We start from the raw sequence: 110,454 nt of genomic DNA, 5'->3' as shown, positions 1-110,454 counted from the left end.
TTCCAGGTATCGTGCTGGCCATCGGCTTTCTGCGCACCTTCCGCGGCATCGAGCTGCCCGGCACCGGCACGCTGCTGACCTCGTCGTGGATCATCATCATGATCGCGTACTCGGTGCGGCGGCTGCCCTACGCCCTGCGATCCTGCGTGGCCTCGCTGCAGCAGATCAACATCTCGCTGGAAGAGGCGGCGCAATCGCTGGGCGCGACCCGCATGAGCACGATACGCCGCGTGGTGGTGCCGCTCATGGCGGGCGGCATGCTGGCCGGCTTCGTGACCAGCTTCGTGACGGCGGCCGTGGAACTGTCGGCCACCATCATGCTGGTGACCAAGGACAGCCAGGCGCCCATGAGCTACGGCATTTATCTGTACATGCAGAGCGCGGCGGGCCGGGGTCCCGGCGCCGCGCTCGGCGTCCTGGCGGTGGCCGCGGTGGCCATCGGCACGTATGTCTCGCACCTGCTGGTGGAGCGCGCCCAGTCGCGCCAACAGCCGGCCCGCAATGAAGGGGAATCCGCATGAAGAAAGTCAGCGTCGAATGCCGCAACATCCGGTTGTCCTACGGCAAGACGGAAGTGCTCAAGGACGTCAACATCAGCATCGAGCCCGGCGAGTTTTTTGCGCTGCTCGGACCGTCCGGCTCCGGCAAATCCACCTTGTTGCGGCTGATCGCCGGCTTCAACCGGCACAGCGCCGGGCAGCTGCTGGTGGACGGCAAGGACATCAGCGGCACGCCGCCCTGGAACCGCAACATCGGCATGGTGTTCCAGAACTACGCGCTGTGGCCGCACATGACGGTCTGGGACAATGTGGCCTTCGGCCTGGTCGAACGCAAGCTGCCGCGCGCCGAGATCCACGCCAAGGTGGAGGCCGCGCTCGATCTGGTCGGCCTGTCCCAGTACGGCAAGCGCCGCCCCAACCAGCTTTCCGGCGGGCAGCAGCAGCGCGTGGCCCTGGCCCGCACCATCGTGATCGAGCCGCAGGTGCTGCTGCTGGACGAGCCTCTGTCCAACCTGGACAAGAAGCTGCGCGTGCAGATGCGCCAGGATCTGCTCAGCCTGCAGCGCCGGCTTGGCATCACCACCATCTTCGTCACCCATGACCAGGAAGAGGCCATGACCACCGCCGACCGCATGGCGGTGCTGGACCACGGCGTGGTCCAGCAGATCGGCGCGCCCAGCACCTTGTTCGACTATCCGGTCAATCGCTTCGTCGCCAACTTCGTGGGCACGATGAACGTGCTGGAAGGCGACGTGCGCGAACGCACCAGCGGCAGCGTGGTGCTGGCGGTGGAAGGCGTGGGCGACCTGCAGCTGCCGCTCACGGGCGAAGCGCCCGCCGCTTCCCGGCTGGCGGCCAGCTTCCGCCCGCACACGGTGCAGATCGAAATGGCGGACGGGCTGGGCGACGCACGCTATGTCTGGCTGCCCGGCATCGTGGAAAGCAGCGAGTTCCTGGGCGAATTCACCCGCTATCAGGTGCTGATCGGCGAGCAGCGGCTGACCGCGGACCAATCGCATCTGGCCGGGCTGTCGCCCTTCCCCGTCGGCGCTCCGGTTTCCATCGGCCTCGAACCTACCCAAGTGCGGCTCCTGGCGGCCTAAACTCGGGGCCATGGAAATCTATCAGATCCGCGCCTTCGTCACGGTCGCCCGGCTGGGCAACCTGACGAAGGCGGCCGAGGCGCTGTCGCTGACCCAACCCGCCGTGACCGCGCAGATCAAGGCGCTGGAGCAAAGCCTGGGCGTGGCGCTGTTCGACCGCAGCGGCGGCCGCCTGGCGCTGACCAAGGCCGGCGAGGTGCTGCTGCCCACCGCCGAGTCGCTGCTGGTGCTGGGCGCGCAGTTCAAATCCGAGGCCCAGCAGCTGCAAGGCAGCCTGCATGGCGCGGTCGAGCTGGGCGTACCCAGCGAAAAACCGGATTTCCTGCGCCTGGGCGAACTGGCCTCGGCCGTCACCCAGCGCCTGCCGCTGGTCGAGCTGAAGACCCAGACCCTGCCTGCCGCCGCGCTGGCCGAACAGGTCAGCACCGGCCGTCTGCCTGCGGCGCTGATCATTGCCGCCAATCCGCCGCGCGGCGTGCTTTGGCAGCCCCTGCGCAGCGTGCGCTACCGCATCGCCATGCCCCGCGAGCATGCCGCCGTGCTCAAACGCGGCGGCTGGCGCGAGGTGGCGCAATTGCCTTGGCTGGACGGTCCTTCCGGCAGCCACACGCACCTGCTGTTGCGCGACATGTTCGAACGCCATGGCCTGTCGCCGCGCGTCGTGATGCAGAACGACGACCAGGCCAACCTGGATGCGCTGGTGCGCGCGGGCGCAGGCTGCGCCCTGCTGCGCGAGGAAGCCGCGCTGGCGGGCGCGGCCTCGAACGACTTCATCGTCTGGGGCCAGGCGCGCGTCGACGCGATGCTGGGATTCATCCTGCCCTACGAGCGCGCTAGCGAGCCCGCGCTGGTCGCGTTAAGCTCGATCATTCAAACCATCTGGAAACCGCGCGCGCCCATCGCGTCCGCCCAGCTCTAAACCCGCATCAAGATCGTAATGACTGAAATCTGGTTCATCCGCCACGGCGAAACCGACTGGAACCGCCAGCGGCGCCTGCAAGGCTGGCAAGACATCCCCCTGAACGAATTCGGCGTCAACCAGGCTGGCCTGCTGGCCGCGCGCTTGCGCGAGGAAGCCCGCCATACGCCCATCCACGCCATCTACAGCAGCGACCTGCAGCGCGCCCACGCCACCGCCCTGCCCGTGTCCGAACAGTTGGGCTTGCGCGTGCGCGTGGAGCCCGGCATCCGCGAGCGCGGCTTCGGCGTGCTGGAAGGCCTGGACCACGAGCGCATCGACGTGCTGGCCCCCGAAGCCGCTGCCGCCTGGAAGAGCCGCGACCCGCTGCGTCCGCTGGACGGCGGCGAAACGCTGGGCCAGTTCCAGTCCCGCGTCATTTCGACCGTGGACGACATTGCCAGCCGCCACGACGACGAACGCATCCTGATGTTCACGCACGGCGGCGTGCTGGACATCATCTGGCGCCATGCCTCCGGCGTGCCGCTGAACGGGCCGCGCGACGCTTCGCTGCTGAACGTCAGCATCAACCGCGTCGGCGTGCAAGGCCGCCAGTGGCAGGTGCTGGACTGGGGCGACGTAGGCCACGTGACCGACGAAGTCGGCAACGACGTGGTGCCTTGAACGCTTAGCGCGCGCGGCGCGGCTTGCGCGGCGCGTTGCGCGCCAGCCTGTCGTAGACGGCGTTGGGCAACAGGCGCATCAGCTTGGCCACGATGCCCATCTGCCACGGAATCACCACATAGGACGCGCCCCGCCCGATCGCGCTGCGCGCGCGGCGGGCGAAGGCGTCCGCTTCCATCAGGAAAGGCATGGAATACGGATTGTGGGCCGTCATCGCCGTCTTGATATAGCCGGGCGCGATCGTCACCACGTCTATGCCTTCGGCGGCCAGTTCCAGCCGCAGGCTTTCGCAATAAGTCACCACCGCGGATTTCGACGCGCTGTAGGCGCCCGCGCCTGGCAGGCCCCTGACTCCCGCCACGCTGGCGATGCCCACCAGCCGGCCCGACCCAGCCTGGCGCATGGATGCGATGAAGGGTTCGAAGGTCGCCACGGTGGCCAGCAAATTGGTGTCGACGATGGCCTTGAAGACGTCGTAGTCCTCGCCGTGCTCGGTCAGGGTGCCGGCGCTGATGCCGGCGCTGGCGATGACCACGTCCACCCGCCCCTGGCAGAACCCGATGAAATCCAGGGCCGCGGCATGCAGCGCCTGGCGGTCGCGTACGTCCACCGCATAGCAGCGGTGCTCGCCGGGCAGGCTGCCGGCCAGCTCGCGTAGCGCGTCTTCGCGCCGGCCCAGCAGGCCCAGCGTGGCGCCCGTGGACGCGTATTGCTGCGCCAGGGCGCGTCCCAGGCCGCTGCTGGCGCCGGTGATGAAGACTCTTTCCATGTGTGCCTGTTGCCTGTGGTGACGTTGCGGAATCGCGTTGCAAAAAAATAGGGCACGCTTTCGCGTGCCCTATTGTGTCGCTTGCCGGCTTAGGCTTGCAAGGAAGCGTGCAGATCCTGCAGCGGATAGACCTGCAGGCCCAGGCCTTGGCGCAGGTATTGCATGCCTTCGACCGCGGCGCGGGCGCCGGCGATGGTCGTGAAGAAGGTCACGCGGGCGGCCAGCGCCTGGGTGCGGATGGTGCGCGAGTCCGCGATGGCGTTGCGGCGCTCTTCGACGGTGTTGATGACCAGCGAGATCTCGCCGTTCTTCACCATGTCGACGATATGCGGACGGCCTTCGGTGACCTTGTTCACCAGCTGCACCGGGATGCCGGCGGCTTCGATCTCGGCGGCCGTGCCGCGCGTGGCGACCAGCTTGAAGCCGAGCGCGTGCAGGCCGCGCGCCACTTCCACCGCCAGGGGCTTGTCCTGGTTCTTGACGCTGATGAACACCGTGCCGGATTCCGGCAGGCGCACGCCGGCGGCCAGCTGCGACTTGACGAAGGCTTCGCCGAAGCTCGTGCCCACGCCCATCACTTCACCGGTCGACTTCATTTCCGGGCCCAGGATGGTGTCCACGCCCGGGAACTTCACGAACGGGAACACGGCTTCCTTGACCGAGAAGTAAGGCGGCACGACTTCCTTGGTGATGCCTTGCGCGGCCAGGGTCTGGCCGGCCATGGCGCGCGCGGCGATCTTGGCCAGTTGCAGGCCGGTGGCCTTGGAAACGTAGGGCACCGTGCGCGAGGCGCGCGGGTTCACTTCCAGCACGTAGACATCGCCGCCCTGGATGGCGAACTGCACGTTCATCAGGCCGCTGACGTTCAGCGCCTTGGCCATCATGGTGGTCTGGCGCTTGATCTCGGCGATGACTTCCGCCGACAGCGAGTACGGCGGCAGGCTGCAAGCCGAGTCGCCCGAGTGCACGCCGGCCTGCTCGATGTGTTCCATGACGCCGCCGATGAAGACGGTTTCGCCGTCGGCCAAGCAGTCCACGTCCACTTCGGTCGCGTTGTTCAGGAAGCGGTCCAGCAGCACGGGCGAGTCATTGCTGACCTTCACGGCCTCGCGCATGTAGCGCTCGAGGTCCTGCTGCTCGTGCACGATTTCCATGGCGCGGCCGCCCAGCACGTAGCTGGGGCGAACGACCAGGGGATAGCCGATTTCGGCGGCGTGGGCCAGGGCCTCGCCTTCGGTGCGCGCGGTGCGGTTGGGCGGCTGGCGCAGGCCGAGCTTGTTGAGCAGCTTCTGGAAGCGCTCGCGGTCTTCGGCCACGTCGATGGATTCGGGGCTGGTGCCGATGATGGGCACGCCGTTGGCTTCCAGGGCGCGCGCCAGCTTCAGCGGGGTCTGGCCGCCGTACTGGACGATCATGCCGACCGGGTTTTCCTTGTGGACGATCTCGAGCACGTCTTCGAGCGTCAGCGGCTCGAAGTACAGGCGGTCCGAGGTGTCGTAGTCGGTGGACACGGTTTCCGGGTTGCAGTTGACCATGATGGTCTCGTACCCGTCGTCGCGCAGCGCCAGCGCGGCATGCACGCAGCAGTAGTCGAATTCAATGCCCTGGCCGATGCGGTTCGGACCGCCGCCCAGCACCACGATCTTCTTGCGGTCGGTGGGCGCGGCTTCGCACTCTTCCTCGTAGGTCGAGTACATGTAGGCCGTGCGGGTGGCGAATTCGGCGGCGCAGGTGTCGACGCGCTTGTAGACCGGGCGCACGTTCAGCTGGTGACGCAGCTTGCGTACCTCGGATTCCGAGGAATCCAGCAGGAAGGCCAGGCGGCGGTCGGAGAAACCGCGGCGCTTGAGTTCCCACAGCGTGGCGTAATCCAGGTCGGCCAGCGTCTTCTGTTCCAGCGCCAGTTCGATGTCGACGATTTCCTTGATCTGCGACAGGAACCACGGGTCAATGTGCGTGATGTTGTGCACTTCGTCCAGCGTGAAGCCCTGCGCGAAGGCATCGCCCACGTACCAGATGCGTTCCGGACCGGGCTCGCCCAGTTCGACCTGCAGCTTTTCGCGGTCGGTGGTCTTCTGGTTCAGGCCGTCCACGCCCACTTCCAGGCCGCGCAGCGCCTTCTGGAAGGATTCCTGGAAGGTGCGGCCGATGGCCATGACTTCGCCCACCGACTTCATCTGGGTGGTCAGGCGCGCGTCGGCGGTGGGGAATTTCTCGAAGGCGAAACGCGGCACCTTGGTGACCACGTAGTCGATCGAGGGTTCGAACGAGGCAGGCGTGGCGCCGCCGGTGATTTCGTTCTTGAGCTCGTCCAGCGTGTAGCCCACGGCCAGGCGCGCGGCGACCTTGGCGATGGGGAAGCCGGTGGCCTTGGACGCCAGCGCCGACGAACGCGACACGCGCGGGTTCATCTCGATGACGATCATGCGGCCGTTCTTGGGATTGACGGCGAACTGCACGTTCGAACCGCCCGTATCCACGCCGATCTCGCGCAACACCGCGATCGATGCATTACGCATGATCTGGTATTCCTTGTCGGTCAGCGTCTGGGCCGGCGCCACGGTGATCGAGTCGCCCGTGTGCACGCCCATCGGGTCCAGGTTTTCGATGGAGCAGACGATGATGCAGTTGTCCGCCTTGTCGCGGACCACTTCCATCTCGAATTCCTTCCAGCCCAGCAGCGACTCTTCGATCAGCAGTTCGCTGGTGGGCGAAGCTTCCAGGCCGCGGCGGCAGATGGTTTCGAATTCTTCGGCGTTGTAGGCGATGCCGCCGCCCGAACCGCCCATGGTGAAGCTGGGGCGGATCACGGCGGGGAAGCCGGAGGTGCCGACTTCGGCCGCGATGCGGCGCTGCACTTCCCAGGCTTCGTCCATGCTGTGGGCGACGCCCGACTTGGCCGATTCCAGGCCGATGTCGGTCATGGCCTGCTTGAACTTCTGGCGGTCCTCGGCCTTTTCGATGGCGTGCTCGTTGGCGCCGATCAGTTCGACGTTGTGCTTCTTCAGCACGCCGTGGTGGGCCAGGTCCAGGGCGCAGTTCAGCGCGGTCTGGCCGCCCATGGTGGGTAGCAGCGCATCGGGCTTTTCACGCTCGATGATCTTTTCGACGGCTTGCCAGGTGATGGGCTCGATGTAGGTGACGTCGGCCGTTTCCGGGTCCGTCATGATCGTGGCCGGGTTGCTGTTCACCAGGATGGTGCGGTAGCCCTCGGCCTTGAGCGCCTTGCACGCCTGTGCGCCGGAATAGTCGAATTCGCAGGCCTGCCCGATGATGATGGGGCCGGCGCCGATGATGAGTATGCTTTTTAGGTCTGTACGCTTGGGCATGATGCAATCTTTACTTTTGGCCGGACATCAGGGCGATGAACTTGTCGAACAGTTCAAGGATGTCGTGCGGACCCGGGCTGGCTTCGGGGTGACCCTGGAAGCAGAAGGCCGGGCGGTCGGTGAGCTCGAAGCCCTGCAGCGTGCCGTCGAACAGCGAGACGTGCGTCACGCGCGCGTTGGCCGGCAGGCTGGCCGCGTCGACCGCGAAACCGTGGTTCTGGCTGGTGATGAACACGCGCTTGGACTGGAGGTCCTGCACGGGGTGGTTGGCGCCATGGTGGCCGGTCTTCATCTTGAGCGTCTTGCCGCCCAGCGCCAGGCCCATGATCTGGTGGCCCAGGCAGATGCCGAACACCGGCAGCTTCTTGTCCAGGAAGGCGCGCGTGGCCTCGATGGCGTAGTCGCAGGGCTCGGGGTCGCCGGGGCCGTTGGACAGGAACACGCCGTCGGGGTTGAGCTTGAGGACTTCCTCGGCGCTGGTCTGGGCCGGCACCACCGTCAGGCGGCAGCCGCGGTCGGCCAGCAGGCGCAGGATGTTGGTCTTGATGCCGAAGTCGTAGGCCACGACGTGGAACTTGGACTGGTCGGGCTTGGAGAAGCCCTCGCCCAGCTGCCAGGTGCCTTCGGTCCATTCGGCGCGATCCTTGAGCGACACCACCTTGGCCAGGTCCTGGCCGGCCATGCCGGCAAAGCCGCGGGCCAGTTCGACGGCGCGCTCGGCGTCGGTGCCGACGAAGATGCAGGCGCCCTGGGCGCCCTTTTCACGCAGGATGCGGGTGAGCTTGCGGGTGTCGATGCCGGAAATGGCGACGACGCCTTGCTCGGAGAGGTACTCAGGCAACGATTGCGTGGAACGGAAGTTCGACACGCGGGCGGGACAGTCACGGACCACCAGGCCGGCGGCAAAGACGCGCTTGGCTTCCACGTCTTCGGCGTTGACGCCGGTATTGCCGATGTGCGGATAGGTCAGCGTGACGATCTGGCCGCTATAGCTGGGATCGGTGAGAATTTCCTGGTACCCGGTCATCGCGGTGTTGAACACCACTTCGGCAACGGTATGCCCAGGCGCACCGATCGACACGCCTCGAAAAATGGTACCGTCCGCCAGAGCCAGAATTGCAGGAGGGAAGCGGTTGATCCCCTCGGGAAAGAGTTGCGGCAGCACAGTAAACCCCGGTTTTAGAATCGATAATCAAACCTTCGGATTATACCTTGAGCGGCCGTTTTTCTCGGGGAACCGCGCCAAATAAGGCCGGAAACGGGGTTTTGGGCTGTTTTTCCGCGTCCCGCCGCCCCCCTCCACCGTCCGGCCGGCAGCGCGCCTGCGGCCTCAGTGATACGCTAGGACACCTTCAACCCTAGCCTGCAGCGAGCCGTACCGTCCATGTCCAGCCAACTTGACGCCCTGCGCAACCACACCACCGTCGTCGCCGACACGGGGGATTTCGAAGCGATGAAGGCGTTGCGTCCGACCGACGCCACCACAAACCCGTCCCTGATTCTCAAGGCCGTCCAGCAGGACGCCTACCGCCCCCTGCTGGAAAAGACCGCGCGCGAACACCGCGGCGCGCCCACCGCCGAACTGATGGACCGCCTGTTGGTGGCCTTCGGCCGCGCCATCCTGGACATCGTGCCCGGCCGCGTATCGACCGAAGTGGATGCCCGCCTGTCCTTTGACACCCGCGCCACCATCGAGCGCGCCCGCAGCCTGATCGCCCTGTACGAAGCCGCGGGCGTACCGCGCGAGCGCGTGCTGATCAAGATCGCCTCGACCTGGGAAGGCATCCAGGCCGCCCGCGCCCTGCAATCGGAAGGCGTGCGCTGCAACCTGACCCTGCTGTTCTCGCTGCCGCAGGCCGTGGCCTGCGCCGATGCCCGCGTGCAGCTGATCTCGCCTTTCGTCGGCCGCATCTACGACTGGCACAAGAAGTCCGCCGGCGCCAGCTGGGTCGAGGCCGACAATGCCGGCGCGCGCGACCCCGGCGTGCTGTCCGTCACGCGGATCTACCAGTACTACAAGCACTTCGACATCTCCACCGAAATCATGGGCGCGAGCTTCCGCAACGTGGGCCAGATCCTGGCGCTGTCGGGCTGCGACCTGCTGACCATCAGCCCCGAGCTGCTGACCAAGCTGGCCGGCACCGAGGGCGACGCGCCCGCGCAATTGCGCGCCGACGACGTGCCCGCCAACCTCGCCCGCATCGGCGCGGACGAAGTCACCTTCCGCACCCTGCTCAACGAGGACGCGATGGCCAGCGAGAAGCTGTCGGAGGGCATCCGCCTGTTCGTGGCGGACGCGGTCAAGCTGGATACGTTGATCGAGGCGCAACGCGCCTGATCAGGGCGGGCGCCGCGGCGCCCGCGCAGGCAAGGGAATGCGCGGCCCGCAGCCGCGCGCCTGCCTCAACGATGATCGTGAGAGTGCACCTGCAGCGCTTCCAGGAAGCGCGACACCATGTTGTAGGCCGCCACCGTCGCGGTCAGCTCCACGATGAGTTTTTCGGAACCCATCGCCGCCTTCGCCGCCTGGAACACGGGTTCCGGCACCTGCACCTGGCGCGTCATGGCGTCGGTATAGGCCAGCACCGCCCTTTCGCGCTCATCGAACAGGTCTGACGCCTCCCAATCATTCAGCGCGTCCAGCTGCGCCTGCGAAACGCCTTCTTTCAGCGCGATTGGCGCGTGCTGGTCAGCCTCGTAGGGCGCGCCGTTGATGGCCGCCACGCGCATGATGACCAGCTCGCGCAGATCCCCCGGCAAGGTGCTGAGCTGGCGGATCGAGGTCAGGTAATTGAGCCAACCGCCCGCCACCGCGGGACTGTGCAGCAGCATCTGGTACAGGTGCAGGACGCTGCCGCGTTCGGCGACGATGCGGTCGACCAGGGGCTTGGCTTCGGGATGGGTCAGGTCGGCGTAGGGGAGACGGGCCATGGAAAACTCCGGTCAGATCTTTTCGGTTTCGCCGGACCTGGGCTGCCATTTCATCAGCCGCTTTTCGCCCACGCCGACGATGGCGTCCAGCACCAGCGCAAAAGCCGTGAGCACGATGATGCCCGCGAACACGGTGTTGACGTCGAACGTGCCTTCGGCCTGCAGGATCAGATAGCCCACGCCGCTGGCAGAGCCCAGATACTCGCCCACCACCGCGCCCACGAAGGCCAGGCCCACCGAGGTATGCAGGCTGGAGAACACCCAGCTGGTGGCAGACGGCAGGTACACGTGACGCAACAGCTGGCGGCGGCGAGCGCCCAGCATCCTGGCGTTGTCCAGCAAGGTGGGACTGACTTCGCGCACGCCCTGGTAGACGTTGAAGAACACGATGAAGAACACCAGCGTCACGGCCAGCGCCACCTTGGACCAGATGCCCAGGCCGAACCACATGCCGAAGATGGGCGCCAGGATGACGCGCGGCATCGAGTTGGCGGCTTTGATGTAGGGATCGAGGATCGCGCTTGCGCCGGGCGACAGGCCCAGCCACAGGCCGAAGGCCAGGCCGGCGATGGTGCCGATGAAAAACGCCAGCACGGTCTCGGTCAGCGTCACGCCGAGGTGGGTATAGATGTCCGCATTGGTGACGAACCAGGCCCAGATGCGGCCCCACACCTTCAAGGGTTCGCCGAAGAAGAAGGCCACCTTGGGATCGCGCGACGCGAAGTGCCAAACGAGCAGAATGATGACGAGCAGCAGCAACTGCCAGAAGCGCAGGCTGGCCGAACCGGGTTTGATCAAAGACTTCGACATCTCACCACTCCAGGGCGCTTGCACGCCTCGTTCTGCTTAGACAGCAGGCATACGCCAAGCCCGGCCGCCGCGGATCCGGCTTCGCCGGTCCGCCTGCGGCGCCCCCTTGAGGGGGAAGCGCCAAAGGCGCTTCGGGGGTGGGCCTCATCTTTAGGCTCGCTTCTGTTGGGCGTAGCCCTTTAGGACTTCTTCGCGCAACACTCCCCAGATGGCGGAGTGCAATTCGACGAAGCGCGGATGCGTGCGCACTTCGGCCACGTCGCGCGGACGCGGCAGGTCGATGGCGAATTCACCGATGGGATGCGTGCCGGGCCCTGCCGACAGCACCACCACGCGATCACTCATGGCGATGGCCTCGTCCAGGTCGTGCGTAATGAAGAGCACGGCCTTGCGCTTGGCCATCCACAGGTCCAGGACCTCGTTCTCCATGAGCTGGCGCGTCTGGATATCCAGCGCCGAGAACGGCTCGTCCATCAGGATGATGTCGGGATCGCGGATCAGCGTCTGCGCCAGCATCGTGCGCTTGCGCATGCCGCCCGACATCTGGTGCGGATAGCGGCTTTCGAAGCCGCCCAGGCCCACGCGGCGCATCCATTCGCGGCCGCGCTCCAGCGCCTGCTGCCGAGGCACGCCGGCAAAGTCCAGGCCCGCCACCACGTTGTCCAGCGCGCTGCGCCAGGGCAGCAAGGCCTCGCCCTGGAACATGTAGCCGGCGCGCTCATTGATGCCGGATAGCGGCTGTCCGAACACCTTCACGCTGCCCGAGGACGGCGCCAACAGGCCGGCGCTGACGTTGAGCAGGGTGGACTTGCCGCATCCGGTCGGGCCCACCACCGACACGAACTCCCCTGGCGCGATGGCCAGGGTCGTGTCGCTGACGGCGGTGTAGCGCTGCGAGCGGTCGTCGCGGGAGACAAAGGTGCAGCTGATGCTTTCCAGCGACAGCGCAGCTTCAGCCATTGGGGTACTTCTCGTTGGCGCGGCGCGCGTAGTCGTTGGTCCAGACCTTGGACGGGTCGATCTTGGAACCATCGAAGTCCGCCTGGTAGGCGGCCAGCGCCTTGAGCGCGGTGGCCGCGCCATCCTCGGGGATCAGGCCGTCCGGCGACAGGCCTTCCAGGCTCTTGGCGATGGCGGCCTTGTAGACGGCCGGATCGCCCAGCAGATAGGTTTCCGGCACGACCTTGGCGATTTCGTCGGCGCCAGCCTTCTGGATCCACTTGTCGGCGCGCACCAGCGCGTTGGCCAGGGCCTGGGTGGTGTTGGGGTTGGCATCGAGGAAGGCTTGCGGGGCATACAGGCAGCCCGCCGGCATGTTGCCGCCGAAGATTTCCTTGGTGTCCTTGAGCGTGCGGGTGTCGACGATGATCTGGATGTCGCCCGGCATTTCCAGCATCGACACCACGGGGTCGGTGTTGGAGATGGCGTCGATCTGGCCGCTGCGCAGCGCGGTCACGGCGCCCGCGCCGGCGCCTACGCCGATGATGGACACGTCCGAGGCCTTCAGGCCGTGCTTGGCCAGGAAGAAGCTGACCACCATGTTGGTGGACGAACCCGGCGCGGTCACGCCGATCTTCTTGCCCTTCAGGTCGGCGGCGCTCTTGTAGTTGGGCAGGTTCTTCTTGGACACGCCCACGCCTATCATCGGCGCGCGGCCCTGCAGCACGAAGGCGCGATAGGCCTGGCCCTTGGACTGCATGGACAAGGTGTGCTCGAACGCGCCCGACACGATGTCGGCGCTGCCGCCCACCACGGCCTGCAAGGCCTTGGAGCCACCCGCGAAGTCGGCGATGCTGACGTCCAGCCCTTCGTCCTTGAAGTAGCCGCGGGCTTCCGCGATGGACAGGGGGAGATAGTAGATCAGCGGCTTGCCGCCGACTGCGATCTGGACCTTGGTCTTCTCCAGCTTCTGCGCGCGCACGATGGCGGGCGCCATGCCCATGACGCCGGCGGCGCCGGCCATCTTGAGCAGATCACGGCGAGTGACTGACATGTGCTTGTCTCCTAGTTGTCGGGCAGACCGATAGCGCCGGTCTTTGCCAGCTCTTCTATAGCCGCTGAATCATACCCCAGCGATTTCAGGACTTCCTCGGTATGTTCCCCTAATACAGGGCCCACCCAGCGCGTCTCGCCAGGCGTCTCCGACAGCTTGGGCACGACGGCCGGCAGCTTGACCGGCGTGCCGTCCGGGAAGCGGTGCTGCTCTATCATGCGGCGCGCCAGGAACTGCGGATCGCTGAACATGTCGGCCACGCTGTAGATCTTGCCCACCGGCACGTCCGCGTCCTTCAGTGCGCCCAGCGCCTCTTCGATGCCGCGCGCGCCGCACCATTGCTGGATGGCGCCGTCGATCTCGTCGACGCGTTTGGCGCGGCCGTCGTTGCGCACCAGTCCCGGATCCGTGGCCAGGTCGTCGCGGCCGATGGCGCGCATCAACCGATGGAAAATCGCGTCGCCGTTGCCGGCGATGACGATGTTCTGCCCATCGCGGGTGGTGTAGGTATTCGAAGGCACGATGCCGGGCAGCGCGCCGCCGGTGCGCTCGCGCACCACGCCGGCCACGTCGTACTCGGGCACCAGGCTTTCCATCATGTTGAACACGGCCTCGTACAGCGCCACGTCCACCATCTGGCCCTGCCCCGCCTGGCACTCCGCGCCCTGCTTGCCGTTCCAGCGCCCGCCGGTGGCGTCGCGGTGCCGCAGCGCCATCATCGCGCCGATCACGCCGTGCAGCGCGGCGATCGAATCGCCGATGGAGATGCCCACGCGCAGGGGCGGCCGGTCGGGATGGCCCGACACGTAACGCAGCCCGCCCATGGATTCGCCGATGGCGCCAAAGCCCGGCTGGTCCTTCATGGGCCCGGTCTGCCCATAGCCGGACAGGCGCACCATGATGAGCGCGGGATTGATCGCGCGCAGCTGCTCGTAGCCCAGCCCCCACTTTTCCAGCACGCCAGGCCGGTAGTTCTCGACCACCACGTCGGCGTCCAGCGCCAGCTTGCGGGCGATGTCGCGTGCGCGCGGATCTTTCAGGTTGAGAGCGATGGATTGCTTGTTGCGGGCCTGCACCGTCCACCAGAGAGAGTTGCCCTCGCGCAGATGGCGCCAGCTGCGGATGGGGTCGCCGCCGCCCGTGCCGTCAGGCCCGTGGGGCGTTTCCACCTTGATGACGTCGGCGCCGAATTCGCCGAAGATGCGCGCGGCGAACGGGCCGGCAATGAGCGTGCCGAGTTCCAGGACCTTCAGTCCGGTCAGCGCTAACATGGTTTGTCTACCTCACTGTTTTGCCGTTGCCGATACATTGCCGGCAAGGCGTTCTGGTACTACTGCGGAATCAGGTGGTCTTGCGCTCCATCAGGGCCCAGGCGATGGTGCCGGCGTCGACGTATTCCAGCTCGCTGCCGGCGGGCACGCCGCGCGCCAGCCGCGTGACCCGCAGGCCGCGCTCGCCCAGCGCTTCGCCCAGGAAGTGGGCGGTGGTTTCGCCTTCGGCGGTGAAGTTGGTGGCCAGGATGACCTCCTGCACCACGCCGTCGGTCGCGCGCTTGATCACCCGCTCGAAATCCAGCTCGCGCGGACCGATCCCTTCGAGCGGCGCGACGCGGCCCATCAGCACGTAATACAGGCCGCGATAGCCGTGGCTGGACTCGATCATGTTCTGATCGGCCGGCGTCTCGACGATGCACAGCAGCGAGGGATCGCGCTTGGGATTGACGCAGGTGCCGCAGACTTCCTCTTCCGAGAAGCTGTTGCAGCGGGCGCAATGCTTCAGGTCCCGCACGGCACCCGCCAACGCCTGCCCCAGCATGTCCGCGCCTTGCGGGTCATGCTGCAGCAGGTGATAGGCCATGCGCCGGGCAGAGCGCACGCCCACGCCGGGCAGGCGCCGCAGCGCCTCGATCAGCGAGACGAGCGGCTCGGGTTCAGGCAGTAGCGGGTCCATTGCGGCCTTGGGGCTGCGTTCAGAACGGCAGCTTCATGCCCGGGGGCAGCGGCATGCCGGCGGTGACCGAGGCCATCTTTTCCTGCGAGGTGGCTTCGGCCTTGCGCAGCGCGTCGTTGAACGCGGCGGCGACCAGGTCTTCCAGCATGTCCTTGTCGTCGCCCAGCAGCGACGGATCGATGGCCACGCGCTTGACGTCGTGGCGGCAGGTCATGGTGACCTTGACCAGGCCGCCGCCGGAGGCGCCTTCGACCTGGATGTCGGCCAGCGCGTCCTGCGCCTTCTTCATGTTTTCCTGCATTTGCTGCGCCTGGCGCATCAGGCCGGCCAGTTGTCCTTTCATCATGATCGATGCTTCCTTGAACGAGGGGAATGAGAGATGGCCGACGCTTCAGGCAGCGGCGGCCGGGGAATCGACGTGACGGATCGAGCCGGCGACGACCTGGCCGCCGAAATCGGCGACGAGCGCCTGTACGAACGGGTCGACCGCGACCGCCTCTTCGGCGGCCTGCTGGCGGGCGGCGCGTTCGGCCTGGGCCACGGCATGCGCCGTCGCCTCGCCCGTCACGCCGACCTCGACGTCCAGCCGTATGCCCTGGCCGAAATGTTCGCACAACACCGTCTGCAGACGGACGCGGCTTTCGCTTTCGGCCAGCGTCTTGACGGCCACGCGCAGGATGACGGCATCGCCCTGCACGCCGGCCCATGCGCTCTGGCGCGCCAGTTCCGCCGCCAGGCCGGTGACCGGCAGGCGGGCGGCCAGCTCGGGCCAGGTTTCCGACGTCATGTCCGTCAGGCGGGCGCGCGACGACTGCCGCTTGCGCGCGGGCGCCGGACCTTCGCGGCGGGCCGCGGGGGGCGGCGCGGCCGAAGGCGCGCTGGCCAGGGTTTCGAAATCATCGTCGTCGGGGTCCGACGTAAAACCGTTGTCCGGTGCGAAGCCGCCTTCGGCTTCGAACGGGATTTCTTCGTCGACCCAGGCGGGCGGGCCGTCGCCGTCATCGGCTTGCGGCGCGGGCGCGATGGCTGCGGCGGTGGCAGGCGTGACGGCCAGCGCAGCCGAGCCGGCGGTCTTGCCTGCTTCGGCTTCAGACACGGCCGGTGCAGCGGCCGGCAGGTCTTCCCAAGGCGGCACGCTGCCTGGCTGAGCGGCTTGCGGAGCTTGTTCCGGCGCAACCGGTTCGGGTTCCGCAGCGGCCGGAGCCGGTTCGGACGCCTGCGCGACGGCTGCAGGCGCGGCCGGTTCGACCGGCTCGGATGCCTGCGCGGCCACGGGCGGCGCGGGCATCGCGGCGGCGGGGGCGAGCTGCGCGGCGGGCGCAGCAACCGGTGCGGCTGCGGCAGCCATCTGAACGGCTGCGGGGGCGGGCTGGGGCTGCGCCGCGGCGGGCGCAGGCGCGGCGACTGCCGCCGGCGCTGCGGCCGCATCGGCCGTCTGACGGGCAGGCGCGGCGGGCGCTTCGAGCGCGGTCTGCGGGCCGGCGTCGCCATTGAGCGCCAGCATGCGCAGGCAGGCCATGATGAAACCCGCGTATTCGTCGGGCGCCAGGGTCAGTTCGCTGCGGCTGTGCACCGCCACGGAATAGAACAGTTGCACGGCGTCCGGGTGCAGGGCCAGCGCCAGCCGGGCGATATCGCCGGCCAGCGGATCCTCGGCGGGCGTCACGCCGCGCACGCGCTGCTCGATGGCCACGCGCGACAGCAGCACGGCCAGGTCGGCCAAGGCGCCGGCATAGGACAGGCCGCGGATGGCCAGTTCATCCGCCACCGCCAGCACGCCCTTGGCGTCGCCGGCGGACAGCGCATCCAGCAGGCGCACCAGATGCCGCTGGTCGATGGTGCCGAGCATGCCGCGCACGGCGTCCTCGGTCAGGTTGCCGGCGCTGTAGGCGATGGCCTGGTCGGTCAGTGACAGCGCGTCGCGCATGGAACCCGCGGCCGCCTGCCCGATCAGCCGCAGGGCCGGCACGTCGAAGCCCACCGCTTCCTGGCCGAGCACGGCCTGCAGGTGGCCGACGATGGAGTCGGCCGGCATCTGCTTCAGATTGAACTGCAGGCAGCGCGACAGCACCGTCACCGGAATCTTCTGCGGGTCGGTGGTCGCGAGGATGAATTTGACGTGCGGCGGCGGCTCTTCCAGCGTCTTGAGCATGGCGTTGAACGCATGCCCGGTCAGCATGTGGACTTCGTCGATCATGTAGACCTTGAAGCGCCCCGCTCCCGGCGCGTACACCGCCTGTTCCAGCAGCTGCGTCATTTCCTCGACGCCGCGGTTCGAAGCCGCATCCAGTTCGAGGTAGTCGACGAAACGTCCGGCATCGATCTCCGTGCAGGCGCGACAGACGCCGCAAGGCTTGGAGGTGATGCCGGTTTCGCAGTTGAGCGACTTCGCCAGGATGCGCGACAGCGTGGTCTTGCCGACGCCGCGGGTTCCCGTGAACAGCCAGGCGTGATGCAGGCGTTGGGTGTCGAGCGCATGCGTCAGCGCGCGCACCACGTGATCCTGTCCCACGAGGGTATCGAACGATCTCGGCCGCCACTTGCGGGCCAGTACCAGATAAGTCATGGGTGGATTGTAGAGCCTGTTTCGCAAGCTGGCCCGAAATGGCCGGTCCAGCTGCCGGGGTTCGGCGCGGCGCATGGCATCCATGCTCCGCGCGGCCTGAAACGCAAAGGGGACGGGCTTATTCCCGTGGAACGTATCCTTGGAAAATAACCCCGTCCCCCTTGAAAGCGACGACATCATGGATAGTCATGACGCGTTGCTTTGAAGAATCCGGTTGGCGAGCCTTACTCCGGCACTGACCCTAAACGACTATGGCTGCTTCGTTCCCGACCTGACCAGGTTCACCGCCGAACCATGCGGAGGGGCCCGCCAGCCGAGATTCTAGCAGAGCTGCGCTTCGCTTGCTTGCTAGCATCTCGGCCGGCGGGCCCCAGGGGGCAGTATGTGGGCCCCCTCCCCAGCCCTCCCCCCGAGGGGGAGGGGGTTGGGACGTCGCTTCGCTGGTCCTTTTGGCTCGCTTCGCTTTGCCTTGCTGGGGTTGTTGCGCGGCGCTTTGCTTGCTTGATGCCCACCCTGAACTACCCGGTTGTGTTGCCTCTGTCGACTTCCCTTCAGCTATTCCTTCAGGTCGATCCAGGCGCGTGCTCTTGGGAAGTAGAGGGCGGCGCGGGCGGTGCGGCCGTCCAGGGCGGTGACTTGGGCGCAGTAGCGCAGCAGTTGGTCGCCGTGGCGTTGGCGCATGCGGGCGGCGAAGGCGGTGGGGGGTTCGCCGGGATGCGGGCGGCCGGTTTTGTAGTCGACGATGAGCCAGCCGTCCTCGGTGCTGAGGGCCAGGTCGATGACGGATACCTTGCCGGCGGCGTCGATCAGGGGCCATTCGCGGCGGGCGCCGGATTGGGACAGCAGCCACAAGCCGCGCTCGTCGGCGAGGGTGGCTTGCAGGGTTTCGAGCACGGCTCCGGAGGCGGCGTCGGCCTGACTGGCCGGGATGCCTGCCCGCGTCAGCTGGCGCCGCATGGCGGGCAGGCGTTCGGCCAGCGCGTCGGCGGACCAGGCCTGCACGCCGTCCTGGCCGATGCGCGCCAGCCAGGCATGCGACAAGGTGCCGATGGCGGCGTCGTAGCCGGCCTCCAATTGCCAGGCGGGATGTTCGCCGCCATCGCCCCAGGCGCCGCGCGCCACGGCGCCGAAGCCGGGGCTGACCGCTACGTCCGCCACCCGCGCCAGTTGAGCCAGGCCGGCGCGGTCCACGCGCCGCAAGGGTTCGCCTTGCCACTCGGGGCCGTCGGCCTCCTGCACTACCGCTGCGCCATCCAACGATGGCGGCGTCGGTATGGCCAGGCAAGGCCACAAGCGGCCCAGCAGGCTGGCGGAGGACGGCGTCTTGACCTGGCCGCTGGCTTCGTCCACCGACACGTGGCCCACGAGGTGCAGGCGCTTGCGCGCCCGCGTCGCGGCCACGTACAGCAGGCGGTCGATTTCGTAGGAGGCGCGGCGCGCCTCGCGCGCGCCCAGGTAGCGCGACAGAGGGTCGGCCTCGGTTTCGGCGCGCGGCTTGACCGGGCCGAACAGCACGCGGCCGCCGCTCTGCTCAAAGCGCACCAGCGGCGCCTGGTCGCCGCGCGGCGCGCGGTGCAGGCCGTACAGGATGACGGTTTCGAACTGCAGGCCCTTGGACTTGTGCATGGTCATGATTTCGACCGCGCCCGTGTCTTCGTCCGCCGCGTCCGGCGCCGCGAACAAGCGCGCGATGCCGGTGTCCAGCGCCGCGACGTCGATGGCGCCGTGCGGCGCCAGGCGCTCGACCAGTTGGAACAGGCTTTCCGCGTCGTTGGCGACAGAGAGGCCGGCATACAGAGCCGGGCCGCCCAGGCGGCGCCACAACGACTCCACCCAGGCCGCGAAAGGCATGGCGCCCGAGGCATTGCGCTTGTCGAGCAGGATGCCCGCCACCTGACGCAAGCGCTCGAACTCGTCGGCGCCAAGCACGCTCTGCGCCGACGGCGTGTCCGGCGCTTCGGGCGCCGCATCGAACAATGAGCCCTGCGGCCCGTTGGCCGAGGCCACCGGCATGGTCTGCGGCGGGATCCGCAACGCGCGTTCCAGCAGCACCGGAACCGGCGTGATGTGGTCGTCGCCGAACAGGCGCTGCAAAGAGGTCAGCGTCAAGCCGCAGTACGGCGCGCGCAGCACCGACAGCCAGGCCAGACGATCGCCGGCGTGCGACAAGGCCCGCACCAGCTGCACCAGGTCCGCGACCACCGGCCGCAGGGCCAGCGGCACCAGGTCCACTGCGCGGCAGCGTATGCCTTCCTGCGCCAGGCGGCGGGTCAGGTTGCCCAGATGGCTGCGCGCGCGCACCAGCACGGCGACGGGGTGCTTGGCGCCCTTGTGGTCGATCAGCGCCTGGCGCACGAGGTCCACCGCAATGTCTTCGGCCTGGGTTTCCGCGGAAGCCGCGCCCTCGCGCGACCAGGCCGGGTGAAAACGCACGGCGGGTTCCGGCAGCGCTTCATGGAAAGCGGTGGACGGGCTGTAGGCGATGGCGCCCGCCGCCGCGTCGCTACGCCGGGGCAGCAATTGCGCAAACGACTGGTTGACCCATTCGACAATACCCGCCTGCGAACGGAAGTTGTCGGTGAGGTTGAGAAAGTCCGGCTGCAGTTCGCCCACGCCGATGTCGGCGACTTCCAGGAACAGACCCACTTCCGCCTTGCGGAAACGGTAGATGGACTGCATCGGATCGCCCACCAGGAACAGGCTGCGGCCGTCGCCCTGCTGCCAGCCCGAGGTCAGCGTGCGTAGCAGGTCCAGCTGGGTCTGGCTGGTGTCCTGGAATTCGTCGATGAGCAGATGGCGGATCGAGGCGTCCAGCTTCAGCAGCAGTTCGCCCGGATCGTCGGCGCTGCCCAGCGCGGCCGCGGCGCGCTGCGCGATTTCGATGAAATCGACCTCGCCCGTATCGGCAAAGCGCAGCCGCAATTGCGCCACCGCCAGCGCCAGCGTCATCAGCTGCGCGCCCAGCACTTCCCATTGCGCATCGGTGAAATGCGGCGCGGGCACGTCCCGCACCGCATGCAGGCGGCGCACCCAGACTGCATCCGGGTCGGCGGCTTCCAGCCACGCCACGAACGGTTCCTTATGCGCGCACTTGGCGGGAAAGCCCTGGTTCTTGTTGACGGTCTTGCGCAAGGTGCCGGTGCCTGTCAGCAGCAGATGCGCCACGGCTTGCCAGAGTTCCAGCGCTTCGGCGTCAGGCGGCGGCTCTTCCGTCCAGTCCAGCAAGGCCAGCAGCTTGTTTTCCGCCTCTCCATCCTGCAGATTGGCGGCAGCCAGACGCGCCGGGCCGCACAGCGCGTCGGCCCAGCCATAGGGCATGGCCTCGCTGAGCGCGTCCAGGTCTTCGCCGATGGCCTCGGCCAGCATGGCTTCCATGCCCTCGCGGTCGGAGCCGTGGCGCAGCAGCGGCAGCCACTGGTCGCGTTGGCCCAGCATGTCGGCGATGGCTTCCTTGGCAGCCTGCACATCCACGTCCAAATGCTTGAGCAGGATGCGCACGGCCTCATAGTCGTCGGCGAGGTCCAGGGTGGCGCGCGCCGCCGCCTCGTAGTGGGTGCGCGCATCATCCGTGATCTCGGGCATGCCGCCCAGCTCCGACAGCCATGGCATGCTGCGCACCAGACCCGCGCAGAACGAGTCGATGGTGCGGATGGCCAGCCGCGCGGGATGATCCAGCAGATGCCAGCCCTGCTCGTCGTTGCGCGCCAGCGCGGCGCGCGCAAGTTGCCAGCTGCGGCGCTCGTGCATGGCTTCCGGCGGCGCGTCCAGTCCGCGGCGCAGCTTGCTCAGCACGCGCGCATGCATCTCGGACGCGGCCTTGCGCGTGAAGGTGATGGCGACGATTTCTTCCGGACGGTTCACCGTGGCCAGCAGCGCCAGGATGCGGTCCGTCAGCAGCTCGGTCTTGCCGGAGCCAGCCGGCGCCTGCACCAGGAACGAACGGATCGGATCCAGCGCGTCGGCGCGCGCCATGTGGTCGTGCGGCAAGCGTTCTTGTTCAGCCATGGCTCATGCGTCCTCGTCGTCCAGATGCAAACGCAGGAACGGCAGTGCATCGCAATATTTCAGGTCATCGCGGCGATACGCGACGTTGGCCGCGTAGCCCGCGGCGTACTCGTCGGCCAGCGCTTCGATGGCCGTGCGCCAGCGCTGCCGGATATCCGGCCAGGACAGCCCGTCGAAGTACTTGCTGTCGCTGGCCAGCGTGACGCCGGGCACGCCCAGGTCTTCGTCGGCCAGGCCCTGCGCGGCGACCTGCCGCGCATGGATCTGCGCCAGCACCAGGCCCGCCACTTCGCCGCCCGCGGCGTCCGCCAGCACCGAGGCATAGAACGGCAGCTGCACGTTCACGGGGCGGCTGCGCGACCAGTCCGGTTCGGGCTTGGCCGCCGCCACGCCGGTCTTGTAGTCGACGATGACGTTGCGGCCATCGCCGAGGGTGTCGATGCGGTCCAGCCGCAGCTTCAGGTTGAGCGCGCCGCGCTGCCATTGATGGTTCTTTTCCACCTGGGCCACCGCGAAAGGCAGGCGCTGCGCTTCCATGCCCAGCCAGGACGCCAGCACGGCCTGGGCGCGCTGGCATTCCAGCGTGCGCAAGGCGGGCGCGTAATCCTTCAGTTCCTCGTCCGCGGCTTGCGCCACCGCCTGTTCCAGCAAGGCAGGCAGGCGGCCCTCGGCCATGATTTCGTGCAGCGCGTCCTGGTCGGGCATCATGCCCCACACCAGTTCCAGCGCCTTGTGCAGAAACTGGCCGCGCACGTTGACCGTGGCCGCATCCGCATAGGGCGCCATTTCGCGGCCGCCCAGGCGATGCCGCACGAAGGCCCACAGCGGATTGCGCGCCTGCGTGTCCAACACGTCCAGGCCGCCGCCGCCGCGATTGCCGGCCGCCAACGCGGGTCCTTGCGCATCGTCCAGCGATTCCTGCGGCAAGGCCGGCAGCGCTTGCGCCGAGGCGGGCGCCCAGTCCGTCAGCGCTGCCGCCGCGATCAGCGGCGACGGACGCAGCTCGCGCTCGCCGTCCATGTGCGCATGGCTGACGATGATCTCGGGCGCGCAACGGCACAACGCCGCGTACATGCCCTCGGCCCATTCGCGTTCGCGCTCGGGCGTGGCGCGCGGCGCCTTGGCCTGGCGCAACACGGCCAGCGGCAACAGCGGATTGGGCTTGGGCGAGGCCGGCAACACGTCGTCGGTCAAGCCCAACACCCAGACGCCGTCCCAATAGCCGCCCTCGGCTTCCAGCAAACCCAGCACGTCCAGGCGCGCCTGCGGATCGCGTTGCGGCTGAAACGAGGCGGAACGCGCCACGCTTTCCAGCAGGTTCACGGCGGCCACGCCGCCCAGGCGCCCGGCGGCCGGCGCCAGCGCCGAAAAACTGCCCAGCGCATCGCCCAACGCCCCCATCACCTGATAGCCAACGCTGTCCAGCACGCCTTCGCCGGGAAAGCCCAACGCCATCAGCGCGGCCTTCATGCGCAACATCCACACGTCGCAAGTGGCCTGGCGGCCGCCCTGCGTCCAGATTTCCATGGCCTGATTCCAGGCCTGCGCCAACGCGGGCAGGTCCGCCAGCAGCTTGCGCCAATCCTGCGGAGTGACGTGCAGCTGGGCTTGGCGACGCCAGCGCGCGTCGATCGAGGCCAGCCGAGCGCGGTCGCGCACGTCGCCCGCGCAATGCCCGCCCAGCAGGGCCGCGCCCAGCACCTCGACGCCGCAGCCCTTGCCCGGCGCGCATTCGGCCAGGGCGCGCAACCAGGCAAGCGCGGCGCGCGCCATCGGCCATTCGTTCAACGGACGTCCCACGGCCACGTTGAAGGCGTACGCGGCTTCGCCGCCGCGCCCGGCCAGGGCCTGGCTCAACACCCGCCGCGCGAAAGGCGACTCCGCCTCCAGCTGGGGCGAGACGATGGCGTAGCGGCCCTGCGGATGCGCCTTCAGGCGCTCGGCCGCCCAGGCCGCGGCGGCGCGCCACTCCGCGCCTTGATCCGCAGCCTCGAATCTGCGCGCCGGCGTTTCAACGCGCTGCGCGTCGCGCCACTGCGCGACGGCCGCGCCCTGCTCTTCAAACGCCTGCAAGAGCCGACGAAAGCGCGGCGACATATCCGTGAATCCGGCCAGCACCAGTTGGCGCGGCACGGGCAGGCGTCCGTCCTCCAGCGCCCGCAGCACGCGCGCGTAGCCCTGGTTGGCGTCCTCGGCGTCGATGCCGGCCAGCGCCTGACGGTAACGCACCCGCCATTTCGCAAAGCCGCGATATTCGTCGGTATCCGCGCCCGAAGGCACATGCAGTTGCCATTCGTCCATCAGCAGGTCCGCGTCCATCGACAAACGCGCGGCCTGGCTCGCATCCAGCAGCACGCGCTCGGCTTCTTCAGCGCGGATCGCCTCGGTCCACACCAGCTGCGTGGCGAAACTGTCCAGCCGATAGGCAGGCACATCGCCATCCGTCTCGAACGCGAGTTCATTGGCGGCATCGGCCAGCCAGGCGGACAGCGGCAATATGCGCGGCAATTCGCTGACCTGGCGTTCCTGGCGCAGCAGGCCCGCCAGCTCCAGCGTGAGCCGGCGCGACAGGCGGTTGTTCACCGTCAGCACCAGCGTATCGGCGGCAGGCATGCCGCCGATGTCCGGCAGCGATAGATCGGGATAGGAGGGCGATGAGTCCTGCATGAGCATCCGTGGCGCCCGCCCGCGGGCGGCGCGCGATGAGGGAAGAAATACCGCCGTAGGATACCGCGAGGCCGAGCGGAAAAAGTCCCTAGAAGCCGCAGAGCGCGGCCAGGTTTTCCCAGTGGATCTGCATTTCCGGCGTGGTGTAGCCCCAGAACGCCAGGCCCAGGACGGCAACCAGGGCCAACGCGCCAGCCGCGCGCCAACCGCGATGGCGGCGGGCGGCGGATGCGGAGCGAGTCGCAGGGTTCATGGACGTCTCAGGCCGTGGCCGGCTGGGCAACCGGCTGCTCGCGCACCGGCAGGCACAGCAGCGCCGCGATAATGGCCAGCGCCACGCCCAGCCACCAGACGGCATCGTAGTTGCCGGTCTTGGCGTAGGCATATCCACCCAGCCACACGCCGATGAAACTGCCCAGCTGGTGTCCCAGGAAGACGATGCCGGACAGCGTGGCCGCATAGCGCAGGCCGTAGATCTGGCCGATCAGCCCCTGCGTGAGCGGCACGGTCCCCAGCCAGAACAAGCCCATCCACGCGGCGAAGGCGTACAGCACCCAAGGCGACAGCGGCATCCAGAGCAACAGCAGGATGCCGAAGGCGCGCATGCCGTACACCACGGCGAGGAGCCGCTTCTTGCTGTACTTGCCGCCCAGCTTGCCGGCATAGAACGAACCCAGCACGTTGAACAGGCCGATCAGCGCAATGGCGGTCGCGCCCTGCCCCGCGCTCAGGCCGCCGTCCGTGACGTAGGCGGGCAGGTGCAGCGTGATGAAAGCGGTGTGGAAGCCGCAGACGAAATAGCTCCAGAACAGGAAATGGAACGAGGGGTGGCGCACCGCCTGCTTGACCGCCGAGGCCAGCGACTGCTGCGGCCCGGTGTGGGCTTGCGGACGACCGCGCAGGAAATACGCCAGGGGCGCGCCGCAAGCGACGAACAGCGACAGCACCCACAATGCGCCCGGCCAGTCCAGGCCGCTGATCAGCACCTGTCCCGTGGGCACCACGGCGAACTGTCCCAGGGAGCCGCCAGCGCTGGCGATGCCCATCGCCGTGCTGCGGTAGGCGGGCGGCACCGCGCGCGCCACCACGGGCAGGATCACCGGAAAGGTCGTGCCGGCCTGTCCCAGCCCGACCAGCACGCCGGCGGTCAGATAGAGCGTGGCTTCATCGGTGGCGAAGCGCGTACCTATCATGCCCAGCATGTACAGCACCGCGCCCAGGGCGATGGTGCGGCCCGAACCGTAGCGGTCGGCCAGGATGCCCATGAAGATACAGGCCACGCCCCACACCAGGTTCTGCAGCGCGAAGGCCATGGAGAACACTTCGCGTCCCCAGCCCTGCGCCAGCCCCATCGGCTGCATGAAAAGCCCGAAGGTGGCGCGCACCCCCATCGCGAGCAGCACCACCAGCGTGCCCACGATCAGGGTACGGGTGAAATTCGTATCGGTTTGGTTAGACATGAAACCCGTTTTTCGTTGTTTTGGTTCGCCGCCCCCTCCACGGGACGGTCCGGCGCGCAGCGCAGGACCCGGACATCATATACAAATAGCCTCCGCGCTCCGGCAATAGCCCCGTTGAGCGCCGGGTCCGGCGGGCCGGGTTGCGGACAGCGGATTTGGGGCTTGCGCCGCCTGCTGATAGACTTGCGTCCTGCGCCGAAGCCCGTGCCCCCAGTGATAAACTCAGGGCCGAAAGATTCGTAGCGATATCAAGGCCTTAGCAAGCAAACGCGGTCACTCGACCGGCCTTGCCGCCTGATCAGCAATAGTCTCGCCGTAGTTAAATGGATATAACCGGCCCCTCCTAAGGGTCAATTGGTGGTTCGATTCCACCCGGCGAGGCCATCTCTGGCGTCGGTTCCGACGCCTTCCTTCCCAGCCCCCCCTATCCGCCCGAAGCCTTGCCCTTTGTGAGCACGTCTTGTCCTGATCTGCCCATGGACAAAAACCTCGCGCGTTCAGCCAGATGAGGGTTAATCCGGGCTACGCTCACGCGCGGCCTGCCGTTAGCTTCTCGAACTTGTCTTGTGACGAATTGAAGCTGCGTCAATACGTCACCATTATTTTTTTGGACGATGATAGCAAATCGCCTTGCGCACAACTTGAAATTGCTGTTTAAATTCGACGCGTAAGCCTCTAATTCATCTGGACTTTTTCTGGCCCGACGAAACGCCGGCTTAAGAAACATTTACTGACAGACTGACAAGCCAGCTCAAACCATGGCATTTCCCTGGAAACGTGCGATTGCGAACGCGATAGCGCCTGTGGCGCTGGCGGTGTGCGCGCTCCTGCCCCCCGCCGCGCAAGCCGCGAAGAATACGGACCCTTGCAAGACCAACGCCAAGTCATCGGCCTGCAAGGCGCAACAAGCGAAGAAGGCTCCGGCCCCCAAGGCCAGCTCCGGCAAGAGCGCCTCGGGCAAACAAGCCGCCTCCTCCGCGAAAACTCCCCCCAAATCCTCCTCCGGCAAGAAAGCAGCCGCCCCCAAGGGCGGCAAGCAGGTCGCCGCCAAGGGCACGCCGCCCAAGAAGGGCGCGGCCGCCGGCAAGAGCGGCAAGCCGAACAAGCCGTCGCGCGCGCAACGTGCCGCCGCTGCTGCCGCGGTCGGTTCGGCCGCCATGCCGCCGCCCGCCTCCTCGGTGCGCGCCGAAGCCGCCGCCCTGCGTTCCACTACCGCCTATGTGCAGGATCTGGAAACGTCCACGGTCATCTTCGCCAAGAACGAAAACGTGGTGCGCCCCATCGCTTCGATCTCGAAGCTGATGACCGCGGTCGTCGTGGTCGACGCCAACCTGCCCATGAACGAAATGCTGGAGATCACCGACGAAGACGTCGACGGCCTCAAGCACACCACCTCGCGTCTGCGCGTGGGCACCAAGCTGTCGCGCGGCGACATGCTGCACCTGGCGCTGATGTCGTCCGAAAACCGCGCCGCCAACGCGCTGGGCCGCCACTATCCGGGCGGCCTGCCCGCCTTCGTGGCCGCCATGAACGCCAAGGCGCAGGCGCTGGGCATGACCAGCACCCGCTTCATCGAGCCCACCGGCCTGTCCAGCGACAACGTCTCGTCGCCGCACGATCTGGCCCGACTGCTGCGCGCCGCCTCCCAGCGCCCGTTGATCCACCGCTACTCCACCGATACCGAGTACGACGTCGAGGTCAACAACCGCACGCAGACCTTCCGCAACACCAACCTGCTGGTGCGCAAGCCCGACTGGGACATCAAGGTGTCCAAGACCGGCTACATCAACGAAGCGGGCGAATGCCTGGTCATGCTGGCCCGCATCAACGGCCGCGACCTGGCCATCGTGCTGCTGGATTCGCAGGGCAAGCTCTCCCGCATCGGCGATGCGGTGCGCATCCGCCGCATCGTGCAGAACGAAGTGGCGATGGCGTCGATCCAGTCTGGCGGCTGAACACCCGCCGCGCTACGCTGCCACATGAGCAAAGGGCCCGAAAAATTCGGGCCCTTTGTTTTTTGGCGCCGCGGCGGCGTCAGTGTTGGCGGCCTACGCGGCCTTGCGTTTGGGGCGCAGGGGCTGGGCGTCGTACAGCGTGGGCGGCAGGCCTTCCAGCACGGCCTGCGGGTTGAGCGAACGGATCGGCACGGCCGCGTCCAAGGGGATTCGGCCCTCTGCCTGCAGCAGTTGGTAGCGCAGGCAGCACACGCGCAGGAATGAGGTGAAATTGGCGGCCTCGCCGCGATACTCGATCAGTTCGTCGTACAGACGTTCGATCAGCTGCGTCACGCGCATGCCGTCGCGGCCGGCGATTTCTTCCAATACCTGCCAGAACAGCTGTTCCAGCCTCAGGCTGGTAGCCACGCCATGCAGCCGCAGCGAACGGGTTTCGGGCGCGTAGGACTGCTCGCTGGCGCGGATGAAGATTTCACACATGGGAGCTCCTGGAACTCGGGACTGGGCCTGGGGCCTGGGCCGGGATGCCTACGGCTGACTGTACGCCGTTTGCCGCGGCCCGGGCAAGCTGCGGGAGGCCGGCCTCTTTCTGCAACCACACGTTTCCGGCATCGGCGGGCAGCCCCCTCGGTTGATATAATTCATGGTCGGGAAAGCGTCCACGTTCGAGCATAAGGAATCTTGATCAGACTTCGGAGGCAGTGATGGATAAAACCATGAAAGCAGCGGTTGCACGAGCATTCGGCAAGCCCCTGGCAATCGAAGAAGTCGCGGTGCCGCGCCCGGGTCCGGGCGAATTGCTGGTAAAGATAGAAGCCTGCGGGGTCTGCCACACCGACCTGCACGCGGTCGAAGGCGACTGGCCCGTCAAGCCCAACCCGCCTTTCATTCCCGGCCACGAAGGCGTCGGCCACGTGGTTGCGGTGGGCGCGGGCGTGACCCATGTGAAGGAAGGCGACCGCGTCGGCATTCCCTGGCTGTATTCCGCCTGCGGGCATTGCGAGCATTGCCTGGGCGGCTGGGAAACGCTGTGCGAAACGCAGAAGAACGCCGGCTACTCCGTGAACGGCGGCTTTGCCGAATACGCGCTGGCTGATGCCAACTACGTGGGCCTGCTGCCCAAGAACGTCGGTTTCGTCGAGGTAGCGCCCGTGCTGTGCGCCGGCGTGACCGTGTACAAGGGCCTGAAGATGACGGACACCCGTCCGGGCAACTGGGTGGTGATTTCCGGCATCGGCGGATTGGGCCACATGGCGGTGCAGTACGCCAAGGCCATGGGCCTGAACGTCGCGGCTGTGGACATCGACGACGCCAAGCTGGACTTCGCCCGCCGCTTGGGCGCCGAGGTCACCGTCAACGCCAAGACCACCGACCCGGCCGCCTACCTCAAGCGCGAGATCGGCGGCGCGCACGGCGCGCTGATCACGGCGGTATCGCCCAAGGCCTTCGAGCAGGCGCTGGGCATGGTGCGCCGCGGCGGCACCGTGGCGCTTAACGGTCTGCCGCCGGGCGACTTCCCGCTGTCGATCTTCGACATGGTGCTCAATGGCGTCACCGTGCGCGGCTCCATCGTGGGCTCGCGCCTGGACCTGCAGGAATCGCTGCAGTTTGCCGAAGAAGGCAAGGTGCACGCCACCGTCGCCACCGAAAGCCTGGAGAACATCAACGACGTGTTCGACCGCATGCGGCGCGGCCAGATCGAAGGCCGCATCGTGCTCGATTTCGCCTGATATCCAAGCCGCAAGGAAAAAGCGCCAGGGCCGCAAGCTTGCGGCCCTGGCGCTTTGTGGCTTGGAAGATCAGGGCGTGATCTTCGTGCCCAGCACCGCCAGGAATTGCGACATCCAGGCCGGGTGCGCGGGCCAGGCCGGCGCCGTCACCAGATTGCCGTCGGTGTAGGCCTGGTCGATGCCGATCTCGGCATAGGTGCCGCCCGCCAGGCGCACTTCCGGGGCGCACGCCGGATAGGCGGAGCAGGTGCGGCCCTTCAGGATCCCGGCCGCGGCCAGCAGTTGCGCGCCGTGGCAGACCGCCGCGATGGGCTTGCCGGCCTTGTCGAAGGCGCGCACGATGTCCAGCACCTTTTCGTTCAGGCGCAGATACTCCGGCGCGCGGCCGCCCGGAATCACCAGGCCGTCGTAGGACGACGGCTCGACGCGGTCAAAGTCATAGTTCAGCGCGAAATTGTGGCCGCGCTTTTCGGTGTAGGTCTGTGCGCCTTCGAAATCATGGATCGCGGTGGCGATGGTGTCGCCCGCTTTCTTGTCCGGGCATACCGCGTGCACCGTGTGCCCCACCGTCAGCAGGGTCTGGTACGGCACCATGGTCTCGTAGTCTTCGGCGTAGTCGCCGACCAGCATCAACAGTCGCTTGCTCATGTTTGTCTCCCAGGGATGGCGGAAAGCCGGTTCGGGCCACGTGGCCGGGTTCCGGTTCTTGATCTACGCCCCTATTGTGACGCCGCCATCGGCCAGGGTGGTGGTATGGGAATACCACGCCCACGCAAGCCCGCCTTACTCCAGAGCGACGGACACGCCCTTGGCGCCCAGCAGCGTGACCAGCACCTTGGGATCTATGCCGATCAGATACCCGCGCCGCCCGCCGTTGATGTAGACCACCGGGTAGTCCAGCACTTCGGCCTCGACCCACACCGGCATCTTCTTGCGCGTGCCGAAGGGCGAGGTGCCGCCCACCTGATAGCCCGAATGGCGCTGCGCCACCTCGGGCTTGCAGGGCTCCACCCGCTTCAAACCGGCTTGGCGCGCCAGGTTCTTGGTGGAGACTTCGCGGTCGCCATGCATGACCACGATCAGGGGCTTGGCGGACTCGTCCTCCATCACCAGGGTCTTGACCACCGCATGCGGATCCAGGCCCAACTGGCGCGCGGCTTCGCCCGCGCCGCCATGGTCGACGTAGTCATAGGTGTGCTCCGTGTACGCCACCTTGTTCTGCTTGAGGAACTGGGTGGCGGGCGTCTCGGAAACGTGGCGGGCTTTGCTCATGGTTATGCGTGAAAGAGGAATTTCGAAGCGGCGCGTGCAGCGCTAGCCGCGAGGATGGTGCGTCGCGTGCAGCGCCTTCAGGCGTTCGCGCGCGACGTGCGTGTAGATCTGCGTGGTGGAAATGTCGGCGTGGCCCAGCAGCATCTGCACCACGCGCAGGTCGGCGCCGTGGTTCAGCAGATGCGTGGCGAAGGCGTGCCGCAGCACGTGCGGCGACAGCGGCGCGCGCACGTCCGCCAGCAGGGCATATTTCTTCACCAGTTGCCAGAACGCCTGGCGCGACATGGCTTCGGCACGGCCCGTGATGAAGAGCGCATCGCTCACGCGTCCAGCCGCCAGCTCCGGCCGCGCGGACTTCAGGTAGCGGTCGATCCAATGGGCCGCCTCGGCGCCCAGCGGCACCAGCCGGTCCTTGCCGCCCTTGCCCAACACCACCCGCACCACGCCTTCGTTCAGGCTCACGTCCAGCGTGCGCATGCCCACCAGCTCGGATACCCGCAAGCCCGTGGCGTACAGCGTTTCCAGCATGGCGCGGTCGCGCAGGCCGCGGGCCTCCTCCAGGTCGGGCGCGCGCAACAAGGCGTCCACCTGCTGCTCGGACAGGGTCTTGGGCATGCGCGGCGGCTGCTTGGCGGCGATCAGCGTCAGGCAGGGATCGCGCTCGGCGCGGTGTTCGCGCAGCGCCCAGGCGTAAAAGCGGCGCAACGCGGCCAGCCTGCGGTTGGCGGTGGTGGCGCGGGTTTCTTCGTGGCGGAAGGCGAACCAGGCTTCGATGTCGGCCTTGCCGGCATCGCGCAGAGGTTTGGCGGGTCCGGCGGGCAGGACGTGGACCTGCGCCGCATCGCCGTGGCGGTCGGCCATTTCGCGCGCGTAGGCTTCGGGATCCTCCAGCCAGCGGGCAAAGCCCGTCAGATCGCGCCGGTAGGCCGCCAGGGTGTTGGCCGACAGGCCGTCTTCCAGCCAGACGGCATCGATGAAGGCGTCGATATCGGCCTGGGATTCAAGCGGGGGGCGGATTGCGGACATGGCTGGATTCTACGACTCAGCGTCCGCCCACGCCTGCGGCGGCGGACTTCAGCCAGCTCTCGAAGAGCTTGAGCGCTTCGGACCGTTCGCTGCGCTGCGGATAGCCGAAGTAATAGCCCTGGCTGACCAACAGCGATTGCGGCACGGGCATCGCCAGCGTGCCTTGGTCGAGCGCGGGCTGGGCCAGGAAACGCGGCATCAGCCCGACTCCCAGGCCGGCCTGCACCGCCGCCATCACCATGGTGAAAAGCTCGTAGCGCGGCCCGCCGGCGGCGTGCGGACCATAAAGATGGCTGTTGGCCGCGTACCACTGGCGCCAGGCGTCCGGCCGCGAAGCCAGGTGCAGATGGGTCATGCCGGACAAGGCGCTGGCCCCCGGTTCCGCCGCCCGCGCCGCCAGCTCTGGCGCGCACACCGGCACCAGTTCGCGTTCGGGGAACAGCAGCACGCCCTGGGTGCCTGGCCACAATCCGTCCCCGTGATACAGCGCGCCGTCGAAGGGCTGGTCCTTGAACTGGAACGGCAACGTGCGCACGGACAGGCTGACCGTGATGTCGCCGTGCTCGCGCTGGAAATCCGCCAGGCGCGGGATCAACCAGGTCGTCGCCAGGGTGGGCACCACGGCGATATGGATGCTGCGGCCCATGCCGGTGCGGCTGACCAGGCCGAAAGTGTCTTTTTCGATCTGATCCAAATGGTGGCGGATGCGGCCGGCGTACTCCGCTCCGTGATCGGTCAGCACGATGCGCCGGCGCACCCGCGTGAACAGCTGCACGCCCAGGCGCGCCTCCAGGCTGGCCACTTGGCGGTAGACGGCGCTATGCGTCAGGGACAATTCCTCGGCGGCGCGGGAAAAGCTGCCCAGCCGGGCCGACGCTTCAAACGCCTGCAGGGCGCTCAGGTTGGGAATGCCGTTTCTCATATCGCGGGAACCGCCAGGTGCCGGCGGGCGCCGCCGCTGCTGCGCCGCTCGGATCTTGCCGCGGCGCAGCATGGCAGGTCGTGCCGGTGGGTCAATAGATTGTGCAATTTTATCAATTGCATTGTGCGATCAAGGAACATTATGCTCGGATGTCCTAACCTCGGCTCATCATGACTACCACCCCCATGTCCCAGCAAGAATCCCGCCTTGGCGGTCACATCCTGGTCGACCAGCTGGTTGCGCAGGGCGTCAAACATGTTTTCTGTGTTCCCGGTGAAAGCTATCTGGCGGTGCTGGACGGCCTGCACGATGCGGACATCAAGGTCACGGTGTGCCGCCAGGAAGGCGGCGCGGCCATGATGGCCGACGCCCATGGCAAGCTGACCGGCGAACCTGGCATCTGCATGGTGACCCGCGGCCCGGGCGCGTCCAACGCGCTGGCGGGCGTGCACATCGCCAAGCAGGACTCCACCCCCCTGATCCTCTTCGTCGGCCAGATCGAGCGCGGCATGCGCGAACGCGAAGCCTTCCAGGAAATGGATTACCGCGCCGTGTTCGGCACGCAGGCCAAGTGGGTCACCGAGATCGATCAGGTCGAACGCATCCCCGAACTGGTTTCGCGCGCCTTCCACATCGCCACCTCGGGCCGTCCCGGCCCGGTCGTGATCGCGCTGCCCGAAGACATGCTGGTCGAAGCCGCCAAGGTCGCCGACGCGCCACGCTACGAAGTCATCGATTCCGCCCCCACCGCCGGCCAGCTGGCCGACCTGGAAAAGCTGCTGGCCGAGGCCAAAAATCCGGTCGCCATCCTGGGCGGCACTCGCTGGGACGCCCGCGCGGTGCAGCAGTTCGCCGATTTTGCGCAGCGCCACGCGCTGCCCACGGCCGTGTCCTTCCGCCGCCAGATGCTGTTCCCGGCCGACCACCCCTGCTTCATCGGCGACGTGGGTCTGGGCATCAACCCCGCGCTGCTCAAGCGCGTCGCCGATGCGGACCTGATCCTGCTGGTCGGCGGCCGCATGTCGGAAAACCCCAGCCAGGCGTACACCCTGCTGGACATCCCGGTACCCAAGCAGAAACTGGTGCACGTGCACCCCGACACCGCCGAGCTGGGCCGCGTCTACCGCCCCACCCTGGCCATCAATACTTCGCCCGCCGCCTTTGCGCAGGCGCTGGGCGGCCTGAAGGCGCCGGCCCAGCCCGCCTGGGCCGCCGGCACGCAGGCCATGCGCGAGTCGTATCTGAAATGGAGCGATCCCAGCGCCATCACGACGCCGGGCGCGCTGCAAATGGGCCAGGTCATGGCCTACCTGGAAAAGACGCTGCCGGCCGATGCCATCATGACCAACGGCGCCGGCAACTACGCCACCTGGCTGCACCGCTTCCACCGCTTTACGCGCTACGGCACGCAGCTGGCGCCGACGTCGGGCTCCATGGGCTACGGCCTGCCCGCCGCCGTGGGCGCCAAGCGCGTGTCGCCCGACAAGACCGTGGTCTGCTTCGCTGGCGACGGCTGCTTCCTGATGCACGGCCAGGAATTCGCGACCGCGGTGCAATACGACCTGCCCATCGTCGTGGTGCTGGTGGACAACGGCATGTACGGCACGATCCGCATGCACCAGGAAAAGCACTACCCCGGCCGCATTTCCGCGACCGATCTGAAGAATCCGGATTTCGCCGACTATGCGCGCGCCTTTGGCGGCCACGGCGAACGCGTCGAGACCACCGAGCAGTTCGGCCCGGCCTTCGAACGCGCCCTGGCCAGCGGCAAGCCGGCCATCCTGCACTGCTTCATCGATCCGGAAACCATCACCCCGGGCACGACCCTGGAAAAGATCCGCGACGCAGCGCTCAAGGCGCAGCACTGAAGGCGGGACGGAACGGCGGCGCCGCGCGCCGGCCGTTCCATTCGCCGCTTGCCGCCCGAATTATTTTAGGTTTAAACTTTCTAGCATTCCGAAATCCATAGCGGAGACCCAGCATGTCCTCGAATCCTTCCTTTCACTGGCAAGACCCCCTGTTGCTGGACCAGCAACTGACCGAAGAAGAACGCATGGTGCGTGACGCAGCCTACGCCTATGCGCAGGACAAGCTCGCCCCGCGCGTGCTGAACGCGTTCCGCAACGAACAGACCGACCCGGCCATCTTCTCCGAAATGGGCGAACTGGGCCTGCTGGGCGCCACCATCCCCGTCGAATACGGCGGCGCCGGCCTGAACTACGTCAGCTACGGCCTGATCGCCCGCGAAGTCGAACGCATCGACTCCGGCTACCGCTCCATGATGAGCGTGCAGTCGTCCCTGGTGATGGTGCCGATCAACGAATTCGGCAGCGAAGCGCAGAAGCAGAAATACCTGCCCAAGCTGGCCCGCGGCGAATGGATCGGCTGCTTCGGCCTGACCGAACCCAACCACGGCTCCGACCCCGGCGGCATGGAAACCCGCGCCGTCAAGACGTCCGACGGCTACAAGATTTCCGGCAACAAGATGTGGATCACCAACTCTCCCATCGCCGACGTCTTCGTGGTGTGGGCCAAGTGCGTCGGCGGCGACTTCGACGGCAAGATCCGCGGCTTCATCCTGGAAAAGGGCATGAAGGGCCTGTCGGCCCCCGCCATCCACGGCAAGGTCGGTCTGCGCGCCTCGATCACCGGTGAAATCGTCATGGACGAAGTGGAAGTGTCCGCCGACCAGATGATGCCCGGCGTGTCCGGCCTGAAGGGTCCGTTCACCTGCCTGAACTCGGCCCGCTACGGCATCGCCTGGGGCGCCGTGGGCGCCGCCGAAGCTTGCTGGCACACCGCCCGCCAGTACACGCTGGACCGCAAGCAGTTCGGCCGCCCCCTGGCCGCCAACCAGCTGATCCAGAAGAAGCTGGCCGACATGCAGACCGAAATCACGCTGGCCCTGCAAGGCTGCCTGCGCCTGGGCCGCATGAAGGACGAAGGCACCGCCGCCGTCGAAATCACCTCCATCATGAAGCGCAATTCCTGCGGCAAGGCGCTGGACATCGCCCGCCTGGCGCGCGACATGCTCGGCGGCAACGGCATCTCCGACGAATTCGGCGTGGCCCGCCACCTGGTGAACCTGGAAGTGGTCAACACCTACGAAGGCACCCACGACGTGCACGCCCTGATCCTGGGCCGCGCGCAGACCGGCATCCAGGCGTTCTATTGATCGCTTGATCGGTTCCGACGAAACCGCCCTACGGGGCGGTTTTTTTTGCCACGACTCAACGGCAGCGCCTGCTGTCCTTGGACAGCGAGCGCCGCGCCCGCTTCCCGGATATCGGTGCTGCTGGAAGGTCGCAAGTCAAACGCGGTGATCCAGCAACTCTTCTGCAGCACGCGCAAAGACCGCATAGCAGGTTTCGAAATCCGGCTTCTGCGCAGCATAGAGCAGTGGCTTCAGACGCTGCTCGAAGTTGGTCTTCAACCCTTCATGGACGGCAGCAGCAGCCAGCGTCCGCCTCAGCACCGAGTATGCGTCTTGATCAAACCCAGGATGCTGGCCGCGGAATTCCTCTACATCCTTTCGGACCAGCTTCGCAAAGATCTGACGGGCTGCCGCAAAGGCATCGGGCCGGGTTCCAGCAATACGCCAGACGTCATAGATATGTCGCACCAAGGCGGCGTCGTACTCGCCGCGCTGATGCCCATCCCAACTCCAAGCGCAGCGCCGCAGCAGTGACAACACCTTCTCCGCGAGCGTCTCCGCGACCGTGATGCACGCCATCGAAAAGCGCAGGGGCGCTACGCGCGGAACAAAGCCGTCGAGCATGTAGCCCATTTCGCGTATTTCAGCCGGCAACACGGGAGGACGATGTATCAGCTCAAGCTTGAGTTCGGGACGCAGCGCACCGGATACGTCCTGAAAATGCGCCGCATACGAAAGCGACAGGCAGTAGTAACGACGGCTGTCCCGCGCAACGGGGTTCTCCTCATCGTCCCGCGTCACAAGTTGGAAGCCGATATCCGTGAGACGCCGCTCCACCTGCCGATGCAAATTGCCTAGCCGAGCCCGGTATGTGTGCCCGTCTTGCAGCACATAACCTTTCGGTACATCGTCCAGCGCAACCTTGATGTCGATGTCCTCGGACATCCGCTCAACCAGACCATGCGCTTTCGAAAGGCAGGTCCCGCCGGCGAAGACCTGGCGCGTAGCCACGGTGACGGACGCCGGCCTGGGATCCCCCTTCTTGCGGTCTTTCCGATGCGCGATATGCGTGCTCCTGATTTCAGCCAGAACGCGCAGCGCATCAGTGATGTGCAAGTCCTTCTCAGCGACGGCAGGCGGCAAAGTTCCCAGCAGGCCGGCCGTGGCGGCGTCTTCAATATCAGACTTCTGTTCGTCTGAGATCCTTTTCATACGTCAGCGTACTGCTCCCTACAGTCACTTTTCGAGTGATGCGCCGGCGCCCCGTACTGACAGTCGCCCCCATGGGAATCTGGGTCGATTTGCCGCTGCTGTACTCGGCTGCGAGCGCGCTCGGTTTCACAGAGATCTTGAGCTTGCGAAAAAGCTCCGCAGTAATCATTTCCAGCGTTCCTGCGGGGGTCGGTTTGCCCGTGAACTTGTTGATGCGGGTCTTGGCAAAAGCCCCTTTGCTGACGCGTACAAGCATTCCGTCATCGACGAAGCGGGCCAAGACTCGCCCGATCTGTGAGTCGCTCGCCATATCGGCAAAGTCCGAGCGCAAGACGACAACCCCTGCGCGCTGCTTGATCGAGCGACTCATGCGATCTTCCAGCTTCATACTTTACCTCCGATAGAGCACTGAATTCCACTAGGTCACTGTACTTTATAACTGGCAATTCTTCTAGTAATTACAGCATATTACATTGCAATATCCACGCATTAATGCGCAGTTTTTGCTATGTCGAAACGGCACTAGCCGCGCTGCCCGAATTTCGCTTACAACGTAAGTCCCTCTCAAAAAAGGAACCACACATGACTCCGCGACGACTGGTCGAAGAATGGGTCGCACGGTTCAATGCCGCCGATGCCGCCGGCCTGGCCGAGCTTTACGATGAAAAGGCTGTGAACCACCAGGTCACCCAGGAGCCCATCGTCGGACGCGAGGCCATACGCGCGATGTTTGAACGGGAGTTCGCCCAGGCCGACATGACCTGCATCGTGGAGACGATCCATGAGGCCGGAGAGGTCGCGGCCCTGGAGTGGCGTGATCCTCTGGGCCTGCGCGGCTGCGGCTTCTTCACCGTGCGCGACGGCAGGATCGTGTTCCAACGGGGCTACTGGGACAAGCTGTCCTTCTTGAAGATGCATGGCCTGCCCCTCGAGTAATCGCCGCTGCTCCGCAACAGCCCGCGCATTGCCGAAAGCCCGTATAGGCGAGCCCTTGCACTCGCCGTACGCTTTGCGGCATCAGCCAGGCACAGAGCCGAGCGCTCCCGGCGCCGCCTCTCGTGTCCAGACCAGGTTTCCCACCAACCAGGAGCCGCGCATGCAAAGCTGTCCCACCCTCCGCCTGATGACGGGCATCGCCATGGCGTTCATGACGCATGGCGCCTACGCCGTCACCACCCTCACGATGACCACCGAGTACCCGGCCACCTCCATGCCCGGACAAGGCGTATCCACCTTTGCCGAGCTGGTCCGCGCCAAGACGGCGGGCAATGTCGTCATCGACGCCAGCTACGACGCGTCCAAGGGGATCAAGTCGGCCGACATGATCGATGCGGTGCAAGCGCGCAAGGTGGATGCGGGCGACGCCTTCGCCGGCGCGCTGGCGGCCAAGTATCCCTTGTTCGGCGTGTCGTCCCTGCCCTTTCTGGCGGACTCGCTGTCCAAGGCCCGCAACCTGAACAAGGCCGCCCGCCCCGCCTACGAGAAGCTGTTGGCGGCGCATGGGCAGAAGCTGCTCTACACCACGCCGTGGCCCGCGTCCGGCATCTGGTCCAAGCAGAAACTGGACAGCGTCGCGGCCTTGAAGAAGCTGAGCATCCGCACCTACGACGCCACGTCGCAGGACGTCATGCAGAAGGCCGGCGCCCGCGCGCAGAACATCTCCTTCGCGGACGCGATGCCGCTGATCGCCTCGGGCGAGGTCAACGCGGTGCTGTCCTCAGGCGACGGCGGCGCGGGCCGCAAGCTCTGGGAGCACCTGCCCAACTTCGCGGAGATCAACTACGCCATGCCGATCTCGGTGGCGACGATGAACCTGCAGGCTTACCAGGCGCTGGATGCGCGCACGCGCCGCGCCATCGACCAGGCCGCGGCGCAGACCGAAACCGAACAATGGAAGCGCATCGACGGCCGCCTGCAGCAGAACTACGCCAACATGCGCAAGAACGGCGTGGCAATCAATACGTCGGTGCCCCTGCCCGTGCAGCGCGCGCTGAAGGATGCAGCGGCGGACTCGGTCAAGAACTGGAAGGCAGCGGCCGGTCCTGAAGCCGCCGCCATCCTGAAGCAGACAGGCAAGCGCTAGACGGCCAGCCTCAGTTTTCGCCGGACAGATCGAACAGGCTGGTCGCGTCCAGTTCCAGCACGCCTTCGTCGTGCTGGTTCAGGACCGTCCAGGCCCAGGTGATGATGCCCAGGTCCGGACGCGACGACGAGGTGCGCACGCCCTGCACGCGCGCTTCCAGGCGCAGGGTGTCGCCCGGACGCACCGGCGTGCGCCAGCGCACCTCGCCCAGGCCGGGCGAACCAAAGGATTCGGAATCGTGCAGCGCCGCGTCCACGGCCATGCGCATGGCCAGCGCGCAGGTATGCCAGCCGCTGGCGATCAGCCCGCCCCAACGGCCTTCGGAGGCGCGCTTGGGATCCGTGTGGAACCACTGGGGATCGTACTTGCGTGCGAACTCCAGGATTTCGGCTTCCGTCAGGGTGACCGGACCGCCCTTGATGACCATGCCGTCCTTGAACTCGGCGAACTTCATTTTGTGGATTCCCCCCGCAAATGCAATCGGCGCGCCAGCGCGCGCCGATTGCCACGCATGTTTGTGGATTCAGTACGTTTCGAAATGCAGGCGCCCTTCGCGGCGCAATGCATCATGCAGGATAGACCAATCCTGGCCCGCCTGCATCGTCACGTCGCGCAGGGCGTCCAGCACGCCCACTTCCATGCCCTTCAAGCCGCACACGTAGATGCAGGTATTGCGGTCCGCCAGCAGTTCGCGCACCACGCCCGCGCGGTCGCGGATCAGGTCCTGCACGTAACGCTTGGGTTGCCCGGTTTCGCGCGACAGCGCCAGATTGATGTCGATGAAATCGCGCGGCAGCTTCATCAACGGCCCGAAATACGGCAGCTCGCGCTCGGTGCGCGCGCCGAAGAACAGCAGCAGCCTGCCGTTCTCGCCGGTCTCGATGCGGCGGCGGTAGCGTTCCGTCATGGCGCGCATGGGCGCCGAACCCGTGCCGGTGCAAATCATGATGAGATTGGCACGGGGGTGGTTGGGCATCAGGAAAGTATGGCCGAACGGTCCGATCACCTGCACCTTGTCGTTCTTGGCCAGGTCGCACAGGTAATTCGAACATACGCCGTGCGCGGCGGCGCCCGCATGATCCTCCGTGACGCGTTTCACCGTCAGCGAGAGATTGTTATAGCCGGCCCGTTCGCCGTCGCGCGGACTGGCCAAAGAATACTGGCGCGCGTGATGCGCCCGGCCCTGCGCATCCACGCCCGGCGGCAGGATGCCGATGGACTGCCCTTCCAGCACGGGAAACGGCAGGTCGCCGAAGTCGAGCACGATATGGTGGATATCGCTTTCCGTGTCGGCGCCGGTCACGCGGTAGTTGCCGACCACGGTGGCAGTCATGGGCGTCTTGTGCGTGTACAGGTTGACGTAGGGATGGGCGGCGGACCACGGCGGGACCGTCGCACCGGGCGCAGTTGACGGCGCGGGCGCGACAGGCTGCTGCGCATCAGGCTCGCCGCCGGCGGGCGCTGCGGCGGCCGTTTCCGGCAATGCCTTCTCTCCCGGCAGTTCTTCCCAGCCCAGTTGTTCCTGCACGCCGTAGGCTTCGGCGCGCACCATCAGCCGCCAGTTGTCGATGGCCCCGGTGGGGCAAGGCGGCACGCAGGCCATGCAGCCGTTGCAGATCTCGGGATCCACCACGTAGTTGTTCGAGTCGTGGGTGATCGCCTTGATCGGACAGGTTTCTTCGCAGGTATTGCAGCGGATGCAGATCTCGGGATCGATCAGGTGCTGCTTCAGGACTTCTGCTGGTAAGGGAGCGTTCATCTCGGTCTTCCCCATGCTCCGGTAGGCGGCCGCGAATGCGGCCGCCGCCCCGCTTTAGTTGAAACGGACGTACTCGAAATTCACCGGCTGGCGGTTGACGCCCATGACGGGCGGCGCGATCCAGTTGGCGAACTTGCCCGGCTCGGTGACGCGGCCCATCAACGACGCGACGAAGGCGCGGTCCTCGGGCGTGGGCAGCCATTTGTGGCTGTTGGCCTGCCATTGCGATTCGGACAGGATCTCGCCTTCGGGCGACATGCGGATGCCGGCCAGCGTGCCGATCTGGCGGTTGAAGGCCTTGTGCGGCACTTGCAGGCGGAACGGCAAGCCGCTCTTTTCGATGACCTTGTTCCAGCGACCGATGCCAGCGACCGAGTCGCGGATGAAGTCGTCGCGCAGCACTTCGTTCAGGGCGTTCAGCATCGGCACCTCGATCTCGCGCAGCTTGCCGTTTTCCACGGTCAGCACGCGGTAGGTGTCGTTCTTCAGCTGATGGTCGTCGGTGCGCTTGCCTTCTTCATAGCGGCCCTTCAGGCCCGAGCCGTAGAAGATGGCGGCGTTGGACGACTGGTCCGCGCCGAACAGGTCGATGGTGACGCTGTAGTGGAAGTTCAGGTAGCGCTGGATGGTGGGCAGGTCGATCACGCCAGCCGCGCGCACGCTGGCCGGGTCATCGGTCTTCAACTGGTTCATGACCTCGCAGGTGCGCTGGATGACGCGAGAAATGCCGGATTCGCCCACGAACATGTGGTGCGCCTCCTCGGTCAGCATGAACTTGGTGGTGCGCGCCAGCGGATCGAAGCTGGACTCCGCCAGCGCGCACAGCTGGAACTTGCCGTCGCGGTCGGTGAAGTAGGTAAACATGTAGAAGGCCAGCCAATCAGGCGTCTTCTCGTTGAACGCGCCCAGGATGCGCGGGTTGTCGGAATCCCCCGAGCTGCGCTGCAACAGCGCGTCCGCCTCTTCGCGGCCATCCCGGCCGAAATAGCGATGCAGCAGGTAGACCATGGCCCACAGGTGGCGGCCTTCCTCGACGTTGATCTGGAACAGGTTGCGCAAGTCGTACTGCGAGGGCGCGGTCAGGCCCAGGTGGCGCTGCTGTTCGATCGAGGCCGGCTCGGTATCGCCCTGCGTGACGATGATGCGGCGCAGGTTGGCGCGATGCTCGCCGGGCACGTCCTGCCAGACGTCGCGGCCCATGTTCTCGCCGAAGTGGATCTTGCGCTGCCCGTCCTGCGGCGCCAGGAAGATACCCCAACGGTAGTCCGGCATCTTGACGTGGTCGAAGTGCGCCCAGCCGTCGGGCTGCACGCTGACCGCCGTGCGCAGGTAGACGTCGAAACCATGGGAGCCGTCTGGCCCCATGTCCTGCCACCACTGCAGGTAGTTGGGCTGCCAATGTTCCAGCGCACGCTGCAAGGTGCGGTCGCCCGACAGATTGACGTTGTTGGGGATCTTATCGGTGTAGTTGATGCCAGACATGTCTCGCTCCTGTTCTTTGGGATGGCCGCGGTCGCGCGGCGCGGTGTCGCGGGGCCGTCAGACCCGGTTCCAGTCGAATGCGGCTTGCTCGCCCTTGCCGTAGAGCTTGAGCGCGCCCTTGTCGCCGGCGGCGTTGGGGCGATTGAAGATCCAGTTCTGCCAGGCGGTGAGGCGGCCGAAGATGCGGGTCTCCATCGTCTCCTGTCCGCCGAAGCGCAGGTTGGCTTCCAGTCCGGTCAGGGCGTCGGGCGACAGCGCGCGGCGCTCCTCCAGCATCATGCGCACCTCGTCGTCCCAATCTATGTTGTCCGGCGCATAGGTGATCAGGCCCAGATCCAGCGCATCGGTGGCCGACAGCGGCTGGCCGGCGCGCGCGCGCACCGCTTCCAAGGGCGCTTCTTCTTCGTAGAAGCGGCGCTGCAGGCGGCTCTGGCCGTTGACCAGCGGATAGGCGCCGAAATTGCGTTCGCCCACCACGATCTGCGCGGGCGCGGATTCGTCTTCGTTGTCCAGCATGTAGCTGCGGTCGGCGGCCAGCGCCAGTTCGAGCAGGGTGCCGGCAAAGCAGGAACCCGGCTCGATCAGCGCGAACAGGCTGCGCGAGGTCACGTCCAGGCGCGCCAGCGTGCGGCGCAGCATGCCGGCGGTTTCGCGCACGAACCAGTGGTCAGCATGCTGCTGCAGAGCGGCATCGGCAGCCAGCACCAGCGCGGCATCGCCTTCGGTCTTGATGATCCAGGTGCCGATGTCCAGCTCGTTGGTGCGCATCGACAGGATGGCGTCGTCCAGTTCGCGCGCCATCTGCAGCGGCCACCAGGCCGCGCCGGCCGCGACTATGTCCTGCAGCTCGGTCTGCACCGCGCCCTCGGGCGCGCGCACCGTCCAGGTGGCCTGGCGCCTGTCGCGGTCCAGTTGGATATCCACATAGCGGTAGGACAGGCCGTCGGCGCTTTCCGTGCGCTGCACCGGCGTCAGCGCGATGCCCTGCTCGCCCGCCGGGCGGTCGCTGCCCTGCGCCAGCGCCTGCGCGCGTTCGCGCACGGCCTCCTCGAAGCGGGCCGGCTTGACCACGTCGTCCACCAGGCGCCAGTCCTTGGCGCGCTGGCCGCGCACGCCTTCGACCAGGGTGCAGAAGATGTCCGCGTGGTCGTGGCGCACGCGGCGCTTGTCGGTCACGCGGGTCAGGCCGCCGGTGCCGGGCAGCACGCCCAGCAGCGGCACCTCGGGCAGCGCCACCGCGGACGAGCGGTCGTCGATCAGCATGATCTCGTCGCAGGCCAGCGCCAGCTCGTAGCCGCCCCCGGCGCAGGCGCCGTTGAGCGCGGCGATGAACTTCAGGCCGCTGTGGCGGCTGGAATCTTCAATGCCGTTGCGGGTTTCGTTGGTGAACTTGCAGAAGTTCACCTTCCAGGCGTGCGAGGACAGGCCCAGCATGAAAATATTGGCGCCGGAACAGAAGATCCGGTCCTTCATGCTGGTGACGACCACGGTGCGCACTTCCGGGTGTTCGAAGCGGATACGCTGCAAGGCGTCATGCAATTCGATGTCCACGCCCAGGTCGTAGGAATTCAGCTTCAGCTTGTAGCCCGGACGCAGGCCGCCGTCCTCGGCAACATCCATGGCCAGCGTGGCGACCGGGCCGTCGAAGCTCAGGCGCCAGTGGCGGTACTGCTCGGGGTCGGTCCGGAAATCAACCCGGTTGAGGGTGCTGCTCATAGTGTGTCTCCTCGAACGCCTGCCAAAACAGGAAAAATACTGCACTACATGAATTATTATGCAGATTAGAGGACAAAAAAAGCCCCGTCAAGCGGGGCATGCATAAAAATGCATATTGCCGGCCTGACCGGCATCGAATCCGCCTATAGCGGCAGGCCGCAGGCCTTGCGTACCTGGGTGCGCAGGCCGGCAAAGCTTTCCTGCACGTCCAGGTTGCTGGTGACCCACGTGAGATCGGCCTTGGCGTAGAAGGCTTCGCGCCCGGCCAGGATGCGCTTGAGGTCGGCCATGGCCTCGTTGTTACCCGACATGGGACGGAAATCGCCCTGCGCCATGACCCGGCCCATGTGCTCCTCGGGGGTGGCGCGCAGCCATACCGTGTAGCAATGCGCCAGCAACAGGTTCAGGGTGGCGGGCTCGGACACCAGCCCGCCCGGCGTGGCCAGCACCATTTCCGGGTAGATCTGCACGGCCTCTTCCAGCGCCCGCCGTTCGTAGCGGCGGTAGGCGTTGGGGCCGTACAGATTGTGGATCTCCAGGATGCTGCACCCGGCCACGCGCTCGATCTCGCGGTTCAGCTCCACGAAGGGGTAGCCCAGGTCATCGGCCAGCATCTGGCCCAGCGTGGACTTGCCCGCGCCGCGCAGGCCGATCAGCGCCACGCGCTGCGTGCGGTTGGGACGCTGCGCCCCCGCCCCTACGCCGAACAGCTGGGTCAGGGCCTCGCGCGCGCGCTGCAGGTCGGATTCCGTGCGGCCGCTGAGCAGCTCGCGGATCAGCAGCCAGTCGGGCGATTCGGTGGTGACGTCGCCCACCAGTTCGGCCAGTGCGCAGTTGAAGGCTCGGGCAATCTGCAGCAGCACCAGGATGGACGCATTGCCCACCCCATGTTCCAGATTGGCCAGGTGGCGTTCCGATACGCCTGTCACCTGCGACAGGCCTTTGCGGGTCATGCCGCGTATGGCCCGCAGGCGGCGCACCCGCTCGCCCAAGGCCACCAGGAACGCTTCCCGCCTGGGTTCGGATGGCGCCGCGTCTAGCGCTTGATTCATGTTTACGTGACTCCGCAAAAACCCTGATTACCACGTTTTATGCACTATAGTGCTTGACCATAATCAATGGAAGCACTATTTTTCCATTCAATCAGTCCAAAGCGCCTCATGTGCAAAAAAGCAGCAGTCGATTTCATGTCGATTCTGAAGCGCCGACAGTGTAAAGGAGGAGCCCGGTGAGTACGCCTGATCAATTCCATGCCCTGATGCGCGAGGTCACGCGCCTGACGCAAGGCCAGCCGCTGGACGCGGCGCTGCAGGAAAGCCTGAACCGCGAGGCCGGTCCGCAAAGCGCCCTGTTCCAGGAGATATACGCCACCTGCAGGCAGGGCGTGGCCGAGGGCTGGATGTGCAGCCGGGAAGCCGGCGGCATCCGCTACGGCCGCGTCATCAAGCCGGCGCCCGACCTGGCGGACTGCTCGGTGGACGTGGTGGACATGAACGATCTTGCCGGTCCGCACCACGCGCACCCCAATGGCGAGATCGACATGATCATGCCGCTGACCGAAGGCGCCAGCTTCGACGGCCACGGCGCCGGCTGGCTGGTCTACGGCCCCGGCAGCGCGCACAGCCCAACCGTGAGCGGCGGCCGCGCGCTGGTGCTGTACCTGCTGCCGGGCGGCGCCATCGATTTCACGCGGTCCTAGCGCCCGCCCCGCCGCCAGAAAAAAACACATAGCGCGGCTTCCACCCCACAGGACATCAGGAGACAACCGTGAACGCCTGTCCCGCCGAACTCAACTTCGCCAGCCACCTGGCGGCGCTGAATGCGCCGCGCGCAGCCAAGCCAGCCTACATCGACGACACGCGCCAGATCAGCTACGGCGAACTGGCGGAACGGGTGGCGCGCATGGCCGGCATGCTGCGCCAACTGGGCCTGCGGCGCGAGGAGCGCATCCTGCTGCTGATGCAGGACACCGTCGATTGGCCGGTAGTGTTTCTAGGCGCGCTGCATGCGGGCGTGGTGCCGGTGGCCGTGAACACCCTGCTCACCGCCGACGACTACGCCTACATCATCGGCCACAGCCGCGTACGCGCCGTGTTCGCATCGGGCGCCTTGCTGCCCGTGGTGCAGGCCGCGCTGGCGCAGGCCCCCGCCGACGTCGAGCACCTGGTGGTGTCGCAGCCCGCCGGCCCCTTGCCCGAGGGCGCGCGCGAATTCGAAACGCTGCTAGCCGCCGCGCCGCTGGCGCCGGCGGCGCGCACCCTGTCCGACGAGATTGCGTTCTGGCTGTATTCGTCCGGCTCCACCGGCAAGCCCAAGGGCGTGGTCCACACCCACGGCAATCTCTGGCACACGGCCGAACTCTATGCCAAGCCCGTGCTCGGCATACGCGAGGACGACGTGGTGTTCTCGGCCGCCAAGCTGTTCTTCGCCTACGGCCTGGGCAACGGCCTGACCTTCCCGCTGTCGGTGGGCGCGACCGTGATCCTGATGGGCGAACGCCCCACGCCGCAGGCGGTCTTCAAGCGCCTGACGCAGCACCGGCCCACCGTGTTCTACGGCGTACCCACGCTGTATGCCAGCATGCTGGCCTCGCCCGACCTGCCGGCGCGCGAACGGGTCGCCATGCGCATCTGCACGTCCGCCGGCGAAGCGCTGCCGCGCGACATCGGCGAACGCTACACGCGCCACTTCGGCTGCGAGATCCTGGACGGCATCGGCTCCACCGAGATGCTGCACATCTTCATTTCCAACCAGACCGGGCAGCTGCGCTACGGCACCACCGGCAAGCCCGTGCCGGGCTATGAGGTGCAGCTGCGCGACGAGAACGGCGCCCTGGTGCCGCCCGGCGCCATCGGCGACCTCTACATCAAGGGTCCCAGCGCGGCGCTGATGTACTGGAACAACCGCGACAAGACGCGCCAGTGCTTCCTGGGCGATTGGCTCAAGAGCGGCGACAAATACACCTGCGACGCGGACGGCTACTACACCTACGCCGGGCGCAGCGACGACATGATCAAGGTCAGCGGCCAGTACGTGTCGCCGGTGGAGGTCGAGAACATCCTGGTGCAGCACGAGGCCGTGCTGGAAGCGGCCGTGATCGGCGTGCCGGACCACGACGGTCTGGTCAAGACCAAGGCCTATGTGGTGCTGCGCCCCGGCTTCGAGCCCGACGCGCAGACCGGGGCCGCGCTGCAGAACTACGTGAAGCAGCATCTGGCGCCGTTCAAGTATCCGCGCCAGATCAATTTCACGGAAGAACTGCCCAAGACGGCCACCGGGAAGATACAGCGCTTCCGCCTGCGTCAGCTGGAAGAGGCCACGCTATGAACGCCTGTGCCGTGGCCGAGACCGTGTTCGCCGAATTCCATGCCGGCGGACGAGACCTGCGGCTGGAATGCCAGTGGATCTGGGCCGATCGCCCCGGCGCCCCGCTGCTGGTATTTCTGCACGAAGGGCTGGGCTCCGTGTCCATGTGGAAGGACTGGCCACTACGCGTCTGCGAGGCAGCCGGTTGCCGCGGACTGGTGTACTCGCGCTACGGCTACGGACTGTCGACACCGCGGCCGCACGCAGAAAAGCGGCCGGCGGACTTCATGCACATCGAGGCGCGCGACGTGCTGCCCGCGCTGCTGCGCGCATTGCGCGTGGACGCCAGGCGCGACAAGCCGGCGCTGTTCGGCCACAGCGACGGCGGCTCGATCGCCCTGCTGTATGCGGCGATGCATCCGGACGCCGTCGCCGGCGTGGTCGCCGCCGCGCCCCATATCCTGGTCGAAGACGTATCGGTCGCCAGCATCGCGCACGCGCGTCAAGCCTACCTGGACACGGACCTGCGCGCCCGGCTGGGGCGCTATCACGCGGACCCGGATTCGGCGTTCTGGGGCTGGAACGACATCTGGCTGGATCCGGCTTTCCGCCGCTGGAATCTGGACGACTACCTGTCCCGCATCGCCTGTCCGGTGCTGGCCATCCAGGGCGTGGACGACGAATACGGCACCTTGGCGCAGATCCGCGGCATACGCCGGCTCGCGCCCCAGACCGAACTGCTGGAACTGCCCGACTGCGGCCACTCGGCGCACAAGGATCAGCCGGCCCGCGTTATCCAGGCCGTCGCCGGTTTCGTCGGCGGCCTGGCACAACCCCGCTGACCCCGCGTCGGCCCATAACAAGCACGGAGACTAACCATGAACCACGCCCTGACCCGGGCTGCGCTCGCCGCGGCTCTGACGCTCGCCGCCACCGGCGCCCAGGCCGCCGACAAGATCAAGGTCGGCTTCATGCTGCCCTACAGCGGCACCTATGCCGCGCTGGGCAACGCCATCGAGAACGGCTTCAAGCTGTATGTCGCGGAGCAAGGCGGCAAGCTGGGCGGACGCGAGATCGAATACTTCAAGGTGGACGACGAGTCCAACCCCGCCAAGGCCGCCGAAAACGCCAACCGCCTGATCAAGCGCGACCAGGTGGACGTGCTGATCGGCACCGTGCACTCGGGCGTGGCGATGGCGCTGGCCAAGGCCGCCAAGGATGCCGACACCACGCTGATCGTGACCAACGCGGGCGCCAACGCCATCACCGGCCCGCTGTGCGGCCCGGGCATCTTCCGCACCTCGTTCACCAATTGGCAGCCTGCGTACGCCATGGGTCCGGTGGCCTTTGCCAAGGGCCACAAGACGGCCGTCACCATCACCTGGAAATATGCGGCCGGCGACGAAGCCATCGGCGGCTTCAAGGAGGGCTTCGAGAAGGCCGGCGGCAAGGTCGTGAAGGAACTGAGCCTGCCGTTTCCCAACGTGGAATTCCAGCCGCTGCTGACCGAGATCGCGGCGCTCAAGCCCGACATGGTGTTCACATTCTTTGCGGGTGGCGGCGCCGTGAAGTTCGTGCAGGACTACCATGCCGCGGGCCTGGGCAAGACCATCCCGCTGTATGGCTCGGGCTTCCTGACCGACGGCACGCTGGAGGCCCAGGGCGCTTCGGCGCAAGGCCTGCTGACCACGCTGCACTATGCCGACGGCCTGAACACGCCGCGCGACAACGCCTTCCGCGCCGACTACAGCAAGGCCTACAAGGCGCAGCCGGACGTCTACGCGGTGCAGGGCTATGACGCGGCGCAGCTGATGCAGTCGGGCCTGGCCGCGGTGAAGGGCGACTTCGCCAAGAAGGAAGACTTCCGCAAGGCCATGCGCGGCGCCACGGTGGACAGCCCGCGCGGCCCCTTCACGCTGTCCAGCGCGGGCAACCCCGTGCAGGACATCTACCTGCGCCGCGTCGACGGATTGGAAAACAAGGTCGTGGATGTCGCCGTGAAGAAGCTGGCCGATCCGGCCCGCGGCTGCAAGCTCTGACCACAATCCGCCACAGGGAGGCCCCATGGACATCAGCATCCTGCTCATCCAGAGCCTGAACGCTTTCCAGTACGGCTTGCTGCTGTTCCTGGTGGCCAGCGGACTCACGCTGATCTTCGGCATCATGGGCATCATCAATCTGGCCCACGGCAGTTTCTACATGATCGGCGCGTACATGGCGTTTGCGCTGGGACCGGCCGTCGACCGCTGGCTGGGCGGCGGCTTCCTGGCCACGCTGGCGGTCTGCGTGCTGGCGGCCGGCGCCCTGGGCTACCTGCTGGAAGCCGCGTTCTTCAGCTACCTGTACAAGCGCAACCACTTGCAGCAGGTGCTGATGACCTACGGCCTGATCCTGGTGTTCGAAGAGCTGCGCAGCATCCTGGTGGGCAATGACGTGCACGGCGTACCCCTGCCCGCCTGGCTGCAGGGCAGCATCGCGCTGGGCGACGTCATGACCTATCCGGTCTACCGGCTGTTCATCTCGGCCGTCGGCATCGCGGTGGCGCTGCTGCTGTACTGGGTCATCACGCGCACGCGGCTGGGCATGATGCTGCGGGCCGGCGCCAGCAACCGCGAGATGATCGGATCGCTGGGCATAGACATCAACAAGCTCTACCGCCTGGTGTTCGCGGCGGGCGTTGCGCTGGCGGCCCTGGCGGGCAGCATCGCCGCGCCGGTGTCCTCGGTCTACCCCGGCATGGGCAACGGCGTGCTCATCATCTGCTTCGTGGTGGTGGTGATCGGCGGCATCGGCTCGATCCGCGGCGCCTTCCTGGCCGCGATGCTGGTGGGCGTGGTGGAAACCTTCGGCCAGGTGCTGTTCCCGTCCGCGGCGGGCGTGCTGGTGTACCTGCTGATGGCCTTCATACTTCTTTGCAAGCCCGAAGGGCTGTTCAAGCAGGGCTGACCATGTTGAACCGACTCTTGCCCATTGCGGCGCTGCTGGCTTTGGCCGCCTTTTCCTGGAGCGGCAGCGACTACTACACCGGCCTGGCGATCAAGATCATGATCTATGCGATCTTCGCGCTCAGCCTGCAGCTGCTGGTGGGCGGCGCGGGACTGGTCAGCCTGGGCCACGCCGCCTTCTTCGGCATCGGCGCCTACGTGGCGGCGCTGCTGTCGCCGGAATCGGAGGCCGCCGGCCTGTGGTGGCTGCTGCCGGCCGCCCTGCTCGCCGCCGCAGCCTATGCGCTGGCGACCGGCGCGCTGGCGCTGCGCACCCGCGGCGTGTACTTCATCATGGTGACGCTGGCCTTCTCGCAGATGGCCTACTACGTGTTCCACGACACCAAGATCGGCGGCGGCAGCGACGGCATCTACCTGTACTTCCGGCCCGAGCTTTCCCTGGGCGGCTGGCTGCCGTTCGACCTGGGCGATGCCCGGACCTTCTACTTCTTCGTGCTGGCCTGCCTGGCGCTGACCTGGGGCTTCCTGGCGCTGCTGCGGCGCTCGCCCTTCGGCGCCGCGCTGGCCGGCATCCGCATCAACGAACAGCGCATGCGCGCGGCCGGCTATTCCACCTATCCGTACAAGCTGGCCGCCTATGTCATCGGCGCCACGCTGGCCAGCGTGGCGGGCTTTCTGTTCGCCCTGAAGGACGGCTTCGTCACGCCCGAGCTGCTGGCCTGGGAACAATCCGGCCTGGTGCTGCTGATGGTGATCCTGGGCGGCATGGGCAGCCTGGGCGGGGCGGTGCTGGGCACCCTGGCGCTGGTGCTGCTGCAGGAACTGTTCCAGTCGCAGGAGATTTTCGGCGAATACGCGCGCCACTGGCACCTGCCGCTGGGCATCGCCATCATCGCGCTGGTGGCCTTGCTGCCCAATGGCCTGGCGGGACTGCCGGCGCAACTGCGCCAACGGCGCGCGGCGCGCCTACCCGGCGCTGGCGTCGACGCCGCCCGCGCCGCGCCCAAACCGGATGCTGCCCATGCCGGCCGCCAGCCCGCCTCCGCCCGCCTGCCCATCCAGGGAGAGCCCCATGTCTGACGTCCTGCTTGCCGCAAGCGCGGTCACGCGCCGCTTCGGCGGCCTGATGGCGGTGAACGGCGTGTCGCTGCAATTGCAGCGCGGCCAGGTCCACGCCGTCATCGGCACCAACGGCGCGGGCAAGTCCACGCTGATCAACATCCTTTCGGGCGAACTCGCGCCCAGCAGCGGCCAGGTCATGCTGGGCGGGCGCGACATCACGACCTGGCGCCAGCCCGACCGGGCCCGCGCGGGCCTGGGCCGCAGCTACCAGCGGTCCACCATCTTTCCCGAACTGAGCGTGTTCGAAAACTGCAGGCTGGCCGCGCAGGCGCGCCGCCAGCGCTTCTGGCACTGGTGGCGCTCGGCCACGGAATGCCGCCACAGCGCCGAGCTGGCGCGCCACGCGCTGGAACGCACCGGCCTGGCCGATGACGCCGCGCGCGAGGCCGGGCTGCTGCCGCATGGCCGCAAGCGCCAGTTGGAGATCGCCATGTGCCTGGCGGGCGAGCCGCAAGTGCTGCTGCTGGACGAACCCCTGGCCGGCATGGGTCCCGAGGAAACCGACCGCATCCTGGAGCTGCTGAACGCGCTCAAGCCCGGCCACGCCATCCTGCTGGTGGAGCATGACATGGACGCGGTCTTCCGCGTTGCCGAGACCATTACCGTCATGGTCAACGGCGCCGCCATCGCCAGCGGCGCGCCCGCCGCGATCCGCGCCAACCCGGACGTGCGCACCGCCTACCTGGGCGAAGACAGCCATGGAGCCAGCGTATGACCGCATTGATCGAAACGGGCGGCCTGCATGTCTATTACGGCGCCAGCCACGTGCTGCGCGGCATAGACATGCATATCGCGCCAGGAGAATCCGTAGGCCTGGTGGGCCGCAACGGCATGGGCAAGACCACGCTGATCCGCAGCCTGATGGGCCACGTCAGAAGCGCCCATGGCAGCGTGCGCGTGGACGGCCGCGACTGCACCCGCGCGCAGCCGCACGCCATCGCCCGCATGGGCCTGGCCTACGTGCCCGAAGGGCGCGGCATCTTTCCCAACCTGAACGTGCGAGAGAACCTGCAGGTGGCCGCGCGCGCCGGCCGCGACGGCCGCCAGGACTGGACCTACGCCCGCGTGCTGGAAGTATTTCCGCGCCTGCGGGAACGTCTGGGGCATGGCGGCCAGCAGCTATCGGGGGGCGAACAGCAAATGCTGGCCATCGGCCGGGCCCTGATGACCAATCCCGAACTCCTGATCCTGGACGAGGCCACCGAGGGGCTGGCGCCGCTGATCGTGGCCGAAATCTGGAAAATCATCCGGCAGATCCGCGCCAGCGGCATGTCCACGCTGATCGTGGACCGCAATTACCGGGCGGTGCTGGAACACACCGACCGCTGCCTGGTAATGGAAAAAGGCCAGATCGTGCAAGACGGCGACAGCGCGTCGCTGGCCCGGCAGCCCGAGCAGCTGACGCGCTATCTGGGGGTTTAGATCACCGCTTCGATCAGGAACGGGCCGCGGCGCTTCAGGCCTTCCTGCAGCGCGCGCGCGAATCCTTCCACCGTATCCACGCTGACCGCTTCCACGCCCATGCCGCGCGCCAGATGCGTCCAGTCCAGGTACGGTTCCTCCAGGTCCAGCATGCGGCGGGCGTTGCGTCCGGGTTCCTGCACGCCCACGTTCTTCATTTCGCCGTGCAGCGTGGCATAGGAACGGTTGGCCAGGATCACCGTCAGGCAATCCAGGTTCTCGCGCGCTTGCGTCCACAGCGCCTGCAAGGTGTACATGCCGCTGCCGTCGGCTTGCAGGGTGACGACCTTGCGGTCCGGGCAGGCGACGGCGGCGCCGGTCGCCAGGGGCAGGCCGATGCCGATGGCGCCGCCTGTCAGCATGAGCCAATCGTGCGGCGCGCTGTTGACGCTGTAGAGGGGGAATTCGCGGCCTTGGGTGATGGACTCGTCGCAGACGATGGCCTGCTCCGGCAGATGGTGTGCGACCAGGATGTTGACGGCGGCGCCGGTCAGCTTGCCGGACTGCGGCACCTCGTAGCTGGCGGGAGCGGCGGCCAGGCGCGGCGCGTCCTGAGCGATGCCGAGCTCGTCGGCCAGCCACTCCAGCGCATGCGCCAGGTCCTGCTCGGGCGTGCCCAGCACCACCTGCTGGCAATCGGGCGGCGCCAGCAGGCTGGGCTTGCCGGGATAGGCGAAAAAGCCGACGGGCGCTTTCGCCCCGACCAGCACCAGATGGCGTACGTCCTTCAGCTTGGCCACCGCCAGGTCGATCGGATACGGCAGGCGGTCCACCGGGGTACGCGAGCCGCCGCGTTCGATGCGGCGGTTTGAGGTTTCCGACACCAGCCGCACGCCGGTGGCGCGCGCGATGCGGCCGGCGGCGTTCAGCGCGCGCTCGCGCAGCGCGGAACCGCCCAGCATCAACGTCGTGACTTCACCCGAGCGGATCGCGGCAACCGCCGCACGCACCGCCTCGGCCGAGGTCTGGGCCAGGGCCTCGCTCTTGGCCAGCACCGGCGCAGTATTGTCGGGCAGGTCCGTCCAGGCCGCGTCGGCGGGCAGGATCAGCGTGGCGATGTTGCCCGGCGAGCGGCGCGCCACGCCCACGGCTTCGGCGGCGTCGGCGGACAGGTCGGCGGCCTTGGTGGTGCGCTTGACCCAATGCGACATCGGACGCGCGACGCCTTCGACGTCGCTGGTCAGCGGCGCGTCGTATTGGACGTGATAGGTGGCGTGGTCGCCCACGATGTTGACCATGGGCGTGCGGGCGCGTTTGGCGTTGTGCAGGTTGGCCAGGCCGTTGCCCAACCCCGGCCCCAGGTGCAGCAGCGTGGCCGCGGGCTTGTCGGCCATGCGCGCATAGCCGTCGGCCGCGCCCGTCACCACGCCTTCGAACAGGCCCAGCACGCAACGCATCTTCGGTTTGCGATCCAATGCCGCGACAAAGTGCATTTCCGATGTGCCGGGGTTCGCGAAGCAAACGTCCACATCGTTGGCCAGCAAGGTATCGCAAAGACTATCAGCGCCGTTCATCGTTTTTCCCTGATCATTTTCCATTGGCGGTGCATGGGCGCATGCGCGCCCGCGTGACATGCATGATAGGTAGCGTAGCCGAAACCGGCTAGAGCCATTTCAGGCCGCCGTCATGGAACCATTCCACAGGTTCCGCCAAACGGAATTTGAAGGACCCGGTCAACCCAGTATCTGCCCCAGGAAGGCCTGCGCGCGTTCGGTGCGCGGCGCGCGGAAGAAATTGTCCGGCGTGTCGGCCTCGACGATGGCGCCCTGGTCCATGAAGACCACGCGGTCGCCGACTTCGCGCGCGAAACCCATTTCATGCGTCACACAGACCATGGTCATGCCGTCGCGGGCCAGCGCCACCATGGTGTCCAGCACTTCCTTGACCATTTCGGGATCCAGCGCCGAGGTGGGCTCGTCGAACAGCATGATCTTGGGCCGCATGCACAGCGCCCGCGCAATCGCCACGCGCTGCTTCTGGCCGCCGGACAACTGGCCCGGATACTTGGAGGCGTGTTGCGGGATCTTGACGCGCTCCAGGTATTCCATGGCGCGGGCCTCGGCTTCCTCGCGCGGCACGCCCTTCACCAGCATCGGCGCCAGCGTGCAGTTGTCCAGCACGGTCAGGTGCGGAAACAGGTTGAAGTGCTGGAACACCATGCCGACCTCGGCGCGGATGCGCTCGATGTTCTTCAGGTCGTCGTTCAGTTCGATGCCGTCGACCACGATGCGGCCTTGCTGGTGTTCCTCGAGCCGGTTCAAGAGCCGGATGGTGGTCGACTTGCCGGAACCGGACGGCCCGCACAGGATCAGCTTTTCTCCCGGCAGCACCTCCAGCGCCAGTTCGTCCAGCACCTTGAAGTCGCCATACCATTTGCAAACGCCCTGCATCGTGATGATAGGGGCGGCATAGTTCAATCCATCCATCGCATCAGGCCTTGGAAATGTCATGGTTTTCGCCCGCGCCGCTCCAGTAGCCCGGCACGGTCAGGCGCTTTTCGGAACGGCGGAACACGTAGGACAGCACGCTGCACATGGCGAAGTAGATGACGCCCACCATGGTGTAGACGGTCAGCGCCTGGAAGGTGGCGCCCGCCAGCATTTCGCCCGCGCGCATCAACTCGTAGACACTGATGACGGCCACCAGCGAGGTCTCCTTGATCAGCACCAGCGCGTAGTTGCCCAGCGCCGGGAACACGGTGCGCAGCGCCTGCGGCAATACGATGCGGCGCAGCCGCTGCACTTTGCCCAGGCCCAGCGCGCGCGCCGCCTCGTACTGGCCGCTGTCCACCGACTGGATGCCGCTGCGGAACAGCTCGGCCAGATAGGCGCCGAAGTTCAGCGTCAGCCCCAGCACGCCGGCGACGAAGCCATTGATGACCACGCCCATCTCGGGCAGGCCGTAGTAGATGTAGAACAGCTGCAGCAGCAGCGGCGTGCCTCGTATCACATCGATGTAGAAACGCGCGCCGCGGCTGAGCAGCCGCGACGGCGACAGGCGGCACAGACAGACGACCAGGCCCAGGGCCACCGCCAGGAATGCCGAACAGAAAAACAGCGCCAGGGTCCAGACGGTGCCCTCGGCCAGGGGGGTCAGGTACATGCGCAGGGTCGCGAGATCCAAGTCGTACTCCTTATCCGTGCCGGTGCGGCGTCATTTGCTCATCAGGTCGGCCACGCCCCACTTCTGCCCGATGGCGGCAAGCTCGCCGTTCTGCTTCATCTGCGCCAGCGCGCCGTTGACCGCCTCCAGCAGCGCGGCGTTGCCCTTCTGCACCGCCATGCCCACCTGCCACTTGCGTTGCGGCTGGTAGCCCGTGTCCAGCTTCACGCCCGGGATGTTCTTGGTCTTGATCTGGTAGATGATGCTGGGCGGGTCGACGATGCCCAGGTCGATGCGGCCGGCGCGCACGTCGGCCAGCAGCGTGGAATAGTCCTGGTACGTGGACACCTTGGTGCCGGGCATGTCCTTGATCATGTTGAACTGCACCGAGTCCACCAGCACGCCCACACGCTGGCCCTTCATGTCTTCGAACTTGGCGTATTTCTTGTCTGCCTTGTCGCTGACCACGACGCCCTCGCCCCATTCATAGACCGGCGCCGAAAAATCGATGGCGCGGGCGCGTTCCTCTGTGATGAAGAGCGGCGCGGACATCACGTCGGCGCGGCCCGAGGTCAGCGTGGGAATCAGGCCGGAGAACGGCACATCGGACAGCTTGTCCGACACCTTCAAGTGCTTGGCCACGGCCGCGGCCACGTCCACCATGATGCCCTCCAGCTGGTTCGACTTCGGATTCTTGAAGCCGTGCGGCGGCGCGGACGCCGTGGTGACTACATTCAGGCTCTGATCCGCGCGGATCTCGTCCAGCGTGCGCGCCTGCGCGCCGCCCTGAGCCAGCAGGCCGGCGACAGCCAGGCCCAGCAGAATGGATTTGAGTTTCATCGTTTTCCCCTTGGATGAAGTTGTCGGCGTGGTGAACCCGGCTCAGGCCGGACGCCCCTGCGGATACTGCTGCACCGCGACCGCCGCCAGCGCGCAGAATTCCTGCATGACGGTGGCTGCCAGGAAGGCCGTGGCCCCCTGCACGTCTTGCGGCGGCGACACGGTGTTCACGTCGAATGCCACGAAGTTCAGGCCCGCGAGCTGGCGCAACAGCGCCAGCCCTTCCTTGGCCGTGAGCCCACCCCACTCCGGCGTGCACACGCCCGGCGCGCAGGAGGGATCGAAGATGTCCATGTCGAAGCACAGGTACACCGGACGCTCGCCGATGCGCTGCTTGATGTCGGCCAGCGCGCCCTTCTGGTCCTGGTCGAAGTCGTCATAAGGCAGGATCGTGTAGCCGACCTCGCGGCCGAACTCCAGCACGCCCGGCATGAAGGAGCTGCCGCGCGTGCCGACGTGAAAGCTGGAGGCCACGTCCAGCAGCCCTTCTTCGGCGGCGCGCGTGAACGTGGTGGCGGTGTTGTAGCCGGGGATGGGATAGGTGTCGGTGTGCGAATCGAAATGCAGCACAACGAAATCCGGATGGCGGCGCGCCACGGCGCGCAGCTGCGGCAAGGTGACCGCGCCGTCGCCTCCCATGGAGATCGGAATCGCGCCCGAGTCCAGGATGGCGCCGATGCCGGCCTCGATCAGCGGATAGGACGCGTCCGGATCGCCCGGATGGCAGGCCACGTTGCCCACGTCGATGGCGCGCAGGAATTCCGGCGGGTTGTCGATGCCGTGGCGCCGGAAGATGTCCACCGGCCGCAGCAGCCTGGACTGCTCCCGAATCGCGTCCGGCCCCTGGCGCGAACCGACGCGGAACGGATGCGTGCCGCAATCGAATGGAATGCCGACCACGCAGGCGCGCGCCGCGCCCGTGCCGGCGGCGCGGACGGCGGGCAGGCCCATGAACCCGGCGACGGGATGAAAACAGACTTCGGCTGGCTGCTGCACAACTCGGCTCCTGTGTGACGACCGCTGCCATGGACTAGGCCGGGATCACTATTTAGATTCGATTAAATCGCTGTGCGATATGATCGTGTCGAAATAAGAGTAGCGTGCGTACAAGCACCCGGCCAATTAGGGAGTTTCCCCTAATCGGTGGTTTTATATCCTACTAAATTAGTAAGAATAGCAAGCACGCTTGCCCGGCGCGCCTGCGCCCCGCGTGCACTGGAATCAGGCCTCGTCGCCCGCGAGCGGCATCGCGTCGCGCAGGGCCCCGCCCGGCGGCTCCATTTCATAGAAGGGGCGCGACCGCCCCAAGGTGCGCGACGCGCTGATGGCGTGCGCCGTTTCCACCACTTGCGGACCGAACACCGCCTGCGCCTGCTCGAACGACCAGCGGCTGGACGGCACCGACACGTTGACGGCCCCTACTGGCGTGCCGCCGGCATCCAGCACCGCGGCGCTGACCGTGATGTCGCCCGGATAGAACTCGCCGTTGGAGCGCGCATACCCGTGACGCCGGGCAAACTCCAGCTCGCCCTGGAGCTCGTCCATGCCGGTGATGGTGGCGGCCGTGTAGGCCTTGCGGTCGCAGCGTTCCAGGAGATCGCGCGCGACTGCGGGATCCAGCCTGGCCAGCACCGCCCGGCCCGCCGCCGTGCAGTACAGCGGCAGGCGCATGCCCACCGGCATGTTCACGAACATTTCCTTGTGGGTGGCAAAGCGCGCCACGTACACCATATCCAGGCCGTCGGGCTCGGCCAGGCTGCAGGTCTCCTGGCTGTTGCGGTTGAGCGTGTGCAGGAAGGGATTGCCGCCCAGCACCAGCGGGCTGGTCTGCACGTACTTCATGCCCAGCTCCAGCGACCAGGGTCCCAGCGAGAACTTCTTGCTCAAGGGATCCTTGCGCAGGTAGCCCAGGGTCCACAGCGTGTGGGTGAAGCGCTGCACCGAACTCTTGCTCAGCCCGGTCGCTTCGGCCAGCTCTGGCAAGGTCATGGCGGGCTGCCCCTCGCTGAAGGCGCGCAGGACGGAGACGCCGCGCGCCAGCGCGGCGATGAACAGTGGGGAATCCTCGGCGTTTCGGGTCTGCGTCATGGCGCGTTGGGGCGTCCAGTGGAAAGCGCATAGCGTACCGTAATACGGTGCGAACGTATCGCGTGGCGATGCCATAAAAAAACGGCCCGGAAATCCGGGCCGCCCTAGTTGGCGCGAACCTCAGCGGATCGGCCAGGGATACATGGCGCCCCCCTTGTTCCACAACGCATTGGTGCCGCGTTGCAGGCCAAGCTTGCTGTCCTTGCCCACGTTGCGCTCGAACACTTCGCTGTAATTGCCCACTGCCTTGATGGCGTTGTAGGCCCACTTCTCATCCAGCCCCATGTTCTTGCCCGCGCCCGGCGTCACGCCCAGGATGCGGGCGATGTTGGGGTTGTTGCTCTTGAGCATTTCATCGACGTTCTTCTGCGTGATGCCGTATTCCTCGGCTTCCATCAGCGCGAACAGCGTCCAGCGCACGATGCCCAGCCAGTTCTCGTCGCCCTGGCGCACCATGGGACCCAGCGGCTCCTTGGAGAAACGTTCCGGCAGGATTTCGTAGTCGTCCGGCTTGGCGACCTGCGTGGCGCGCACCGCGGCCAGTTGCGAGGCGTCGTCGGTGAAGGCGTCGCAACGGCCCGACTCGAAGGCGCGCACGACCTCGGTCACCTTGTCGATCACCACCGGCTTGAACTCGATGTTGTTGGTGCGGAACCAGTCGGCCAGGTTGAGCTCCGTGGTGGTGCCGGGCTGCACGCAGACCGTGGCGCCGTTGAGTTCCTTGGCGCTTTTGACGCCCAGCTTCTTGTTCACCAGGATGCCCTGGCCGTCGTAGAAGCTGGCCGCCACGGCCGCCAGGCCCAGCGAGGTGTCGCGGGTCTGCGTCAGCGTGACGGTGCGCAGCAGCACATCCACCTCGCCCGATTGCAACGCCGTGAAGCGCTGCTGGGTGGACAGCGGCGTGCCCTTGAATTTGGTCGGATCACCGAACACCGCCGCCGCGACCGCGCGACAGATGTCCACGTCCATGCCTTCCCATTCGCCCTTGCTGTTGGTGGCCGAAAAGCCGGATACGCCGTCGGTCAGACCGCACTGCACGAATCCTTTTTTCTTCACGGCATCGAGGGTGGGCCCCGCCACCGCCGCCTGGGATGCGCAAGCCAGGGCAATGGCGCCGGCTGCAAACAAGATGGACCGCTTCATGATCGCTTCTCCTGAGATGGATGCCGCGCTGGCTTGTAAGCCGGCTGCGGTTGAAACCGAGCCCTGCCTTACTGGGCCGGCCGCCAGATTAAGGCATGTCCACGGCGTGAACAACGCGAAGAAGCCTAGTGGAAACCCGGGGTACCGACCGCGATTCCAGAAGGTTGCAGACCTGTCCGGTGAACGAACTTTATCCGCCTGCCAGCCCGCGATGGCCGCTTGCCTTGGTGCCATACTTTTTTCGCGTCCCGGGCCCGCCGCTGCCGGCGTCGCGATCTCTCAAAAATAACGGCCGCGACTACGCCAGCGGCCGACTCATGGAGGAGACCCAACCCATGACCCGTGCAAGCCTCTTGCAGTCCCGCCGCAGCATCCTCAAATCCCTGCTGGGCACGGCCCTGACGGCCGCCGGCCTGGCCGCCGGCGCCGGCGTCCACGCAGCGGATGACTGGCCCAGCAAGCCGATCAAGATCATCGTGCCGTACACGCCGGGCGGCTCGACCGACATCGTCACGCGCATCGTGATGGACAAGCTCGGCCCGCGCCTGAAGCAGACCATCATCATCGAGAACCGCCCCGGCGCCAACAGCAGCGTGGGCGCCGCCATCGCCGCGAAGGCGGAGCCGGACGGCTACACCTTTCTTTCCATCCTTCCGGCCTACATCATCAATTTCCATCTATACAAGCTGGGCTACAAGCCCGCCGACCTGACGCCCGTGGTGCAGATGGCGGACCTGCCCCTGTTCCTGTTCGTGGCCGAAGACATACCCGTGAAGACGGTGGCCGAACTGGTCGACTATGGCCGCAAGAATCCGGACAAGCTCACCTATGCCTCCAGCGGCAACGGTTCCAGCGCGCACCTGACCGGCGCCGACTTCGCGCTGCAAAGCAAGATCACCATGACGCACGTGGCCTACAAAGGCAGCGCCCCCATCCTGGCCGACCTGCTGGGCGGCCGCGTATCGATGGTCTTCGACCCGATCCTCGTGCCCATGCAGTACGTCAAGCAGAACCGGCTGAAGGCGCTGGCGTTCACCGGCAAGCAGCGCTGGCCGACCGAGCCCTCGATCCCGACCATGGAAGAAGCCGGCCTGCCCGGCTTCGTCACCGGTTCGTGGGCGGGCCTGATGGCGCCGGCCGGCACGCCTGCGCCGGTCATCGAGCGCATGGCGCGCGAGATCAGCGAGATCGTCAAGGAGCCCGACGTCAGGCAGAAATTCCTGGACGCGGGCTTCCTGCCGGCCAGCGGCACCACCGCGCAATTCGCGGAGCTGATGAAGACGGACTCGACGCGCTACGCCGGAATCATCAAGCAGGCCCGCATCACCTTGGACTGAAGGCGCAGGAGCCCCGCCATGATCGACAAGTTCTACGACACTCCCGAAACCGCCGTTGCGGACGTCCACGATGGCGCGACCGTGCTGATCAGCGGCTTCGGCGGCGCCGGCATGCCCACCGAACTGATCCACGCGCTGATCGCGCAGGGCGCGCGCGAACTCACCGTGGTCAGCAACAACGCCGGCAACCACGAAACCGGCCTGGCCGCGCTGATCAAGGCCGGGCGCGTGCGCAAGGTGATCTGCTCGTTTCCCAAGGCCTCGCACTCCTGGGTCTTCGACGAGTTCTACCGCCAGGGCCGCATCGAACTGGAATGCGTGCCGCAAGGCACCATCGCCGAACGCCTGCGGGCGGCCGGCGCCGGCCTGGGCGGGTTCTACACGCCCACGGCCTATGGCACCGAACTGGCGCGCGGCAAGGAAACGCGCATGATCGACGGCCGCGGCCATGTCTTCGAACATCCCTTGCACGGCGACTTTGCACTGGTGAAGGCCGACCTGGCCGACCGCTGGGGCAATCTCACCTACAACAAAAGCGCGCGCAACTTCGGTCCCGTCATGTGCATGGCGGCCAAAACCGCCATCGTGCAGGTGCGCGCCAAGGTCGCGCTGGGCGAGCTCTCGCCCGAGGCCGTGGTGACGCCGGGCATCTTCGTCAAGCGCGTCACCCAGGTGGCCAACGCCGCCTTTTCCAGCTAGGGCTGGCCGAATCCAAAGGAGTCCGCATGTTCCAACCCCTGACCCGCGAGGCCATGGCGCGCCGCCTGGCCCGGGACATCCCCGACGGCAGCTATGTCAACCTGGGCATCGGCATGCCGGTGCTGGTGGCCGCCCACCTGCCCGCCGGCCGCGAGATCGTGCTGCACAGCGAGAACGGCATCCTGGGCATGGGCCCGCCGCCCGCCGAGGCCGACATCAACCTGGACCTGATCAACGCCGGCAAGCAGCCCGTGACCCTGCTCGAAGGCGGCGCTTATTTCCATCATGCGGATTCGTTCGCGATGATGCGCGGCGGCCATCTGGATATCTGCGTCATGGGCGGCATGCAGGTTGCCGCCAACGGCGACCTGGCCAACTGGTCGCTGGCCAAACCCGGGGAGGCGCCGGCCGTGGGCGGCGCGATGGACCTGGCGGTGGGCGCGCGCAGCGTCTACATCATGATGGAACACAACAGCAAGAGCGGCGAACCCAAGATCGTCGAACGCTGCACGTATCCGCTGACGGGCGCCGGCGTGGTGGACCGCATCTATACCGACCTCGCCGTCATCGAGATCACGCCGGACGGGCTGCTGGTTCGGGATATGATCGACGGCATGACCCTCTCAGCCCTCCAGGCGCGCACTGGCGCGCCACTGCGCGCAGCCTGATGCGGCCCAATCTTCCCCCGCCCGGCTATGCCGCGCCGCTCGCGGCGGAAGATCATCCGGACCAGTTGCGCGGCGATCCGGACTACATGCTGACGCTGGCGCGCGGCCTGCATGTGATCCGCGCCTTCGGCACGCGCCGCCATCCGCAGACCGCGGCCGAACTGAGCCGCCGCGCCGGCCTGCCGCGCGCCGTGGTGCAGCGCTGCCTGCACACGCTGATCCTGTTGGGCATCGCCGAGCAACACGGCAGGCTCTATGTGCTGACGCCGCGCATCCTGGGCCTGGGCTACGCCTATTTCTCGTCCACGCCCTTCGTCTCGCTGGCGCAGCCGGTACTGGAAGAACTCAGCGCCACGATCAACGAGACCTGCGCCCTGGCCATCATGGAAGGCCACGAGATGCTGTACCTGGCGCGTTCCGAGGTCACTCGCCTGCTGGCCACCTCGATGGGGCTGGGCAGCAGGCTGCCGGCGTACTGCACCTCCATCGGGCGGGTGCTGCTGGCGCAATTGCCGGAGCCCGCGCTGGCCCGCTACTTCGCCGCGACCGAGCTGCAGCCATACACGGAATTCACGCTGGTCACCGAGGAAAAACTGCGCGCCGAACTCGCGCGCATCCGCGAACAGGATTACGCCGTCGTCGACCAGGAGCTGGAATTGAACGTGCGCGCCATCTCGGTGGCGGTGCGCTCGGCCAGCGGCAAGGCCTGCGGCGCGGTCAACGTCAGCGTCAAGGCGGCGCGGGTGCCGTTGAACCGGCTGACGGAGGAGTTCCTGCCGCCGTTGCGGCAGGCGGTGGAAAGGATCGGCGAATTTCTGGCGGCGTAGGATGGGTGAAGCACGCGAGTCCTTGCTCAAGAACTATCGCGCTTCACTCATCCTACAAGTCCGTCGTGTCCAAGACGAAAGCCGCTGCGGCGCGGCCGATGCGGTCGTTGACGGCGTGCCAGTCATCGGTAGCCGGCGGCGCCTGCACGATGATGCGCGCATAACCCTGCTTGTCCAGATCGCGCAGCAGGCCATAGAGCGCCTGGGCGTAACGCGCCGGATCGGCGGGCACGGCCTGCCACTGCACCCGGGCGTCGAGCGCGGCGGGGCGATCGCCGTAGGCGACCACCACGACCTTGCCTTCGGGCAGGCCCTGCCCCTGCACCACGTCGCGCAGCCGCGCGTCCGAGGCCAGTTCCAGCGCCGTGCGCGGCGCGTAGTGCGCCTTCAGCGTGCCCGATGCCCTGGGCGCGGCGGCGTCGGGCGCGAAGACCTGCACGCCCAGCACGGCTTCGATCTGCGCGGCGCTGATGTGGCCGGGACGCAGCAACACGGGACCGGCGCCGCGGTCCAGGCGCGACAGGTCGAGGATGGTGGACTCGATGCCCACCTCCGACGCGCCGCCCTCCAGCACCGGCATGCCGGCCGCGACTTCCTCGGGGAACTCGCTGCGCACGTGCTCGGCGCGCGTCGGCGACACCTGGCCGAACTTGTTGGCGGACGGCGCCGCGACGCCGCCCTGCCCGTTGGGCTTGCCTGCGGCAAAAGCCGCCAGCAGCGCCTGCGCCACCGGATGCGAGGGACAGCGGATGCCGATGCTGTCCTGGCCGCCGCTGACCGTATCGGCGATGTGCGGCGCGCGCTTGAGGATCAGCGTGAGCGGACCGGGCCAGAAGGCGTCGATCAGCAGGCGCGCCTCTTGCGGCACTTCCGCCGCCCAGTACGACAAATCGCCTTGCGGCGCGATGTGCACAATGACGGGATGGTTGGAAGGCCGGCCCTTGGCGGCGTAGATCTTGGCGACCGCTTGCGGGTTTTCCGCATCGGCGCCCAGGCCGTAGACGGTCTCGGTCGGAAACGCGGCCAGCTCGCCGTCCAGCATGCGCTGCGCGGCGTGGGCGATCTCCGCGGCGCTGGCGGACGCTGACGGGGGCAAGGAAGTCATGGAATCCGCGCTTTACTCGGGAGCCTGCATGCCCAGCGCCGCCGCCACGCGGGCGGCGTCGTCACGAGCCTGCTGCAAGGTCGGCGCCACGATCGTGATGTGGCCCATCTTGCGGCCGCGGCGCGCTTCGCGCTTGCCGTACAGATGCAGCTTGGCAGTTGGCACGGCCAGCGCGGCGGCCCAATCGGGTTCGCGCTGCGCCGTGGCGGTGGCCGACGGATACCAGATGTCGCCCAGGATGTTCAGCATGACGGCAGGCGCCAGCAGGTCGGAGCCGCCCAGAGGCAGGCCGGCCATGGCGCGCGCCTGCTGCTCGAACTGGCTGGTCAGGCAGGCGTCCATGGTGTAGTGGCCGCTGTTATGCGGGCGCGGCGCGATCTCATTGACGATGAGGCTGCCGTCCTTGAGCACGAAGAATTCCACGCACAGCACGCCGTGGTAGCCCAGGCCTTGCGCGATGGCTTGCGCGGCCTGCGTGGCGCGGGCCTGGCGTTCTGCGTGGGCTGCGTCCTGCTGCACCGGCGCGGCGGTCGACACCGCCAGGATGCCGTCGCGGTGCACGTTGCGCGCCACCGGGAACACCACGCTCGCGCCGTCGAAACCGCGCGCCAGCACCACGGAAATTTCGTAGTCCAGCGGCATCAGCGCTTCCAGCACGCAGGCCACGCCGCCGAATTCGGCGAAGGCGGCCAGCGCCTCCTCGCGCGTGCTGATGCGGGCCTGGCCCTTGCCGTCGTAACCCAGGCGGGCGACTTTCAGGATGCCCGGAAACAGCCCTTGGGGCGCAGCGCGCAGGTCGGCTTCGCTGCGGATCGCGGCGTGCGGCGCGACAGCAATGCCTTGCGAGGCAATGAAGGTCTTTTCGGCGATGCGGTCCTGCACGATGGCGACGGCATCTCCGGCCGGGCTGACGCGGCAGCGCGTGGCCAGGGTGCGCAGGCTGTCCGCAGGCACGTTCTCGAATTCGGTAGTGACGGCCTGACAGGTCTGGGCCAGGCGCTCGAGGCCGGCTTCGTCGTCATAGGCCGCCTGGATGTGCAGGTCGGCCACCATGCCCGCCGGGCATTCGGCGGCCGGATCCAGCACCGCGACCTTGTAGCCCAGGCTCTGGGCCGCGTGGCAGAACATGCGGCCCAGTTGGCCCCCGCCCAGCAATCCCAGCCAGCCGCCGGGAGCAATCATGAAAGCAGTCGATTGAGTCATTCTGATCAGGCCTCGGGCGGAACCTTCATGTCGCGCGCGGCTTGCGTCTGGCGGGCGCGGAACGCCACCAGCTTCTTGTGCAAGCCCGCGTCCGTGCCAGCCAGGGTGGCGATCAGGTGCAGCGCGGCATTGGCCGCGCCGGCTTCGCCGATCGCGAAGGTGGCCACCGGCACGCCCTTGGGCATTTGCACGATGGACAGCAGCGAATCCTCGCCGCGCAGGTACTTGGACGGCACCGGCACGCCGAACACCGGCACTTCGGTCAGCGCGGCCATCATGCCCGGCAGGTGCGCCGCGCCGCCGGCGCCAGCGATGATGCCGCGCAGGCCGCGGGCATGCGCCGCCGCGCCGTACTCGGCCATGTCCTGCGGCATGCGATGCGCGGAGATCACGCGCGCCTCATGGGGAACGCCAAAATCCTCCAGCATCGTGACCGCGTGCTTCATGACCTCCCAATCGCTGGAAGAACCCATAATCACGCCCACCACGGGGGTGGCCTCTGCCGCTGCGGAAGTCTTGGCTGTCATAACCGGTGTCGTAGAGTTGAGACCGCGGCGCAGGGCCGCGGAAAGTCAAAGGACCGCGGACGGATGCCGCGAAACCCGGTATTTTACCCGGCGCCGGCAAGGGCTATGTCGCGGAGGCGGAATCCAGCCATTGGTAGCTGGCGGGGTTGTCCGGACAAGGCCCGAAACCGCACTCCAGCGTGGTGCTGCCCACATTGGCCAGCGCCACCAGGAAAAACAGGGCCATGACCAGAACGCCCAGCACCGACACCGGCTTGCGCAGCATGTTGTCGCCCCATTTGCGGTCGACCGCCAGCATCACGGCGCAGAACACGATGATGGAGGTAAAGGCGATGAACGCCCAGGTGTAGAAGTGCATGCCCAACAGGGGCGAACCGTAGCCCGGATCGCCCGGCGCGATGTGCAGCAGCACTTGCCGGCCGGCGGCCAGCATGCCGCCCAATGCGGCCGCGATGCTCATCGCATAGTGCATGGGCGAAGGCCCCAGCCGCATGTTCAGCAAAAAGCCCACGCCCGCTAGCAACAGCGCCACGCGCTGCAACAGGCACAGCGGACAAGGCAGTTCGTCGTAGGCGATCTGCCAGAAGAAGGCCATGCCCAGGGCGCCGGTGACGCCCAGCAGCGCCAGGCAATTGAGGACGCGCGAGCCGCGCGCGGGATTGCGGGAGAAGATCATCGCCTCGCCCTCAGAACGACAAGGCCAGCGGGCTGGTCATGTGGTACTGGCACCAGGCGGCGAACAGCGCCAGCGTCAACAGCCAGAAGGTCACGCAGGGGCGGCGCCTGCCTAGCATGCCAAACCACACCGCGATCAGGCCAGTCAGGAAAGGCAACATCATTACCATGCTGGGAGCTCCTTTCTGGGGAACGTCCCCATGCAAGCAGCCGGGAATTATAACGTCACAATTCGCAATAAATCCTATCGAAAGCCCTGATAACCCTTGCAGGGCAGGCGCTTTCAGGGCGAAAAAGCCGCTCCATCTGAACCGTCCCGCGGAAATTGCACGTAAGGGCAACTTCCGGGGGGGAGCGGCAGGGCTTCGAGCTTGCGGATGTCAGGGTTCTTTAGCCGCCGAGGCTGCCCTGCGCCATTCCGATGCTCGCCCCAGTGGGGCTGCGCTTCGGATGGCTCCGGGCCACCTCGGCTGGCAGTCGCCTAATGCGTTGGTTTCAGCCCCAGTCCATGGGCTGATGCCGTGAGCCGGTGGCCGGGCGGAGGGATCCGAAGCGCAGCCCCACCGGGGCGAGCATCGGAATCCCGCAGTCCGGACGCCGGCGGCTCAAGAACCCTGCTTCACCAAACCAAAGTACGGTGCGGCAGGGCTTCGAGCTCGCAGATGTCAGAGTTCTTTAGCCGCCGAGGCAGCCCTGCGCCATTCCGATGCTCGCCCCAGTGGGGCTGCGCTTCGGATGGCTCCGGGCCACCTCGGCTGGCAGTCGCCTAATGCGTTGGTTTCGGACCCCGCTCACGGGCAGATGCCGTGAGCCGGTGGCCGGGCGGAGGGATCCGAAGCGCAGCCCCACCGGGGCGAGCATCGGAATCCCGCAGTCCGGACGCCGGCGGCTCAAGAACCCTGCCTCACAAAACCGAAGTGCGATCCGGACTTTCGTCATCCGGACGCCCTAGGAGCGGGTTTTCCTTGGCCGTAAGCGTTCAGGCGACCAGGCGGTCCAGGGCTTCGCGATACTTGGCGGCGGTCTTTTCCAGCACGTCCTGCGGCAGGCGCGGCGCGGGCGGGGTCTTGTCCCAGGTCTGGGTTTCCAGCCAGTCGCGAACGAACTGCTTGTCGAACGACGGGGGGCTGATGCCCACGCGGTAGCCGTCGGCCGGCCAGAAGCGCGAGGAATCCGGCGTCAGCACTTCGTCCATCAGGTACAGCGTGCCATCGTCGTCCAGCCCGAATTCGAACTTGGTGTCGGCGATGATGATGCCCTTGGTGGCCGCGAACTTGGCCGCTTCGGCGTACAGCTTGAGGGTCACGTCGCGGATGCGCTCGGCCATTTCCTGGCCGACTTCCTTGACCACGTGGGCAAAGTCCACGTTCTCGTCGTGCATGCCGAATTCGGCCTTGGCGGCGGGCGTGAAAATGGGTTCGGGCAGCTGGCTGGCCTGTTGCAGGCCGGCGGGCAGCTTGATGCCGCAGACGGCGCCGGTGGCCTGGTAGTCCTTCCAGCCCGAGCCGATCAGGTAGCCGCGGGCCACCGCTTCCACCAGGATGGGCTTCAAGCGCTTGACCACCACGGCGCGGCCGCGCACCTGGTCGATTTCGTCCGGCGCGACCACGTCTTCGGGCTTGATGCCGGTGGAGTGGTTCGGCAGGATGTGGGCCAGCTTCTGCAGCCAGAACTCGGTCAGTTCGGTCAGCACCTGCCCCTTGCCGGGGATGGGGTCGTCAAGAATCACGTCAAATGCGGAGATGCGATCCGATGCGACGATCAGCAACTTGTCGTCGCCCACCGCGTACATGTCGCGCACCTTACCGCGGCCCAGCAGCGGCAAGGACTTGATGCTGGATTGATGCAAAGCAGAAGTCACGGGAATGGCCTATGGCAATAATGAAGATTCCCGCCTCGGGCAGGCGCCAGGGCGGGAAGTAGAACGGAATCCGGGAACCGCGTGCAAGGCCGGCGCGACGCGCGTGGGTCTTGCGAAGCGCATAGGTTACTGCAAATGGACAGGTTTTGCCGGGCCTCCCCTCGACGCCGCCCGGCGGCCGGGTTAGGCTCTTGCCTCCCCTATGATGCGCGCCGGCCGCCTCTGGCGTCACGGCGCTGACCCCAAGCTGGAGACAGAGCCGTATGCAGGATGCTTCCCCCAAACGCAGCGCCCACGCCGACGCGCAGGTGCACCTGACTGGCGGTTGCCAATGCGGCGCCATCCGCTACGCCATCACCGATGAACCGATCATGGCGGCGACCTGTCATTGCCGGGACTGCCAATATTCCAGCGGCGGCGCCCCGGCCCATGCCCTGATCTTCCCCACCGGCTCCATCACGCTCCTGCGCGGCAACCCCAAAGAGCACCGCTACCGCGGCGAATCCGGCCATACCGTGATGCGCAGCTTCTGCGCGGACTGCGGCACTCCGCTGTTCGGCAATTCGGCGGGCATGGGCTATGACATCGTGCGGGCCGGTTCGCTGGACGATCCGGAAGCCTTCCGCGCCCGTGCCACCCTCTGGACCGACTCGGCCCCGTCCTGGCACCACGTCGACCGGACCGTGCCGCACTTTCCCCGCAACTCGCCGGCGCCCTAGCGGCGGCGCAGGCAAAAAAAAAGCGGTCCGCATGCGCGGACCGCTTTTCATTGCGCCCGGGCGCCGGACGCCTCAAGCGTCCAGCCCCGCAGCTTTGCTTACTGCACCACTTGAGCCAGCTTGCCCGACGCGTATTGCGCGGCAATTTCGGTCAGCGGCAGGGCCTTGATCTTGCTGGCGTTACCGGCGGTGCCAAATTCGGTGTAGCGCGCCACACAGATCGCCTTGGCGGCGGCGCGGGCCGGCTTCAGGTATTCGCGCGGGTCGAACTTTTCCGGGTTTTCAGCGAAGAAGCGGCGGATCGCGCCGGTCATGGCCAGACGGATATCGGTGTCGATATTGATCTTGCGCACGCCGTACTTGATGGCTTCCTGGATTTCCTCGACGGGCACGCCGTAGGTTTCCTTCATGTTGCCGCCGAATTCACGAATCTCGGCCAGCAGTTCCTGCGGCACGCTGGAGCTGCCGTGCATCACCAGGTGGGTGTTGGGCAGGCGGGCGTGGATTTCCTTGATGCGGGAGATCGACAGAATGTCGCCGGTGGGCTTGCGCGTGAACTTGTAGGCGCCGTGGCTGGTGCCGATGGCGATGGCCAGGGCGTCCAGTTGCGTGCGGCGCACGAAGTCGGCCGCTTGTTCCGGATCGGTCAGCAGCTGATCCATGGTCAGCTTGCCGTCGGCGCCGTGGCCGTCTTCCTTGTCGCCTTCCATGGTTTCCAGGGAACCCAGGCAGCCCAGTTCGCCTTCGACCGTCACGCCCAGCTTGTGGGCGGTGTCCACGACCTTCTTGGTGACTTCGACGTTGTAGTCGTAGTCGGCGATGGTCTTGCCGTCTTCCTTGAGCGAACCGTCCATCATGACGCTGGAGAAGCCCAGGTCGATGGCGCCTTGGCAGATCTTGGGCGACTGGCCGTGATCCTGGTGCATGACCACGGGGATGTGGGGATAGGATTCCACGGCGGCCTGGATCAGGTGCTTCAGGAAGCCTTCGCCCGCGTATTTGCGCGCGCCGGCCGAGGCCTGCATGATCACCGGGCTGTCGGTCTCCGCAGCGGCTTCCATGATGGCCTGGACCTGTTCCAGGTTGTTGACGTTGAAAGCGGGAATGCCGTAGCCGTGCTCGGCGGCGTGGTCGAGCAACTGGCGCATGGAGACTAGGGCCATGAGTGGTCCTCCTTAGGTACTGTCTATTGAAAGATGATTGAAGACTTGCTGAATGGAGTGATTTTACGGGGGATTCGACGAAAGGTCTTGCAACCGCCCGTATCCGGTCCATTCAGATGAGCACGAAAGGCTCAGGCCAGCCTTCGACTCGCCCGAAGGACCGATGGCGCGGCGGGGCGCGCCGCGCCAGAAACTGCGGCGTCTACGGCCGGCCGGCGTGCGGCACGTCCACCCGGGTCATCAGGATGCAGCCTTGGTGCTTGGCGCGCCGGTTGGCCTCGATGAAGTCGGGCGCGGCCGCCATGAACAGGGTCCGCCCATCCGGCCCGCCCAGGGCGGCGGCGAAGATGCCGAATTCGCCGGTGTCGATCTGCTCCAGGATCTTGCCGCCGCGCGCCACGCGCACGATGCGCTTGCCGATGGCGTCGGCCACCCACAAGGCGCCTTCCGCGTCCAGCGCGCCGCCGTCGGGCCCGATGGCGGAGGCGGCGATCAGCACGCCCAGGTCGTCGCTGGCCGGCAAGGGGCCGAAATCGGCCCAGTCGCGGCGCGGCCCCAGCCCGCCATCGGCCAGGATGTCGAACTCGGAAATGCGGTTGCCGAAGGTTTCGTTGACGATCATGGTCTTGCCGTCCGGCGTGATGAACGAGCCGTTGGGAAAGCAGAGCCCTTCGGCCACCTGGCGCGCCGAGCCGTCGGGATCGACGCGCACGATGCCGGTATTGCGGACCGGCTCGCCCGCCATCAGGTCGAAACCGAAATTGCCCACGTAGGCCCGGCCTTGCGCATCCACCACCATGTCGTTGACCGGACCACCGGTGTACGCCGACAGGTCGGCGTGCACCGCCAACGTGCCGTCCGTCTCGCGCCGCAGCAGCTTGCGGTCCTTCATGGACGCAATCAGCAGGCGGCCGTCCGGCAGCCAGCCCAGCCCGGAAGGCTGCTGCGGCACCTTGCAGATCTGCTCGACCTTGCCCTCCAGGTCCACGGCGATGACCTGCTCGGTATAGAAGTCCGACGCCCACAGGCGGTTTTCGTGCCAGCGCAGCCCCTCCAGATAGGTGTATCCGGACGCCAGCACGGACAGTTCGCGTTTCGGCATTGCCTAGTCTCCTCATGCGGCCCCGCGCAGGGGCCTGTTGTTCGTGTGTTGCCCCGGGCTCGCGGGCGCTGGGGCTGAACCATTCTGGCATGGCGGCGAGCGATAGCGCAGCCGTTCCAAATTGATACATCTTCGCTATCGCCCGCTACTTGCCGTCGCCCCAGGAAGCGGCGCCATCCGTCCCCAACCTGACAACTGCGTGTCAGGTGCGCGGCGTTAAGATCGCGCCCCAAGGGTAAACCCGGGCCTCGCGGCCTACCCTGGCATCCCCTCTCCGGATCCTCTTGCCCGCCCTCATGCCGGCGCGCCCGCCCTGCCGGGCCAGGCAAACGATCCCTGTTTTCCGTTTTGATCATGAACACTAAGAAGCTGACGCGTTACATCGGCATCGCCATGGTGCTGGGCATCGTGGTGGGCTATTTCTGCCACAACTACGCGCAGAATGAGAAAGAGGCGTTGCAGATCGCCTCGTACTTCAGTCTCGTCACCGACATCTTCCTGCGCATGATCAAGATGATCATCGCCCCGCTGGTCTTCGCCACCCTGGTGACCGGCCTGGCCAGCATGAGCGACGCCAGCGCCGTGGGCCGCATCGGCATGCGCGCCATGGTCTGGTTCATCGCCGCATCGGCCCTGTCGCTGCTGCTGGGCCTGGCGCTGGTCAACATCTTCCAGCCGGGCGCGCACATGAACCTGGCGCTGCCGGACGCGGGCCTGACCTCGGGCCTGAAGACGGGCGACTTCACGCTCAAGGCCTTCATCACGCACGTGTTCCCGCGCAGCATCGCCGAGGCCATGGCCAACAACGAGATCCTGCAGATCCTGGTGTTCTCGCTGTTCTTCGGCGCCGCCCTGTCCTTCATCCGCGGCAAGGGCCACAACGCCATCTACAACCTGATCGACGAACTGGCCAAGATCATGTTCCGGGTGACGGACTACGTGATGCGCTTCGCGCCCCTGGGCGTGTTCGCCGCCATGGCCGCCGCCATCACCACCGAGGGCCTGGGCGTGCTGGTCAGCTACGGCAAGCTGATAGGCGAGTTCTACCTGGGCCTGGCGCTGCTGTGGGCCATTCTGTTCGCCGTGGGCTACCTGTTCCTGGGCAAGTCGACCTTCCGCCTGGGCGGTTTGATCAAAGAGCCCACGCTGCTGGCGTTCTCCACGGCCAGCAGCGAATCCGCCTACCCCAAGACCATCGAGGCGCTGACCCGTTTCGGGGTGCCCAAGCGCATCTCGGGCTTCGTGCTGCCGCTGGGCTACTCCTTCAACCTGGACGGCTCGATGATGTACCAGTCCTTCGCGGTACTGTTCATCGCCCAGGCCTACAACATCCAGATGAGCTTTACGCAGCAGCTGACCCTGCTGCTGGTGCTGATGGTCACCAGCAAAGGCATGGCCGGCGTGGCGCGCGCCTCGCTCGTGGTGGTAGCCGCGACCCTGCCGATGTTCCACCTGCCGGAAGCAGGCCTGCTGCTGATCATGGGCATCGACCAGTTCTTCGACATGGGCCGCACCGCCACCAACGTGGTCGGCAACAGCCTGGCCACCGCCGTGATCTCCAAGCTGGAAGGCAATCGCGAGGACAGGGCCGATACCGAGTCCGCCGCAGCCGGGGAAGCCTCCCCGGGACAGGCCGCAAACCAGAACGCCTGAAACAGGAGGCAATGAAAAACGGGCCGCATGGCCCGTTTTTTTCATGGCTTGCGCCAGCTTGACCGGCGCCATGGCCGGGAGCAACATATAAAACCCTTCGCTCCCCATCCCGGCGCGGCACGCATGGGCGCCGCGCTCAGTTCTCATGCCATGAAACGCCTTAGCCTGCGCTGCGCCCTGGCAGCCGCGGCCCTGATGTCCGCCGCGCCCGCCTCCTACGCCTGGACCCGCATTTCCTGCGAGCTGGGCGGCACCGTGGCCAACCTGCCCGTGGTGATGCGCCAGTACCGCACCGACGGCACGGAACTGACGCAACTAATGTTTCGCTTGAAGGTCAGGAACGCGGACATCCCCGATGGCGCCCGCGCCGATACCGACTGCACCGAATTCGTCGGCCGCGAGATCGACGTGGTGCTTGAGAACACCGCGGCCGACACGGTGCGCAAGGGCAAGTCCCTGAAGATGCTGTACCGCTACGACGATTCGCTGGGCCAGAGCCAGGCGACGAAGTTCGAGCTGGATCGATAAGCACGCCCCTGGGGCCTGCGCGCCTCAGTCGTTGACCGAGCACGAGACGGGCGCGCCGTCCTCGAATTCCACGTCGTAGGTATGCACCGGATCCCAGGGCAGCGTGAACCACAGCTCATAGCCGTCGCCGTCTTCGTCGAACAGCCACAGCGCGCGCAGCACGGCATGCTGGGCCATGGCTTCGGGGGTTTCTTCCTGCAGCAGCTGGTTGTCGTCCAGGCCGAGCTTCTTGTAGTGCTCGTAGGAGTAGTTTTCCAGCAGGAACTCGGCCGCGGCCAGGATCTGGTCGTCGAGATCGTCGATGATGGCCTTGACCACCTTGGATGCGCTGCTGTCGGGCTCTTCGCCGTCAGTCTGGATCATCACGTGGATGGGCGGGCGGCCCTTGCCGGCGGCGACGTTCTCCGCGGCCCACAGATCGGGTTCCTCGGGATCCTGGGTGAAATTGAATCGTGCCATCGCAAACTCCGGAAAAAGGGCCGGCGCGCCGCGGAAATCGCGGCCGCGCCTTTCCCGTCATTTAACCAGATGCGCGGCCTCCCGGCTGCGCATGCCGGCGATGTTTTTGCGACAGGCCGGCCCTGCGCAGAAGGTGTTCAGACACGCTCCAGCGGCAGGTGCGGCAATTCGGGCAGCGCCACGCGGATCGGATCGCCCGCGCTCACCGCCCCGCCCTCGATCACGATGCCCATGATGCCGGCGCGGCGCATCAGGCTGCCGTCCGGATGGCGGCCCAGCACCGCGGCGGTCAGGCCCTGCTGGTAGTTGTCGAGCTGGGAACACGGATTGCGCAGGCCGGTGATCTCGACCACCGCCTGCGCGCCGATATGCAGGCGCGCCCCGCGCGGCAGGCCCAGCAGGTCGATGCCGCGGGTGGTGATGTTTTCGCCCATGGTGCCTTCGGCCACGTTGAAGCCGGCAAGCTGCAGCTCGTCGTGCAGCTCGCCGTGGATCAGGTGGATCTGCCGCAGATTGGGTTGCGTCGGGTCCGCCTTGACGCGGGAGCGGTGCTTGACCGTGACGCCCATGTGGGCGTCGCCTTCCACGCCCAGCCCCTTCAACAACATGATGGCCGGCACCACCGGCTTGCTGAACCCGTGCGTCGGGCTGCAGGCCACGGCTGTCACGATGGGATGCAACACATCTCTCTCCAGGAACCGGTTCAAGCCGCCACGGCCTGCGTTTCGGACGCCCGTTGCTCGCTCGCGCGCACAGACGGATAGTGCGCCGAGAATACCAGCCGCCCCGCCGACCAGGTATGGCTGATCAGCGGCTGCGTGCCCACTTGCGCCACCGCCACCAGGTCCGCGCGCAGCCCCGGCGCGATGCGCCCGCGGTCGGACAGGCCGCAAGCCTGCGCCGGATTCAGCGTCACCAGCGCGACCGCCTGCGGCAGCGTCAGGTCCGTCTGCGCGGCCACCGTGTAGGCCGCCGCGATCAACGCCGACGGCTGGTAGTCGGAACACAGGCAGCTGGCCACGCCCGCGCGGATGGCGTCGATGGCGCGCATGGAGCCGCTCTGGCTCTGGCCGCGCAACACGTTGGGCGCGCCCAGGATGGTAGGCAGCCCGCAGGACACCGCGGCGCGCGCGGTATCCAGGGTGATCGGGAATTCGCTCATGGCCACGCCCAGGTTGCGCATGGTGGCGATGCGATGGATCGAATCGTCATCATGACTGGCTGTCGGTATGCCCAGCCCCTGCGCATGCGACAGCAACGCCTCCACCCGCGCTACCGCGCCGTCCTTGGCGCGCGTCTTGGCCTGCGCGGCCTCCTCGGCCTGTTCGCGGCTCATCGCGTGGTTGCCCATCATGTATTGCAGATAGGACTCCAGCGTCTTGAACTGGCCCTGGCCCGGCGAATGGTCCATGACCGACAGCAGGTCCACCGCGCCCTCGTCCATCAGCGCGCGCAGCACATCGACCGAGGTCGCGTCGGTCACTTCGTAGCGGCAATGGACGCGGTTGTCCACCAGGCTGTGCTGGCCGAAGGCGCGCACCGTGCGCACCACTTCCGCCGCCGTCTGGTTGTTGCGCACGCCCCACTCGCTGTTGGCGAAGGACAGCGCGTGATACGGCGTGGTGATACCGGCCGCGGCATTGCGGCGGTCCACCTGGGCCACCGCGAAATCCAGCGGAAACAGCACCCGCGAACGCGGCTCGGCTTCCTTTTCGATGGCGTCGCAGTGCAGGTCGATCAATCCCGGCAGCAAGGTCTGGCCGCGCAGGTCGATCTCGTAGTCCGCGCGTGCCCCGGCAGGTTCGATGGCGACGATGCGGCCATCGTCGATCAGCACGGCGCTGTCCTCCAGGACGCGGTCCTGCAGCACCACGCGGGCATGGGTGAGATAGGTGCTCGGCATCATTGCTCCAGGTCGGCCAGGGCGGGTTGGGCGGGACGCAAGGCCAGGGTCTGCGTGGCGACGGCATCGCGCACTTCGGCATCGTGGAAGATGCCCAGCAGGCAGCGGCCTTCGGCCATTGCCTCGCGGATCAGCGCGATCACGACCTGGCGGTTGTCGGCATCCAGCGAGGCGGTGGGTTCGTCCAGCAACAGGACAGGATGGCGCGCGATGAAACCGCGCGCGATGTTCACGCGCTGCTGTTCGCCGCCCGAGAACGTGGCGGGCGCCAGACCCCACAGGCGCGGCGGCACGTTCAGGCGCTGCAGCAGGGCTGCTGCGCGGGAACGGGCCTCATCGGCCTCCACGCCCGCCGCGCGCAGAGGCTCGGCCACCACGTCCAGCGCCGACACGCGTGGAATCACGCGCAGGAACTGGCTGACGTAGCCGATCACCTCGCGCCGCAACGCCAGGATGCGCTGCTCGGGAGCGCCGGCCAGCTCCACCCATTCGTCGTTCCAGCGCACCCGGATGCTGCCCTCGGTCGCCAGGTAGTTGCCGTAAAGGCAGCGCAGCAAGGTGCTCTTGCCGGTGCCGGACGGTCCCGCCAGCACCAGGCAGTCACCGGCGGCCGCGTCGAAGTCGACCGACTCCAGCACGGGCAGGCGCATGCCGCCCTGGTTATGCAGGGTGAACATCTTTCCGAGGCCCCGCACCTCGATTATGGGAGTCTTTTCAGGCATGGTCAGCTCTGCAAAATGGAAGACACCAGCAACTGGGTGTAGGGATGCTGCGGATCGTCGAGGATCTGGTCGGTCAGGCCGCTTTCGACGACTTCGCCGCCGCGCATGACCAGGGTCCGGTGCGCCAGCAGGCGCGCCACGGCCAGGTCGTGGGTCACGACGATGGCGGCCAGGCCCAGGTCGGCCACCAGTTGGCGCAGCAGGTCCAGCAGGCGCGCCTGCACCGACACGTCGAGCGAAGCCGTGGGTTCGTCCATGAACACCAGGCGCGGATGGGTCACCAGGTTGCGGGCGATCTGCAGGCGCTGCTGCATGCCTCCCGAGAACGAGGTGGGCCTGTCGTCCAGCCGGCCCGCATCGATTTCCATCTTTTGCAGCCAATTGCCGGCGGCCTGGCGCAGGTCGCCATAGTGCCTGTCACCCACCGCCATCAGCCGCTCGGCGATGTTGGCGCCCGCGCTGACCTGCATGCGCAAGCCATCCCTGGCGTTCTGCCGCACGAAGCCCCAATCGGTGCGCGACAGCAGGCGCAGGCGCGCCCCGGGCAGCGCGGCCAAATCGGTAAAGCCCTGGTCGCGGGTGTCGTACCAGACGCTGCCCGCGTCCGGCCGGGTCTGGTACGACACGGCCGACAGCAGCGTGCTCTTGCCGGAGCCGGACTCGCCGACCACGCACAGCACTTCGCCCGGATACAGATCGAAGTTGACATTGCGGCAGCCGTGCACGCCGTCCCAGGTGCGCGTCATGTTGCGCACCGAAAGCAAGGGTTGGAGGTTCATGCCGCGGTCTCCTGGTTGGCTTGCTGCTGCGCCTGGCGGTCGTTGCAGTACTCGGTGTCGGAGCAGACGAAGCGGCGCGTGCCGGCGTCGTCCAGGATGATTTCATCCAGATAGCTCTCGCGCGATCCGCACAGGTCGCAGCACTCGTTCCAGGTCTCCACCCGGAACGGATGGTCCTCGAAGTCCAGGCTCTTCACCTGCGTGTACGGCGGCACCGCGTAGACGCGCTTTTCGCGGCCCGCGCCGAACAGCATCAGCGCGGGGCTGCGGTCCAGCTTGGGGTTGTCGAACTTGGGGATGGGCGAAGGCCGCATCATGTAGCGTCCGTTCACGATGACCGGATAGTCATAGGTGGTGGCGATGTGGCCGTGCTGCGCGATGTCCTCGTACAGCTTGACGTGCATGCCGCCGTATTCGGCCAGCGCGTGCATGGTGCGCGTCTCGGTTTCGGAAGGCTCCAGCCAGCGCAGCGGTTCAGGAATGGGCACCTGGAACACCATGATCTGCCCCTCCGCCAGCGGCGTCTCGGGGATGCGGTGGCGGGTCTGGACGATGGTGGCAGCGGAAGTGGACTCCGTCGTCGCCACGCCCGTGACACGGCCGAAGAAGCGGCGGATGTTGATCGCGTTGGTGGTGTCGTCCGAACCCTGGTCGATCACCTTGAGCACGTCGTTCGCGCCGATGATGGACGCCGTCACCTGGATGCCGCCGGTGCCCCAGCCATAGGGCAGCGGCATTTCGCGGCTGCCGAAAGGCACCTGGTAGCCGGGGATGGCGACGGCCTTGAGCAAGGCGCGGCGCAGCATGCGCTTGGTGGATTCGTCCAGATAGGCGAAGTTGTAGTGGTCGTCGCGTTCGACCGTTGCGTATTGCGTCGTCATGGGGAAACCGCCTCGTCCATCAGATCGTTGCGCGCGGCCTCTGGCGCGGCGCGTTCGGCGCGCATGCGCCGCAACAGTTCCAGGTTGGCCTGGAAGTCCACGTAGTGCGGCAGCTTCAAATGCTGCACGAAACCGGAGGCTTCGACGTTGTCGCTGTGATAGAGCACGAACTCGTGGTCGTTGGCCGGGGAATCCGCGCGTTCGCCCAGGTCGCGCGCCTTCAGCGCGCGGTCCACCAGCGCCATCGACATGGACTTGCGTTCGCCATAGCCGAAGGTCAGGCCGTAGCCCCGGGTGAACTTCGGGCCTTCCTCGGCGCTGCCGGCGAACTGGCTGACCATCTGGCATTCGGTGATCTCGATTTCGCCCACGGTGACGGCGAATCCCAGTTCCTCGATATGCATTTCCACCTCCAGCGCGCCGTAGCGGATCTCGGCGGCGAAGGGGTGGGTGTTGCCATAGCCGCGCTGGGTCGAATAGCCCATGGACAACAGAAAGCCTTCGTCTGCGCGCGCCAGGTTCTGCAGGCGGGCCGCGCGCGAGGCCGGAAAATCCAGCGGCTGCCGGGTCAGGTCGAAAGGTTCGGGATCGCCTTCGGGCACGGCTTCCGCGTCGATCAGGTCGTCATGCGCCAGCAGGTCGGTAACGCGCGGCATGGCGCTGTCCAGCGCCTCGCCGCCCGGCGGCAAGGCGTCGGCCTCGCGCTGCGCTTGTAGCGAAAAGTCCAGCAGGCGTTGGGTGTAGTCGTAGGTCGGCCCCAGGATCTGCCCGCCAGGCACGTCCTTGAAGGTGGACGAGATGCGACGCTGCAAGCGCATGCGGCCGGTGTCGATGGGCTGGGTATAGCCAAAGCGCGACAAGGTGGTGCGGTAGGCGCGCAGCAGGAACACCGCTTCGATCAGGTCGCCCGCCGCCTGCTTGATGGCCAGCGCCGCCAGCTGCGGATCGTAAAGCGAGCCCTCGGCCATGACCCGCGACACCGCCAGCGGCATCTGTTCGCGGATCTGGTCCAGGCTCAGCTCGGGCACTTCGCGGTCGCCGCGCCGGTAGTCGTCCAGCATGCGGTAGGAATTGAGGATGGCGCGTTCGCCCCCTTTCACGGCTACGTACATGTCAGCTCTCCTTGCGCGTGCTGCGCGGCAGCGCGCAGATCCGCCGCTCCTGCGTCAACAACACGTCGACGCCAAGCGGAAACCGTTGATGATTGAGGCGCCATTCACGCCAGAAGCCCTCGGGCAGCCCTGCCGCATGCAGGAGCTGCTGGCTCTTGATCCCCGGGCCGCTGAGGATGGCGGGTTCCCCGCCCGACAGGGATTCGACCTCGATCAGCAAGGTGGTCGACAGATCGGGATAGGCCGGATCACCCTGGTGGCAAGCCGAAAGCGGCGGCGCCTTGCTGCCAGCCGGCACCGCGGCGAAACGCGCCAGCGAGGGCGACGGCACGATGGGGCAGGCGCAATGAAATCGCAGGAAGGCGATCGCGTCCGCGCTGACGGTTTCGGGCAGCCACAGCGGCGTGTCCACGTCCACCAGCGTCAGCAGCAACGCGGTCATGGCGGGCGACAGGCCCGTCGGCACGCCGGTTTCGATCAGGATTTCATGGATGCGCCCGGGGTGGGCCATGGCGTCGAGCGCGGCGCGGAACGTGGTCTGCGCGTCGCCGACGGGATCCGCGAATCCAGGGAGCAGCGCCCGGCCCGAGGCCGCGGCGGCTTGTATCTGTTGCTGCATGTCAGTCCTCGCCTCGCACCATCGTGAAGAATTCCACCTTGGTCTGCGCCGCCACGCGGGCCTGGCGCTCGACCCGTTCGGCATGCAGGCGGGCCAGCGGCTGGATCAGCTGGGCCTGCACCGTGTCATGCCATTCCGGCAGTTGCAGCAGGGCGTCGGCCACGGCGGCCTGCTCGGCATGGCGCTGCGAGCGGCCCTGCACGTAGGCCACGCCGACCACGCCCTCGCCCATCGTCACCGCGCAACGTGTCACGCTCATTTCGCCCAGGTTGAAGCGGGCCCCGGTGCCGCCACTGCGGGCGCGCACCATGGCCATGCCGGTCTGCGCGGGGCGCAAGGTCTGGTGTTCCGGCTTGCCCGCCAGCGCGCAAAAGGCGCCATCCAGCGCGGCCGGATCGGCCAGCGCCAGCACGCGCATCCAGGCGGCGCGTTGGGCGCCCGCCGCATCCTGCCCTGTCTTGGGGTGATCCATCTTTTTCCTCTAAACGTCTAGACGACCGGATGGAGTATGATCGCTCTGAAAACGAAGTTCAACAGCCTGGCGTGAATTTTTGATGACAGTTGCAGCGTGCCCGCAGCGCCTTTGCGGCTGCCGTCGCATGGTGCACAATCACTGCCATTCTTCATTAAGCTGATGTGACAGCACGAGCACACCCTATGGTCGAAAGAGGTTCCGGCATCGCCGTCTGGCGGCAAATCGGCGAAGCGCTGGCGGACGATATCCGCAACAAGCTCTATGCGGCAGGCGAACAGCTGCCGTCCGAGCCCGAGCTGGCCGCCAAGTTTTCCGTCAACCGCCACACCATCCGCCGCGCGATGGGCGAACTCGAACAAGGCGGCCTGGTCCGCATCGAACAAGGCCGCGGTACCTTCGTCCAGGAACACGCGATCGACTACGCCATCGGCAAGCGCACGCGCTTTTCCGAGAACCTGCGCAGCCAGGGCATGCTGGGCCACCAGGAAGTCCTGGGCAGCCAGAGCCTGCGCGCCGGCGACATCGCCAAGCACCTGGGCCTGAGCCGCGCCGCGCCGCTGCTGCGCGTGCAGATCGTGGGCAAAGCCGAGAACCGCCCCATCAGCGTCTCGGAACATTTCTTCGACGAAAAGCGCTTCCCCGACTTCGCCGACCGCCTGGCGTCCCTGCGCTCGATCTCCAAGGTCTATGCCCACTATGGCATCGGCGATTACACGCGCAAGTGGTCGCGCATCACCGCCGCCCTGCCCACGCCCGAAATCGCCCGCCTGCTGGGCCAGCCCAAGACCCGCCCCATTCTTCAGGTGGAGGCCTTGAATGTGGACCAGGAAGGCTCGCCGCTGCAATATAGCGTGGCGCGCTTCGTGGGCGACATGGTCCAGCTGATGGTGACGGACGACAGCTGACGCCAGGCCGCCGCCTGCGCGCGCAGGCGGCGCGGAAGGCTCCGACTAATGGATTAACTCATCTAGACATCTGGTTGTAATGCAATCCCACTAACGTCACGCCATGAACACACACACGCACGCCCCCTCGCCCCTGGCCGGTGTCACAGGCCAACGCATCCTGACGCCGCGCGGCGTCGAACAGGCCAGCTTGCGGTTCCATGGCGGACTGATCGAAGGCTCCGCCGCCGCGGCGCCGCGGGGCGCGCCCTGGTTCGACGCCGGCAATCTGCTGGTGCTGCCCGGCATCGTGGACCTGCACGGCGACGCCTTCGAGCGCGCCGTCATGCCGCGGCCCAGCGTGACGTTTCCCTACGACAGCGCCCTGTTCGACGTGGACCGCCAACTGCTGGCCAACGGCATCACCACCGAGTTCCATGGCGTGACCCTGTCCTGGGAAGGCGGGCTGCGCGGCGAGGCTTACGCCGAACGCATGTTCGACGCGCTGGAAAGAATGCGCCATCTCATGGGCGCGCGGCACTATGTGCACCTGCGCTTCGAAACCCATCACGTGGGCGGCCTGGAGATTGCCCAGCAATGGATACGCGACGGCCGCGTGCGTTTCCTGGCCCTGAACGACCACCTGCCCAGCATGGCGCGCCGTCTGGGCGACGAGCGCAAGCTGATGCAGTACGCCAACCGCGCCGAGTGCGACCTCGACGTCTTCCAGGACCGCATCCGCGCCGCCATGGCTGCCGCCGACGCGGTGGCCGATGCCATGCGCGAGCTGACCGGCTGCGCGCAGGAAGCGGGCCTGAAGGTGGCCTCGCACGACGATCCGGATGCCGCCACCCGCCGCTACTACCACCAGCTGGGCTGCGGCGTGGCGGAGTTTCCGCTGACCCGCGAGGCCGCCGGCGTGGCCCGCGACCTGGGTGATTCGGTGGTCTTCGGCGCGCCCAACGTCGTGCGCGGCGGCAGCCACACTGGCGCGCCCGGCGCCACCGAAATGATCCGTGCGGGCCTGTGCGACATTCTGACGTCCGACTATTACTACCCTGCCCCGCTGGCCGCCGTGATGAAGCTGGCCAACGACGGCGTGCTGCCGCTGGCGCAGGCCTGGGATCTGGTGTCGCTGAATCCTGCCCGAGCCGCCGGCCTGAAGGACCGCGGCGCCCTGGCGCCGGGGCTGATCGCCGACGCCATCGTGGTGGACGACCAGGTGCCGGGCCTGCCCCGCGTCTGCGCCGCGATCGTGGGCGGCGAACTGCGCTATGCCACGCGCGCCTTCGGCGACAGCCATAGCCAGCGCATGGCGGCCTGACCATGCCGCTCGCCCATCGCTACGCCCTGTACCTGGCGCCCACCGGCCCCTGGCGCGAACACGGCAGCCGCTGGCTGGGCCGCTGCGCCGACACCGGCCTGGCGCTGCCGCCGCTGCCGGGCCAGAACGCGGCGTCGCGCGGCTGGACCGAAGCGCCGCGCCACTATGGCTTGCATGCGACGCTGAAGCCGCCCTTCCGGCTGAATCCGGGCGCCAGCCCCGAACAAGTCGACGCGGCCGCCCGCCAGTTGGCCGCAGGCGGCACGCCATTCTCGCTGGAACTGGAGTGCGAACCGCTGCGCGGCTTCCTGGCCTGGCGCATCGCTGCATCCGACACGCAGGGACGCGCGCGGATCCAGGCCCTGGCCGAAGCCGCCGTGCGCGACCTGGACTCCTTGCGCGCACCTCCCACGCCCGAGGAAACCGCGCGCCGCCAACCGCAATCGCTCAGTCCGCCGCAGCAATCCATGCTGGCGCGCTGGGGCTATCCGTATGTATTCGATACCTACGTCTTCCACATCACGTTGACCGGCAAGCTGCACGGCGAGGCGCTGTCGCAAGCGCAGGCTGAAATCGCCGCGTTCGCCGATCCCTTGCGCGGACAGCCCATGGCCGTTCCCGGAGTCAGCGTCTACGTGCAGCCCGCGCCAGGCGCGGACTTTGTCGCGGCACGGCACTACGGCTTTGACGGCACCAGCGCCGATGCGGCCGGGGCCGGCTATCTGCAAGGGCCGGCGGCAGCATGAGCACCTCGGTTCCCGCCGACGGCACCAGGCTGATCTACCTGATGGGCGCATCGGGCAGCGGCAAGGACACCTTGCTGCGCCTGCTGCGCGCGGAACTGCGCGGCGACGAGCCCGTGCTGGTCGCGCATCGCTACATCACGCGCGACAGCGGCGCCACCGAAGACGCGCTATGCCTGACCGAAGACGAGTTCGGACGCCGCGCCGCGCTGGGCTGCTTCGCCCTGCGCTGGGCCAGCCATGGCTTGCATTACGGCATCGGCATCGAAATAGACGCCTGGCTCTCCTGCGGCGCCGCGGTCATCATCAACGGCTCGCGCGCGCACCTGGAACAGGCGCACTCGCGCTACCCGGCCTTGACCGCCGTGGAGGTCACGGTCGATCCCGGCCAGCTCGTCCGCCGCCTGGCGGGACGCGGCCGGGAAAGCGCGGAACAGATCGCGCAGCGCCTGGCGCGCGCGATGCAGGCATTCCCCGTGCCGCAACAATGCCGGCTGCTGCGCGTCAGCAACGATGCTGCCCCGGAAACCGCTGCCGCCGCACTGTTGAACATCGCCCGCGACAAGCTCAACGCCTAGCGCCGCCGTTCAACGCGGATCGCCCTGGCCCCAGGGCGCGGCGGCGTCGCCGCACAGATCCAGCAGGATCTCCGAAAAGCATTCCTCCGCCGCCAGCGGCTGTTCGCGCTTGCGCCGTATCAGGTTGATGGGCGGCAATTCCCAGCCGAAGTCCCAAGGCACCATGCCCAGCTTGCCGCGCTGGCAGAGTTCGCGCGCGATGTCCTCCGGCACCACGGAGATGAGGGTCTCGTTCACCGTCAGCATGCCTTCGATCACGTCGGTGGAGTACGCCTCCAACACTGGCGATGGCGGCTGCAATTCGGCGCGGATGAAGTGCTCCACAATCAGTTGCCGCGTCGGCGTGTTGGCCGCCGGCAGGACCCAGTCCATTGCCGCGACGGCGGCCCAGTCCGGCTTGCGCCGCGCCAGCCGCTGCGCAAGCCGGCCATGCGCAATCAGGCGCGGCCGTTGGCGGTACAGCACGCGGTGGATCAGATCCTCCGGCGCCACGGTCGAAGTGGCGCGGCTGATGATGCAATCCAGTTCATGCCGGCGCAGCATGGGCACCAGATGGTCGGTGGTGGCGCGGTGCAGGCTGAGCGTCACGCCGTGGCGCTGGTGCAGGCGGCTGATGGCCGCCGTCAGCAAGGCGCTGGACACGTAGGGCACCACGCCCACCTGCAGATGCGCGGAACGGCCGGCGTGCAGGGCCTCGACCTCGCGCGCCCACAGGTCCAGGTCGCTGAGCATGTGGCGCGCGCGCACCAGGGCCAGGTTGCCCAGCGGCGTGGGTTGCAGGCCGCGCCCGGTGCGCGTGAACAACGGCGCGCCGAAGATGTCCTCGATCTCCGTGAGCGCCTTGGTGACGGCGGGCTGGCTGATGCCGGCCGCGGCGGCCACGCGCGTGAGCGAGCCGTGCCTGGCGATTTCGATCAGCAGCGCCAGGTGGCGATGCTTGAGGCGGTTGGCGAGACGGGCTGCATCCCAGGTCACGATCTTTCCTATAACTAATTGGTTATTCAATTATGCCAACAAAGGAAAAAACAGTTATTTCATGACCCTATACTGCAACCATCCCCTGCTGCCCGGACCGGCCTCATGAGCGCATCCTTCACTACCCGCCCCGAAATACGCGGCACTTTTGGCGTGGTTTCCTCCACCCATTGGCTGGCCTCGCAAGTGGCCATGAGCGTGCTGGAGCGCGGCGGCAATGCCTATGACGCGGCGGTCGCGGGCGGCTTCACGCTGCAGATCGTGGAACCGCACCTGAACGGCCCCGGGGGCGAAGTGCCCATCCTGTTCTGGAGCGAGCGGGAACAGCGCATGCGCGCGCTCTGCGGCCAGGGCCCCGCGCCCGCGCTGGCCACGCCCGCCTATTTCCACAGCCTGGGCGTGGAACTGGTGCCCGGCATCGGTCTGCTGCCCGCCACGGTACCCGGCGCTTTCGGCGCCTGGCTGACCCTGCTGCGCGATTACGGCACCTGGGAACTGGCCGACGTGCTGCGCCCGGCGATCGACTATGCGCGCAACGGCTTTCCGCTGGTGCCGCGCATCTCGCAGGCCATTCTGGCGGTACAGGCGCTGTTCCGCGACGAATGGACCAGTTCGCGCGACGTCTGGCTGCCCAGCGGCCGCGTGCCTGCACCTGACGAACTGTTCCGCACGCCCGCCATCGCCGCCACCTACACCCGCATCCTGGACGAAGCGCATGCCAGCAGCACCGACCGGCGCGGCCGCATCGACGCCGCGCTGGAGCTCTGGTACCGCGGCTTCGTGGCCGACGCGATCGACGACTACTACACCCGGGCCGAGGTGCGCGACACCACGGGCCAGCGCAACCGCGGCCTGCTGCGCAAGTCCGACCTGGCCGATTGGCGCGCCACCTACGACGAGCCCCTCACCGTGCAGTACGGCCGCTACACGGTGGCCAAGTGCGGGGTCTGGTCGCAAGGCCCGGTCCACCTGCAGCAACTGGCGATACTGCGGCACCTGGGCCTGGCCGGACTGGAACCGACCTCGCCTCAATTCGTGCACTACGTGGCCGAAGCCGCCAAGCTGGCCTTCGCCGACCGCACGGCCTGGTACGGCGACCCTGACCACACGCAAGTACCGCTGGCCGCTTTGCTCAGCGATGAATATGCCCGCTCCCGCGCGGCAGGCATCGGCGCGCGCGCGTCGTCCGAGTTCCTGCCTGGCTGCCCGGGCGGCCAGGCGCCGCGCCTGCCCGACCTGGACGCAGCCGTGCGCACCCTGGCTGCCTCCGACACCCGCTTCGGCGTGGGCGAACCGACCTTCGCCGCGCTGCCGCCGGTAGCCGAATGGGCGGCGCGCGAGATATTCGTGGGCGACACCTGCCAGATCGACGTCATCGACCGCGACGGCAATATGGTGGCCGCCACGCCGTCGGGCGGCTGGCTGTCATCCAGCCCCGTCGTGCCCGGCCTGGGCTTCCCGCTGACCACCCGCCTGCAGATGACCTGGCTGGACGAAGGCGTGCCGGGCCAGCTGCAGCCAGGCAAGCGTCCCTGCACCACGCTGTCGCCGGGTCTCGCGCTGCGCGACGGCCAGCCTTACATGGCATTCGGCACGCCGGGCGGCGACCAGCAGGACCAATGGACGGTGGCGTTCTTCCTGCGCCATGTCATGGGCATGAACCTGCAGGAGGCGATCGAAGCGCCCTCCTGGCATATCGATCACTTCCCGGGCTCGTTCTGGCCGCGCAGCCTGACCTTGAACCGGCTGACCGTGGAATCGCGCATGCCGGCCGCCACGCTGGAGGCGCTGCGCGCGGCGGGCCACGAGGTCAAGGTGGGGCCGGACTGGTCCGAAGGCCGCATCAGCGCCTGCACCCGCGAGCCTGCCGCAGGCGGCGGCCTGCTGCTGCGCGCCGGCGCCAACCCGCGCGGCATGCAGGGCTATGCCGCCGGCCGCTGAACCTGTTTCATTCAACCGGCACACAGACCGGACATTACGCAAAGGGGTAAACACCATGAAACTGCAATTCAAACGACTGCTGCGCACGTGCGCGCTGGGACTGGCGCTGGCCGCGCCCGCGCTCACCCATGCCGCGTGGCCCGAAAAACCCATCACGCTGATCGTGCCGTGGGCCGCGGGCGGCTCCACCGACATCCTGGCGCGCGTGCTGTCCGAAGGATTGACCCAATCGCTGGGCCAGCCCGTGATCGTGGAAAACCGCTCGGGCGCGTCCGGCAACATCGGCACCACCTTCGTGGCGCGCGCCAAGCCCGACGGCTACACCTTGCTGGTCGGCTCGATGAGCACGCACACGATGAACCAGGCGCTGTACTCCAGCATGCCGTTCGACGGCGTGAAGGACTTCACGCCCATCGCCGAACTCGCGCTGGTCACCAACACCCTGGTGGTGAACCCGTCGGTCCCTGCGTCCAACGTGCAGGAGTTCATCGCCTACCTGAAGGCCAATCCCGGCACCGTGGCCTATGCCTCCGCCGGCCAGGGCTCCACCAACCACCTGAGCGCCGCGCTGTTCGAGAAGGCCGCCGGCGTGAAGATGATGCACATCCCCTACCGCGGCGGCGCGCCCGCGGTGCTGGACACCGTGGCCGGCCGCACGCAGGTGCTGTTCAGCGCCGGCACGCAGACCCTGCCGCACGTGCAGAACAACAAGCTGAAGCTGCTGGCCGTCACCGAGGAAGCGCGTTCGCCGCTGCTGCCCGAGGTACCCACGGTGGCCGAGACCTTGCCGGGCTACGAGCTGTCGGTCTGGTACGGCGCCTTCGGCCCGGCAGGCATGCCGCCCGAACTGACCGCACGCCTGAACCGCGAGATCAACCTGATCCTCAAGCGTCCCGAAGTCATCAAGAAAATGGGCGACATGGGCGTGCTGCTGACCGAGACCACGCCGGAGCAATTCGGCCAGATCCTGGCGCGCGATGCCGACAAGTACGGCAAGCTGATCAAAGAACTGGGAATCACCGCCGAATGACCGTAAGCATCCGTTCCGCTGCGCCGACGCAGGCCGGCGTGGCCGCCATTGTCCAGGCATACGCCGCCGCCGATTCCACGGCGGCCTTCCGGGCCATCGACGCCCATGCGCATGCCGCGCTGGCGCACACGCTGTGCACGGTCAACCGCTATGACGCGCAGGCCATGCGGGTGCTGCGGCTGTATAGCTCCAACCCCGAGGCCTATCCGCCCGGCGGCAGCAAGGACAAGAGCGGCACGGCCTGGGGCCGCCACGTCCTGCTGGAAAAAAAAGTGTTCGTGGGTGAAGGCGAAGACGCGATCCGCGAGTTCTTCAACGACCATGACGCGATCCAGCGCCTGGGCCTGCGCTCCGTCATCAACGTGCCGGTGGTGTACGGCGAGGTCTGCCTGGGCACCGTCAACTTCCTGATGCCGCGCGCGGTGGTGTCGGAAGCCGATGTGCAGGCCGCGCAGTTGGCGGGCCTGCTGGCGCTGCCTGCGTTCCAGGCGCTGCTTCCGCAGGCCTGAGGCCGGCGGGGCCCGCCCGGGCCCCGCGCAGGCTCAGATGAGCGCTCGCCGGATACGCGCGGACGCCATGTCGATGATGACCACGAAAGCCACGATGATTATCATCACGGCGCAGGTTTCGGCGTAGCGGAAACTGCGGATGATTTCCCACAGCACGGTGCCGATGCCGCCCGCGCCGACGATGCCGACCACCGAGGCCGAGCGCACGTTGGATTCGAAGCGGTACAACGAATACGAGATCCACAGCGGCAGCACCTGCGGAATCACGCCGTAGACGATTTCCTCCAGCGCATTCGCGCCAGTGGCGCGCACGCCTTCCACCGGACGCGGATCGATGGCCTCGACCGCTTCCGAGAACAGCTTGGCCAGCACGCCGGTGGTGTGCACCCACAGCGCCAGCACGCCGGCGAACGGGCCCAGCCCGACCGCCACGATGAACAGCATGGCGAACACCATTTCATTGATGGCGCGGCACGCGTCCATCAGGCGCCGCATGGGCTGGTACACCCAGGCCGGCACCATGTTCGACGAACACAGCAGCCCCAGCGGCACCGCCACCACGATGGCCAGGAAGGTGCCCCAGACCGCGATCTGCACGGTGACGATCATCTCGTCCAGGTACATGCGCCAGTCGCGGAAATTCGGCGGAAAGAAGTCGGCGGCAAACTGGGCCATGTTGCCCGAATCGCGCAGCAGGTCCAGGGGCCGCATGTCGGCGCCCTGCCACGACATGACCAGCAGCGCCAGCACGACGGCCCATACGAGCAGGACTGGCAGCGACGAGCGCGGCGCGGCGGAAAGGCGGGAGGTCTGCATGGCTACGTTCATAGGAAAAAGGCGATCCGCTGGTTGGGTTTCAGTTGCGGGCAAGCCGGCGCGCCCGCGGCGCACCGGCTTGCCGCTTGCAGGCTTATTGCTTGGCGGCAGGCTGGCCCAGGCTGGCCAGCTTGCTGTCCAGTTCGGCCAGCTGTTTCTGCTTTTCGGCCTGGCCCAGCGTGGCGTCGGCTTCGACCTTGGCCTTCTCGCGCGCCAGCTCGATCTGACGGATCGGCACCAGCTGCTGGTTGTCGGAGACGCGGAAGCCCTGATAGGTCAGCGCCTTCAGATTGGCCATTTCACGCTCGGCGTCCTTGCCCTTGCCGTAGTTGACGAAGAAGTCGCGGATGCGGGCCTTCAGGTCGGCCGGCAGGTCGCTGCGCATGACCAGCGGGTCGGCGGGGATCAGCGGCGACTTCCACAGCACGCGCACGCTGTCGTTGGCGTCCTTGCCCGTGTTCAGGCGATAGCGCTCCAGCGCCTCGGTGTTGTTGACGGCCACGTCGACCTGCTTGTTGATGACCGACAGCAGATTGGTTTCGTGGTTGCTGGCGCGCACCGTCTTGAAGAAGGTCTTGGGTTCGATCTTGTTGGCGGCCCAGAGGTAATAGCCGGGCACGGCCGTGCCCGAGGTCGAGTTGGGATCGCCCGCACCGTAGCTCAGCGTGCCGCCGCGCTTGAGCACGTCGTCCAGGGTCTTCAGGTTGCTGTCCTTGTTGACGATCAGCAGCGACCAGTAGCCGGGGTTGCCGTCCTTGTCGATGACGGAAGCGAACACTTCGCCCTTGGCGCGGTCTACCGCCTCGATTGCGGACTTGTTGCCGAACCAGCCCATCTGCACCTTGTTGAAGCGCATGCCTTCGATGATGCCGGCGTAGTCGGACGCGAAGAAGGGCTTGACCGGCACGCCGATCGCGCGGCTCAGGTCGTCGATGACGGGCTGCCACACGGACTTCAGGTTGGTCGACGATTCCGTCGAGATGATGCCGAAATTCAGGGTTTTGGCGTCTTGCGCGTAGGCCTGCGTGGACAGGGCCGCGGCGGCGATCAGGGTGACAAAGGTTCTGCGTAGCATGGAAGGCTCCGGGGAGAAATGGGTCGGGGTATCAGGCGGCTTGCGCCAGGCGGGACAGCGGCGCCATGCCGGGCATGGCCGGCGCTTGCGGCGCATATTCGGGAAGCAGCTCGCTCAGTTCGGAGCCGTACAGGTCGCTCAGCATGGCAGGCGTGAGCGCGGCGGAGGGGCCGTCGTAGACCACCTTGCCGTGGCGCAGCGCCACCACCCGCGGGCAATAGCGCAAAGCCACATCCACCTGGTGCAGCGACACCACCACGGCTACCTTGCGGCTGCGGTTGATCTGGGCCAGCGTGTCCATCACGCGGCGCGAGGATTCCGGATCCAACGAGGCAATGGGTTCGTCGGCCAGGATGACGCGGGCGTTCTGCACCAGCGTGCGGGCGATGGCCGCGCGCTGCTGCTGGCCGCCGGACAGCGTCGAAGCGCGCTGAAATGCGTAGTCGTCTATACCAACCTGGGCAAGCGCTTCAAGGCCCTGCTGCACTTCGCCGCGCAGGAACCAGCGCGTCAGGCTGCGCCACAGCGGCACGCGCGGCAGCAGGCCGGTCAGCACGTTGGTGATGACCGGCAGGCGGCCCACCAGATTGAATTGCTGGAACACGAAGCCGATGCCGGCGCGCGCGGAGCGCACGTCGAGGCTCAGGCGGCCGTCGCGCTGGATCATGCGGCCGTTGACGGCCACGCTGCCCGCGTCGCCGGCCACGAAACCCGACAGATGACGCAGCAGCGTCGACTTGCCCGAACCCGAGGCGCCGAGCAAGGCAACCATCTCGCCGTCGGCCACTTGCAGGTTCACGCCGTCCAGCGCCTTGGCGCCGGCGTGGAAGCTCTTGCTGAGCCCTTGTACTTCGATGGCGTAGGTCATCGTTGAATCCCCTTGGATGTGTTCATGGCGGCATTCTGTTTTCGCGGCATGACAGCACGATGACCCGGGAATCGATTCATTTGGCTGAAAATAGGGACACTGGAACGATCTGAAAGACGTTCGTCACAAAGGCCGCCTCCAGCCCGGCGCGCCACAGGTATATTGGGGATATTCCCCACCAGCCTGGCGTTCATCATGATCAAAGGTTCCTGCCTGTGCAGCCGCGTCGCCTACGAGATCACGGGTCCGCTCACCGACGCCCTCAACTGCCATTGCACGATCTGCCGCAAGGCGCATGGCGCGGCATTCCGCAGCCGGGCGACGGTCCAGGCCAAGGACTTCGCCTGGACCCGCGGAGAAAACCACGTCACCTGGTACTGCTCGTCTCCGGGCAGCTACCGCGGCTTCTGCGAAGCCTGCGGCACGCCCCTTCTGACCCGCTTCGACCAGACGCCGGACGTCTACGGCTTGCCTCTGGGTCCGCTGGACGACGACCCGGGTATCAAGCCGGCGGCCCACTGCCACGTGGCCAGCAAGGCGCCCTGGTTCGACATCACCGACGGCCTGCCGCAGTACCCCGATGCATATGGGGCGATGGAAGAAGATCATCCGCAGGCGGTTACATAAAAATTCAACCAACTAGTTGAATTAATTCGCGAGGCAGGACTATATTCAACCTCATGGTTGAATCAATCCCCTCCCCCGCCCTCGATGCCGTCTTTCGCGCGCTGGCCGACCCCACGCGCCGCGACATGCTGCGCAGCCTGGCCCGGGGCGAACAGACCATCGGCGAACTGGCGGCGCCCCACAGCATGAGTTTCGCGGGCGCCTCCAAACACGTGCAGGCCCTGGAACGCGCCGGTCTGGTGCGGCGCTCCATCCGCGGCCGCACGCATGTATGCAGCCTCAATCCCGAACCCATGGCCGAGGCCATGCAATGGCTGCGCTTCTATGAACAATTCTGGTCGGGCAAGCTGGGCGCGCTGGAAGCCGCGCTCGCCGCCAGCCGGTCCCCGGCCGCGTCTTCTGGAGAACCACATGAGTGATCACGGCGCCGTTCTGGACCCCACCTCCATCCGCTTTACGCGGATACTGCCCGCCAGCGTCGACGAGGTCTGGGCTTTTCTCACCGAATCCGAAAAACGCGGCCGCTGGCTGGCATCCGGCGACATGGAGCTGCGCGAAGGCGGCGGCGTGACGCTGCGCTTCATGCACGCGGACCTGTCCTCGGTGGCCGAACCGGTGCCTGATGCCTACAAGCCGTACGAAGGCGGCGTCACCACGCAAGGCGTCATCACGCGCTGCGAACCGCCGCATTTGCTGGCTTTCACCTGGGGCGGCTCCCCCGGCCATCCTTCCGAGGTCACCTTCGAGCTGTCGCCGGAAGGCAAGGAAACGCGCCTGGTGCTGACCCACCGCAAACTGTCCTCGCGCGATGGCATGGTGGACGTGGCCGGCGGCTGGCATGTGCACCTGGGCGTGCTCGAAGCCCGCCTGGCCGGCCGCGCCCCGGGTCCGTTCTGGTCCGTGCTCGGCCGGGTGGAAGCTGAATACCGTGAGCGGATACCGGCACGCTAGAGTCGTTGAACAGCAACTATCGCAGCGCGGCCACAGATAAATACTGGCTAAATATTGCGCTTTGCAGTACCATAAGTCCGTGATTTTTCCGCAAAAACCGGGCTTCGGTCACTCTGCGTGCCAACCTGTACCGCCTGCGGGCAATGCTCCGGGGCAACCCAGGACGTGCTTGGTTTTTCCGGAAAAACCCCTCCGCCACCGGGCGCGCCTCCACCTCCATCGTTGCGCGGCCTGGCAGCACAAGCTCCACCCCGCTTCTTCCGGCGATTTGCGCAAAAGGCGCCGCCGCGACCAAGCCGCGCACCGCGCGCACACTGCCCACGCGGCGCGAGTATCCGTCATTTCAGACATCCGCTTCGGATGCCGTGGCCCTTACCCGCGCTTGCCCGGACGTTTTACGTTCAAACCGCTGGACCCGCCCGTTCGGGTCCGACGCGCTTGCCGCTACGCGCGGCGCGCCATGCCGTCGGTATGGCTGCGCGTTTTGATAGGAGAAAAGAATGGCTAAAGAAGAACTCATCGAACTGGACGGCATCGTTGACGAAGTGCTGCCCGATAGCCGCTACCGTGTGAAGCTGGACAACGGCATCGAAGTCGGCGCCTACGCCTCCGGCCGCATCCGCAAGCACCGCATCCGCATCCTGGCTGGCGACCGCGTCACCCTGGAAATGTCGCCGTATGACCTGACCAAGGGCCGCATCAACTTCCGCCACAAGGACGAGCGCGGTCCCGCGCCGCAGCGTCCCCAGCAATTCCGCCGCTAAGCCAGGGCGACAGGGCCGGCCCCGCGCCGGCTCCCTTTTCGCGCCAGCCTTAAACCTGGGCCGCGCGATGCCGTAATGCGTGGAGCGCCCGTTCATGAAAGAATGGCGCCCTCTGCCCGGCGCGACGCCCGGCAGGACGAGCATGAAGCACGATGGACCTGACACACGATCTGCAAGCCGCCGCTGACCAGCTTGCCCTGGCGCGAAGAAAATTCGTCAAGGGCGAGGAAGGCCTGCGCCTGCTGCATCAGTCGCGCGAGTCCTTCATCAACAGCCTGCGCAATACCGGCCTGACCTACGCCGAGGCCAAGACCAAGTACGACAACTGCCTGGACGAGCAGGAAGCCGAGCAGTTCAACGTGCGGCAGCATATGGACTATGCTGAACGCGTGCACCAGCATGTGCTGCAACTGATCGCGCAGCAGGCCGCCACGGCCTGAGGGCGCGGTTCCGCGCCCCCAAATCCCGGGACAGGATCAGGGCTTGAACGCCCCGATGAAGATGGCCGGATCGACGCGCGCGTCGTTCAGGCTGACGTTCCAGTGCAGGTGCGGACCGGTCGCGCGGCCGGTCGCGCCGACCTTGCCCACCAGTCCGCCGCGCGGCACTTCGTCGCCGACCTTCACGTCGATGGCCGACATGTGGCAGAACATGCTGACGAAGCCCTGGCCATGGTCCAGGAACACCGTCTTGCCATTGAAGAAGTAATCCCCCACCAGTACGACCACGCCAGCGGCCGGCGCCTTGATCGGCGTGCCCGACGGCACGGCGAAATCCAGTCCCGAATGCGGATTGCGCTCCTCGCCGTTGAAGAAACGGCGCAGGCCGAAGGGGCTGGACAGGCGGCCGCCGTTCACCGGGCGGTCCAGCAGCAGGTTGCTGGGCGTGACGCCCGCGCGGTAGGCGCGGTTGGCGGCGGCCTGCTCGGCCTGCTCGCGTTCGATGCGCTTCATGTCGTCCGGATCCGGATTGACCTGGCGCGGATTCTTCAGCGTGATGTGCTGGGCCTTGTATTCCTTGGCGCCGACCTTGAAGGTCTGTGAGCGCTTGCCTTGCGCATCCTTGATTTCCACCTGCTGCTCGCCCGGCTTCACGCTGAGCGGGATGCCGACCACGGCGATCCATTGCTTGCCCTCTTCTCGCACGACCAGCACGCGCCGGCCCAGGAAGCTGACCTCGGGCGCGCGCTCGGCATTGCCCAGGCCCAGGACGGCGACGCCGCCTGGCACGGGAACGTTGAGCTTGCGGCTGATGAAGCCGCTCTGCTGCTGCGCGCGGGCCGGCAGGCCCAGGCAGAGGGCGGCCGCGGCCAGGCCCAGCCGCAGGACGTCGCGACGATGCTGCATGGCGTTCACAGGCACAGGTTGGCGGGCTCGATGATGCTCTGGTCGCGGCGCGCGATGCGCGTGGACAGGCGCGCTTCGGTCTTGCCCTTCCAGTGCGTGGTCGTCAGCACCGCTTCAACGCCCAGGCTGTCTTCCTGGATCAGTTCAAAGCCGTTGCGCACAGCCTTCTGCTGGAAATTGACGCCCAGGTTCTTCCAGGATTCCGCCACGCAGGCCGTGTAGTCCTCGGGTGTGCGCTGGGTGGAGCCGTAGAAGACCGGATCGCGGTCGCGCACGTCTTTGACGTTGGCGCAGGCCGACAAGGCTGCCAGGACAGTAAGGGACAAAGCGGTGCGAACCTTCATGGCGATGGAACTCTCAAGCGGTTGGAGGTGGATGGGCGGCCAATATAACGCAGCGCCGGATCAGGCCTGCGGCGCGCGGCGGGCCGATTTGGGGCGGAAGGCCGCGATGATTTCCGGCCGGGTTTCGGCGTACGGGCCGCCGATAAGATCGATGCAATAGGGAATGGCGGCGAAGATGCCCGGCACCAGCACGGATCCGTCCTCGCCCTTCAGCCCTTCCAGCGTTTCGCGGATGGATTTGGGCTGGCCGGGCAGGTTCACGATCAGGGCGGCGTGGGCGGGCGTTTCCCGGATGACGGCCACCTGGCGCGACAGGATCGCCGTGGGCACGAAGCGCAGGCTGATCTGGCGCATCTGTTCGCCGAAGCCGGGCATTTCCTTGGTGCCGACGGCGAGCGTGGCTTCGGGCGTGACGTCGCGGCGCGCCGGACCGGTGCCGCCGGTGGTCAGGACCAGGTCGCAGCCGCAGCCGTCCACCAGTTCGATCAGCGTCTCGGAAATGCGCGCGGGTTCGTCGGGGATCAGGCGGTCCACCGCCTGCCAGGGCGAGGCCAGGGCGCCGCCCAGCCATTCGCGCAGCGCGGGCAGCCCCTGGTCCTGATAGGTGCCGCTGGAGGCGCGATCGGAAACGGACACCAGGCCCACGATCAATTCGTCGGGGTGCTTGCGGGCGATACGGGTAGTGGCGGTCATGGGCTGCGCAATCTTGGTGAGGAACATTCGGGCGGCGCGGATGCGGCCGCGGCGGGGTCAATCATGGAAATCCAGAAGAGGCCCGCCAGAGCGATGCTATCGCATTCCTTCCCTGCGGGATTGGCGGCGGCGGGGCGCGCGCGAGCCGCGGACCCTGTGGCAAAAAGGCGAATTGCGCTCTGGCCCCGCTTTCCCGCGCTTGTTCCGGTCATGCCCGCTCGATAACATCCGCTAACAAACCTGTCCAATAGAGAGGGCCCCGCGCGGCATTGGTTCCCCATGTTCAAACGCACACTACGGCAGCATGCGCTGGCGGCGGCGCTGGCCCTGGCCGCGGCGGCCGCCGCCGGATGGGGCGCGCTGCACTCCCTGGCGCTGAAAACAGAACCCGTGCCGGCGGCCGCGCCAGGCATCTACATCCCAAACCTGGGCAACACGCTGCAGGAACAGACGCGCAACCTCTCCCGCATGAGCCAGGCCCTGCGCACGGGCGACCGGCTGGTGATCCTGGGTTCGTCGGAGCTGACCAGCAACGACCTGCGCTTCGTGCCCTACCGCTACCTGGCCGACGAATTGCAGATGCCGGTCCTGGCCTATGGCCATTCGGGCTTCCAGTCGCTGGGCATGCAGCTGGTGCTGGCGGCGATGGCCGAGGACCTGTCGCCGGCCTCGCGCGTGGTGGTGATGCTGTCGCCGGGCTGGTTCGACGGTGAAGGCGGACTGGGACCCGACGAGTTCAAGGAGCACGCCAATCCGCTGCTGCCGCGCCTGCTGCGGCAGCCCGAAGGCCGGGCGGAGGTGGTCCGCTGGCTGCAGGCCAAGGGCGACGCGGGCGTCGCCTGGTCCATGGCGGCGGAACAGGCCTACGTCTTCCGCCAGCGCCTGGTCGACCTGTGGGCGCCCGCTGCCCATGCAGCGCCTGCCCCCGAACGTGAACGCGAGGGGCCGCCCGCGGCCGCCCGCGTGGTGGATTGGGAAGCGCTGGCCGCCGAGGCCCAGGGCGCCGAACAGGCCCTGATGGGCGGCAACCGCTATGCCGTGCGCGACGAGTTCTTCAATAAGTACCTGCGCAGCATCCCCGAAGGCGGCAAGACCGCCTATCTGCCCCAGCCGCTGACCGGCCGCGACGAGCTGCGCGAGCTGGACGCGCTGATGGCGCTGCTGCGGCAGCGCGGGGTCAATGCCCTGTTCGTCATGCAACCGCTGCATCCCCTGGTGTTCAAGGACCTGGACCGGTTCGGCCCCGTGCAGCGGGAAGTGGCGGCGCTGTGCCAGCGCTACGCCATGCGCTGCATGGACATGTACAGCGCGCCCTTCGAAGTGGGGACGCTGCGGGACGTGCAGCACCTGGGCGAACTGGGCTGGCTGCGCGTGAACCAGAAGATCGCGGAAGTTTTCTACCCATGAAGGAGGGCCGGCAATGAAACGAACCCTGTGGCTGTGCCTGCTCTATCTGGGCGTCCTGGCGGTGATGATGATCCAGGCGGATACCTCGGCGAACCTGGGCAAACCGATGGAAATCGAGTTCCAGTATTCGAAATTCTGACCCCGGGCGGGGTTGGCTGGCCGCACTTGGTAGCCGCAAGCAACCAGTGACAGGTCACAAATCTGCAATAATCGGCTCCTCTCGCCGGAACCTCCCCCGCCTCCATGTTCGACCTCTTCCACGGCCTAGACCTCTGGGTTGGCCTCAGCCTTGCGCTGGCCCTGACATTCGTCCTGGCCTTCGAATTCATCAACGGATTCCATGACACGGCGAACGCCGTGGCCACGGTCATCTACACCAAGGCCATGCCGCCGCATCTGGCGGTGGTGCTTTCCGGCATATTCAACTTCCTGGGCGTGCTGCTGGGCGGCGTGGGCGTAGCCTATGCCATCGTGCATCTGCTGCCGGTGGAACTGCTGATCAACGTGGATACCGGCCGCGGGCTGGCCATGGTGTTCGCCATGCTGGCCGCGGCCATCGCCTGGAACCTGGGCACCTGGTACTTCGGCATTCCGGCGTCCAGCTCGCACACGCTGATCGGCTCGATCCTGGGCGTGGGCCTGGCCAACGCCCTGATCACCGACCTGCCGCTGGCGGACGGCGTCAACTGGGGCAAGGCCATCGACATCGGCCTGTCGCTGGTGGTGTCGCCGGTGGCCGGCTTCCTGGTGGCGGGCGGCCTGCTGCTGGCGCTCAAGCGCTGGCTGCCGCTGTCGAAGATGCACAAGACGCCGGAACAGCGCCGCGCCATCGACAACAAGAAGCATCCGCCCTTCTGGAACCGTCTGGTGCTGGTGCTGTCCGCCATGGGCGTGAGCTTCGTGCACGGCTCCAATGACGGCCAGAAAGGGATCGGCCTGATCATGCTGGTGCTGATCGGCATCGTGCCCGCCAACTTCGTGCTGGACACCAACAGCACCACCTACCAGATCGAGCGCACCCGCGACGCCGCCAACCACCTGAACGTGTTCTACCAGCGCAATGAAGCCATGCTGGGCGAATACCTGGCGCTCAAGCGCGTGGACGCGACCACCGAGCTGCCGCGCAACTTCCGCTGCGATCCCGAACTGACCATGCCGACCATCGCCGCGCTGCAGGCCGACCTGCACGGCGTGTCCAACTACGCCGACCTGCCGGCCGAGAAGCGCATCTCCGTGCGCCGCTACCTGCTCTGCCTGGACGACACGGCCAAGAAGGTCGCGCGCATCGAAGGGCTGCCGGCCCGCGAACGCGCCGACCTGCAACGCCTGCGCGCCGACCTGACGGCCACCACCGAATACGCTCCCTTCTGGGTGATCGTGGCAGTCGCCCTGGCGCTGGGCGCGGGCACCATGGTCGGCTGGCGCCGCGTGGTGCTAACGGTGGGCGAGAAGATCGGCAAGCAGGGCATGACCTATGCGCAGGGCATGTCCGCGCAAGTCACCGCGATGGGCGCCATCGGCATCGCCAACGTCTTCAGCCTGCCGGTGTCCACCACCCACGTGCTGTCCTCGGGCGTGGCCGGGACCATGATCGCCAACAAGAGCGGCCTGCAGGGCAGCACCGTGCGCAACATCCTGATGGCCTGGGTGCTGACCCTGCCCGCCTCGATGCTGCTGGCCGCCGGCCTGTTCTGGGTCGGCGTGCAGATCGCCGGTTGATACTGAGCGGCCGTGCAGGCAATCTGCACGGCCGATGCAACACTCTGGCTACCCCGCCAGGCTTTCTCCGGGGCAGGCCCGCGTCTACCATGACGCCATGGCTACCTCAAATCCCACCCTGCATTACATTTTCGACCCGCTCTGCGGCTGGTGCTATGGCGCCGCGCCGCTGGTGGAGGCGGCTCGCGCCGTCCCCGGCCTGGACATCGCGCTGCATGGCGGCGGCATGATGACGGGCGGCAACCGCCAGCCGGTCACCGACAGGCTGCGCCGCTACGTCATGCCGCATGACGAACGCATCGCCGGCCTGACCGGCCAGCCCTTCGGCGACGACTACTACAACGGCCTGTTGCGCGATGAGGGCGCGGTGTTCGATTCCGAGCCGCCCACCACCGCCATCCTGGCCGCGCAGACGCTGGCCGGCCGCGGGCTGGACCTGCTCAAGCGCATCCAGCGCGCGCACTACGTGCAGGGACTGCGCATCGCCGATCCCGCGGTGCTGGCCTCCCTGGCCGCCGATATCGGCCTGGACCCGGAAGCCTTCCGCGCTGCCTACGCCGCGGCGCAGGGCGCCGAAACCGCCGCGCACATCGCCGCCAGCCGCAGGCTGCTGGCGCAGGTCGGCGGCAGCGGTTTTCCCACCCTGGCGCTGGAACGCGATGGCATCTGCGAAATGCTGGAGCCCAGCCGCTACCTGGGCCGTCCCAAGGAATGGCAGGCAGACCTCAACGCCCGCATCGGGCGCGGTTGAAGCCCGATGCGCCGCTTCAGGCTTCCTCGATGTCCCCGTCGCGCTGCAAGGCGCGATGCATGGCTGGCCGGTCGCCCAGCCGTTCCGCATAGGCGGTGAACACGGGCGTCTCGGGCATGACCTTCACCTGCATCATGTATTGCAGGGTGCCGCCCAGCACGATGTCCGCCGCCGAGAACCGGTCGCCCAGGAAGAACGGCCGCGCCTGCAAGACCCGGGTCAGCACCTGTTCGACCTCCTCGGCCGAACCCCAACCCAGCGCGCCGCCCGGATGCGGCGTCTTGAAGGCGCGCTCGGCCATGGCGGGCTCGAATACGCCGGTGGAATACGCCAGCCAGGTCAGGTAGGGACCGCGCAGCGGATCTCCCACCACCGGACCCAGCCCCGCTTGCGGGAACAGATCGGTCAGATAGAGGGCGATGGCGGGCGTCTCGAACACGGGCACGCCGTCATGCACCAAGGCTGGCACCTTGCGGTGCGGGTGGATGTCGATGTAGTCCGAGGGCATGTGGCCCGCGCTGTCGGTGCCGCGGATGGACACCATTTCGGTGTCGTAAGGCACGCCCAGTTCTTCGAGCAGCCAGAGTATCCGGAACGAGCGCGAGCGCGGCGCATGATAAAGCGTAAGCATGGTCGGCCTCCGTGGAAGTCCGACCATTTTGCCCCGCTGGCCTTACGCCGCCAAGGCCAGCAACACCCCGTATCCCGCCATGCCCAGCAACACCGCGACGCCAGCATTGCTGACCAGGCGGGCCGCCACGGCGGTCACGACCAGACCGCCCACATAGGGACCGAGGTTCGCCGCCTGGTCGCCGGCGGCCAGGAGGTCAGGCACGATCACCGCCGCCGCGATTCCCGCCAGCAGCGATGGCCCCAGGGCGGCCAGCGCCGAGCCTTCGCGCGACAGGTGGCGCAGCAGGCGGCTGCGCTCGGACAGCATGAAGGGCAAGGCGCGCGTCAAATAAGTGATGGCCGCCATGGCGATCACCGCGCCCCAGAAACCCAGTCCGTCAGTGTTCATGCGGACCTCCTCAGCCGATACGCCGCGCAGCCGATGACCGCGCCGGCCAGGATCGCCAGGCTGGTATGGCCCAGCGCGGCCACGGCCCCGGCTGCGGCTACTGCCGCGACGATGGGCAGGCCCATGCCGCGCTTCGCGCTTTGGCATACCAGGGCCATGAACAGCGCGGGCAGCGCAAAGCGCATCACCTGGGACAGCATGGGGTAGTGGCGCTCCAGGCCGTCTCCCGCGTAGACGCCGACGGCCGTGCCGGCGATCCAGGTCAGCCACGCGCCCAGCCCCAGCGCGATCATCCAGCGCTGGCGGCCCGCGGGCTCCACGGTCTGCAAACGGTTGAAAGCCGTGGCGAAGACTTCATCGGTAAGCAGGAAGGCGACCTTCAGGCGCTCATTCAGCCCCGCCGGCAGGAAACGCGACAACAGCGGGCCGTACAGCAGATGGCGGGCATTGAGCAGCGAACACAGCGCCACCACCCACAGCCACGGGGTGCCGGCCTTGATGGAAGCGAGCAGCAGGAACTGGCTGGCGCCGGCATAGACCAGCACGGAAATCAGTACCACTTGCAGGGGCGACAGGCCCGCGGCCACGCCCGCGATGCCGAAAGTCACGGCTACCGGGAAGTAGCCGATCATGACGGGCAGGCAGGATTTCAGGCCGTCGATGCGGGCGCTGCCCGAAAGCGCGGGCGCGGGGGCTGGAGGGGTCTGCAAGATGTTCCGCTGGGCTTCTTCAACAACCAGCTAGTTTACCTACCCGCGCGCAGCCCTACTTGTCCTCCAGGCCCAGCGCGCGCAGTTGCGCCTTCAGGCGGCGGACTTCCTGGCTCAGGTCCAGGATCAGCGCGGCGGCGTCCAGCCCGGCGCCGTAATCCCGCACCAGGCGGCGCGCATCCAGCGCCCGCTGCAGGTCGGTGCTGTAGAAGCGCCATTCGGCGGGGCCCTGGCCGCTGGCGTTGACGATGCCCACTTCGACCAGCCGCACGACCCATTCGACTTCCTCGCCGCAGGCGCGGGCCAGGTCGTCGGCGGAAAGCGGCCGGGACTTGCCCACGACCGTGGCGGTGGTGACGACTATTTTTTTCATGGTCATACCCCCAGGTGGCGCCGCGGATTGAAGGGCAGGTCCTGCCGCAGCTTGCGGTAGGCCTCCTTGGCCGCTTCGCTATCGGCAGGCGGCAACACCAGGTCCAGCACCAGGTAGAGATCTCCGGGGGGATCGCCCGGAATGCCGCGGCCGCGCAGGCGCAGCTTGCGGCCGTTGGCGGACCCCGCGGGGATCGACACTTCGACCGTGCCGCCCGGCGTGGGCGCATGCGCGCTGGCGCCCAGCGCGGCTTCCCATGGCGCCACCGGCAGCGTCATGTAGAGGTCGCGGCCGTCGACGCGGTAGCGCGGATGCGGCTTGAAGCGAACTTCCAGATAGAGGTCGCCGTTCTCGCCACCGCCATAGCCAGGCATGCCCTGCCCGGCCAGCCGGATGTACTGGCCTTCGCGCACGCCGGCAGGAATGCGCACGCTGAGCGTGCGGGTCTGCATGTGGGGACGGCCCTGCTCGTCCATCTGCATGGAACGCAGGCTGATGTCGCGCGTGGCGCCCTTGAGCGCGTCTTCGAGGTCCACCTCGATCGCGGCGTGGTGGTCCTCGCCGCGCGCGCGGAATTCCTGTTGCCGCTGCGCCCCGCCGCGCCGGTTGCGGCCGCCGAACAGCGAAGAGAAGAACTCGCTGAACTGCGCCTCGTCGCCGGGCGCGGCGCCGCGGTGGAACTCGAAGCCTTCGTCCCAGCCGGGGGGCGGCTGGAAGCTGCCCTCGGGCGAGACGCCAGCGGCCAGATTGTCGTAGGCCTGGCGCTTTTCCTTGTCGCGCAGCACGTCATAGGCTTCGTTGACGTCGCGCATGCGCGTTTCGGCGTCGCTTTCCTTGCTGACGTCGGGATGGTACTTGCGAGCGAGCTTGCGGTAGGCGCGCCGGATGTCGTCTTCTGAGGCGTCTCGCTCCACGCCCAGCATGCTGTAGTAGTCCTTGAACTCCATGTGCAGCCCTTGGCAAAGCGTTGCGGCCGCCTCCGGTTGCGCCGGGTCCGGCCTGGGATATCAAGAAGATAGGGGTTATGGCGCGATTTTTCAATGCGCCTTGTCAGGCGTCCGGCATCGCGCATAATGTCCGGTTGCCGGCGCTTGCAGGCGCCCGCCCCGATCACGGCTAGCCCACAGGAACAAGAGATCGTGCTGGAAATCATCGACGCAGACTTCAACGACCCCGAACACGGCCGCCAGGTGCTGGCCATGCTGAACGAATACGCCAGCGGCCCCATGGGCGGCAACGCCCCCCTGCCCGCCTACGCGCAGCAGAACCTGATCGCCGAGCTGGCTCGCCGCCCCACAGCAAGGGCGCTGCTCGCCCGCATCGACGGCGAAGCCGCGGGCGTGGCAATCTACCTCGAGGGCTTCTCCACTTTCGCCTGCCGCCCGCTGCTCAATCTGCACGACCTGGGCGTGGCGGAAAAATTCCAGGGCCGGGGCGTGGGCAAGGCCCTGCTGTCGGCGCTGGAAGAGCGGGCGCGTGATCTGGGCTGCTGCAAGATCACCCTGGAAGTGCTGGAAGGCAACGCGGTCGCCCAGGGGCTGTACCGCAAGCTGGGGTTCGAAGGCTATGCCCTGGACGAAACCACCGGCCGCGCCATGTTCTGGCAGAAGAAGCTGCCAGCACTGGCGTAGTCTCTGTTTCTTACCGGACGTCATCGCGTCCGCACCACCACGCAGGAATCACCATGAAGATGAGCAACATTCCCTTCGGCACCACCGACTGGTCCGAGGTCGAGCGCACCGAGCACGCCGGCGAGACCGGCATGGCCTATTGGCGCACCCGGCAGTTCGGCGACCTGCGCGTGCGCATGGTCGAGTACACGGCCGGCTACCTGGCCGACCACTGGTGCAGCAAGGGCCACATCCTGTTCTGCCTGGAAGGCGAACTGCACACCGAACTGGAAGACGGCCGGCAATTCGTGCTGACGCCCGGCATGAGCTACCAGGTCGCCGACCAGGCCGAGCCGCACCGCTCCTCCACCGCCACCGGCGCCAAGCTCTTCATCGTCGACTGAGGCCCCGCCGCGACAGGCCGGCCGCAGATGCGTTACGCTTTGACGTATCCGCGGCCTGCTGCCGCGGCGCATGTTGTTACTGTCAGACCGGAGACTAGATTTTGGGCGCCCCGCTTACGCTATTCGTCGATTCCCTGTTCCTCAGCCCCTACGCCATGTCGGCCTATGTGGCGTTGACTGAAAAACAGCTGCCGTTCGAGGTGCGCCCCATCGACCTGGAAGCCGGCGAGCAACGCATGCAGCCCTACCAGAGCCGCGCGCTGACTTCCCGGGTGCCGGCATTGACGCATGCGGATTTCAGCCTGACCGAATCGACCGCCATCACCGAATACCTGGAAGACGCCTTTCCCGCCCCGGCGCACGCCGCGCTGTATCCGCGCGACCTGCGCCAGCGCGCCCGCGCCCGCCAGTTGCAGGCCTGGCTGCGCAGCGACCTGGGCGCGCTGCGCCAGGAACGTCCCACCGAAACCGTGTTCTACGGCGCCGCCGGCCTGCCGCTGTCGGATGCCGCCCATGCCGCCGCGGCCAAGCTGATCCACGTGGGCACCCATCTGCTGGGCGCGGGCCAGACCTCGCTGTTCGATGAATGGTGTATCGCCGACACCGACCTCGCGGTCATGATCAAGCGCCTGTTCCAGGACGACCTGCCCGACGCCCTGCGCGCCTACGCCGAGGCCCAGTGGCAGCGTCCCTCCGTCCAGAAATGGCTGGAGCACAACACCGCCGCGCGCTCCTGAACCGCCCGGGAGGCGCGATGCAACTGCTGGATCACGTCTCCATCGCCGTTTCCCGCCTGGACGCCGCCCGGCCCTTCTATGACGCCGTCATGCTGGCCCTGGGCGCGGCCAAGGTCTATGACCGCCCCGACGCGCTCGGCTATGGCGAACGCTGCCGTGCCGGCAGCAGCCAGCACAGCTATCTCTCCGTATTCGCCGACGACGCAGCCGCCCCTGCGGCGCGCCGGCACTGGTGCTTCAAGGCGCCCAGCCGCGCCGCCGTCGACGCCTTCCATGCCGCCGGCTTGGCGCACGGCGGACGCGACGACGGCGCCCCGGGCTTGCGCGAGCACTACCATCCGCAGTACTACGCCGCCTTCCTGCTGGACCCTTGCGGCAACCGCATCGAAGCAGTCTGCCACCACCCTGATTGAACCGCTGCCCGGCTGACCGGTCCTAAAGGGGACGGATAAATCGGCCATGGGTTGACCTGCATCAAGACGCTTGATGTTGCACCGCAACAACCGTTGCGGTGTAATGGGGAGGTCAACTCGGCCGGTTCCACTCTGAATCGGCGCGGCGGTCCGCCGCCGCAAGCAACCTACAGGAGATCGCCATGGCCGGATCCGGCAACGATCGCGTACCCGCCCCACCCTTCAACCCCTGGACGGCCGCCTACGAATATGCGGTGGACGCCTGGCAGCGCGGCGTGCTTTACGCCGATGTGATGCGCCAGCGCGGCAACCAGTACCACGAGCACATGGCCAAGCGCGCGCCCAACGTGCTGAGCATGGAGTCCGAACTGGTGATGGACGGCCGCTGTCTGCCGCGCCCCGTCAACTACGGCCTGCTGCGCATCAAGCCGCCGGAAGGCGTGGAAACCGACCCGATCAAGCGCCCCTTCCTGGTGGTCGATCCGCGCGCCGGACACGGCCCCGGCATCGGCGGCTTCAAGCCCGAAAGCGAGATCGGCGTGGCGCTGCGCGCCGGCCATCCCTGCTACTTCGCCACTTTCCTGCCGCAGCCCATGCCGACCCAGACCGTCGAGGACGTGATGATGGCCGAGGCGCGCTTCCTGGAAGAGATCATCGCGCTGCACCCCAACGCCGAAGGCAAGCCGGTGGTGGTAGCCAATTGCCAGGCCGGCTGGCAGATCATGATGACCGCCGCGGTCCGCCCCGAACTGTTCGGCCCCATCATCGTGGCGGGCGCGCCGCTGTCCTACTGGGCGGGCTGGCGCGGCATGAACCCCATGCGCTACGCCGGCGGCCTGCTGGGCGGCAGCTGGCTCACCGCCCTGACCAGCGACCTGGGCGACGGCAAATTCGACGGCGCCTGGCTGGTGCAGAACTTCGAGAACCTGAATCCGGCCAACACTCTGTGGTCCAAGCAGTACAACCTGTACTCCAACGTCGACACCGAGGCCAAGCGCTACCTCAGCTTCGAAAAATGGTGGGGCGGCCACGTCTTCCTGAACGGCCCGGAAATCCAGTACATCGTCGACAACCTGTTCGTCGGCAACCGCCTGGCCACCGCCGGCCTGGTGACCTCGGACGGCATCCGCATCGACCTGCGCAACATCCGTTCGCCCATCGTGGTGTTCTGCTCGAAGGGCGACAACATCACGCCCCCGCCGCAGGCGCTGGGCTGGATCCCCGACCTGTACCAGAACGAATCCGAAGTGCTGGCGCATGGCCAGACCATCGTCTATGCCGTGCATGAAAGCATCGGCCACCTGGGCATCTTCGTGTCCGGCAGCGTGGCGCGCAAGGAGCACCAGGAGTTCACCTCCAACATCGACATGATCGACGTGCTGCCGCCGGGCATCTACCAGGCGGAGATCGCCGACAAGACGCCCGACACGCCCAACGCCGACCTGGCCTATGGCAACTACGTGCTGTCGTTCGAGCAGCGCAGCCTGGACGACGTGCGCGCCATCGTCGATCGCAACGAAGAGGACGACCGCCGCTTCGCCGCCGTCGCCCGCATTTCCGACATCAACCTGGGCATGTACCGCAGCTTCGTGCAGCCCTGGCTGCGCGCCCTAGTAACGCCGCAGTCGGCGGAATGGTCGCAGCGCCTGCATCCGCTGCGCCTGCCCTATGAGCTGATCTCCGACCGCAATCCTGCCATCGCGCCGATTGCGCAAGTCGCCGAACAGGTGCGCGAACACCGCCAGCCGGTATCGGCCGACAACCCATTCCTGATGGCCCAGGAAATGTTCTCGAACCTGATCGAGACCAGCCTGAACATCTGGCAGGAGCTGCGCGATTCCGCCGACGAACGCACCTTCATGGGCGTTTACGGTTCGCCGCTGGTGCAGGACCTGGCCGGCCTGGGCGCGCGTTCCGGCCCGCCGCGCAAGCATCCGGGCGTATCGCCCGAGCACCGCCGCTTCATGGAAGAGCGCGCCGCCGAGCTGCGTTCGCTGATGCTGGAAGGCGGCCTGCGCGTGGCCGCGATCCGCATGCTGCTGTATGTGTCGGGCGCCGAAGGCGGCCTGGACGAACGCAGCTATGCGCTGATCCGCAAGATGCGCGCCGAATCCGACACCGCGCTGTCGTTGCAGGAGTTCAAGGACATCATCCGCGATCAGGCCTTGATGATGACGCTGGACGCGGCCGGCGCCATCCAGGCCATACCGCATCTGCTGGAAGGCGCGCCAGCCTCCGCGATCCGCGAAACGCTGGACACCATGAAGCACGTGCTGGAGGCTGCCGAGCCCCTGAGCGAGGCCGCCCGCATCAGCCTGGACGAAATGGAACGCATCTTCGAGTACGCCGAGCGCCGTGCGCAGAAGCGTGACGAGGCTCAGCAGCCCGCGCCCAGGAAAACGCCGCCCGTTGCGCGCAAATCGGTGCGTGCGGCGGCGACCAGGCACGAAGCACCCTCGGCCACGGCCGAGCCGGCCGTCCCGGTGCGCGCCAAGAAGCGTAGCGCCTCCGCCAAACCCGCCGCGCGTCCCGCGCGCAAATCCGCCAAGGCGAAATCCGCATGACGCTGCCCCCCACCACCCATTACGACAGGCTCATCGCGCGCGCGCAGACGCTGACGCCCGCGCATTGCGCCATTGCACATCCCTGCGACGAACCCTCGCTGTCGGCCGCGCTCGAGGCGCGCGACCTGGGCCTGCTCAAGCCCATCCTGGTGGGCCCGGAGCAGAAGATCCGCGCCGTCGCCGCCGAGCACAAGCTCGACCTGGGCGATGCGCGCATCGTCGACGTGCCGCACAGCCACGCGGCGGCCGAATGCGCCGTCGCCCTGGTGCGCAGCGGCGAGGCCGAATTGCTGATGAAGGGCAGCCTGCACACGGACGAACTCATGCATGAAGTGGTGGCGCGCAACACCGGGCTGCGCAGCAGCCGGCGCATCAGCCACGTCTTCATCATGGAAGTGCCGACCTACGCCGAACCGCTCTTCATCACCGACGCGGCCATCAACATCTTCCCGGACCTGGAAACCAAGGCCGACATCATCCGCAACGTCATCGACCTGCACCACGGCCTGGGCCTGGGCGAGCCGCGCGTGGCGATCCTGTCCGCGGTCGAACAGGTCAATCCCAGCATCCCCAGCACCATCGAAGCCGCCGCGCTGTGCAAGATGGCCGACCGCGGCCAGATCGAGGGCGGCCTGCTGGACGGGCCGCTGGCGCTGGACAACGCCATCAGCCCGGACGCCGCGCGCATCAAGGGCATACGCTCGCCGGTGGCCGGCGTGGCCCAGGTGCTGGTGGTGCCCGACCTGGAGGCCGGCAACATGCTGGCCAAGAACCTGACCTTCCTGGCCAACGCCGAGGCCGCGGGCATCGTGCTGGGCGCGCGCGTACCCATCATCCTGACCAGCCGCGCCGACAGCCCGCGCTCGCGCCTTGCGTCCTGCGCGGTTGCGGCGATCTACGCGCACCACCTGGCCCAACAGCAGGCCCGCCCGCTGGTGTAATGGAACCCACCCCCTACCCGCTTGCGCGGGCCCCCTCAAGGGGGCGGCGCAGGCGGACCGGCGGAGCCGGATCCGCGGCGCCCCGGATCAAGACCGGCACACATAGCGCGGGCTGCGGCATTCTTCTCGCCGTTAAGTACGCGTACAACTTGCCTCAACACGGAATCACAGCGACATGAGCGACACCATCCTCGTCATCAACGCCGGCAGTTCCAGCATCAAGTTCTATCTGTACGACATCGACGGCGCGCAGGAGCTGGCCCCGCGCCTGGGCGGCCAGCTCGAAGGCATAGGCACCTCGCGCCCGAAGCTGAAAGTGCGCGACGCCGCCGGCCAGACCCTGGTCGAACGCGAGATCGCGCCCAGCCACGCGCCCGACGTGCCCAACGGCCAGGAAGTCGTCGGCACCTGGCTTAGCGGCCACCTGGGCGGCGCCCCGCTGGCGGTAGGCCACCGCGTGGTGCACGGCGGCCCCGATCTGTCCGAGCCGGTGCTGATCGACGACGCCATCCTGGCCAAGCTCGACACCTTCACGCCGCTGGCGCCGCTGCACCAGCCGAACAACCTGGCGCCGATCCGCGTGATCCGCGAGCGCCGGCCCTGGATTCCGCAGGTCGCCTGCTTCGACACCGCGTTCCACCGCAGCCACTCCGACGTGGCCGACCGCTACGCCCTGCCGGAACGGCTGTACCAGGAAGGCGTGCGCCGCTACGGCTTCCATGGCCTGTCCTACGAATACATCGCGCAGCGCCTGAAGAAAGCGCTGCCGGACATCGCCGACGGCAAGATCATCGCGGCCCATCTGGGCTCGGGCGTTTCGGCCTGCGCCATGCAGCACGGCAAAAGCGTGGACAGCACCATGGGCTTCACCGCGCTGGAAGGCCTGCCCATGGGCACCCGCCCCGGTCGCCTGGACCCGGGCGTGGTGCTGTGGATGATGGAACGCGGCATGACCCACGACGAGATCGAGCATCTGCTCTATCACGACTGCGGCATGAAGGGCCTGTCCGGCATCAGCAACGACATGCGCGAACTGCTGGCCAGCGACGCGCCCTCGGCCAAGCTGGCGCTGCAGTATTTCGCCTGGCGCGTGGCCGAAGGCATGATAGGCCTGGCCTGCGCCATGAACGGCGTGGACGGCATCGTCTTCACCGCCGGCGTGGGCGAGAACTCCGCCGAGATCCGCCAGGCCATCAGCGAGCACTGGGGCTGGCTGGGCATCAAGCTGGACCCGGAACGCAACGCCCGCCATGGCCCCCGCATCTCCGCCGACGACAGCCGCATCGGCGTCTACGTGGTGCGCACCAACGAGGAACTCATCATCGCCCAGCACACG

The 110,454-nt window shown here is 67.0% G+C and carries 112 protein-coding genes, 1 tRNA gene and 1 other RNA gene (2 of these 114 cut by a window edge); 50 read left to right on the top strand and 64 right to left on the bottom strand.

The genetic code is table 11. The features are described 5' to 3' along the window. The 4 genes in view from IAG39_RS07375 to IAG39_RS07360 are tightly spaced (at most 18 nt apart) and all read left to right on the top strand, a layout consistent with a single transcriptional unit that may run on beyond the window. Positions 1-521, top strand: the 3' portion of a protein-coding gene (locus tag IAG39_RS07375; RefSeq protein WP_059380164.1) for an ABC transporter permease. 1,192 nt of this gene lie to the left of the window's left edge; only the last 521 of its 1,713 coding nucleotides appear in the window; its start codon lies off the left edge, out of view; it ends in the stop codon at positions 519-521. Beyond that, a complete protein-coding gene (locus tag IAG39_RS07370; protein WP_059380165.1) occupies positions 518-1,603 on the top strand; it encodes an ABC transporter ATP-binding protein in 1,086 nt (361 codons plus the stop codon). Before IAG39_RS07375 ends, IAG39_RS07370 begins: the two co-directional genes overlap by 4 nt. Before the next feature lie 10 nt (positions 1,604-1,613). After that, the gene (locus IAG39_RS07365; RefSeq protein ID WP_059380166.1) at positions 1,614-2,522 is read left to right on the top strand and encodes a LysR family transcriptional regulator; all 909 of its coding nucleotides are present in this window, start codon (positions 1,614-1,616) and stop codon (positions 2,520-2,522) included. An 18-nt stretch (positions 2,523-2,540) separates the two neighbouring features. Continuing rightward, the gene (locus IAG39_RS07360; RefSeq protein ID WP_118932915.1) at positions 2,541-3,185 is read left to right on the top strand and encodes a histidine phosphatase family protein; all 645 of its coding nucleotides are present in this window, start codon (positions 2,541-2,543) and stop codon (positions 3,183-3,185) included. Positions 3,186-3,189: 4 nt separating this feature from the next. On the opposite strand, the gene IAG39_RS07355 is transcribed toward IAG39_RS07360, so the two are convergent. The 3 genes from IAG39_RS07355 to carA all read right to left on the bottom strand — a co-directional run bounded on the left by IAG39_RS07355 (position 3,190) and on the right by carA (position 8,448). Continuing rightward, positions 3,190-3,954, bottom strand: a complete 765-nt coding sequence (locus tag IAG39_RS07355) for an SDR family oxidoreductase (RefSeq protein WP_059380168.1) — start codon at positions 3,952-3,954, stop codon at positions 3,190-3,192. 89 nt (positions 3,955-4,043) lie between these two features. Then, positions 4,044-7,283 carry a carbamoyl-phosphate synthase large subunit gene (gene carB / locus IAG39_RS07350; RefSeq protein WP_118932916.1) on the bottom strand — a complete coding sequence of 1,080 codons (3,240 nt, stop codon included), beginning with the start codon at positions 7,281-7,283 and terminating at the stop codon, positions 4,044-4,046. A 10-nt stretch (positions 7,284-7,293) separates the two neighbouring features. Then, a complete protein-coding gene (gene carA, locus IAG39_RS07345) occupies positions 7,294-8,448 on the bottom strand; it encodes a glutamine-hydrolyzing carbamoyl-phosphate synthase small subunit (protein ID WP_059380170.1) in 1,155 nt (384 codons plus the stop codon). A gap of 219 nt (positions 8,449-8,667) precedes the next feature. Here carA and tal point away from each other — a divergent pair, with 219 nt between their 5' ends. Continuing rightward, positions 8,668-9,621, top strand: a complete 954-nt coding sequence (gene tal, locus IAG39_RS07340; protein WP_118932917.1) for a transaldolase — start codon at positions 8,668-8,670, stop codon at positions 9,619-9,621. A gap of 65 nt (positions 9,622-9,686) precedes the next feature. Here tal and IAG39_RS07335 read toward each other — a convergent pair whose 3' ends face one another. The 13 genes from IAG39_RS07335 to IAG39_RS07275 all read right to left on the bottom strand — a co-directional run bounded on the left by IAG39_RS07335 (position 9,687) and on the right by IAG39_RS07275 (position 25,665). Beyond that, entirely contained in the window at positions 9,687-10,214 is a 528-nt protein-coding gene (locus tag IAG39_RS07335) for a carboxymuconolactone decarboxylase family protein (protein ID WP_054451379.1), read from the bottom strand. Positions 10,215-10,226: 12 nt separating this feature from the next. Further along, positions 10,227-11,024, bottom strand: coding sequence for an ABC transporter permease (locus IAG39_RS07330; RefSeq protein ID WP_118932918.1), 798 nt, complete (start codon positions 11,022-11,024; stop codon positions 10,227-10,229). Between the two features lie 150 nt (positions 11,025-11,174). Continuing rightward, on the bottom strand, positions 11,175-11,984 hold the full coding sequence (locus IAG39_RS07325; protein WP_059380174.1) for an ABC transporter ATP-binding protein: 810 nt from the start codon (positions 11,982-11,984) through the stop codon (positions 11,175-11,177). Next, the gene (locus tag IAG39_RS07320; RefSeq protein WP_054451384.1) at positions 11,977-13,017 is read right to left on the bottom strand and encodes an ABC transporter substrate-binding protein; all 1,041 of its coding nucleotides are present in this window, start codon (positions 13,015-13,017) and stop codon (positions 11,977-11,979) included. Before IAG39_RS07320 ends, IAG39_RS07325 begins: the two co-directional genes overlap by 8 nt. A gap of 11 nt (positions 13,018-13,028) precedes the next feature. Beyond that, the gene (locus IAG39_RS07315) at positions 13,029-14,288 is read right to left on the bottom strand and encodes a CaiB/BaiF CoA transferase family protein (protein WP_118932919.1); all 1,260 of its coding nucleotides are present in this window, start codon (positions 14,286-14,288) and stop codon (positions 13,029-13,031) included. Between the two features lie 70 nt (positions 14,289-14,358). Beyond that, positions 14,359-14,967: a recombination mediator RecR gene (recR, locus tag IAG39_RS07310; protein ID WP_059380176.1), complete on the bottom strand. Its 609-nt coding sequence runs from the start codon at positions 14,965-14,967 to the stop codon at positions 14,359-14,361. A gap of 19 nt (positions 14,968-14,986) precedes the next feature. Further along, a complete protein-coding gene (locus IAG39_RS07305; RefSeq protein ID WP_013395612.1) occupies positions 14,987-15,313 on the bottom strand; it encodes a YbaB/EbfC family nucleoid-associated protein in 327 nt (108 codons plus the stop codon). Positions 15,314-15,358: 45 nt separating this feature from the next. Next, positions 15,359-17,533, bottom strand: coding sequence for a DNA polymerase III subunit gamma/tau (locus IAG39_RS07300; RefSeq protein ID WP_059380177.1), 2,175 nt, complete (start codon positions 17,531-17,533; stop codon positions 15,359-15,361). A 213-nt stretch (positions 17,534-17,746) separates the two neighbouring features. Then, positions 17,747-17,844: signal recognition particle sRNA small type (gene ffs, locus IAG39_RS07295), an RNA gene on the bottom strand. Between the two features lie 244 nt (positions 17,845-18,088). Then, the gene (locus IAG39_RS07290) at positions 18,089-21,538 is read right to left on the bottom strand and encodes a UvrD-helicase domain-containing protein (RefSeq protein WP_118932763.1); all 3,450 of its coding nucleotides are present in this window, start codon (positions 21,536-21,538) and stop codon (positions 18,089-18,091) included. Positions 21,539-21,541: 3 nt separating this feature from the next. Further along, positions 21,542-24,205: a PD-(D/E)XK nuclease family protein gene (locus IAG39_RS07285; RefSeq protein WP_118932764.1), complete on the bottom strand. Its 2,664-nt coding sequence runs from the start codon at positions 24,203-24,205 to the stop codon at positions 21,542-21,544. A gap of 88 nt (positions 24,206-24,293) precedes the next feature. Further along, positions 24,294-24,458: a hypothetical protein gene (locus tag IAG39_RS07280; protein ID WP_165867845.1), complete on the bottom strand. Its 165-nt coding sequence runs from the start codon at positions 24,456-24,458 to the stop codon at positions 24,294-24,296. Between the two features lie 7 nt (positions 24,459-24,465). Then, positions 24,466-25,665 carry an MFS transporter gene (locus IAG39_RS07275; RefSeq protein ID WP_059380180.1) on the bottom strand — a complete coding sequence of 400 codons (1,200 nt, stop codon included), beginning with the start codon at positions 25,663-25,665 and terminating at the stop codon, positions 24,466-24,468. Positions 25,666-25,974: 309 nt separating this feature from the next. Here IAG39_RS07275 and IAG39_RS07270 point away from each other — a divergent pair. Continuing rightward, positions 25,975-26,049: transfer RNA gene (locus IAG39_RS07270), tRNA-Arg, on the top strand. A 374-nt stretch (positions 26,050-26,423) separates the two neighbouring features. After that, on the top strand, positions 26,424-27,620 hold the full coding sequence (gene pbpG / locus IAG39_RS07265) for a D-alanyl-D-alanine endopeptidase (protein WP_059380181.1): 1,197 nt from the start codon (positions 26,424-26,426) through the stop codon (positions 27,618-27,620). A 93-nt stretch (positions 27,621-27,713) separates the two neighbouring features. Here pbpG and IAG39_RS07260 read toward each other — a convergent pair whose 3' ends face one another. After that, positions 27,714-28,100 (bottom strand): ribbon-helix-helix domain-containing protein, encoded by a 387-nt coding sequence (locus tag IAG39_RS07260; RefSeq protein WP_054451398.1) that lies wholly within the window; start codon positions 28,098-28,100, stop codon positions 27,714-27,716. 224 nt (positions 28,101-28,324) lie between these two features. Here IAG39_RS07260 and adhP point away from each other — a divergent pair, with 224 nt between their 5' ends. Beyond that, complete coding sequence (gene adhP, locus IAG39_RS07255; protein ID WP_054451403.1) at positions 28,325-29,350, top strand: alcohol dehydrogenase AdhP; 1,026 nt, start codon at positions 28,325-28,327, stop codon at positions 29,348-29,350. Positions 29,351-29,419: 69 nt separating this feature from the next. On the opposite strand, the gene IAG39_RS07250 is transcribed toward adhP, so the two are convergent. The 4 genes from IAG39_RS07250 to IAG39_RS07235 form a co-directional block, all read right to left on the bottom strand. Then, the gene (locus IAG39_RS07250; protein WP_054451405.1) at positions 29,420-29,998 is read right to left on the bottom strand and encodes a DJ-1/PfpI family protein; all 579 of its coding nucleotides are present in this window, start codon (positions 29,996-29,998) and stop codon (positions 29,420-29,422) included. Between the two features lie 135 nt (positions 29,999-30,133). Further along, a complete protein-coding gene (gene ybaK, locus IAG39_RS07245) occupies positions 30,134-30,622 on the bottom strand; it encodes a Cys-tRNA(Pro) deacylase (protein WP_118932766.1) in 489 nt (162 codons plus the stop codon). Between the two features lie 42 nt (positions 30,623-30,664). After that, positions 30,665-31,648: a site-specific tyrosine recombinase XerD gene (gene xerD, locus IAG39_RS07240; RefSeq protein ID WP_118932767.1), complete on the bottom strand. Its 984-nt coding sequence runs from the start codon at positions 31,646-31,648 to the stop codon at positions 30,665-30,667. A 16-nt stretch (positions 31,649-31,664) separates the two neighbouring features. After that, positions 31,665-32,570 (bottom strand): LysR substrate-binding domain-containing protein, encoded by a 906-nt coding sequence (locus tag IAG39_RS07235; RefSeq protein WP_059380210.1) that lies wholly within the window; start codon positions 32,568-32,570, stop codon positions 31,665-31,667. A gap of 185 nt (positions 32,571-32,755) precedes the next feature. Here IAG39_RS07235 and IAG39_RS07230 point away from each other — a divergent pair, with 185 nt between their 5' ends. Next, positions 32,756-34,438, top strand: a complete 1,683-nt coding sequence (locus IAG39_RS07230; RefSeq protein WP_118932806.1) for a thiamine pyrophosphate-binding protein — start codon at positions 32,756-32,758, stop codon at positions 34,436-34,438. A 113-nt stretch (positions 34,439-34,551) separates the two neighbouring features. After that, positions 34,552-35,745: an acyl-CoA dehydrogenase gene (locus tag IAG39_RS07225; protein WP_054451413.1), complete on the top strand. Its 1,194-nt coding sequence runs from the start codon at positions 34,552-34,554 to the stop codon at positions 35,743-35,745. A gap of 135 nt (positions 35,746-35,880) precedes the next feature. On the opposite strand, the gene IAG39_RS07220 is transcribed toward IAG39_RS07225, so the two are convergent. Then, the gene (locus IAG39_RS07220) at positions 35,881-36,936 is read right to left on the bottom strand and encodes a nucleotidyl transferase AbiEii/AbiGii toxin family protein (RefSeq protein ID WP_118932768.1); all 1,056 of its coding nucleotides are present in this window, start codon (positions 36,934-36,936) and stop codon (positions 35,881-35,883) included. Further along, positions 36,905-37,324 carry a DUF6088 family protein gene (locus IAG39_RS07215; protein ID WP_118932769.1) on the bottom strand — a complete coding sequence of 140 codons (420 nt, stop codon included), beginning with the start codon at positions 37,322-37,324 and terminating at the stop codon, positions 36,905-36,907. Before IAG39_RS07215 ends, IAG39_RS07220 begins: the two co-directional genes overlap by 32 nt. A 194-nt stretch (positions 37,325-37,518) precedes the next feature. On the opposite strand from IAG39_RS07215, the gene IAG39_RS07210 reads away from it, so the two are divergent. Then, positions 37,519-37,872: a nuclear transport factor 2 family protein gene (locus tag IAG39_RS07210; protein ID WP_118932770.1), complete on the top strand. Its 354-nt coding sequence runs from the start codon at positions 37,519-37,521 to the stop codon at positions 37,870-37,872. Positions 37,873-38,032: 160 nt separating this feature from the next. Further along, positions 38,033-39,019, top strand: a complete 987-nt coding sequence (locus tag IAG39_RS07205; RefSeq protein ID WP_118932771.1) for a TRAP transporter substrate-binding protein — start codon at positions 38,033-38,035, stop codon at positions 39,017-39,019. A gap of 10 nt (positions 39,020-39,029) precedes the next feature. Here IAG39_RS07205 and IAG39_RS07200 read toward each other — a convergent pair whose 3' ends face one another. The 5 genes from IAG39_RS07200 to IAG39_RS07180 all read right to left on the bottom strand — a co-directional run bounded on the left by IAG39_RS07200 (position 39,030) and on the right by IAG39_RS07180 (position 45,028). After that, on the bottom strand, positions 39,030-39,473 hold the full coding sequence (locus IAG39_RS07200) for a MaoC family dehydratase (protein WP_059380185.1): 444 nt from the start codon (positions 39,471-39,473) through the stop codon (positions 39,030-39,032). 69 nt (positions 39,474-39,542) lie between these two features. Continuing rightward, positions 39,543-40,778 (bottom strand): benzoyl-CoA 2,3-epoxidase subunit BoxA, encoded by a 1,236-nt coding sequence (gene boxA / locus IAG39_RS07195; protein ID WP_059380212.1) that lies wholly within the window; start codon positions 40,776-40,778, stop codon positions 39,543-39,545. 54 nt (positions 40,779-40,832) lie between these two features. Next, positions 40,833-42,260, bottom strand: coding sequence for a benzoyl-CoA 2,3-epoxidase subunit BoxB (gene boxB / locus IAG39_RS07190; protein ID WP_059380186.1), 1,428 nt, complete (start codon positions 42,258-42,260; stop codon positions 40,833-40,835). A gap of 57 nt (positions 42,261-42,317) precedes the next feature. Continuing rightward, the gene (gene boxC / locus IAG39_RS07185) at positions 42,318-43,976 is read right to left on the bottom strand and encodes a 2,3-epoxybenzoyl-CoA dihydrolase (protein ID WP_059380187.1); all 1,659 of its coding nucleotides are present in this window, start codon (positions 43,974-43,976) and stop codon (positions 42,318-42,320) included. A 143-nt stretch (positions 43,977-44,119) separates the two neighbouring features. Further along, positions 44,120-45,028: a helix-turn-helix transcriptional regulator gene (locus tag IAG39_RS07180; RefSeq protein ID WP_059380188.1), complete on the bottom strand. Its 909-nt coding sequence runs from the start codon at positions 45,026-45,028 to the stop codon at positions 44,120-44,122. Between the two features lie 176 nt (positions 45,029-45,204). Here IAG39_RS07180 and IAG39_RS07175 point away from each other — a divergent pair, with 176 nt between their 5' ends. The 8 genes from IAG39_RS07175 (at position 45,205) to IAG39_RS07140 (ending at position 52,771) form a co-directional block, all read left to right on the top strand. Continuing rightward, on the top strand, positions 45,205-45,675 hold the full coding sequence (locus IAG39_RS07175) for a DUF4863 family protein (RefSeq protein ID WP_118932772.1): 471 nt from the start codon (positions 45,205-45,207) through the stop codon (positions 45,673-45,675). A 68-nt stretch (positions 45,676-45,743) separates the two neighbouring features. Further along, on the top strand, positions 45,744-47,303 hold the full coding sequence (locus IAG39_RS07170) for a benzoate-CoA ligase family protein (protein WP_118932773.1): 1,560 nt from the start codon (positions 45,744-45,746) through the stop codon (positions 47,301-47,303). Continuing rightward, a complete protein-coding gene (locus IAG39_RS07165) occupies positions 47,300-48,124 on the top strand; it encodes an alpha/beta fold hydrolase (RefSeq protein WP_118932774.1) in 825 nt (274 codons plus the stop codon). Before IAG39_RS07170 ends, IAG39_RS07165 begins: the two co-directional genes overlap by 4 nt. A gap of 36 nt (positions 48,125-48,160) precedes the next feature. After that, positions 48,161-49,321, top strand: a complete 1,161-nt coding sequence (locus IAG39_RS07160) for an ABC transporter substrate-binding protein (RefSeq protein ID WP_059380192.1) — start codon at positions 48,161-48,163, stop codon at positions 49,319-49,321. A 25-nt stretch (positions 49,322-49,346) separates the two neighbouring features. Then, entirely contained in the window at positions 49,347-50,228 is an 882-nt protein-coding gene (locus IAG39_RS07155; protein WP_042794742.1) for a branched-chain amino acid ABC transporter permease, read from the top strand. A 2-nt stretch (positions 50,229-50,230) separates the two neighbouring features. Continuing rightward, complete coding sequence (locus IAG39_RS07150) at positions 50,231-51,307, top strand: branched-chain amino acid ABC transporter permease (protein WP_118932775.1); 1,077 nt, start codon at positions 50,231-50,233, stop codon at positions 51,305-51,307. Beyond that, positions 51,300-52,064: an ABC transporter ATP-binding protein gene (locus IAG39_RS07145; RefSeq protein ID WP_118932776.1), complete on the top strand. Its 765-nt coding sequence runs from the start codon at positions 51,300-51,302 to the stop codon at positions 52,062-52,064. Before IAG39_RS07150 ends, IAG39_RS07145 begins: the two co-directional genes overlap by 8 nt. Then, positions 52,061-52,771 (top strand): ABC transporter ATP-binding protein, encoded by a 711-nt coding sequence (locus IAG39_RS07140; protein ID WP_118932777.1) that lies wholly within the window; start codon positions 52,061-52,063, stop codon positions 52,769-52,771. The genes IAG39_RS07145 and IAG39_RS07140 overlap by 4 nt, the downstream gene beginning before the upstream one ends. Here the strand turns inward: IAG39_RS07140 and IAG39_RS07135 are convergent. The 7 genes from IAG39_RS07135 to IAG39_RS07105 all read right to left on the bottom strand — a co-directional run bounded on the left by IAG39_RS07135 (position 52,768) and on the right by IAG39_RS07105 (position 59,983). After that, positions 52,768-54,324, bottom strand: coding sequence for an acetolactate synthase large subunit (locus tag IAG39_RS07135; protein ID WP_059380196.1), 1,557 nt, complete (start codon positions 54,322-54,324; stop codon positions 52,768-52,770). The two genes, IAG39_RS07140 and IAG39_RS07135, sit on opposite strands and share 4 nt — an antisense overlap. A 159-nt stretch (positions 54,325-54,483) precedes the next feature. Next, a complete protein-coding gene (locus tag IAG39_RS07130; protein ID WP_054451448.1) occupies positions 54,484-55,236 on the bottom strand; it encodes an amino acid ABC transporter ATP-binding protein in 753 nt (250 codons plus the stop codon). Positions 55,237-55,240: 4 nt separating this feature from the next. Beyond that, complete coding sequence (locus IAG39_RS07125; RefSeq protein ID WP_059380198.1) at positions 55,241-55,933, bottom strand: amino acid ABC transporter permease; 693 nt, start codon at positions 55,931-55,933, stop codon at positions 55,241-55,243. 30 nt (positions 55,934-55,963) lie between these two features. Then, a complete protein-coding gene (locus IAG39_RS07120; RefSeq protein ID WP_059380199.1) occupies positions 55,964-56,752 on the bottom strand; it encodes an ABC transporter substrate-binding protein in 789 nt (262 codons plus the stop codon). A 42-nt stretch (positions 56,753-56,794) separates the two neighbouring features. Then, positions 56,795-57,703: an arginase family protein gene (locus IAG39_RS07115; RefSeq protein ID WP_059380213.1), complete on the bottom strand. Its 909-nt coding sequence runs from the start codon at positions 57,701-57,703 to the stop codon at positions 56,795-56,797. A 270-nt stretch (positions 57,704-57,973) separates the two neighbouring features. Continuing rightward, complete coding sequence (locus tag IAG39_RS07110) at positions 57,974-58,840, bottom strand: IclR family transcriptional regulator (protein WP_059380200.1); 867 nt, start codon at positions 58,838-58,840, stop codon at positions 57,974-57,976. 120 nt (positions 58,841-58,960) lie between these two features. After that, positions 58,961-59,983: an amino acid ABC transporter substrate-binding protein gene (locus IAG39_RS07105; protein WP_118932778.1), complete on the bottom strand. Its 1,023-nt coding sequence runs from the start codon at positions 59,981-59,983 to the stop codon at positions 58,961-58,963. Between the two features lie 335 nt (positions 59,984-60,318). Between IAG39_RS07105 and IAG39_RS07100 the strand changes: the two genes are divergently transcribed. The 4 genes from IAG39_RS07100 to IAG39_RS07085 are packed head-to-tail and all read left to right on the top strand — an operon-like array spanning position 60,319 to position 63,514. Further along, positions 60,319-61,320: a Bug family tripartite tricarboxylate transporter substrate binding protein gene (locus IAG39_RS07100; protein WP_059380202.1), complete on the top strand. Its 1,002-nt coding sequence runs from the start codon at positions 60,319-60,321 to the stop codon at positions 61,318-61,320. A gap of 18 nt (positions 61,321-61,338) precedes the next feature. After that, entirely contained in the window at positions 61,339-62,019 is a 681-nt protein-coding gene (locus tag IAG39_RS07095) for a 3-oxoacid CoA-transferase subunit A (protein WP_059380203.1), read from the top strand. A 26-nt stretch (positions 62,020-62,045) separates the two neighbouring features. Next, positions 62,046-62,687, top strand: a complete 642-nt coding sequence (locus IAG39_RS07090) for a 3-oxoacid CoA-transferase subunit B (protein ID WP_118932779.1) — start codon at positions 62,046-62,048, stop codon at positions 62,685-62,687. Further along, positions 62,687-63,514, top strand: a complete 828-nt coding sequence (locus IAG39_RS07085; RefSeq protein WP_118932780.1) for an IclR family transcriptional regulator C-terminal domain-containing protein — start codon at positions 62,687-62,689, stop codon at positions 63,512-63,514. Before IAG39_RS07090 ends, IAG39_RS07085 begins: the two co-directional genes overlap by 1 nt. Before the next feature lie 52 nt (positions 63,515-63,566). On the opposite strand, the gene IAG39_RS07080 is transcribed toward IAG39_RS07085, so the two are convergent. The 6 genes from IAG39_RS07080 to IAG39_RS07055 all read right to left on the bottom strand — a co-directional run bounded on the left by IAG39_RS07080 (position 63,567) and on the right by IAG39_RS07055 (position 68,885). After that, positions 63,567-64,619 carry an L-threonylcarbamoyladenylate synthase gene (locus IAG39_RS07080; protein WP_059380206.1) on the bottom strand — a complete coding sequence of 351 codons (1,053 nt, stop codon included), beginning with the start codon at positions 64,617-64,619 and terminating at the stop codon, positions 63,567-63,569. Positions 64,620-64,631: 12 nt separating this feature from the next. Continuing rightward, a complete protein-coding gene (locus IAG39_RS07075; RefSeq protein WP_118932781.1) occupies positions 64,632-65,822 on the bottom strand; it encodes a 5-(carboxyamino)imidazole ribonucleotide synthase in 1,191 nt (396 codons plus the stop codon). Between the two features lie 5 nt (positions 65,823-65,827). Continuing rightward, positions 65,828-66,349: a 5-(carboxyamino)imidazole ribonucleotide mutase gene (gene purE, locus IAG39_RS07070; protein ID WP_054451468.1), complete on the bottom strand. Its 522-nt coding sequence runs from the start codon at positions 66,347-66,349 to the stop codon at positions 65,828-65,830. A 103-nt stretch (positions 66,350-66,452) separates the two neighbouring features. Continuing rightward, positions 66,453-67,025 (bottom strand): disulfide bond formation protein B, encoded by a 573-nt coding sequence (locus IAG39_RS07065; protein WP_118932782.1) that lies wholly within the window; start codon positions 67,023-67,025, stop codon positions 66,453-66,455. 10 nt (positions 67,026-67,035) lie between these two features. After that, positions 67,036-67,194: a DUF5993 family protein gene (locus IAG39_RS07060; RefSeq protein ID WP_013395673.1), complete on the bottom strand. Its 159-nt coding sequence runs from the start codon at positions 67,192-67,194 to the stop codon at positions 67,036-67,038. 809 nt (positions 67,195-68,003) lie between these two features. Beyond that, on the bottom strand, positions 68,004-68,885 hold the full coding sequence (locus IAG39_RS07055; protein WP_059379453.1) for a phosphoribosylaminoimidazolesuccinocarboxamide synthase: 882 nt from the start codon (positions 68,883-68,885) through the stop codon (positions 68,004-68,006). Positions 68,886-69,148: 263 nt separating this feature from the next. Between IAG39_RS07055 and IAG39_RS07050 the strand changes: the two genes are divergently transcribed. Next, positions 69,149-69,604, top strand: coding sequence for a GFA family protein (locus tag IAG39_RS07050; RefSeq protein ID WP_059379454.1), 456 nt, complete (start codon positions 69,149-69,151; stop codon positions 69,602-69,604). A 98-nt stretch (positions 69,605-69,702) separates the two neighbouring features. Here the strand turns inward: IAG39_RS07050 and fba are convergent, their stop codons facing one another. Both fba and IAG39_RS07040 read right to left on the bottom strand, forming a co-directional pair. Beyond that, the gene (fba, locus tag IAG39_RS07045; protein WP_059379455.1) at positions 69,703-70,767 is read right to left on the bottom strand and encodes a class II fructose-bisphosphate aldolase; all 1,065 of its coding nucleotides are present in this window, start codon (positions 70,765-70,767) and stop codon (positions 69,703-69,705) included. 202 nt (positions 70,768-70,969) lie between these two features. Then, positions 70,970-71,869 carry an SMP-30/gluconolactonase/LRE family protein gene (locus IAG39_RS07040; protein WP_059379456.1) on the bottom strand — a complete coding sequence of 300 codons (900 nt, stop codon included), beginning with the start codon at positions 71,867-71,869 and terminating at the stop codon, positions 70,970-70,972. 354 nt (positions 71,870-72,223) lie between these two features. Between IAG39_RS07040 and IAG39_RS07035 the strand changes: the two genes are divergently transcribed. Then, positions 72,224-73,522: a dicarboxylate/amino acid:cation symporter gene (locus IAG39_RS07035; protein ID WP_223283378.1), complete on the top strand. Its 1,299-nt coding sequence runs from the start codon at positions 72,224-72,226 to the stop codon at positions 73,520-73,522. 150 nt (positions 73,523-73,672) lie between these two features. Beyond that, positions 73,673-74,050 (top strand): hypothetical protein, encoded by a 378-nt coding sequence (locus tag IAG39_RS07030; RefSeq protein WP_059379499.1) that lies wholly within the window; start codon positions 73,673-73,675, stop codon positions 74,048-74,050. A 24-nt stretch (positions 74,051-74,074) separates the two neighbouring features. On the opposite strand, the gene IAG39_RS07025 is transcribed toward IAG39_RS07030, so the two are convergent. From IAG39_RS07025 to phnG, 9 genes are all read right to left on the bottom strand, one after another. Continuing rightward, positions 74,075-74,509 carry a hypothetical protein gene (locus IAG39_RS07025; RefSeq protein ID WP_054451475.1) on the bottom strand — a complete coding sequence of 145 codons (435 nt, stop codon included), beginning with the start codon at positions 74,507-74,509 and terminating at the stop codon, positions 74,075-74,077. A 137-nt stretch (positions 74,510-74,646) separates the two neighbouring features. Next, positions 74,647-75,189 carry an MOSC domain-containing protein gene (locus IAG39_RS07020; RefSeq protein ID WP_059379500.1) on the bottom strand — a complete coding sequence of 181 codons (543 nt, stop codon included), beginning with the start codon at positions 75,187-75,189 and terminating at the stop codon, positions 74,647-74,649. Between the two features lie 23 nt (positions 75,190-75,212). Next, positions 75,213-76,412 carry an alpha-D-ribose 1-methylphosphonate 5-triphosphate diphosphatase gene (locus IAG39_RS07015; RefSeq protein ID WP_118932785.1) on the bottom strand — a complete coding sequence of 400 codons (1,200 nt, stop codon included), beginning with the start codon at positions 76,410-76,412 and terminating at the stop codon, positions 75,213-75,215. Further along, positions 76,412-77,134 carry a phosphonate C-P lyase system protein PhnL gene (gene phnL / locus IAG39_RS07010; RefSeq protein ID WP_118932786.1) on the bottom strand — a complete coding sequence of 241 codons (723 nt, stop codon included), beginning with the start codon at positions 77,132-77,134 and terminating at the stop codon, positions 76,412-76,414. The genes IAG39_RS07015 and phnL overlap by 1 nt, the downstream gene beginning before the upstream one ends. Positions 77,135-77,136: 2 nt before the next feature. Then, the gene (gene phnK, locus IAG39_RS07005; RefSeq protein WP_118932787.1) at positions 77,137-77,913 is read right to left on the bottom strand and encodes a phosphonate C-P lyase system protein PhnK; all 777 of its coding nucleotides are present in this window, start codon (positions 77,911-77,913) and stop codon (positions 77,137-77,139) included. Further along, positions 77,910-78,794: an alpha-D-ribose 1-methylphosphonate 5-phosphate C-P-lyase PhnJ gene (locus tag IAG39_RS07000; protein ID WP_118932788.1), complete on the bottom strand. Its 885-nt coding sequence runs from the start codon at positions 78,792-78,794 to the stop codon at positions 77,910-77,912. The genes phnK and IAG39_RS07000 overlap by 4 nt, the downstream gene beginning before the upstream one ends. Next, positions 78,791-79,906, bottom strand: a complete 1,116-nt coding sequence (locus tag IAG39_RS06995; protein WP_059379461.1) for a carbon-phosphorus lyase complex subunit PhnI — start codon at positions 79,904-79,906, stop codon at positions 78,791-78,793. The genes IAG39_RS07000 and IAG39_RS06995 overlap by 4 nt, the downstream gene beginning before the upstream one ends. Position 79,907: 1 nt before the next feature. Continuing rightward, positions 79,908-80,525: a phosphonate C-P lyase system protein PhnH gene (gene phnH / locus IAG39_RS06990; protein WP_118932789.1), complete on the bottom strand. Its 618-nt coding sequence runs from the start codon at positions 80,523-80,525 to the stop codon at positions 79,908-79,910. 1 nt (position 80,526) lies between these two features. Further along, the gene (gene phnG / locus IAG39_RS06985) at positions 80,527-80,997 is read right to left on the bottom strand and encodes a phosphonate C-P lyase system protein PhnG (RefSeq protein ID WP_088142251.1); all 471 of its coding nucleotides are present in this window, start codon (positions 80,995-80,997) and stop codon (positions 80,527-80,529) included. Positions 80,998-81,182: 185 nt separating this feature from the next. Between phnG and phnF the strand changes: the two genes are divergently transcribed. From phnF to phnN, 4 genes are all read left to right on the top strand, one after another. Beyond that, complete coding sequence (gene phnF, locus IAG39_RS06980) at positions 81,183-81,905, top strand: phosphonate metabolism transcriptional regulator PhnF (RefSeq protein WP_059379464.1); 723 nt, start codon at positions 81,183-81,185, stop codon at positions 81,903-81,905. A gap of 103 nt (positions 81,906-82,008) precedes the next feature. Next, entirely contained in the window at positions 82,009-83,208 is a 1,200-nt protein-coding gene (locus tag IAG39_RS06975; RefSeq protein ID WP_118932790.1) for an alpha-D-ribose 1-methylphosphonate 5-triphosphate diphosphatase, read from the top strand. 2 nt (positions 83,209-83,210) lie between these two features. Next, positions 83,211-83,954 (top strand): DUF1045 domain-containing protein, encoded by a 744-nt coding sequence (locus IAG39_RS06970; protein ID WP_118932791.1) that lies wholly within the window; start codon positions 83,211-83,213, stop codon positions 83,952-83,954. Then, complete coding sequence (gene phnN / locus IAG39_RS06965; protein ID WP_059379467.1) at positions 83,951-84,529, top strand: phosphonate metabolism protein/1,5-bisphosphokinase (PRPP-forming) PhnN; 579 nt, start codon at positions 83,951-83,953, stop codon at positions 84,527-84,529. Before IAG39_RS06970 ends, phnN begins: the two co-directional genes overlap by 4 nt. Before the next feature lie 9 nt (positions 84,530-84,538). Here the strand turns inward: phnN and IAG39_RS06960 are convergent, their stop codons facing one another. Further along, positions 84,539-85,504: a LysR family transcriptional regulator gene (locus IAG39_RS06960; protein WP_118932792.1), complete on the bottom strand. Its 966-nt coding sequence runs from the start codon at positions 85,502-85,504 to the stop codon at positions 84,539-84,541. Positions 85,505-85,609: 105 nt separating this feature from the next. Between IAG39_RS06960 and IAG39_RS06955 the strand changes: the two genes are divergently transcribed. The 3 genes from IAG39_RS06955 to IAG39_RS06945 are packed head-to-tail and all read left to right on the top strand — an operon-like array spanning position 85,610 to position 88,984. Then, positions 85,610-87,445 carry a gamma-glutamyltransferase family protein gene (locus tag IAG39_RS06955; protein WP_118932793.1) on the top strand — a complete coding sequence of 612 codons (1,836 nt, stop codon included), beginning with the start codon at positions 85,610-85,612 and terminating at the stop codon, positions 87,443-87,445. A gap of 55 nt (positions 87,446-87,500) precedes the next feature. After that, a complete protein-coding gene (locus IAG39_RS06950; RefSeq protein WP_118932794.1) occupies positions 87,501-88,475 on the top strand; it encodes a Bug family tripartite tricarboxylate transporter substrate binding protein in 975 nt (324 codons plus the stop codon). Beyond that, positions 88,472-88,984: a GAF domain-containing protein gene (locus IAG39_RS06945; RefSeq protein WP_059379471.1), complete on the top strand. Its 513-nt coding sequence runs from the start codon at positions 88,472-88,474 to the stop codon at positions 88,982-88,984. The genes IAG39_RS06950 and IAG39_RS06945 overlap by 4 nt, the downstream gene beginning before the upstream one ends. Before the next feature lie 33 nt (positions 88,985-89,017). Here IAG39_RS06945 and phnE read toward each other — a convergent pair whose 3' ends face one another. The 3 genes from phnE to phnC form a co-directional block, all read right to left on the bottom strand. Then, a complete protein-coding gene (gene phnE / locus IAG39_RS06940; RefSeq protein WP_088142243.1) occupies positions 89,018-89,812 on the bottom strand; it encodes a phosphonate ABC transporter, permease protein PhnE in 795 nt (264 codons plus the stop codon). An 82-nt stretch (positions 89,813-89,894) separates the two neighbouring features. Beyond that, the gene (gene phnD / locus IAG39_RS06935) at positions 89,895-90,875 is read right to left on the bottom strand and encodes a phosphonate ABC transporter substrate-binding protein (protein ID WP_059379473.1); all 981 of its coding nucleotides are present in this window, start codon (positions 90,873-90,875) and stop codon (positions 89,895-89,897) included. 31 nt (positions 90,876-90,906) lie between these two features. Further along, positions 90,907-91,743: a phosphonate ABC transporter ATP-binding protein gene (phnC, locus tag IAG39_RS06930; RefSeq protein ID WP_118932795.1), complete on the bottom strand. Its 837-nt coding sequence runs from the start codon at positions 91,741-91,743 to the stop codon at positions 90,907-90,909. 195 nt (positions 91,744-91,938) lie between these two features. On the opposite strand from phnC, the gene IAG39_RS06925 reads away from it, so the two are divergent. The 5 genes from IAG39_RS06925 (at position 91,939) to IAG39_RS06905 (ending at position 94,525) form a co-directional block, all read left to right on the top strand. Then, a complete protein-coding gene (locus tag IAG39_RS06925; protein WP_059379501.1) occupies positions 91,939-92,370 on the top strand; it encodes a GFA family protein in 432 nt (143 codons plus the stop codon). Positions 92,371-92,423: 53 nt separating this feature from the next. After that, positions 92,424-92,789 (top strand): ArsR/SmtB family transcription factor, encoded by a 366-nt coding sequence (locus IAG39_RS06920; protein ID WP_059379475.1) that lies wholly within the window; start codon positions 92,424-92,426, stop codon positions 92,787-92,789. Next, complete coding sequence (locus IAG39_RS06915; RefSeq protein WP_118932796.1) at positions 92,782-93,321, top strand: SRPBCC family protein; 540 nt, start codon at positions 92,782-92,784, stop codon at positions 93,319-93,321. Before IAG39_RS06920 ends, IAG39_RS06915 begins: the two co-directional genes overlap by 8 nt. Before the next feature lie 500 nt (positions 93,322-93,821). Further along, complete coding sequence (gene infA / locus IAG39_RS06910) at positions 93,822-94,085, top strand: translation initiation factor IF-1 (protein WP_013395703.1); 264 nt, start codon at positions 93,822-93,824, stop codon at positions 94,083-94,085. A 152-nt stretch (positions 94,086-94,237) separates the two neighbouring features. Beyond that, positions 94,238-94,525: a hypothetical protein gene (locus IAG39_RS06905; protein ID WP_118932797.1), complete on the top strand. Its 288-nt coding sequence runs from the start codon at positions 94,238-94,240 to the stop codon at positions 94,523-94,525. Positions 94,526-94,561: 36 nt separating this feature from the next. On the opposite strand, the gene IAG39_RS06900 is transcribed toward IAG39_RS06905, so the two are convergent. The 3 genes from IAG39_RS06900 to mog are packed head-to-tail and all read right to left on the bottom strand — an operon-like array spanning position 94,562 to position 96,468. Then, complete coding sequence (locus tag IAG39_RS06900) at positions 94,562-95,431, bottom strand: peptidoglycan DD-metalloendopeptidase family protein (protein ID WP_118932808.1); 870 nt, start codon at positions 95,429-95,431, stop codon at positions 94,562-94,564. Between the two features lie 5 nt (positions 95,432-95,436). Continuing rightward, positions 95,437-95,775, bottom strand: coding sequence for a hypothetical protein (locus tag IAG39_RS06895; protein WP_059379478.1), 339 nt, complete (start codon positions 95,773-95,775; stop codon positions 95,437-95,439). Positions 95,776-95,835: 60 nt separating this feature from the next. Continuing rightward, positions 95,836-96,468: a molybdopterin adenylyltransferase gene (gene mog, locus IAG39_RS06890; protein ID WP_118932809.1), complete on the bottom strand. Its 633-nt coding sequence runs from the start codon at positions 96,466-96,468 to the stop codon at positions 95,836-95,838. Positions 96,469-96,747: 279 nt separating this feature from the next. Here mog and IAG39_RS06885 point away from each other — a divergent pair, with 279 nt between their 5' ends. The 4 genes from IAG39_RS06885 (at position 96,748) to IAG39_RS06875 (ending at position 100,345) form a co-directional block, all read left to right on the top strand. Further along, on the top strand, positions 96,748-97,875 hold the full coding sequence (locus tag IAG39_RS06885) for a D-alanyl-lipoteichoic acid biosynthesis protein DltD (RefSeq protein WP_118932798.1): 1,128 nt from the start codon (positions 96,748-96,750) through the stop codon (positions 97,873-97,875). Positions 97,876-97,888: 13 nt separating this feature from the next. Continuing rightward, positions 97,889-98,014 (top strand): hypothetical protein, encoded by a 126-nt coding sequence (locus tag IAG39_RS31510; protein ID WP_262422096.1) that lies wholly within the window; start codon positions 97,889-97,891, stop codon positions 98,012-98,014. Positions 98,015-98,118: 104 nt separating this feature from the next. After that, complete coding sequence (locus tag IAG39_RS06880) at positions 98,119-99,594, top strand: inorganic phosphate transporter (RefSeq protein WP_059379480.1); 1,476 nt, start codon at positions 98,119-98,121, stop codon at positions 99,592-99,594. Between the two features lie 97 nt (positions 99,595-99,691). Continuing rightward, positions 99,692-100,345 carry a DsbA family protein gene (locus IAG39_RS06875; protein ID WP_118932799.1) on the top strand — a complete coding sequence of 218 codons (654 nt, stop codon included), beginning with the start codon at positions 99,692-99,694 and terminating at the stop codon, positions 100,343-100,345. Between the two features lie 16 nt (positions 100,346-100,361). Here IAG39_RS06875 and IAG39_RS06870 read toward each other — a convergent pair whose 3' ends face one another. From IAG39_RS06870 to IAG39_RS06850, 5 genes are read right to left on the bottom strand one after another with little or no spacing between them, the layout of a single operon-like run. Continuing rightward, positions 100,362-100,976: a glutathione S-transferase family protein gene (locus IAG39_RS06870; RefSeq protein WP_059379482.1), complete on the bottom strand. Its 615-nt coding sequence runs from the start codon at positions 100,974-100,976 to the stop codon at positions 100,362-100,364. A 42-nt stretch (positions 100,977-101,018) separates the two neighbouring features. Next, complete coding sequence (locus tag IAG39_RS06865; protein WP_059379483.1) at positions 101,019-101,366, bottom strand: AzlD domain-containing protein; 348 nt, start codon at positions 101,364-101,366, stop codon at positions 101,019-101,021. Beyond that, positions 101,363-102,076 carry an AzlC family ABC transporter permease gene (locus IAG39_RS06860; protein WP_118932800.1) on the bottom strand — a complete coding sequence of 238 codons (714 nt, stop codon included), beginning with the start codon at positions 102,074-102,076 and terminating at the stop codon, positions 101,363-101,365. The genes IAG39_RS06865 and IAG39_RS06860 overlap by 4 nt, the downstream gene beginning before the upstream one ends. Before the next feature lie 55 nt (positions 102,077-102,131). Next, the gene (locus tag IAG39_RS06855) at positions 102,132-102,449 is read right to left on the bottom strand and encodes a chaperone modulator CbpM (RefSeq protein WP_118932810.1); all 318 of its coding nucleotides are present in this window, start codon (positions 102,447-102,449) and stop codon (positions 102,132-102,134) included. A gap of 2 nt (positions 102,450-102,451) precedes the next feature. Next, entirely contained in the window at positions 102,452-103,396 is a 945-nt protein-coding gene (locus IAG39_RS06850; protein WP_059379485.1) for a DnaJ C-terminal domain-containing protein, read from the bottom strand. A 192-nt stretch (positions 103,397-103,588) separates the two neighbouring features. Here IAG39_RS06850 and IAG39_RS06845 point away from each other — a divergent pair, with 192 nt between their 5' ends. From IAG39_RS06845 to IAG39_RS06815, 7 genes are all read left to right on the top strand, one after another. Next, positions 103,589-104,080, top strand: coding sequence for a GNAT family N-acetyltransferase (locus IAG39_RS06845; protein ID WP_059379486.1), 492 nt, complete (start codon positions 103,589-103,591; stop codon positions 104,078-104,080). Positions 104,081-104,133: 53 nt separating this feature from the next. After that, positions 104,134-104,463, top strand: coding sequence for a DHCW motif cupin fold protein (locus tag IAG39_RS06840; protein WP_054451523.1), 330 nt, complete (start codon positions 104,134-104,136; stop codon positions 104,461-104,463). Between the two features lie 101 nt (positions 104,464-104,564). Further along, positions 104,565-105,200: a glutathione transferase gene (gene yfcF / locus IAG39_RS06835; RefSeq protein ID WP_059379487.1), complete on the top strand. Its 636-nt coding sequence runs from the start codon at positions 104,565-104,567 to the stop codon at positions 105,198-105,200. A 17-nt stretch (positions 105,201-105,217) separates the two neighbouring features. Further along, positions 105,218-105,613: a VOC family protein gene (locus IAG39_RS06830; protein WP_059379488.1), complete on the top strand. Its 396-nt coding sequence runs from the start codon at positions 105,218-105,220 to the stop codon at positions 105,611-105,613. A gap of 182 nt (positions 105,614-105,795) precedes the next feature. Beyond that, positions 105,796-108,177, top strand: coding sequence for a DUF3141 domain-containing protein (locus tag IAG39_RS06825; RefSeq protein ID WP_118932801.1), 2,382 nt, complete (start codon positions 105,796-105,798; stop codon positions 108,175-108,177). After that, positions 108,174-109,118: a phosphate acetyltransferase gene (locus tag IAG39_RS06820; RefSeq protein WP_059379490.1), complete on the top strand. Its 945-nt coding sequence runs from the start codon at positions 108,174-108,176 to the stop codon at positions 109,116-109,118. The genes IAG39_RS06825 and IAG39_RS06820 overlap by 4 nt, the downstream gene beginning before the upstream one ends. Positions 109,119-109,293: 175 nt before the next feature. Further along, positions 109,294-110,454, top strand: partial view of an acetate/propionate family kinase gene (locus IAG39_RS06815; protein WP_118932802.1) — the 5' portion only. The gene runs 24 nt beyond the window's last position; only the first 1,161 of its 1,185 coding nucleotides appear in the window; its start codon is at positions 109,294-109,296; its stop codon lies off the right edge, out of view.

It is taken from the genome of Achromobacter xylosoxidans (assembly GCF_014490035.1).
Classification (GTDB): domain Bacteria; phylum Pseudomonadota; class Gammaproteobacteria; order Burkholderiales; family Burkholderiaceae_B; genus Achromobacter; species Achromobacter bronchisepticus_A.
The sequence above is the reverse complement of the archived record's forward strand: the minus strand, read 5'-3'. Positions and strand labels throughout refer to the sequence as shown.

Bases quoted from the DNA above. Each gene is read 5' to 3' on its own strand.
- IAG39_RS07370 (WP_059380165.1), top strand. From the start codon at position 518: ATGAAGAAAGTCAGCGTCGAATGCCGCAACATCCGGTTGTCCTACGGC.
- IAG39_RS07365 (WP_059380166.1), top strand. From the start codon at position 1,614: ATGGAAATCTATCAGATCCGCGCCTTCGTCACGGTCGCCCGGCTGGGC.
- IAG39_RS07360 (WP_118932915.1), top strand. From the start codon at position 2,541: ATGACTGAAATCTGGTTCATCCGCCACGGCGAAACCGACTGGAACCGC.
- IAG39_RS07355 (WP_059380168.1), bottom strand. From the start codon at position 3,954: ATGGAAAGAGTCTTCATCACCGGCGCCAGCAGCGGCCTGGGACGCGCC.
- carB (WP_118932916.1), bottom strand. From the start codon at position 7,283: ATGCCCAAGCGTACAGACCTAAAAAGCATACTCATCATCGGCGCCGGC.
- tal (WP_118932917.1), top strand. From the start codon at position 8,668: ATGTCCAGCCAACTTGACGCCCTGCGCAACCACACCACCGTCGTCGCC.
- IAG39_RS07335 (WP_054451379.1), bottom strand. From the start codon at position 10,214: ATGGCCCGTCTCCCCTACGCCGACCTGACCCATCCCGAAGCCAAGCCC.
- IAG39_RS07330 (WP_118932918.1), bottom strand. From the start codon at position 11,024: ATGTCGAAGTCTTTGATCAAACCCGGTTCGGCCAGCCTGCGCTTCTGG.
- IAG39_RS07325 (WP_059380174.1), bottom strand. From the start codon at position 11,984: ATGGCTGAAGCTGCGCTGTCGCTGGAAAGCATCAGCTGCACCTTTGTC.
- IAG39_RS07320 (WP_054451384.1), bottom strand. From the start codon at position 13,017: ATGTCAGTCACTCGCCGTGATCTGCTCAAGATGGCCGGCGCCGCCGGC.
- IAG39_RS07315 (WP_118932919.1), bottom strand. From the start codon at position 14,288: ATGTTAGCGCTGACCGGACTGAAGGTCCTGGAACTCGGCACGCTCATT.
- recR (WP_059380176.1), bottom strand. From the start codon at position 14,967: ATGGACCCGCTACTGCCTGAACCCGAGCCGCTCGTCTCGCTGATCGAG.
- IAG39_RS07305 (WP_013395612.1), bottom strand. From the start codon at position 15,313: ATGATGAAAGGACAACTGGCCGGCCTGATGCGCCAGGCGCAGCAAATG.
- IAG39_RS07300 (WP_059380177.1), bottom strand. From the start codon at position 17,533: ATGACTTATCTGGTACTGGCCCGCAAGTGGCGGCCGAGATCGTTCGAT.
- IAG39_RS07290 (WP_118932763.1), bottom strand. From the start codon at position 21,538: ATGGCTGAACAAGAACGCTTGCCGCACGACCACATGGCGCGCGCCGAC.
- IAG39_RS07285 (WP_118932764.1), bottom strand. From the start codon at position 24,205: ATGCAGGACTCATCGCCCTCCTATCCCGATCTATCGCTGCCGGACATC.
- IAG39_RS07280 (WP_165867845.1), bottom strand. From the start codon at position 24,458: ATGAACCCTGCGACTCGCTCCGCATCCGCCGCCCGCCGCCATCGCGGT.
- IAG39_RS07275 (WP_059380180.1), bottom strand. From the start codon at position 25,665: ATGTCTAACCAAACCGATACGAATTTCACCCGTACCCTGATCGTGGGC.
- pbpG (WP_059380181.1), top strand. From the start codon at position 26,424: ATGGCATTTCCCTGGAAACGTGCGATTGCGAACGCGATAGCGCCTGTG.
- IAG39_RS07260 (WP_054451398.1), bottom strand. From the start codon at position 28,100: ATGTGTGAAATCTTCATCCGCGCCAGCGAGCAGTCCTACGCGCCCGAA.
- adhP (WP_054451403.1), top strand. From the start codon at position 28,325: ATGGATAAAACCATGAAAGCAGCGGTTGCACGAGCATTCGGCAAGCCC.
- IAG39_RS07250 (WP_054451405.1), bottom strand. From the start codon at position 29,998: ATGAGCAAGCGACTGTTGATGCTGGTCGGCGACTACGCCGAAGACTAC.
- ybaK (WP_118932766.1), bottom strand. From the start codon at position 30,622: ATGAGCAAAGCCCGCCACGTTTCCGAGACGCCCGCCACCCAGTTCCTC.
- xerD (WP_118932767.1), bottom strand. From the start codon at position 31,648: ATGTCCGCAATCCGCCCCCCGCTTGAATCCCAGGCCGATATCGACGCC.
- IAG39_RS07235 (WP_059380210.1), bottom strand. From the start codon at position 32,570: ATGAGAAACGGCATTCCCAACCTGAGCGCCCTGCAGGCGTTTGAAGCG.
- IAG39_RS07230 (WP_118932806.1), top strand. From the start codon at position 32,756: ATGTCCCAGCAAGAATCCCGCCTTGGCGGTCACATCCTGGTCGACCAG.
- IAG39_RS07225 (WP_054451413.1), top strand. From the start codon at position 34,552: ATGTCCTCGAATCCTTCCTTTCACTGGCAAGACCCCCTGTTGCTGGAC.
- IAG39_RS07220 (WP_118932768.1), bottom strand. From the start codon at position 36,936: ATGAAAAGGATCTCAGACGAACAGAAGTCTGATATTGAAGACGCCGCC.
- IAG39_RS07215 (WP_118932769.1), bottom strand. From the start codon at position 37,324: ATGAAGCTGGAAGATCGCATGAGTCGCTCGATCAAGCAGCGCGCAGGG.
- IAG39_RS07210 (WP_118932770.1), top strand. From the start codon at position 37,519: ATGACTCCGCGACGACTGGTCGAAGAATGGGTCGCACGGTTCAATGCC.
- IAG39_RS07205 (WP_118932771.1), top strand. From the start codon at position 38,033: ATGCAAAGCTGTCCCACCCTCCGCCTGATGACGGGCATCGCCATGGCG.
- IAG39_RS07200 (WP_059380185.1), bottom strand. From the start codon at position 39,473: ATGAAGTTCGCCGAGTTCAAGGACGGCATGGTCATCAAGGGCGGTCCG.
- boxA (WP_059380212.1), bottom strand. From the start codon at position 40,778: ATGAACGCTCCCTTACCAGCAGAAGTCCTGAAGCAGCACCTGATCGAT.
- boxB (WP_059380186.1), bottom strand. From the start codon at position 42,260: ATGTCTGGCATCAACTACACCGATAAGATCCCCAACAACGTCAATCTG.
- boxC (WP_059380187.1), bottom strand. From the start codon at position 43,976: ATGAGCAGCACCCTCAACCGGGTTGATTTCCGGACCGACCCCGAGCAG.
- IAG39_RS07180 (WP_059380188.1), bottom strand. From the start codon at position 45,028: ATGAATCAAGCGCTAGACGCGGCGCCATCCGAACCCAGGCGGGAAGCG.
- IAG39_RS07165 (WP_118932774.1), top strand. From the start codon at position 47,300: ATGAACGCCTGTGCCGTGGCCGAGACCGTGTTCGCCGAATTCCATGCC.
- IAG39_RS07160 (WP_059380192.1), top strand. From the start codon at position 48,161: ATGAACCACGCCCTGACCCGGGCTGCGCTCGCCGCGGCTCTGACGCTC.
- IAG39_RS07155 (WP_042794742.1), top strand. From the start codon at position 49,347: ATGGACATCAGCATCCTGCTCATCCAGAGCCTGAACGCTTTCCAGTAC.
- IAG39_RS07150 (WP_118932775.1), top strand. From the start codon at position 50,231: ATGTTGAACCGACTCTTGCCCATTGCGGCGCTGCTGGCTTTGGCCGCC.
- IAG39_RS07145 (WP_118932776.1), top strand. From the start codon at position 51,300: ATGTCTGACGTCCTGCTTGCCGCAAGCGCGGTCACGCGCCGCTTCGGC.
- IAG39_RS07140 (WP_118932777.1), top strand. From the start codon at position 52,061: ATGACCGCATTGATCGAAACGGGCGGCCTGCATGTCTATTACGGCGCC.
- IAG39_RS07135 (WP_059380196.1), bottom strand. From the start codon at position 54,324: ATGAACGGCGCTGATAGTCTTTGCGATACCTTGCTGGCCAACGATGTG.
- IAG39_RS07130 (WP_054451448.1), bottom strand. From the start codon at position 55,236: ATGGATGGATTGAACTATGCCGCCCCTATCATCACGATGCAGGGCGTT.
- IAG39_RS07120 (WP_059380199.1), bottom strand. From the start codon at position 56,752: ATGAAACTCAAATCCATTCTGCTGGGCCTGGCTGTCGCCGGCCTGCTG.
- IAG39_RS07115 (WP_059380213.1), bottom strand. From the start codon at position 57,703: ATGGGCCTGCCCGCCGTCCGCGCCGCCGGCACGGGCGCGGCGCGCGCC.
- IAG39_RS07110 (WP_059380200.1), bottom strand. From the start codon at position 58,840: ATGACGCAGACCCGAAACGCCGAGGATTCCCCACTGTTCATCGCCGCG.
- IAG39_RS07105 (WP_118932778.1), bottom strand. From the start codon at position 59,983: ATGAAGCGGTCCATCTTGTTTGCAGCCGGCGCCATTGCCCTGGCTTGC.
- IAG39_RS07100 (WP_059380202.1), top strand. From the start codon at position 60,319: ATGACCCGTGCAAGCCTCTTGCAGTCCCGCCGCAGCATCCTCAAATCC.
- IAG39_RS07095 (WP_059380203.1), top strand. From the start codon at position 61,339: ATGATCGACAAGTTCTACGACACTCCCGAAACCGCCGTTGCGGACGTC.
- IAG39_RS07090 (WP_118932779.1), top strand. From the start codon at position 62,046: ATGTTCCAACCCCTGACCCGCGAGGCCATGGCGCGCCGCCTGGCCCGG.
- IAG39_RS07085 (WP_118932780.1), top strand. From the start codon at position 62,687: ATGCGGCCCAATCTTCCCCCGCCCGGCTATGCCGCGCCGCTCGCGGCG.
- IAG39_RS07080 (WP_059380206.1), bottom strand. From the start codon at position 64,619: ATGACTTCCTTGCCCCCGTCAGCGTCCGCCAGCGCCGCGGAGATCGCC.
- IAG39_RS07075 (WP_118932781.1), bottom strand. From the start codon at position 65,822: ATGACTCAATCGACTGCTTTCATGATTGCTCCCGGCGGCTGGCTGGGA.
- purE (WP_054451468.1), bottom strand. From the start codon at position 66,349: ATGACAGCCAAGACTTCCGCAGCGGCAGAGGCCACCCCCGTGGTGGGC.
- IAG39_RS07065 (WP_118932782.1), bottom strand. From the start codon at position 67,025: ATGATCTTCTCCCGCAATCCCGCGCGCGGCTCGCGCGTCCTCAATTGC.
- IAG39_RS07060 (WP_013395673.1), bottom strand. From the start codon at position 67,194: ATGGTAATGATGTTGCCTTTCCTGACTGGCCTGATCGCGGTGTGGTTT.
- IAG39_RS07050 (WP_059379454.1), top strand. From the start codon at position 69,149: ATGCAGGATGCTTCCCCCAAACGCAGCGCCCACGCCGACGCGCAGGTG.
- fba (WP_059379455.1), bottom strand. From the start codon at position 70,767: ATGGCCCTAGTCTCCATGCGCCAGTTGCTCGACCACGCCGCCGAGCAC.
- IAG39_RS07040 (WP_059379456.1), bottom strand. From the start codon at position 71,869: ATGCCGAAACGCGAACTGTCCGTGCTGGCGTCCGGATACACCTATCTG.
- IAG39_RS07035 (WP_223283378.1), top strand. From the start codon at position 72,224: ATGAACACTAAGAAGCTGACGCGTTACATCGGCATCGCCATGGTGCTG.
- IAG39_RS07030 (WP_059379499.1), top strand. From the start codon at position 73,673: ATGAAACGCCTTAGCCTGCGCTGCGCCCTGGCAGCCGCGGCCCTGATG.
- IAG39_RS07025 (WP_054451475.1), bottom strand. From the start codon at position 74,509: ATGGCACGATTCAATTTCACCCAGGATCCCGAGGAACCCGATCTGTGG.
- IAG39_RS07015 (WP_118932785.1), bottom strand. From the start codon at position 76,412: ATGCCGAGCACCTATCTCACCCATGCCCGCGTGGTGCTGCAGGACCGC.
- phnL (WP_118932786.1), bottom strand. From the start codon at position 77,134: ATGCCTGAAAAGACTCCCATAATCGAGGTGCGGGGCCTCGGAAAGATG.
- phnK (WP_118932787.1), bottom strand. From the start codon at position 77,913: ATGAACCTCCAACCCTTGCTTTCGGTGCGCAACATGACGCGCACCTGG.
- IAG39_RS07000 (WP_118932788.1), bottom strand. From the start codon at position 78,794: ATGACGACGCAATACGCAACGGTCGAACGCGACGACCACTACAACTTC.
- IAG39_RS06995 (WP_059379461.1), bottom strand. From the start codon at position 79,906: ATGTACGTAGCCGTGAAAGGGGGCGAACGCGCCATCCTCAATTCCTAC.
- phnH (WP_118932789.1), bottom strand. From the start codon at position 80,525: ATGCAGCAACAGATACAAGCCGCCGCGGCCTCGGGCCGGGCGCTGCTC.
- phnG (WP_088142251.1), bottom strand. From the start codon at position 80,997: ATGGATCACCCCAAGACAGGGCAGGATGCGGCGGGCGCCCAACGCGCC.
- phnF (WP_059379464.1), top strand. From the start codon at position 81,183: ATGGTCGAAAGAGGTTCCGGCATCGCCGTCTGGCGGCAAATCGGCGAA.
- IAG39_RS06975 (WP_118932790.1), top strand. From the start codon at position 82,009: ATGAACACACACACGCACGCCCCCTCGCCCCTGGCCGGTGTCACAGGC.
- IAG39_RS06970 (WP_118932791.1), top strand. From the start codon at position 83,211: ATGCCGCTCGCCCATCGCTACGCCCTGTACCTGGCGCCCACCGGCCCC.
- phnN (WP_059379467.1), top strand. From the start codon at position 83,951: ATGAGCACCTCGGTTCCCGCCGACGGCACCAGGCTGATCTACCTGATG.
- IAG39_RS06955 (WP_118932793.1), top strand. From the start codon at position 85,610: ATGAGCGCATCCTTCACTACCCGCCCCGAAATACGCGGCACTTTTGGC.
- IAG39_RS06950 (WP_118932794.1), top strand. From the start codon at position 87,501: ATGAAACTGCAATTCAAACGACTGCTGCGCACGTGCGCGCTGGGACTG.
- IAG39_RS06945 (WP_059379471.1), top strand. From the start codon at position 88,472: ATGACCGTAAGCATCCGTTCCGCTGCGCCGACGCAGGCCGGCGTGGCC.
- phnE (WP_088142243.1), bottom strand. From the start codon at position 89,812: ATGAACGTAGCCATGCAGACCTCCCGCCTTTCCGCCGCGCCGCGCTCG.
- phnD (WP_059379473.1), bottom strand. From the start codon at position 90,875: ATGCTACGCAGAACCTTTGTCACCCTGATCGCCGCCGCGGCCCTGTCC.
- phnC (WP_118932795.1), bottom strand. From the start codon at position 91,743: ATGACCTACGCCATCGAAGTACAAGGGCTCAGCAAGAGCTTCCACGCC.
- IAG39_RS06925 (WP_059379501.1), top strand. From the start codon at position 91,939: ATGATCAAAGGTTCCTGCCTGTGCAGCCGCGTCGCCTACGAGATCACG.
- IAG39_RS06920 (WP_059379475.1), top strand. From the start codon at position 92,424: ATGGTTGAATCAATCCCCTCCCCCGCCCTCGATGCCGTCTTTCGCGCG.
- IAG39_RS06915 (WP_118932796.1), top strand. From the start codon at position 92,782: ATGAGTGATCACGGCGCCGTTCTGGACCCCACCTCCATCCGCTTTACG.
- infA (WP_013395703.1), top strand. From the start codon at position 93,822: ATGGCTAAAGAAGAACTCATCGAACTGGACGGCATCGTTGACGAAGTG.
- IAG39_RS06905 (WP_118932797.1), top strand. From the start codon at position 94,238: ATGGACCTGACACACGATCTGCAAGCCGCCGCTGACCAGCTTGCCCTG.
- IAG39_RS06900 (WP_118932808.1), bottom strand. From the start codon at position 95,431: ATGCAGCATCGTCGCGACGTCCTGCGGCTGGGCCTGGCCGCGGCCGCC.
- IAG39_RS06895 (WP_059379478.1), bottom strand. From the start codon at position 95,775: ATGAAGGTTCGCACCGCTTTGTCCCTTACTGTCCTGGCAGCCTTGTCG.
- mog (WP_118932809.1), bottom strand. From the start codon at position 96,468: ATGACCGCCACTACCCGTATCGCCCGCAAGCACCCCGACGAATTGATC.
- IAG39_RS06885 (WP_118932798.1), top strand. From the start codon at position 96,748: ATGTTCAAACGCACACTACGGCAGCATGCGCTGGCGGCGGCGCTGGCC.
- IAG39_RS31510 (WP_262422096.1), top strand. From the start codon at position 97,889: ATGAAACGAACCCTGTGGCTGTGCCTGCTCTATCTGGGCGTCCTGGCG.
- IAG39_RS06880 (WP_059379480.1), top strand. From the start codon at position 98,119: ATGTTCGACCTCTTCCACGGCCTAGACCTCTGGGTTGGCCTCAGCCTT.
- IAG39_RS06875 (WP_118932799.1), top strand. From the start codon at position 99,692: ATGGCTACCTCAAATCCCACCCTGCATTACATTTTCGACCCGCTCTGC.
- IAG39_RS06870 (WP_059379482.1), bottom strand. From the start codon at position 100,976: ATGCTTACGCTTTATCATGCGCCGCGCTCGCGCTCGTTCCGGATACTC.
- IAG39_RS06865 (WP_059379483.1), bottom strand. From the start codon at position 101,366: ATGAACACTGACGGACTGGGTTTCTGGGGCGCGGTGATCGCCATGGCG.
- IAG39_RS06855 (WP_118932810.1), bottom strand. From the start codon at position 102,449: ATGAAAAAAATAGTCGTCACCACCGCCACGGTCGTGGGCAAGTCCCGG.
- IAG39_RS06850 (WP_059379485.1), bottom strand. From the start codon at position 103,396: ATGGAGTTCAAGGACTACTACAGCATGCTGGGCGTGGAGCGAGACGCC.
- IAG39_RS06840 (WP_054451523.1), top strand. From the start codon at position 104,134: ATGAAGATGAGCAACATTCCCTTCGGCACCACCGACTGGTCCGAGGTC.
- IAG39_RS06830 (WP_059379488.1), top strand. From the start codon at position 105,218: ATGCAACTGCTGGATCACGTCTCCATCGCCGTTTCCCGCCTGGACGCC.
- IAG39_RS06825 (WP_118932801.1), top strand. From the start codon at position 105,796: ATGGCCGGATCCGGCAACGATCGCGTACCCGCCCCACCCTTCAACCCC.
- IAG39_RS06820 (WP_059379490.1), top strand. From the start codon at position 108,174: ATGACGCTGCCCCCCACCACCCATTACGACAGGCTCATCGCGCGCGCG.